113 protein-coding genes and 2 pseudogenes (1 of these 115 only partly in view) are annotated in these 115,035 nt (G+C 59.9%); 39 read left to right on the plus strand and 76 right to left on the minus strand.

Features of this window, described 5'->3' with window-relative positions:
- The 44 genes from C8K18_RS15740 to C8K18_RS15955 form a co-directional block, all read right to left on the minus strand.
- Window positions 1-378, minus strand: a 378-nt coding sequence (locus C8K18_RS15740) for a hypothetical protein (RefSeq protein WP_132503466.1), incomplete at its 3' end; no start/stop codon positions are given.
- A 95-nt stretch (window positions 379-473) separates the two neighbouring features.
- Window positions 474-779 (minus strand): hypothetical protein, encoded by a 306-nt coding sequence (locus C8K18_RS15745; protein WP_107708158.1) that lies wholly within the window; start codon window positions 777-779, stop codon window positions 474-476.
- A 267-nt stretch (window positions 780-1,046) separates the two neighbouring features.
- Entirely contained in the window at window positions 1,047-1,451 is a 405-nt protein-coding gene (locus C8K18_RS15750; protein ID WP_107708160.1) for a hypothetical protein, read from the minus strand.
- A 13-nt stretch (window positions 1,452-1,464) separates the two neighbouring features.
- Entirely contained in the window at window positions 1,465-1,683 is a 219-nt protein-coding gene (locus tag C8K18_RS15755; protein WP_107708162.1) for a hypothetical protein, read from the minus strand.
- Window positions 1,684-1,690: 7 nt separating this feature from the next.
- Window positions 1,691-2,257, minus strand: a complete 567-nt coding sequence (locus C8K18_RS15760) for a hypothetical protein (protein WP_132384572.1) — start codon at window positions 2,255-2,257, stop codon at window positions 1,691-1,693.
- A gap of 777 nt (window positions 2,258-3,034) precedes the next feature.
- Window positions 3,035-3,316, minus strand: coding sequence for a hypothetical protein (locus C8K18_RS15780; RefSeq protein ID WP_132384574.1), 282 nt, complete (start codon window positions 3,314-3,316; stop codon window positions 3,035-3,037).
- A 52-nt stretch (window positions 3,317-3,368) separates the two neighbouring features.
- On the minus strand, window positions 3,369-3,788 hold the full coding sequence (locus C8K18_RS15785) for a hypothetical protein (RefSeq protein WP_107708174.1): 420 nt from the start codon (window positions 3,786-3,788) through the stop codon (window positions 3,369-3,371).
- A 17-nt stretch (window positions 3,789-3,805) separates the two neighbouring features.
- A complete protein-coding gene (locus C8K18_RS15790) occupies window positions 3,806-4,018 on the minus strand; it encodes a hypothetical protein (RefSeq protein ID WP_107708176.1) in 213 nt (70 codons plus the stop codon).
- Between the two features lie 41 nt (window positions 4,019-4,059).
- The gene (locus C8K18_RS15795) at window positions 4,060-4,293 is read right to left on the minus strand and encodes a hypothetical protein (protein ID WP_107708178.1); all 234 of its coding nucleotides are present in this window, start codon (window positions 4,291-4,293) and stop codon (window positions 4,060-4,062) included.
- A 31-nt stretch (window positions 4,294-4,324) separates the two neighbouring features.
- On the minus strand, window positions 4,325-4,582 hold the full coding sequence (locus C8K18_RS15800; protein ID WP_132384576.1) for a hypothetical protein: 258 nt from the start codon (window positions 4,580-4,582) through the stop codon (window positions 4,325-4,327).
- Between the two features lie 21 nt (window positions 4,583-4,603).
- Entirely contained in the window at window positions 4,604-4,906 is a 303-nt protein-coding gene (locus tag C8K18_RS15805) for a hypothetical protein (RefSeq protein WP_107708181.1), read from the minus strand.
- A gap of 15 nt (window positions 4,907-4,921) precedes the next feature.
- Window positions 4,922-5,167, minus strand: a complete 246-nt coding sequence (locus C8K18_RS33095) for a hypothetical protein (protein ID WP_132384577.1) — start codon at window positions 5,165-5,167, stop codon at window positions 4,922-4,924.
- A gap of 20 nt (window positions 5,168-5,187) precedes the next feature.
- A complete protein-coding gene (locus C8K18_RS15810; RefSeq protein WP_107708183.1) occupies window positions 5,188-5,988 on the minus strand; it encodes an abortive infection family protein in 801 nt (266 codons plus the stop codon).
- A gap of 83 nt (window positions 5,989-6,071) precedes the next feature.
- Window positions 6,072-6,812 carry a hypothetical protein gene (locus tag C8K18_RS15815; RefSeq protein WP_107708186.1) on the minus strand — a complete coding sequence of 247 codons (741 nt, stop codon included), beginning with the start codon at window positions 6,810-6,812 and terminating at the stop codon, window positions 6,072-6,074.
- Window positions 6,813-6,836: 24 nt separating this feature from the next.
- Complete coding sequence (locus C8K18_RS15820; RefSeq protein WP_107708188.1) at window positions 6,837-7,529, minus strand: hypothetical protein; 693 nt, start codon at window positions 7,527-7,529, stop codon at window positions 6,837-6,839.
- Window positions 7,530-7,601: 72 nt separating this feature from the next.
- On the minus strand, window positions 7,602-7,946 hold the full coding sequence (locus C8K18_RS15825; RefSeq protein WP_110887242.1) for a hypothetical protein: 345 nt from the start codon (window positions 7,944-7,946) through the stop codon (window positions 7,602-7,604).
- Window positions 7,947-7,959: 13 nt separating this feature from the next.
- The gene (locus C8K18_RS15830) at window positions 7,960-8,718 is read right to left on the minus strand and encodes a hypothetical protein (protein WP_107708192.1); all 759 of its coding nucleotides are present in this window, start codon (window positions 8,716-8,718) and stop codon (window positions 7,960-7,962) included.
- Between the two features lie 30 nt (window positions 8,719-8,748).
- The gene (locus tag C8K18_RS15835; RefSeq protein WP_028371228.1) at window positions 8,749-9,069 is read right to left on the minus strand and encodes a cyclic-phosphate processing receiver domain-containing protein; all 321 of its coding nucleotides are present in this window, start codon (window positions 9,067-9,069) and stop codon (window positions 8,749-8,751) included.
- A 62-nt stretch (window positions 9,070-9,131) separates the two neighbouring features.
- The gene (locus C8K18_RS15840) at window positions 9,132-9,593 is read right to left on the minus strand and encodes a hypothetical protein (RefSeq protein ID WP_107708194.1); all 462 of its coding nucleotides are present in this window, start codon (window positions 9,591-9,593) and stop codon (window positions 9,132-9,134) included.
- Window positions 9,594-9,647: 54 nt separating this feature from the next.
- Entirely contained in the window at window positions 9,648-9,926 is a 279-nt protein-coding gene (locus C8K18_RS33100; RefSeq protein ID WP_132384578.1) for a hypothetical protein, read from the minus strand.
- Window positions 9,927-10,009: 83 nt separating this feature from the next.
- On the minus strand, window positions 10,010-10,309 hold the full coding sequence (locus tag C8K18_RS15845) for a hypothetical protein (RefSeq protein WP_132384579.1): 300 nt from the start codon (window positions 10,307-10,309) through the stop codon (window positions 10,010-10,012).
- A 161-nt stretch (window positions 10,310-10,470) separates the two neighbouring features.
- Entirely contained in the window at window positions 10,471-11,007 is a 537-nt protein-coding gene (locus tag C8K18_RS15850; protein WP_258196135.1) for a hypothetical protein, read from the minus strand.
- A gap of 210 nt (window positions 11,008-11,217) precedes the next feature.
- Window positions 11,218-11,490: a hypothetical protein gene (locus tag C8K18_RS15860; RefSeq protein WP_107708200.1), complete on the minus strand. Its 273-nt coding sequence runs from the start codon at window positions 11,488-11,490 to the stop codon at window positions 11,218-11,220.
- 36 nt (window positions 11,491-11,526) lie between these two features.
- A complete protein-coding gene (locus C8K18_RS15865) occupies window positions 11,527-11,736 on the minus strand; it encodes a hypothetical protein (RefSeq protein WP_107708202.1) in 210 nt (69 codons plus the stop codon).
- A 38-nt stretch (window positions 11,737-11,774) separates the two neighbouring features.
- Entirely contained in the window at window positions 11,775-12,098 is a 324-nt protein-coding gene (locus C8K18_RS33105) for a hypothetical protein (RefSeq protein WP_132384580.1), read from the minus strand.
- Between the two features lie 37 nt (window positions 12,099-12,135).
- The gene (locus C8K18_RS15870; RefSeq protein WP_258196136.1) at window positions 12,136-12,966 is read right to left on the minus strand and encodes a serine protease; all 831 of its coding nucleotides are present in this window, start codon (window positions 12,964-12,966) and stop codon (window positions 12,136-12,138) included.
- 109 nt (window positions 12,967-13,075) lie between these two features.
- Window positions 13,076-13,648, minus strand: coding sequence for a hypothetical protein (locus C8K18_RS15875; RefSeq protein ID WP_107708204.1), 573 nt, complete (start codon window positions 13,646-13,648; stop codon window positions 13,076-13,078).
- Between the two features lie 38 nt (window positions 13,649-13,686).
- Window positions 13,687-13,974, minus strand: coding sequence for a hypothetical protein (locus tag C8K18_RS15880; protein WP_107708206.1), 288 nt, complete (start codon window positions 13,972-13,974; stop codon window positions 13,687-13,689).
- Between the two features lie 12 nt (window positions 13,975-13,986).
- Window positions 13,987-14,172, minus strand: a complete 186-nt coding sequence (locus tag C8K18_RS33110; protein WP_132384582.1) for a hypothetical protein — start codon at window positions 14,170-14,172, stop codon at window positions 13,987-13,989.
- Window positions 14,173-14,202: 30 nt separating this feature from the next.
- The gene (locus tag C8K18_RS15885; RefSeq protein WP_107708208.1) at window positions 14,203-14,712 is read right to left on the minus strand and encodes a restriction endonuclease; all 510 of its coding nucleotides are present in this window, start codon (window positions 14,710-14,712) and stop codon (window positions 14,203-14,205) included.
- 11 nt (window positions 14,713-14,723) lie between these two features.
- Window positions 14,724-14,954: a hypothetical protein gene (locus C8K18_RS15890; RefSeq protein ID WP_107708210.1), complete on the minus strand. Its 231-nt coding sequence runs from the start codon at window positions 14,952-14,954 to the stop codon at window positions 14,724-14,726.
- A 7-nt stretch (window positions 14,955-14,961) separates the two neighbouring features.
- Window positions 14,962-15,327, minus strand: coding sequence for a type II toxin-antitoxin system VapC family toxin (locus tag C8K18_RS15895; RefSeq protein WP_107708212.1), 366 nt, complete (start codon window positions 15,325-15,327; stop codon window positions 14,962-14,964).
- A complete protein-coding gene (locus C8K18_RS15900; protein WP_107708214.1) occupies window positions 15,321-15,539 on the minus strand; it encodes a ribbon-helix-helix protein, CopG family in 219 nt (72 codons plus the stop codon). The genes C8K18_RS15895 and C8K18_RS15900 overlap by 7 nt, the downstream gene beginning before the upstream one ends.
- Window positions 15,540-15,686: 147 nt before the next feature.
- Window positions 15,687-16,358: a site-specific integrase gene (locus C8K18_RS15905; RefSeq protein WP_107708490.1), complete on the minus strand. Its 672-nt coding sequence runs from the start codon at window positions 16,356-16,358 to the stop codon at window positions 15,687-15,689.
- A gap of 473 nt (window positions 16,359-16,831) precedes the next feature.
- Window positions 16,832-17,521, minus strand: a complete 690-nt coding sequence (locus tag C8K18_RS15910; RefSeq protein ID WP_107708216.1) for a hypothetical protein — start codon at window positions 17,519-17,521, stop codon at window positions 16,832-16,834.
- On the minus strand, window positions 17,490-18,467 hold the full coding sequence (locus C8K18_RS15915) for an ATP-binding protein (RefSeq protein ID WP_107708218.1): 978 nt from the start codon (window positions 18,465-18,467) through the stop codon (window positions 17,490-17,492). The genes C8K18_RS15910 and C8K18_RS15915 overlap by 32 nt, the downstream gene beginning before the upstream one ends.
- Before the next feature lie 38 nt (window positions 18,468-18,505).
- Window positions 18,506-20,491 carry a DDE-type integrase/transposase/recombinase gene (locus C8K18_RS15920; RefSeq protein WP_107708220.1) on the minus strand — a complete coding sequence of 662 codons (1,986 nt, stop codon included), beginning with the start codon at window positions 20,489-20,491 and terminating at the stop codon, window positions 18,506-18,508.
- Window positions 20,488-21,123, minus strand: coding sequence for a hypothetical protein (locus C8K18_RS15925; RefSeq protein WP_107708222.1), 636 nt, complete (start codon window positions 21,121-21,123; stop codon window positions 20,488-20,490). Before C8K18_RS15925 ends, C8K18_RS15920 begins: the two co-directional genes overlap by 4 nt.
- A gap of 422 nt (window positions 21,124-21,545) precedes the next feature.
- Window positions 21,546-23,039 (minus strand): methyl-accepting chemotaxis protein, encoded by a 1,494-nt coding sequence (locus C8K18_RS15930; protein ID WP_107708223.1) that lies wholly within the window; start codon window positions 23,037-23,039, stop codon window positions 21,546-21,548.
- A 51-nt stretch (window positions 23,040-23,090) separates the two neighbouring features.
- Window positions 23,091-24,734, minus strand: a complete 1,644-nt coding sequence (locus C8K18_RS15935; protein WP_107708225.1) for a GMC family oxidoreductase — start codon at window positions 24,732-24,734, stop codon at window positions 23,091-23,093.
- Between the two features lie 4 nt (window positions 24,735-24,738).
- On the minus strand, window positions 24,739-26,235 hold the full coding sequence (locus tag C8K18_RS15940) for an aldehyde dehydrogenase (protein ID WP_107708227.1): 1,497 nt from the start codon (window positions 26,233-26,235) through the stop codon (window positions 24,739-24,741).
- A 67-nt stretch (window positions 26,236-26,302) separates the two neighbouring features.
- Window positions 26,303-27,487 carry an OmpP1/FadL family transporter gene (locus C8K18_RS15945; RefSeq protein ID WP_107708229.1) on the minus strand — a complete coding sequence of 395 codons (1,185 nt, stop codon included), beginning with the start codon at window positions 27,485-27,487 and terminating at the stop codon, window positions 26,303-26,305.
- Between the two features lie 51 nt (window positions 27,488-27,538).
- Window positions 27,539-28,501: a PDR/VanB family oxidoreductase gene (locus tag C8K18_RS15950; RefSeq protein WP_107708231.1), complete on the minus strand. Its 963-nt coding sequence runs from the start codon at window positions 28,499-28,501 to the stop codon at window positions 27,539-27,541.
- Between the two features lie 105 nt (window positions 28,502-28,606).
- Window positions 28,607-29,929: a Rieske 2Fe-2S domain-containing protein gene (locus C8K18_RS15955; protein WP_107708233.1), complete on the minus strand. Its 1,323-nt coding sequence runs from the start codon at window positions 29,927-29,929 to the stop codon at window positions 28,607-28,609.
- 433 nt (window positions 29,930-30,362) lie between these two features.
- Here C8K18_RS15955 and C8K18_RS15965 point away from each other — a divergent pair, with 433 nt between their 5' ends.
- Window positions 30,363-31,304, plus strand: coding sequence for a LysR family transcriptional regulator (locus tag C8K18_RS15965; RefSeq protein WP_107708237.1), 942 nt, complete (start codon window positions 30,363-30,365; stop codon window positions 31,302-31,304).
- Between the two features lie 53 nt (window positions 31,305-31,357).
- Here C8K18_RS15965 and C8K18_RS15970 read toward each other — a convergent pair whose 3' ends face one another.
- The 8 genes from C8K18_RS15970 to C8K18_RS16005 form a co-directional block, all read right to left on the minus strand.
- A complete protein-coding gene (locus C8K18_RS15970) occupies window positions 31,358-32,527 on the minus strand; it encodes a porin (protein ID WP_107708240.1) in 1,170 nt (389 codons plus the stop codon).
- 286 nt (window positions 32,528-32,813) lie between these two features.
- On the minus strand, window positions 32,814-33,767 hold the full coding sequence (locus tag C8K18_RS15975) for a Gfo/Idh/MocA family oxidoreductase (RefSeq protein ID WP_107708242.1): 954 nt from the start codon (window positions 33,765-33,767) through the stop codon (window positions 32,814-32,816).
- Window positions 33,764-34,606, minus strand: coding sequence for a class III extradiol dioxygenase subunit beta (locus C8K18_RS15980; protein WP_107708244.1), 843 nt, complete (start codon window positions 34,604-34,606; stop codon window positions 33,764-33,766). The genes C8K18_RS15975 and C8K18_RS15980 overlap by 4 nt, the downstream gene beginning before the upstream one ends.
- Window positions 34,599-35,006, minus strand: coding sequence for a protocatechuate 4,5-dioxygenase subunit alpha (gene ligA, locus C8K18_RS15985; RefSeq protein ID WP_107708492.1), 408 nt, complete (start codon window positions 35,004-35,006; stop codon window positions 34,599-34,601). The genes C8K18_RS15980 and ligA overlap by 8 nt, the downstream gene beginning before the upstream one ends.
- Window positions 35,006-35,920, minus strand: coding sequence for an amidohydrolase family protein (locus C8K18_RS15990; RefSeq protein ID WP_107708246.1), 915 nt, complete (start codon window positions 35,918-35,920; stop codon window positions 35,006-35,008). Before C8K18_RS15990 ends, ligA begins: the two co-directional genes overlap by 1 nt.
- Window positions 35,921-36,031: 111 nt before the next feature.
- On the minus strand, window positions 36,032-36,733 hold the full coding sequence (gene ligK / locus C8K18_RS15995; RefSeq protein WP_107708494.1) for a 4-carboxy-4-hydroxy-2-oxoadipate aldolase/oxaloacetate decarboxylase: 702 nt from the start codon (window positions 36,731-36,733) through the stop codon (window positions 36,032-36,034).
- Window positions 36,734-36,738: 5 nt separating this feature from the next.
- Window positions 36,739-37,767: an amidohydrolase family protein gene (locus C8K18_RS16000; protein ID WP_107708249.1), complete on the minus strand. Its 1,029-nt coding sequence runs from the start codon at window positions 37,765-37,767 to the stop codon at window positions 36,739-36,741.
- A complete protein-coding gene (locus C8K18_RS16005) occupies window positions 37,764-38,873 on the minus strand; it encodes a 4-oxalomesaconate tautomerase (RefSeq protein WP_107708251.1) in 1,110 nt (369 codons plus the stop codon). Before C8K18_RS16005 ends, C8K18_RS16000 begins: the two co-directional genes overlap by 4 nt.
- Before the next feature lie 114 nt (window positions 38,874-38,987).
- Between C8K18_RS16005 and C8K18_RS16010 the strand changes: the two genes are divergently transcribed.
- The 4 genes from C8K18_RS16010 (at window position 38,988) to C8K18_RS16030 (ending at window position 46,319) form a co-directional block, all read left to right on the plus strand.
- A complete protein-coding gene (locus C8K18_RS16010) occupies window positions 38,988-39,935 on the plus strand; it encodes a LysR substrate-binding domain-containing protein (protein ID WP_107708496.1) in 948 nt (315 codons plus the stop codon).
- A gap of 309 nt (window positions 39,936-40,244) precedes the next feature.
- Window positions 40,245-41,894, plus strand: coding sequence for a methyl-accepting chemotaxis protein (locus C8K18_RS16020; RefSeq protein ID WP_107708253.1), 1,650 nt, complete (start codon window positions 40,245-40,247; stop codon window positions 41,892-41,894).
- A gap of 8 nt (window positions 41,895-41,902) precedes the next feature.
- Window positions 41,903-44,185, plus strand: a complete 2,283-nt coding sequence (locus C8K18_RS16025; RefSeq protein WP_107708256.1) for an EAL domain-containing protein — start codon at window positions 41,903-41,905, stop codon at window positions 44,183-44,185.
- Window positions 44,186-44,783: 598 nt separating this feature from the next.
- The gene (locus C8K18_RS16030) at window positions 44,784-46,319 is read left to right on the plus strand and encodes a methyl-accepting chemotaxis protein (RefSeq protein WP_165919824.1); all 1,536 of its coding nucleotides are present in this window, start codon (window positions 44,784-44,786) and stop codon (window positions 46,317-46,319) included.
- 207 nt (window positions 46,320-46,526) lie between these two features.
- Here the strand turns inward: C8K18_RS16030 and C8K18_RS16035 are convergent, their stop codons facing one another.
- Window positions 46,527-48,929, minus strand: a complete 2,403-nt coding sequence (locus tag C8K18_RS16035) for a PAS domain S-box protein (protein WP_107708260.1) — start codon at window positions 48,927-48,929, stop codon at window positions 46,527-46,529.
- Window positions 48,930-49,109: 180 nt separating this feature from the next.
- Here C8K18_RS16035 and C8K18_RS16040 point away from each other — a divergent pair.
- A pseudogene (locus C8K18_RS16040) lies at window positions 49,110-50,254 on the plus strand (ATP-binding protein).
- A gap of 1,881 nt (window positions 50,255-52,135) precedes the next feature.
- Here the strand turns inward: C8K18_RS16040 and C8K18_RS16045 are convergent.
- The 3 genes from C8K18_RS16045 to C8K18_RS16055 all read right to left on the minus strand — a co-directional run bounded on the left by C8K18_RS16045 (window position 52,136) and on the right by C8K18_RS16055 (window position 53,519).
- Window positions 52,136-52,360 carry an AlpA family transcriptional regulator gene (locus tag C8K18_RS16045; protein WP_107708262.1) on the minus strand — a complete coding sequence of 75 codons (225 nt, stop codon included), beginning with the start codon at window positions 52,358-52,360 and terminating at the stop codon, window positions 52,136-52,138.
- A gap of 104 nt (window positions 52,361-52,464) precedes the next feature.
- Complete coding sequence (locus tag C8K18_RS16050) at window positions 52,465-52,683, minus strand: hypothetical protein (protein ID WP_107708264.1); 219 nt, start codon at window positions 52,681-52,683, stop codon at window positions 52,465-52,467.
- A 515-nt stretch (window positions 52,684-53,198) separates the two neighbouring features.
- A complete protein-coding gene (locus C8K18_RS16055; protein ID WP_107708265.1) occupies window positions 53,199-53,519 on the minus strand; it encodes a helix-turn-helix domain-containing protein in 321 nt (106 codons plus the stop codon).
- 447 nt (window positions 53,520-53,966) lie between these two features.
- Here C8K18_RS16055 and C8K18_RS16060 point away from each other — a divergent pair, with 447 nt between their 5' ends.
- From C8K18_RS16060 to C8K18_RS16085, 5 genes are all read left to right on the plus strand, one after another.
- A complete protein-coding gene (locus C8K18_RS16060) occupies window positions 53,967-54,461 on the plus strand; it encodes a hypothetical protein (protein WP_107708267.1) in 495 nt (164 codons plus the stop codon).
- Complete coding sequence (locus C8K18_RS16065) at window positions 54,454-54,909, plus strand: hypothetical protein (RefSeq protein WP_107708269.1); 456 nt, start codon at window positions 54,454-54,456, stop codon at window positions 54,907-54,909. Before C8K18_RS16060 ends, C8K18_RS16065 begins: the two co-directional genes overlap by 8 nt.
- Window positions 54,910-56,279: 1,370 nt before the next feature.
- A complete protein-coding gene (locus tag C8K18_RS16075; RefSeq protein ID WP_107708273.1) occupies window positions 56,280-56,522 on the plus strand; it encodes an AlpA family transcriptional regulator in 243 nt (80 codons plus the stop codon).
- Window positions 56,523-57,594: 1,072 nt separating this feature from the next.
- Window positions 57,595-57,987: a hypothetical protein gene (locus C8K18_RS16080; RefSeq protein ID WP_244230986.1), complete on the plus strand. Its 393-nt coding sequence runs from the start codon at window positions 57,595-57,597 to the stop codon at window positions 57,985-57,987.
- Between the two features lie 309 nt (window positions 57,988-58,296).
- Window positions 58,297-58,677, plus strand: coding sequence for a hypothetical protein (locus C8K18_RS16085; RefSeq protein ID WP_181324911.1), 381 nt, complete (start codon window positions 58,297-58,299; stop codon window positions 58,675-58,677).
- A gap of 289 nt (window positions 58,678-58,966) precedes the next feature.
- On the opposite strand, the gene C8K18_RS16090 is transcribed toward C8K18_RS16085, so the two are convergent.
- The 3 genes from C8K18_RS16090 to C8K18_RS16100 all read right to left on the minus strand — a co-directional run bounded on the left by C8K18_RS16090 (window position 58,967) and on the right by C8K18_RS16100 (window position 62,310).
- Complete coding sequence (locus C8K18_RS16090) at window positions 58,967-59,986, minus strand: aldo/keto reductase (RefSeq protein ID WP_107708275.1); 1,020 nt, start codon at window positions 59,984-59,986, stop codon at window positions 58,967-58,969.
- Window positions 59,987-60,067: 81 nt separating this feature from the next.
- Window positions 60,068-60,934, minus strand: a complete 867-nt coding sequence (locus C8K18_RS16095) for an NmrA family NAD(P)-binding protein (RefSeq protein WP_053858245.1) — start codon at window positions 60,932-60,934, stop codon at window positions 60,068-60,070.
- Between the two features lie 62 nt (window positions 60,935-60,996).
- Window positions 60,997-62,310 carry a serine hydrolase gene (locus C8K18_RS16100; RefSeq protein ID WP_107708276.1) on the minus strand — a complete coding sequence of 438 codons (1,314 nt, stop codon included), beginning with the start codon at window positions 62,308-62,310 and terminating at the stop codon, window positions 60,997-60,999.
- 288 nt (window positions 62,311-62,598) lie between these two features.
- Between C8K18_RS16100 and C8K18_RS16105 the strand changes: the two genes are divergently transcribed.
- From C8K18_RS16105 to C8K18_RS16150, 9 genes are all read left to right on the plus strand, one after another.
- Window positions 62,599-63,531 carry a LysR family transcriptional regulator gene (locus C8K18_RS16105; RefSeq protein WP_029969346.1) on the plus strand — a complete coding sequence of 311 codons (933 nt, stop codon included), beginning with the start codon at window positions 62,599-62,601 and terminating at the stop codon, window positions 63,529-63,531.
- A gap of 324 nt (window positions 63,532-63,855) precedes the next feature.
- On the plus strand, window positions 63,856-64,176 hold the full coding sequence (locus C8K18_RS16115; RefSeq protein WP_053858247.1) for a hypothetical protein: 321 nt from the start codon (window positions 63,856-63,858) through the stop codon (window positions 64,174-64,176).
- Window positions 64,177-64,290: 114 nt separating this feature from the next.
- Window positions 64,291-64,449, plus strand: coding sequence for a hypothetical protein (locus C8K18_RS33315; protein ID WP_161966568.1), 159 nt, complete (start codon window positions 64,291-64,293; stop codon window positions 64,447-64,449).
- Between the two features lie 137 nt (window positions 64,450-64,586).
- Entirely contained in the window at window positions 64,587-65,618 is a 1,032-nt protein-coding gene (locus C8K18_RS16125; protein ID WP_107708278.1) for an acetamidase/formamidase family protein, read from the plus strand.
- Window positions 65,619-65,757: 139 nt separating this feature from the next.
- Window positions 65,758-68,133: an acetamidase/formamidase family protein gene (locus C8K18_RS16130; protein WP_006050996.1), complete on the plus strand. Its 2,376-nt coding sequence runs from the start codon at window positions 65,758-65,760 to the stop codon at window positions 68,131-68,133.
- 136 nt (window positions 68,134-68,269) lie between these two features.
- Window positions 68,270-69,172 (plus strand): polysaccharide deacetylase family protein, encoded by a 903-nt coding sequence (locus C8K18_RS16135; RefSeq protein WP_006050997.1) that lies wholly within the window; start codon window positions 68,270-68,272, stop codon window positions 69,170-69,172.
- A 166-nt stretch (window positions 69,173-69,338) separates the two neighbouring features.
- Entirely contained in the window at window positions 69,339-70,100 is a 762-nt protein-coding gene (locus tag C8K18_RS16140) for an ABC transporter substrate-binding protein (RefSeq protein ID WP_254597473.1), read from the plus strand.
- Between the two features lie 59 nt (window positions 70,101-70,159).
- On the plus strand, window positions 70,160-71,863 hold the full coding sequence (locus C8K18_RS34060; protein ID WP_107708280.1) for an amino acid ABC transporter permease/ATP-binding protein: 1,704 nt from the start codon (window positions 70,160-70,162) through the stop codon (window positions 71,861-71,863).
- A 13-nt stretch (window positions 71,864-71,876) separates the two neighbouring features.
- Window positions 71,877-72,893, plus strand: coding sequence for an alpha/beta fold hydrolase (locus tag C8K18_RS16150; protein ID WP_029969339.1), 1,017 nt, complete (start codon window positions 71,877-71,879; stop codon window positions 72,891-72,893).
- Window positions 72,894-73,018: 125 nt separating this feature from the next.
- Here the strand turns inward: C8K18_RS16150 and C8K18_RS16155 are convergent, their stop codons facing one another.
- The gene (locus C8K18_RS16155; RefSeq protein WP_232292323.1) at window positions 73,019-74,098 is read right to left on the minus strand and encodes a LacI family DNA-binding transcriptional regulator; all 1,080 of its coding nucleotides are present in this window, start codon (window positions 74,096-74,098) and stop codon (window positions 73,019-73,021) included.
- 342 nt (window positions 74,099-74,440) lie between these two features.
- Between C8K18_RS16155 and C8K18_RS16160 the strand changes: the two genes are divergently transcribed.
- The 3 genes from C8K18_RS16160 to C8K18_RS16170 all read left to right on the plus strand — a co-directional run bounded on the left by C8K18_RS16160 (window position 74,441) and on the right by C8K18_RS16170 (window position 78,268).
- Window positions 74,441-75,643, plus strand: coding sequence for a CaiB/BaiF CoA-transferase family protein (locus tag C8K18_RS16160; RefSeq protein ID WP_006051003.1), 1,203 nt, complete (start codon window positions 74,441-74,443; stop codon window positions 75,641-75,643).
- A 159-nt stretch (window positions 75,644-75,802) separates the two neighbouring features.
- Window positions 75,803-77,164: an MFS transporter gene (locus C8K18_RS16165; RefSeq protein WP_107708283.1), complete on the plus strand. Its 1,362-nt coding sequence runs from the start codon at window positions 75,803-75,805 to the stop codon at window positions 77,162-77,164.
- Window positions 77,165-77,278: 114 nt separating this feature from the next.
- Entirely contained in the window at window positions 77,279-78,268 is a 990-nt protein-coding gene (locus C8K18_RS16170) for a D-2-hydroxyacid dehydrogenase family protein (RefSeq protein ID WP_107708285.1), read from the plus strand.
- On the opposite strand, the gene C8K18_RS16175 is transcribed toward C8K18_RS16170, so the two are convergent.
- Genes C8K18_RS16175 through C8K18_RS16185 form a run of 3 tightly spaced genes read right to left on the minus strand, consistent with a single transcriptional unit; the run spans window position 78,243 to window position 82,462 of the window.
- Window positions 78,243-78,524 carry a CoA transferase gene (locus tag C8K18_RS16175; protein ID WP_244230985.1) on the minus strand — a complete coding sequence of 94 codons (282 nt, stop codon included), beginning with the start codon at window positions 78,522-78,524 and terminating at the stop codon, window positions 78,243-78,245. The two genes, C8K18_RS16170 and C8K18_RS16175, sit on opposite strands and share 26 nt — an antisense overlap.
- 57 nt (window positions 78,525-78,581) lie before the next feature.
- Complete coding sequence (locus C8K18_RS16180) at window positions 78,582-80,324, minus strand: hydantoinase B/oxoprolinase family protein (RefSeq protein ID WP_181324914.1); 1,743 nt, start codon at window positions 80,322-80,324, stop codon at window positions 78,582-78,584.
- A gap of 2 nt (window positions 80,325-80,326) precedes the next feature.
- Window positions 80,327-82,462 (minus strand): hydantoinase/oxoprolinase family protein, encoded by a 2,136-nt coding sequence (locus C8K18_RS16185; protein WP_258196141.1) that lies wholly within the window; start codon window positions 82,460-82,462, stop codon window positions 80,327-80,329.
- A gap of 216 nt (window positions 82,463-82,678) precedes the next feature.
- Between C8K18_RS16185 and C8K18_RS33725 the strand changes: the two are divergent.
- Both C8K18_RS33725 and C8K18_RS16190 read left to right on the plus strand, forming a co-directional pair.
- Window positions 82,679-82,837, plus strand: a pseudogene (locus C8K18_RS33725) (LysR family transcriptional regulator); the annotation flags it as partial.
- A gap of 105 nt (window positions 82,838-82,942) precedes the next feature.
- Window positions 82,943-83,614 carry a LysR substrate-binding domain-containing protein gene (locus C8K18_RS16190; RefSeq protein WP_006051008.1) on the plus strand — a complete coding sequence of 224 codons (672 nt, stop codon included), beginning with the start codon at window positions 82,943-82,945 and terminating at the stop codon, window positions 83,612-83,614.
- A 79-nt stretch (window positions 83,615-83,693) separates the two neighbouring features.
- On the opposite strand, the gene C8K18_RS16195 is transcribed toward C8K18_RS16190, so the two are convergent.
- From C8K18_RS16195 to C8K18_RS16220, 6 genes are all read right to left on the minus strand, one after another.
- On the minus strand, window positions 83,694-84,587 hold the full coding sequence (locus tag C8K18_RS16195) for an MBL fold metallo-hydrolase (protein ID WP_244230984.1): 894 nt from the start codon (window positions 84,585-84,587) through the stop codon (window positions 83,694-83,696).
- Window positions 84,588-84,671: 84 nt separating this feature from the next.
- Window positions 84,672-85,631, minus strand: coding sequence for a hydroxymethylglutaryl-CoA lyase (locus C8K18_RS16200; RefSeq protein WP_107708289.1), 960 nt, complete (start codon window positions 85,629-85,631; stop codon window positions 84,672-84,674).
- 42 nt (window positions 85,632-85,673) lie between these two features.
- Window positions 85,674-87,041, minus strand: a complete 1,368-nt coding sequence (locus C8K18_RS16205) for an MFS transporter (protein ID WP_107708291.1) — start codon at window positions 87,039-87,041, stop codon at window positions 85,674-85,676.
- A 72-nt stretch (window positions 87,042-87,113) separates the two neighbouring features.
- Window positions 87,114-87,929, minus strand: a complete 816-nt coding sequence (locus C8K18_RS16210) for an enoyl-CoA hydratase-related protein (protein ID WP_006051012.1) — start codon at window positions 87,927-87,929, stop codon at window positions 87,114-87,116.
- Window positions 87,930-88,790: 861 nt separating this feature from the next.
- Window positions 88,791-89,909 carry an FAD-binding oxidoreductase gene (locus tag C8K18_RS16215; RefSeq protein ID WP_107708293.1) on the minus strand — a complete coding sequence of 373 codons (1,119 nt, stop codon included), beginning with the start codon at window positions 89,907-89,909 and terminating at the stop codon, window positions 88,791-88,793.
- Between the two features lie 107 nt (window positions 89,910-90,016).
- Window positions 90,017-91,408, minus strand: coding sequence for an MFS transporter (locus C8K18_RS16220; protein WP_029969331.1), 1,392 nt, complete (start codon window positions 91,406-91,408; stop codon window positions 90,017-90,019).
- A 120-nt stretch (window positions 91,409-91,528) separates the two neighbouring features.
- Between C8K18_RS16220 and C8K18_RS16225 the strand changes: the two genes are divergently transcribed.
- A complete protein-coding gene (locus tag C8K18_RS16225) occupies window positions 91,529-92,398 on the plus strand; it encodes a LysR family transcriptional regulator (RefSeq protein ID WP_006051015.1) in 870 nt (289 codons plus the stop codon).
- A gap of 24 nt (window positions 92,399-92,422) precedes the next feature.
- On the opposite strand, the gene C8K18_RS16230 is transcribed toward C8K18_RS16225, so the two are convergent.
- Window positions 92,423-93,208: an IclR family transcriptional regulator gene (locus tag C8K18_RS16230; protein WP_006051016.1), complete on the minus strand. Its 786-nt coding sequence runs from the start codon at window positions 93,206-93,208 to the stop codon at window positions 92,423-92,425.
- Window positions 93,209-93,400: 192 nt separating this feature from the next.
- Between C8K18_RS16230 and C8K18_RS16235 the strand changes: the two genes are divergently transcribed.
- Together C8K18_RS16235 and C8K18_RS16240 are read left to right on the plus strand one after the other, a co-directional pair.
- Window positions 93,401-94,684: an MFS transporter gene (locus C8K18_RS16235; protein ID WP_029969330.1), complete on the plus strand. Its 1,284-nt coding sequence runs from the start codon at window positions 93,401-93,403 to the stop codon at window positions 94,682-94,684.
- A 4-nt stretch (window positions 94,685-94,688) separates the two neighbouring features.
- Window positions 94,689-95,135 (plus strand): type II 3-dehydroquinate dehydratase, encoded by a 447-nt coding sequence (locus tag C8K18_RS16240; protein WP_006051018.1) that lies wholly within the window; start codon window positions 94,689-94,691, stop codon window positions 95,133-95,135.
- Window positions 95,136-95,147: 12 nt separating this feature from the next.
- On the opposite strand, the gene C8K18_RS16245 is transcribed toward C8K18_RS16240, so the two are convergent.
- Complete coding sequence (locus C8K18_RS16245; RefSeq protein WP_107708294.1) at window positions 95,148-96,068, minus strand: helix-turn-helix transcriptional regulator; 921 nt, start codon at window positions 96,066-96,068, stop codon at window positions 95,148-95,150.
- A gap of 233 nt (window positions 96,069-96,301) precedes the next feature.
- Here C8K18_RS16245 and C8K18_RS16250 point away from each other — a divergent pair, with 233 nt between their 5' ends.
- The 10 genes from C8K18_RS16250 (at window position 96,302) to C8K18_RS16295 (ending at window position 106,387) form a co-directional block, all read left to right on the plus strand.
- Window positions 96,302-97,456 carry an ABC transporter substrate-binding protein gene (locus C8K18_RS16250; RefSeq protein ID WP_107708296.1) on the plus strand — a complete coding sequence of 385 codons (1,155 nt, stop codon included), beginning with the start codon at window positions 96,302-96,304 and terminating at the stop codon, window positions 97,454-97,456.
- On the plus strand, window positions 97,453-99,027 hold the full coding sequence (locus C8K18_RS16255; RefSeq protein ID WP_107708298.1) for a sugar ABC transporter ATP-binding protein: 1,575 nt from the start codon (window positions 97,453-97,455) through the stop codon (window positions 99,025-99,027). The genes C8K18_RS16250 and C8K18_RS16255 overlap by 4 nt, the downstream gene beginning before the upstream one ends.
- Complete coding sequence (locus C8K18_RS16260) at window positions 99,011-99,964, plus strand: ABC transporter permease (protein WP_053857966.1); 954 nt, start codon at window positions 99,011-99,013, stop codon at window positions 99,962-99,964. Before C8K18_RS16255 ends, C8K18_RS16260 begins: the two co-directional genes overlap by 17 nt.
- Window positions 99,961-100,932, plus strand: a complete 972-nt coding sequence (locus C8K18_RS16265) for an ABC transporter permease (RefSeq protein WP_053857965.1) — start codon at window positions 99,961-99,963, stop codon at window positions 100,930-100,932. The genes C8K18_RS16260 and C8K18_RS16265 overlap by 4 nt, the downstream gene beginning before the upstream one ends.
- A 56-nt stretch (window positions 100,933-100,988) precedes the next feature.
- Window positions 100,989-102,059: a 2,3-butanediol dehydrogenase gene (locus tag C8K18_RS16270; RefSeq protein ID WP_029969320.1), complete on the plus strand. Its 1,071-nt coding sequence runs from the start codon at window positions 100,989-100,991 to the stop codon at window positions 102,057-102,059.
- A gap of 4 nt (window positions 102,060-102,063) precedes the next feature.
- The gene (locus tag C8K18_RS16275) at window positions 102,064-102,972 is read left to right on the plus strand and encodes an NAD(P)-dependent oxidoreductase (protein WP_107708300.1); all 909 of its coding nucleotides are present in this window, start codon (window positions 102,064-102,066) and stop codon (window positions 102,970-102,972) included.
- 29 nt (window positions 102,973-103,001) lie between these two features.
- Window positions 103,002-103,286 carry a YciI family protein gene (locus C8K18_RS16280; RefSeq protein WP_006051026.1) on the plus strand — a complete coding sequence of 95 codons (285 nt, stop codon included), beginning with the start codon at window positions 103,002-103,004 and terminating at the stop codon, window positions 103,284-103,286.
- 20 nt (window positions 103,287-103,306) lie between these two features.
- On the plus strand, window positions 103,307-104,170 hold the full coding sequence (locus C8K18_RS16285; protein ID WP_107708302.1) for an intradiol ring-cleavage dioxygenase: 864 nt from the start codon (window positions 103,307-103,309) through the stop codon (window positions 104,168-104,170).
- Window positions 104,167-105,246, plus strand: a complete 1,080-nt coding sequence (locus C8K18_RS16290) for a maleylacetate reductase (RefSeq protein WP_107708304.1) — start codon at window positions 104,167-104,169, stop codon at window positions 105,244-105,246. Before C8K18_RS16285 ends, C8K18_RS16290 begins: the two co-directional genes overlap by 4 nt.
- A gap of 70 nt (window positions 105,247-105,316) precedes the next feature.
- Window positions 105,317-106,387, plus strand: coding sequence for an SDR family oxidoreductase (locus C8K18_RS16295; RefSeq protein WP_006051029.1), 1,071 nt, complete (start codon window positions 105,317-105,319; stop codon window positions 106,385-106,387).
- Between the two features lie 10 nt (window positions 106,388-106,397).
- Here the strand turns inward: C8K18_RS16295 and C8K18_RS16300 are convergent, their stop codons facing one another.
- Window positions 106,398-107,297, minus strand: coding sequence for a LysR family transcriptional regulator (locus tag C8K18_RS16300; protein WP_107708306.1), 900 nt, complete (start codon window positions 107,295-107,297; stop codon window positions 106,398-106,400).
- Window positions 107,298-107,397: 100 nt separating this feature from the next.
- Between C8K18_RS16300 and C8K18_RS16305 the strand changes: the two genes are divergently transcribed.
- The gene (locus C8K18_RS16305) at window positions 107,398-108,261 is read left to right on the plus strand and encodes an SDR family oxidoreductase (RefSeq protein ID WP_107708308.1); all 864 of its coding nucleotides are present in this window, start codon (window positions 107,398-107,400) and stop codon (window positions 108,259-108,261) included.
- Between the two features lie 47 nt (window positions 108,262-108,308).
- Here the strand turns inward: C8K18_RS16305 and C8K18_RS16310 are convergent, their stop codons facing one another.
- The 4 genes from C8K18_RS16310 to C8K18_RS16325 form a co-directional block, all read right to left on the minus strand.
- Window positions 108,309-109,586 carry an FAD-binding oxidoreductase gene (locus C8K18_RS16310; RefSeq protein WP_107708502.1) on the minus strand — a complete coding sequence of 426 codons (1,278 nt, stop codon included), beginning with the start codon at window positions 109,584-109,586 and terminating at the stop codon, window positions 108,309-108,311.
- A 103-nt stretch (window positions 109,587-109,689) separates the two neighbouring features.
- A complete protein-coding gene (locus C8K18_RS16315) occupies window positions 109,690-111,261 on the minus strand; it encodes an ABC transporter substrate-binding protein (protein ID WP_107708310.1) in 1,572 nt (523 codons plus the stop codon).
- 243 nt (window positions 111,262-111,504) lie between these two features.
- Window positions 111,505-113,532, minus strand: a complete 2,028-nt coding sequence (locus tag C8K18_RS16320; RefSeq protein WP_107708312.1) for a hydantoinase B/oxoprolinase family protein — start codon at window positions 113,530-113,532, stop codon at window positions 111,505-111,507.
- A gap of 31 nt (window positions 113,533-113,563) precedes the next feature.
- Window positions 113,564-115,035, minus strand: the 3' portion of a protein-coding gene (locus C8K18_RS16325; RefSeq protein WP_107708314.1) for a hydantoinase/oxoprolinase family protein. 568 nt of this gene lie beyond the right edge of the window; only the last 1,472 of its 2,040 coding nucleotides appear in the window; its start codon lies beyond the right edge, outside the window; its stop codon occupies window positions 113,564-113,566.

A 115,035-nucleotide genomic window follows, 5' to 3' on the forward strand; every position in this document is an offset into this window, starting at 1 on the left:
TGCGGCGTCGAGCGTCTTGAACTGACGCACCTTGCGGACATCGAGCTCCCGAGCCGTGCGCAACTGAATCTGCATTTGCCGCCCCTGACGACTGATGACAATCAGCGTTAGCACCCACAGTTCGCCACCGATATCTGTCACGAAGAAGTCGTCCACCATTCCGGCGCGAAAAAAAGCTTTCGCCTGAGCCGGCGTCCAGGTTTCAAATTCCTGCTCGAAAAGTTCGCCTGATGTCGTCATGCATTCGTTCTCCGTCGTCGCCGGAAGTGTACCAATACGTTTCGAGAAAATGTCATGACGGAAACAGAAAATCGGCTTCCACGCGACGCCGCTCCTTTCGCGGGCGAGATCAGCGACCTCGCCGTCAATGCGATGCAAGGGCGTTGACGTTACCATCCAAGTAATTAGGACATCTATGTGACTTTACATAATTAAAGCTATCAACAGGACTGGTATGTATGGCCGGTCCCGGTTTATTCCGACTCGCCAAGCTCGGGTCGCCATTCCCGGATGATGGCGGCGAACTGTTTTTCATAGCCGAGCTTGTCGGGATAGCTGTGCGCGCGCGAGGCGAGACGAAACACCACACACATGTCCTCCATGATGTCGTCGTCCACGCCCCAAGCGGTCGTCATGTCGTACTTGCCGCACTCCGACGGATTCCACCAAGCCAGGAGAAAATCCGCAACGCGGCGGCTTTGATCGGTCGCGCCTTGTGCGTGCTTCAGGAGATTTTCAAGCGCCTGCTTTTCGGCAGGCAGCATTTGTTCAGGGCGCATATAGACTCCGTTTTTCACTCTATTCGTTAGCCGCGTGGTTCGCGCGATCACGCCAGTCGTTTACCGCGCTGGGCTGCGACGACCCGCTACCCTTTACCTCTCGCCCGCGGAACGTCGCGTGCGCCCGCCATGATTACCCACCTGCATTACCCAGACATCGACTGTTTCTTGGTCTACGATGACCGGGATCGAAGTTGCTCCGCCCATGATGTTTTCCGATTCAAAAAGGTCGAGAAGTGCTTCGGAGCGGTTTCCGCCACGCGGCAACTATTGCTTCGGCAGGACGAGTTCGCGCGAAACCGATACCGTCAGAACATCTCCTGCGCGCCGCGCGCCGGAGAAGCTAGAGGTCATCGTCTGCTCGCGTTGGTAGATGATGGCTCCCACCTGATCGCCCGTTTGAACTGCTTTCCAGAAAATCTTGTTACCACTCTCCCCTATAACACCGTTCACTAGCCATCCCTTTTCAAGCGCGATTGATTGCTGATCGTCGCCAAGTACGGGGAGATCGACAGCGCACGATGCAAACCCCGGCCGCGGGTCAATGTCAGCGCGCAATACGCAAGTGAAAGTGCGACCGGCCGCAACTGTCGGCGCGTCCGAGGCTGCCATACCGGGCTGGGCGTACGCTGCGAGCAGCACGACAAATGCGGCGAAAACTGTATTCTTCATCTCTTTTCCGTGGTTACTTCGAGTCGCGCGCGTACTGCGCTTGCAGCACGTTCAAATCCTGCATCGCTTTCACGACATGAGGCCGATAGGCCTGTCCATGCGACGCAAGAATTTTGACGGAGGGAAGTTCACCTGTGTCGATCGACAGAGCCACACGGAGCCGCGCCTTTGCGGCCGACCGACGATGACTTGCGAATGATGCGCGCGCAGCTTGTTTGCGAATCGTCGTCATAGTTCTCCTATTTGTCAGAGACGATGCCCAGCGCGCCTAGAGCATGGGCGAGCGCAGGCAACATCCTCCACTTCCACTCGGTGTCATCGATATCGCTGCTTTGCTCATAGCCCGCCGCGTCGGCGAGCGCAAGGGTGAATATCGGCGTACCGTCCCGCCGTTTGTCCACCACCAGTGGATAAATCTCCAAGATGGCCTTTCCAATGAATCCGTACTGTAGATTCGCGCCGCTGTATGAAGCGTAGCCCGCCGCCGCGGCAAGCTGCGTAGCGGTGATCGTGCGATCCACAGCGTGATAGTGCGCCTGGAGCATCTTCAACTGCGCGGCCGTCAAGCGTGGCAGAACCGATGCCAGTGCCTCAGTGTATGCCGCATTAGCTTCGTCCCCATCCCGAAGCGGAACACCGAGTTCGTCGCCGATCGCGCGACGAGCTGCGTCAATCGCTTCGCCGACGGTCCCTCCGACCGCCTTGTGAACCGGTGTTTTTTCCTTCCACGCCCAGCAGCGCGCGCCATCACCTGCCGCGCGTGCGACGAGCATATATCCCCGATAGGTCTCGGTTCGTTCGGTCATTGGTTAATAGCCCCCGTTTTCTGTTTCAACTCTGGCTCTCAGCATCGACCGCATCCGGGTCAGGAACGGCGACGTACCGGTGCCCCCGCCTCGAATAGCCGCGCCGTTGTTGCCTTCACTAACCAGCGCCCGGGCGACGCTTCGATCCACCACGTCATTGCGCACCAAGACGCGGTTACCATCGGCCATTTGCTTTTTCTATTCGTTCACGTCAAACATCTTCGAACACACCGAGCCATCCCGTGACGGACACCATCTCTAGTGCGTCGAGGTCGAACGCTTGGAATTTGCCGTCGAGGGCGACGTCTGGCGGGATCAGCAAGTTCAAGTCTTGACCCAGAGACGACGCGACAACCTCACGTGTGAAACCCGCTTCTCTAGCCTGCGCTTCTGTAGTCGCTGGGGCGTACCTGTCGCCTGAGTTCATTGTCGTTTTCCGTTTTGTTGGGGGCCGCACGCTCCCTGTTCGCGCCGCTTAAAAATTAAGTAGCGGGAGCGCGCGGATACAGCAAGCTTTTCCTAGTCCCGAGGACGCGACGTGTTACGCGCCCGCGTGATCGCCTGGTCAGCTAGTTGTTGATGAGTGTTGACGTTCATATCGGGATTGCTATCAATGGCTTCCGCAACCCACAGTTCATAACGTGCCACGGCATCGCTTTCCGTCCACCCGTGCCGAACGTGCTGTCTAACAAAGTCCGCTTTCGCGCGCTCGTTGCTGCGCGGGAGAGAGCCGCCCGTTTGCGAGTAGACCGTGGGGATGAATCGCATAAAGCTTTCCTATATAGCGGTGGCCGGCGGACGCTTGCGCATCAAGCGGTCATAGCGAACTGCCGCGAATGCGATATAAGCTCGGCCCACGGTGTGGCCGATGAACGTATTCGAGCGCGAAGCCGTGAATGAATAGTGATCGTGCTCTTGGCCGTCCACTTCCGTGACCTTTCGGCACTCCACAGCCGAGGAAAAATGCTCCCCGTACCAACGATTCACTAGCGCAACGCTCACCGCAGCCAGTAACGTAAGCAGCGTTGCAACCGCAATAATCAACGTAGCCAAAGTCATCGCCTTGTTTTCCTGTTTGGCCCGCGCGACCGGCGCGGGCGCTTTTCCGACGTCAATGCGAAACAACTGCGCCGAGCAACATACCGGTCAACAGCGGCCCGAAAACGGACGGGCTCTGTCCAGAGTCAGCCCCCTTGTTCTGAGGGCCAAGACGGCTCGCGATTAGTGCCAGCGCGGCGTTTTGCTCTTGTTGCAATCCGACTTGGAGAGCGAGCAGCTTCTCGCCCGGCGTGGGATCGTCAATCCCGACCAACTTGCAAACCCGCAAAATGTTTTCATCGAAGCGTTCTTTCTGCCGGTCAGGATTGCGCAAACCTTCAATGAACTCGTACATCTGCGCGCGTGACGGTTGTCGATTCAAGAACTCTTCCAGCTCAGCCAGCAAGAAAGGATTGTTTCCGCAAATCGTCCGCGCTTGCGTCATTTGGTCGACAGTCGCGCGGTCGCTGCTTCGTGTGTCTTGAGTTGCCATTTTGTTTTCCGTTGCGTTTAGAGCGGCGTAAACTGGCACTCGGTATCCAGCACCACGCGGCCATCGTCCAGATGGATAATGCGACGATGCGGTTCGTCTGCGTCGTCCCGCAGCACGACACCCTCAACCACCCGCAACGTATCGTGATGGAAACAGACAGCTACTCTCTTTCCGGCCAGCGCTCCTTGCTTCGGAAATTCGGTTGCCGTGATGTTTGCTTTGACGCCCATGTTCGTATCCTTTATCTGCGTTCGCCGGTCACCGGCTTTTCCTACAGTTCTTGGTTAGCGAGCCACATCAGCGCGCCATCGCGCTCGCTACCCGCGATAGTCGTCCACGAGCGGCCTTGCTCATCGACAGCGATGCAGCCGGGTTGCCAATGCTCGGGGTTGCGCAGTTCGTTCACCCAACCCTGAACCGCGCCTTGAAAAAACACCACGACGCCACCCTTGCCGATAAGCGCTTCTTGCTCCCGATAGTGACGCGCGGCATCGACCAATGTCATAGATGCTTCTCCCGTTTTCCGTTGTATCGACTCAGAATGGAATTACGATGCCTTCGAGTCGCGTGTCGTCTGCCTCGACTTGACGTGGCAATCCGTGGTCGGCGGTGGCTTGCTCGACCATCGCACTTGTGAGGTCGCGCCACAGCTCCAGAATTGCCTTTTGAGCGCTCCGCGCCTGCGCCTGTACATCGAAGTCGTCAGAAGACGTACCCGTTTCGCCCGTGTACTTGCGAATCTCGCGCTCAGTTGCGACGGTTAATTCGTTGTATGTCAAAACTGGTTGTTTCACGAATACTCCGATTTTCCTATCTCATTCGGCTGAGATTGCCGGACCGCTCACCGGGTCGATCCAAATTTCTTCGCCATGCACGCCCTCGGCGCTCGCAATGTCATCCGGTGTAGCAAACGGCGGCACAACCGGCCCGACGAAGAACTCGCCGGGAAACCGATACCGCTGAAGCGCAGGGCCGTCCTTGATGAAGCGTTCGCTGCCACGGGTACCGATCATCACCAAGCTCGGCAACACCGCTCCGCGCTTGTAGTACCAGTAGTAGCCGTCTTGGGCAGGTACGCCCTCAATGCGAGGCACCTGGTTTTCAGTTGACACGCTCATATCCGATTTTCCGATTCAATACGACACAGGCTTACTTGGGACAAAATTCGTCGCGTGAACGAGGGCCGTGCTGGCTCGTTGGCATTCTTCCATCTTGACCTTTGAAAGTGTCCCAGCTTGTTTAAGCTGTTCCATGCACTGTTTATTGGTTGCCCGAGCTTCCGGTAAATTAGCTGCATACCATTCGATGCTGTGCGCAAACGCGCTGAATGGCGTGACAGCAGCGAGGGAGATAACGGCGATCACCGTAAATTTCATCACGTACCTTTCCGATTTTCCGATCAAGTTTTAAGCTTCATCTCGATGTAGTGCAACATCGAGCGAATCATGTTTATGAGGAACATCGCCTCCGGTTCCGGCACGACTTCCATGTTCGGATGCGCGACGCTCGCATTGTTACGCACCGTGTTGATTGAATCGACGATGGTCGCCGCCGCCTTTAGCACTAGGCCAAGCTCAGTCTCTCGTGGCCCGATGTAGTTCAATTTGGGGTGTCCCTCCCGGATGCGCTTAAAAATTGCTGTGATCTTCTCGTTCGGTTCGACCTCGATGCCCGCTGACTTCGCGACTGCGATTAGATATCCGTGCAAAGCAGTATGCGCTCGGTCTATCGCGCTCGAAGCACCCCGACCCGATGACAGCAACTGCTGTGCGTCTTCAAGCGCGCGCTCTACCGTTGACGATGAAATCGCCAAGACGGGCGACTGGACCGTCGAAGGTAAGTCGTTCGTTGCAAGATCGACCGCGACAAACCGAATGTACACCGATAGAAGTTCATTGAGAGTCGAGACGATTTTCGTGGTCACATAATTCGTTTCTGGCGAACTGGCGGTTTCGCCGAGGGCTATGTACGTATCAAAATCCACCGATGCGTACAGAACACAAAACTCGTCGCCGAAAAAATTGATACCGGCATGCACTTCAAACGGCGTTTCGTCCAAGAACCTCGCGGCCTCACCAGCATTCCGCGCGTTGAGCATTTTCACGGCGAGTTGCTTGTACTTGGCCCATTGATCATCGGGAATCGCCTTTCCCTGCAGATCGATTTCCTGTGACCCGCTCCCGCTGTAAAGACGCAGCATCGTTGCCTCCCCGATTTTCCTAGTCCACTTGCGATGGCGCGAGCGAGTTTTAAGGTCGCCCGTTACCGCAGCACAAAAGCCGGTCACTCGACCGTATTTTCTTCCGCCTTCCGCTTTTCAATCTCTGCTTTCCTGATGCGAGCATGCAGCGATTTGTGATCGGGCATTTCCCGCTCGAATTGCGCTTCCAGCTCGGGTATGAACGTCACGTCCAAGGGTCTTTTCTTATAAGCGTCTCTGCGCTGCTCAATCAGGCCGTTGAACTCCGCTCGCGACGCTTCGAGCTGCGCGGTTCCGCGTTCTCCGGCGTCGATTTCCGTCCGTATCTTCTCGGCGATGACGAGCACTTCCAAACCGTAAAATGCTAGGCGCTCCAACTCGGATTCATACTGATCCGCCGTATCAGCCCATACACCGCTGCGGGTGATCCACTCAGCCGCGTCCGTATATTCGCGCATTAATGCGCGAAGCGGCGCGACGAACCGAACGGGTAGTTCCACCCACCGCGGCTCCGGGTCGAACTTCAGCTCGACACCGCGTTGCGCGCCAGAGAATGGGTTCGGTTCATGACGGTAATACTCGGCCAGCCCTTCGTGAATGTCGTACATCAAGCTGGCGCAGCGATTCGCGAACGATTCGAGCTGGTCCATGATTTCCAGCTTGACGTGATCGATGCGCTGTTTGTCCTTTGCGTTCTCGTGCCTTCTATCTAGGAACTTCGAGATCGCATTCCAGCCAACGTTGACGACCGCGCTAACAAGAGCGCTCGACGCCACAACTGTCACCCAATTTATGCTGGCCGCTGATTCTACGGTCACTGGCATACGTTTTCCGATTTTCCGATTTACTCAGGGAGCAACTTTGAGATCGGCAAAGCGGCGGGTATCTCTGGTTGCTGCGACGGCAACAAAGTCCGAACCGCAGCCGTCAGCCTTCTCGCTCACGAGGCGAAATGCTTCTGCAAGCCAGTTAAGTGCGAACGTCGGATCCGCCTTATCCGCGATGGATCTCTTGAAGTCCTCGATTGACTCAACCCCAACGGCTGATTCAAAAACCTGGCTACCGGAGCCGACATGCATTAACCCAGCGCCAGGTCGCGTTGCGTAGTAGGTGGCGGAGCTAGTCATCATCGGCGTGAACTGAAAGAGCGTCGAGAAAAAACTGTCGTAACGATCGTCGAAATAACTTGCGATGCTCTGGTTCCCCATGACGGCCCCCCCCTGCATGATCGGCTTCTTGTCAGCGTCAAAATTGTAGCGGCTGGCGTGAGTCGTTACCGCTTCAAATGACGCACGCAAATCGTCGCAAGCCTCCACCGTCGACATATACGGATGGTCTGCGTATGTGCCAGCGATGCCCACCGCAAACTCCTTGGAGCGGTTTAACGAGATCTTTTTGATCCCGTTGATCGTGATCTTCGGAGCAGTGACCTTCAGCTTCATCTGCCCGATGGTGAACTCCCCTGTTCCGCTTGCATTACCCTGTCGATCCGCTGCAAGAATCGACATGTCTTTATGAACAACTGCGAGAATAAATGTCATAGGTGGCTGAGATGTTGTCTTGACTCAGGTGTTTTCCTGTTTCGCGCACGCGAAAATCGCCGCGCAATTTTCCTAGGCACCGTGTGCCGAACAATAACCGCCTTCCGCGCGCTGCGCTTTCCACTCATCCGGTTCAAGCCACGTAGCGCCGACGATGAAATTTCTGCACTGCTTGCCTTGCTTCGTCCGCGCGGAGCAGTACACGGAGCCTTGCGATTCTCGCCACTCGATGTACTCGGGGACGCTCAGCCCCATCAACTCGGCAAACAATCCGTCCTTGTCCGTCGTCAACCGGTGCGCTTGTTCAGGCGTCAACGCTGCCGTAGAGCTTCCACCAAGCGACGGCACGCCCACGACGAACTGGCAACCGGCATCTTGCGCGACTCGCAGTGCCGCGATTAAATCAGCTTTATCCACGTATTTTCCGTGGTCAAGCGAGTTCACCGCGCAACCGTGCCATCGTGCCCGCATGTAGATGGTCGGCTGCCAGCGCGAAGGCACTGTCCCGCCACCGGTTATGTGCAACATAGCGCGGATGACTGGTTCTGTAGCAAAGTGTCCGGCCGACGCGGAATTGCCACAGGCAACGCGGCTCGATTGCCACACTATCAGTCCGATCGGGGAAACAGTCGCGCAAGAAACGATCGTAGGCCGCCCCTGTGGTGAAGAGGATGACATCAGGGTCGGTCACAGCAATGTGAGCGCGAAGCAAGTCCTGCGACAGCGACTTGATGCGATCGAACGATTCCGCCACCCTAGGCGAGCCCCCGGCATGACTCACACAGAACAGATTCGCCCAGCCGACAGCAACGCCAGCATTGGGCAGCCGTGCGTGCATCGACTGTCTCACCTGACGCAAGAACTGGAGGAATTTATGGCGCTCGGGTGGACGCTCCATCCAACGTGCGTGAGACCGCATCGACTCGAAAACCGCATCCATTGTGGGCACGTTCCCCTGCTTGAACTTGCATTCTTTGTTTCGCCACGCCTTCGTTTCCATCCCTACAACCAGTAGACGGTGCTTCGCGTCCGCAAAGCCGGATGGAACTGTCGGAAGGAACAGCCCCGAAAGGCCATCGACGTTGTCGAAGACGGCAGCAAGGTTCGTAGCGGTGAGGATTTCGAGATAGCTCTGTGCTAACGCTAATGCGTGGCTGTCGGCCTCGCTGCTTGTGAGAGTTTCGCCCATCTTAATTGTTTGCTTGTTCGTTCGCAGGGCTCAAGCCCGGATGTCACGATGGACGGGACGCTCGCGCATGAGCTTCTCGATCGCTTGAACGCCGGCTTGCATCTTCTCCGCGGCAGAGGGGTTTGCCGTGTGGATCCTGATTACTGGTGGCACGAATCCTCGAAGCGCGACCGCCTCTTCGATCCAAACGATCACGTCGTAACCCGTGCCGCGAGCGTCATCGCCCAGATCATGGTCCAAACTGAGTTCCGTGACGCCGCCCGCTTCAAGCAGCCGGATCGCTTCCGACGGCCAATACACGCGGTCCCAGCCCTCCGGCGTCGGGCGCTCGTCATCAAGAAACAGTTTCATGCCTCTCATTTCCTCCCGCCTGTTTTCCCTGTTAGCCCGCGCGACCGGCGCGAGCGCTTTTCCTAGTTGTGGGCCAGTCCAAGGCTCGGCCTGAACTGCTCCACCAGTTGCCCATGCAGATGCTTTAGTTCTTCGGTTGCCGCGACGACTGCCGCGCCCTCAGCCGACCGATCGGACTCTGTTCGCCGACGGTCGCTCTCGTGGCTCCGTACCGCTGCACGGTACCCGTTTATCGCTTCTTGCACGACGTCCAGATACTGGAGCAGGGTTGGAGTAAACAGGAACTGCGCATCCAACTTCCGCCTTAAAAACTCCGCAAGCCGCCTGACCTGCTCGTCACCGCTCCCATTTATGTGAGTTACGAGCGCGTCGTTGGTCGCAGCGTAGACCGCCCACCGGCGGTCGAACAATGAATGCTTCAGGGAGCGATGGCCGACCTGCCATTGCTGGAAGCCAACCCATACGCCCGCTGCCGCGATTATGGGAGCCGCTAAACCGAGCAGGATCTGAAGCCAGACGGGCATACCTTATCTCCTCTTTTTTTCCAGTCCTGTCATGGGTTCTCGCTCGTAATGCGCTCACGCATCTGAAGGCGTGTTGTCCGGGTACGTGCGTACGCAGCTTGCATGCGGTTTGACCCTTCGAGTTGGAGTATGAAAAGCGCTCGTGTTATTCGGTCCTGTAGCCGTCAGCAGACGCGCGCTCTCGATGATTTCCCATAGTTGCGCCGGTGCATAGGCCCCGTCCCACAATACTTCATCGCCATTCCTGAGCCTGTCCCCATGCGCGTTCAAGCGGGCAACGTTTCGAGCGAACTCGCGTAATGCTTGTGTTTGAGATTCGGCTTCTTTATCCATGACTCTCGTTTCCTCTTTTTCTATTCGATCCGTCATCACCGCCGCGCCCAAGCGAATGCAATGGTTTGAAGCCGCTTACGTTGTCATGAGCCGCTGCTATTGCGCCCGTTGAGTTTGTTGAGTTCGTCAACCCGGCGTTTCAGGTTAAGGTTTTCATTGCTGCCATAGATGATCGCGCCGATGAGGAACATTAGCAGCACCTTAACCAAGAATGGCGACCGCTCGTTAAGCGCATCTACCAGCCACGAGACAAGAAAGTATCCCAAGACGGTGCCACCCACCCACACGACGGCCTTCTTGACACGTTGAGACGGTGACAACTCTTCTGTCCACATAAGCCCCCCGATTGCTGCCCGACGTTTCCTAGGTTTCGATGGGTTCATCGCCCGTGACTCGCAAACCTTTCGCGTTGTACCGCAGTTTAGGCACCTGTCCCTCGGCTGTCACGGCGTGAAGCTCAAGGAAGTAATGCGCGGCAAACGCCGGGGCATTCCATTCGTGGGCCGGTTCCGTGCCACCACAGTGTTTTCCAATGTGCGTGGGTCTACGCCACTTCCATGACGCTGTCCAAGTCAGTCAATGTGAGCGTGACACCCAACGGCGGCACCACTATCACTTCACCCTCGTCTGGATTCTGCAGCGCCCTCGTATGCTCGCGAGGATCAAACAGCGCGCATCCCATCGCTATCAGTCGCTGTGTCGCCACGACATAGATCACGCCGCTCTCGAGCCCATTTGTCGTCGCGAAGTGCTTGGCAACGCTTTCGGCAGTTGAAAAGGACAGACCAGGACCATTGAACGCCTCGCTGTCACGCTGATGCGCGTGGACCGCTTGACTAGTAGGGGGGCCAAGGATCACAGCCCCGTCGTACTTCCAACTGCCGTCGAACCTTACTTCCCTGCGGAACAGGCGTTCAGCGTTACGCGGGCGAAGTCCCATCCCACTGTCGTGCATCTCGCGACTGACGCCCCGAAACAGGAGGGTTGCCTCGATGGTCGAAGTGCTGTTCACTGTGGTTTTTCCTGTTTCGCGAACGCAAAAATCGTGGCGCAATTTTCCGGTGTTGAATTCAGGTACCACTGTAGAGCGCGTCCGCGAGCTTGTACGTCACATGCTGAGCCCATGCACCGACAGCCCAGAGCGCGACCAAAGTTAGCAGGTGCGGAGTAGTTCGGTCGCTGACCCACAACACGGCCCCAGCGATCCCGCAGACCAAAGCCAGTCCCAACCCGACATAGCGGAGCCGGGAGCGCTTGTCCTGCTTCTTGAGGTATTCGTCTATCTCAATCGTCATGGTTTGTTTCCCCGAATTTTCCGTTCTGTGTTCGATGACTTCTGCGCGCCGAGTCGGCAATTGTTGTCGATCCAGTGCTTCGCCCACTCGATACCGCGCTCGTATGCTTGCCAACGATATACCCGGTTGCCGAGGTCAGTGAAAATGAAGCGGTCACCACCACGCGAAACGATCACGCCCGAGACGAAAAGCCGCTGATTCGCCAAAATAGTCGGTGACGCCTCGACCTTCCAACCCGCGTACTCCGCGAACCGATTTACGCGTTTCATGGCAACCTCCATGCGCTTGCCGGTTTTCCTGTCCAACTACCGATGCGCTTCGCGGTACAACTCACCAAGGATCATACGAGCAATGCTTTCAGCGGCAGGACCACCACGAGCAATCTTTGACCCGCCGCCGTTCATCCTGACCGTCATTACGTCGTCGTTGTCGACACTGTAAGCACCGGTCACATCGACGCTGTTGACCAGCGCCGTGATCTCAATCCAGTTTCTAGGCGTTCGCTGTCGTTTCACTCTGCTACCTCTCGTTTTTCGTTGATTGCAGCGGTCTGTCACTTTGTCCACGACGAGGTATGACAAAGCTCGGTCGTCACTACGCCATAGTACGAGGGGGCGTGGTGCGATCCGTAGACAGCTTTGATGACCTCTTTCGCTCGATCCGGGTTGAAGCCGTCGAAACGCGTTGGATTCGATGCACCGTCCAGCGCGCTCGCGAGTGAGTCGTTCCACATCTGTTCTTCAGCTGCGCCTTGAGTTAGACCACCGTTGCGCATTGCCGCTACCCGAACCGCATAAAAGCCCCAATCCGCGCACGACGCGTGAGCGGATTGGCATAAGGTCGCAATGAGAAATCGAACCAAAATGCGTCCCTGCATAGCTTTTCCAGTGCCGCGCGTGGCGGCGAATTTTCTCTCAGTGATACTCGCACATGACGAGCCCCGAAATGGCTGCTGCGTGACCCATGATAAAACTTGGATCTTGCCTCTGCCAGCGACTCGAAGCGCTGAGATGGAGGTTATTCGCGTTGGCGAAAGATACAACCGCATTAGTGTTGTACAGATAAATCCACTTGTCTCCGTATCCAATGCTTCGAAGGTTTTGGGGGTCGACGGCAGGGGCTACAGAACCAGCAAAGAGAACTCCGACAACCAGCCCTGCGTAGTCGAGGACCGCCGAACCGGACGCTCCCGGATATGCCGCCATCCGCATCCGTTGAATATAGGGCGGCTTTTGCGGATTTCCCCAAGGCTCAACCTGCCCCCAGGTCGGCGTGACCTTGAAGTGCCTTTCGAGCGGTGAAGAGAAACCAGCCGAGAAGATATCCTCGATACCATCGGGCGTCAGAACGTGGCCGTCCCCAGTGACCCTGATTGCACCAAAGACGTCGGTGTGATGCTTTGTCGAAAGCGCCGCCAGATCATACCGATCACTTTCAGCAATAATTTTGGCCCGCAGCCATGCCCCGCTATAGATGCGCACCCTGATTGTGCCTGGATTACATTTCTCGACGACGTGTCGGTTGGTGAACATATCGCCGGCGTCGTTATAAAAAAATGCCGTTCCGAAAACGACAACTTGGCCCGCATCGTTCTTAACCGATCCAGGCTTTGGCACGGAAACGGGAGATTCCAGCGGCATCAGGCGGCCGGGGGCATCGGTTTGCCTGTCTTGAGCGTCGGCCACCGTCGATGTTGCCAGCGTTGCACACCAGATAGTTAACCCGAGCACTTGTTGCCTGTTCATCTACGGGATTTTCCGGGCTGTCTGGTTAGTGTTTCGCGGTTGCACAATGCCAAATGCTTTGCATGACGGAACGTAAGCCGCCCGACCACGATTAGACTTAAAGCGTAGCCTAGGTTAGCGAGACCTTGATTGCGCCAAGCTTCTTGCCAACTTGCTCCATCGCGGAAAGGTATTCTCTGAGCTGTGGTTCGATCAGCTTCATTCCCTTTTCGTTCTGCCCATTTCTCGATGGCAGCAATTGCGTGAATGCACTGTTGTCTCGTTGAACGACAAGTTGCTGGGCCTCTACGTATGATCGGTGCGCGTAGTTCCGATACGTGCGAGCCTCAAACAGCCAAGCGGAATTTTCTGCCTCCGATAACACCGCATACGCATTCGCACATCGAGGTTCACTCTTCATCTTGCTCTGCACCTCCTCTGGCCTTAACCGCTTTGGCTTCACTCCAAGATGATAGAAGCTATTGGCCCAGACGTGCATTAAATCGTAAGCGGCCATCAACTCCCAGAAGAAGGCGCGAATGCGCGCATAAAACTCGACATTGCTCTGCGGGTTATAAGTCCCCGCCAGTGGGACGATTGCTTCAAGATGCATCTTCGCTGCCGCGTACGCAGCAGCGGCCAGATCGTGATGATCCTCGGCTCTAGTCCGTTGAATCTCCCACGATTCTTCAAACTTTGTCATGTGCTGTTTTCCAGTGCCGCGCGTGGCAGCGAATTTTCCTAGGTGCGAGCGTGGATACGTTCCCACGTCTTCGTCAACGCCTTACACGTTGCGGTAACGACCGCTTCGACGTACGCGCAGTCTTGTGCGAGCTTGATGATTTGCGGGTCATTCTCGCTCGCGCCTGATGCGCGGAGAGAATTCGTCTCGCGTTTCAATTCTTCGACCAGGGCACTTGTCGTTGCCACAAGGTCGGCCGCGCGGGCCCCAATGTCCAATGCTCGTTGCGAAGCATTCACCGGGTTGTGCGCTGCGGCCAGAAGGCGATTGATCGCGTCCATTTCCATGTGGCTATTTTCCTATTTCAAAGTACGCATCACACGGGTGAGCTTGTGTTCTGCGTCTTGCAACTGACTGTATGCATAGGGCAGGTTGCCGCCCTTTCCGAGTTCGTTAGCAACTGAGACTTTTGCAGATTCGATAGATCGGAGCACAGCCTTGAGCTCGCGCTCCAATGCTTCCGGGTCTTGACCTTGAGTGTTCATCGCTTTCCTAGAATTTTCCCATCTCTCTGGCTACAACTCTTCCGTCCAGCTTGTCCCATCCGCACGTGTGATGGTTATGCTCAGGCTCTCGCTGATGGAGAGATTTGCGACATCGTGAAATCCAACGAACAGCCTATCGAGAAACTTCATTTCAAACTCGAGCGGCGTGCTGTCGGCGCGCAACTGCACGTGAACAATGTTGCTTGCTGCCGCTACCTTTTTCGCGCCGGATTGCAAGTCCAGCGGACTTACGATAAATCCGCCGTCGGCGCCGGTGTCCTGTATCGAGTATGCCAACGACGCGACAATCGCCTGCGGTAAGTTAGAAGTAGTGTGTCGTTTGCACTCGACAACCATAAAGGCGACACCGTCCTCGGCGACGCCCTTGGCATCAATCTCCCAGTCAGTCCCGCTTTGGAGCCCAGTAACGTTCTGCTTACCTTCGACACGGGCCAATCCCAAGTCCGAACAAAACCGGTTCAGTAACTCCGCAGCCACGATTTCATATTGCCGTGCTTTCTTACTTTCGTTATTAGCCATGTTTTCCAATCTTATCGACCAATAGCGACGAAAACAGGCGTATCGCAAGTCTCACTGGCCGCATCGAAGTCAGCGACTGCGCGATCGTACTCAGCGATTAGCGAATCCATTTGGGCCTTTAGCTCGGGCGTAGGAACGTAGTTCAATTGCTGAATCTGCCGTCCAACGCGCACCTGCTCCTGGGCGAGGAAATGCAGCCTGTTGGCGCACCGCTGCTTACGTTGGAGGTCTGTATTGCTCATGATTTTCCTAAATTTTGTACGGCACGCGGACACCCGGCTCGTCTGCTGGAAAGTCCTTCGTATTTCGCGAAACAAGCAACAGCGAGTGGACCTGTGCTGACGCCCACACGATGGCATCGGGCAGACGAATCTTTTTAGTCCTGCGAATCTCGACGGCGCGATTGGCGATCGCACTGTCTACTGCGATGACATCGAATGAATCGAGCCATGCGCGGATCGCGGCGTCTTCCTCGGCGGATGCTCCGACCAGCACTTCCATCCAGGTGATCACGCTGATCGCGCGATACTCATAGCGCGCCAGTTCCTTCTTGGCTGCGCCGACCCCGTTGAGATAGTCAATGAGGATGTTCGTATCGAAGAGCGCCTTCACCATTCGGAACGAAGCTCCTGCTGGTACACAAGGCCATCCGTCTTCCGGCTCTTCCACAGGCCGAATACTTCTGTTCCGAGCGCGCGCTTGCGCTGCGAGATATACGCCTCAATGGCATCTCGGATGACAGCTGCGCGGGGCCGCTGTTCGGCCTCCACAATCACAGCGAGGTCGTCAACCTGCGACTCAGGCAGGTCAACCAGGATACGACTCATAACCACCTCCGTTTCATGATATACATATCGTATATCTTTTGCCAGTCTTTCGCAAGCGATGTGTCCGGTTTATCGGCAGGGAGGCGACTTTTCTACAGTCACACGTTCCGCAGCCGCGCATTTAGGACCTACCCTCACACGCGGGACTCATAGTACTTCGCAAAACATCTGCCGAAGCTTTCTGTCGGACACGGCCAGATAGGGCCGGACGTGATCCAGCTGGCCATGGCCGAGAAGCTGCTGCACAGTCTCTATATCGTGCCCCTGCTCAACAAGGTTACTGGCAAACGAGCGCCGTCCAGAATGGGATGATCCGCCGCGTATCCCCGCGTCCCTGTAGAGCTTTGTGACGTGAGATTGGAGGCTGTCACACGCAGCGTAATCAACCTGTTCCCCGGCCTCGTTGATGCGGCGCTTGGTGTTCATCGCAAACTTGCGGCCCTTGCCAGCAAGGACGAGGCAACTTGACGGCGCGAGACCGCGATAACGCTCTGCGGTTAGCTCGGTTCCCATGTCGCGCGCAATGCGATGGCTTAGATAACACTCCAGAGCGGAAACCGTTTTCGGGTGCGTGAGATAGACGCATCGCTGACGACAGCCCTTCGTTATCGCGGCCCGAAGACTGACCTCTGAACGGATCGCACCCGAAGGGAACAGCACGTCTTGAACCTCGATTTGAGCTATTTCGCTGACACGCATCCCGCACGTAATGCCTAGCAGGAGAATGAGACTATCGCGCTCAGGATGGCGCGATGTTGCCGCCGTGACGGCGAGTAGATGCCGGATTTGAGCCGGTCGAAGTGTTGCAGCTTGGGCCATGCGCCCCTCTGAATGGGATCGGTTAGTGACGTATTCAGAGAGAGATTCGGTGAGGGTCTTTTTCAAGCGTATCACGGCTTGTTTATTCGATTCCTCGGAAAAAGTCGCAGACGAAAAAAAGCCGACCGCGAAGGGTCGCTCTAACGGTTCCCTACCCATGTTGAGAGGCCGCGGGCGAAGGCTAGTAAGTGTCATGAGAAGGAGGGGACGCCGGCGCCCACCACGGCGGGCCGACGCACCGGAGGGCCGCACCTCGCCGGTCGCTGCGGCCTGACGCTGTTATATACTGTACGGATATACAGTGGCCGCCGGGCCCAGTGCCCCTTGGCGTAGAGCGAAGTAAATTTGTCACCAAAAACGAAGTAAAGTCGTCAACACCCATTTTTGCGTATTTAGCGAGACAGTTTCGGGACGCAAGATTAATGGAAAGCTCCTGAACTATGAAGCGCGCGCCCTTGCCACCAAGCCGTGAGCTACAAGCTGCGTTCATCGTTGCCAAGGCAAAAGCTGCCTGCCATCCGATTGTGAAAACGTCGCGCGATGGCAATACGATGCTCCTTGCGCATCGCTGGTTTCGCGGAAAAGGCTGAAGGAGATTGGCTCGCGTAAAGCTCGCCGCATTGCGCACAGCGATACGGCGAGCCCACAAGTCTCGCGTTGAGGATGTAGGGTGTTTCCCGCCCGCAACGATGGCATTGCGTCTCCAGCTTTCCTTGGTGCGCGGGACAACGGTTTTCGCTGAACATCTGGTACGTCACGCTGTGATGACCGAGTAATACGCATTGCCTGCAATACCGGAAAACCGGGTGATGCCTTCCCCTCCGGCCGGCATCAAGGAGTGAAGCGCGCAATACCTTGCCAGGCAATAGCAGCGTGCGCCTCAGATGCTTCACATCGACGGCATCGCGCATTGGCTCAACGCCTTCGTACGGGTCGATGTCAGCGCCCATCAGCCGCACCAGCGCGTGCCCAGGAAGTCCGTTCGCACGCGCGAACTTCCACAGGATCGATACGATCGACTCGCCCGGCAACAGCCACCGCGCATCGAATATGAAGCCCAGTGCCGGGGTCAGCCGTCGTTCATCGAGGCTGAGTATCGGGAAGCGCGGCGCAATGAGCGCGGGCGCGTCCTTACGCGTGCACGAGCACACGGCCGGTTGCATGGCGCGACTGAACATAGCCGGAGTGCCGCACAGCATGTGCCCATAACGATGCGTCCGGACAATAACCCGGAGCATCCCTGAGTTCGCTATCCTTGAGTATGACTTCGACGGCCCGCGCGAACGATTCCATCGGGATTTCGAGACGGCCTGGCAGGGTCGCCTTGTGATGCGCGACCTCGAAGGCATTCCACAGTACGGCCGCATCGCTGACAAGTCGATAACCTGCCTCGAATGCCTGTGGCAGGTAGTACCTCGTGAAGCTCCACTGGCTGCCCTCGGGATAGGCGGTCTGGTCGTAACCATTCAGACACGTGGCGACATCTTCGGCGTTGCGGATGCCATGGAAAGCAAGTTCTTCGACCATCAGGCGCGCGACGATCTGCGTCTTGCCCGCGATCTGCAGCGCGCTCTTCTGGGCGAGCAACTCCTGCTGACCAACGAGGAACGTGAACAACTTGATCTGCTGGCGGTCGAGTGCATCGTGTACATCCCGCAGCCACTCGTATTCGTTTTCGTTATAGCGTTGGGCCTCATCGCAAAAGAGCAGAACCGTTCCGCTGCCAGCGCGCGCAGCCGCTTCCCGTAGCCGTAGCGAAAGCCGCATGCGTTTCGCGGGATTGGTGCCCGCGTTCGGATCATGATCGCCGACAGCTTCGAGCAGGTTTGAAAAGAACGGCCCTTCTGCGTGCCGCGGCTTGTGCTCGCATCGGGCGTGATAGCTCGTCACCTTTGGAAATTCCCTGGCAAGCAGCAGCCGCACGTATTCTATCGAACGCGTCTTGCCGATCCTCGGAGCGCCGTAGATGAGCGCGCCCGTCACACGGTAGCGAAGACAGCTTACGACGAGTTCGTAGAATGATTCTATAGCCGGTGTGGCAATCCGGTAGTTTCCAGTGACGAGCGGGTGCAGCGACGGATCGACTGGACGCGAGACCTGAAGCGACATGCCTCCCTCCTGTGGGTACCACCTGTCAGAACTACCTGTTAAAAGACCTGCCCCGTTCCGATACCAAGCGTGCGCGGACGAACCGGTTCGACGGGTGCTGTATCGGCGACCACGTCGGTCCCCTTCGCTGTTTCCGCTGACGGTGTTGCTGGAATTGCGTCTGATCCTGGCGGCCCTGGCGGTGTTCTAGCCGTTGGTGCGTTTGCGAGAAGGCGCAGCGTCCGCGCCGCATCGGAGGCCGCCCTACGTGACCTGCTTGCTGCTGCGACCTTGGTCCGTACGTAGGCGTCAATCGGATTTTCAGCCGGCACGTGGCCCGAGCCCTTGCTGCTTCTAGCCTTCAGTATTTCCCTGCGCAAGGTCAGGTTGTGCGGCATCACACGCCACGCACCTTGCGCATCAAGGACACCGACCTCGCTGCCATCAGCGAGGAACGCACGTACGCAGCGCAGATCGTCAGCATTGATGTAGACGCGGAGCGATTGGCCAATCAGCTGGGCGCTGCTGGCAAGGACCACGCTGGTATAGCGCACGCCGAACAGGTTAATGTGAGGACGGACACCGAGCGCAAGATAGCCGCGCACCCGGCAGTGCCGCGCCGATTGCATCAGGCATAGCGTACGTCGGCGCACCTCGGGCAACCAGGCCAGCAGTTGCCCCCTGCCACGAACTAAGAACTCCATCGCTTCGAGCGGCGTCGCGCCATTCAGCCCGCCGTGGGGCGTGCCGTGATAGCTTGCAATCGAATAAGTGATCAATTCATCGAGCTCATCGAGCGACACATACAGGCGGAGATTACCTTTCGGGTCGGCCAGCGCGCGGCGCAGGTCACGAGGATGGGAGCCCGTGTAGCCTGGGAGGCGTGAGGACAGCCTGCTGGCGATTGTGCCAAAGAAGCGCTCGACATACGGGCGCTCGTCGGGACTGTGCTTCGGTCCTGCACTGACGACGCAGCCAACGAACTCGCAGAGTGCAGCCAGTGTTTCACCAGCGAGGTTCGCCTTCGCATTGTCGAGTCGGATGCACTCCCAGCTGACGTAGGCAAGTTCGGGCAGGCGCTGTGACGCGAAACCCTCCTGCCGCTGGCAGGCCAGTCCGGGTACGGTGAAGGCGCGCACCGGCCGCGGTTCGAGCGCGTTCTCGATCGTCTTGATCACATCGTAGCGACTGTATTCGCGGGTCAGCGCCAGGTGATGACCGAGCACCACGCGCGTGCATACGTCGATGATCACTAGCAGCCACACCCGCTCGATTTCAAACTCATGCTCGAATCCGAGCGGATCGCGAACGACAACCTTCAGCCGTACATCGAGCCGGTGACCATCGAATTCGACTACCTGATACGGCCGTGTCGCTGCGGGAGCAGGCGCATCGTCGGGACGGGGTAGTCCCTTCAGGTGCGAGGCGCCGGCAGCAGCCGCTACCATTCCAAAACCACGCAAAAGCTCCGCCTTCACCCGCGAGGACAGCGACCGGATCGCGCGCCCGGCAGTGTTGAATGGATAATCGGCGGCCGTCAAGCCCAGTTGCCGGCACTCCTGCAGAAATCTTTCGTGCAAGGGCTGCAAACCGTGCATCCGGATCCGGATGCCGTCGTTCGAAGGTATCTGCTTGAGTGTCACGCGGCGCTGTCTGATCTGCAGCACGAGCCACGCAGCGAGCCTGGGATAACACTCAAACAGTAGCGAAAGCGCACCCACGGCACCGCCCCGTTCGCCGCACTTGGTCACGGGCAGCAGGCGTGTGTATTCCGTCACGCGGGCATGAACGACAAGCGCACGAAAGCCGTATATCCGCCCGTCGGCATGCAGCGAGAGTGCTGTGTCGAGAAACCGGTAAAGCTGTCTGCGGTTGATTCGCGTAGTGGTCTCGATACTGCCTACCGGTTCACCGCTCGCGTAACGCTCAATGGCGTCGATATGTCTCTGGACGCGACTGCGCTGTGCGGCGTCGAGTTCAGTCCATGCGAGGGTCGGCCACGAGGCGAGATCCAGTGTCTGGAATTCGGGTCTGCGGCGGCTCATGATTTGGCCTGGACCGCAACAAAGCGCGTCAGAAACGACAGGCTTTCAGTGTGTAGCTCCAGCGCCTGGATGCGACCGCAGTGCAACAGTTCGAAGACAGCTGCGCGGATGAGCGCGGGGTCGCCAGTTGAGAACTCACGCTCTATCGTCATCAGCGATTGAGGTGACACGACGAAGCGCTCGATCGCGCCGCGCAGCGAAGGCTTGACGAGGCCGCGCGCGGCGACGAGTACGGGTAGCATACGCTGCCAGTTTCCGGTCCACACACGCGCAGCTGCCCTTTCGGCTGCATCAATGTGCCGCACGGCGAAGGCTTGCGGGTCGACGTCAAGACGACTCCGCGGGCGATCCGTCGCCGGTGTCGGCTCCGATAGTACTACCAGGCATTCATGGTCATCGGACCTTGCCCAGAAATCGACGACACAGCGTTGCCCGTCGACTGCCATGAAGCCAGGCCGTTCACAGAATGACTTTGCAGCAGGATCCGCTTCGAGCATCAGCCATGCTTCGAAAGCGCTGCGCCTGTACAGCGTCAGACGTCGCCCCAGTTTCGGACTGAAGACGTCATAACGGTGCGCGCCGCGAGGACGCGGCAGCGTGAGCGGCTCGAAGCTTCGCAAAACGTCGACCATGTGGACCACCTGCCTGAGGATTTCATGGTCTAGGACGAACGTGAGTTGACAATTTTAATTCGCGCTAACGCGAAGTGACGACTTTACTTCGCCAGTTAGCGAAGCAATGTTGTCAATTCAATGGCTAAAACCGTCGCCCCCGCGAGCACAGTGCAGTGACAACTTTCCTTCGTTCTACGGGTCGGAATGTACGGCGTTTTGCGACAACTTCGGCGCTAGCAGTTTCCTTGACACGGCTAGCGGCAATTGTGAGCACCAACAGTCGGAAAGACTCAGTCGTCGATAGAGAGAGAAGACATTCGCCGGCACGATTTGCGAATGTCAGTGAAGCGTCCTTCTTTAAGGACGCTTCACTGAAGAGCTGCTGCCGCGGTCTTTATGCGGTCAACCAGTGCGTCCTGCGACCCACGTCCAGTTTGATCTCAGATGTCGAAGAGGGAGACGGCTTGCGCGACGCCGGCCGCTTTCAGACGGATTTCTTCGGATATCGAAGCAACGGCGTCTACCAGCGCCGAATTCCGTTGCGTCGTCACGTCAATCGCCGTTATGGCCTCTTCGATCTGCACCATGCCATGCCGTTGTTCGGCACACGCATCCTTTATCTCACCAATCAGGTTGCAGACTGTGGTTACGGCGGCCTCCGTTTCCCGCATTTTCGCGCCGGCTCTTTCTGCGACGCCGCGGCCCTCCTGGGCCAGATTTACGCTATTTGTGGCAAGGCTACGGATTTCATTGGCGGCCGCCGCGCTTCGCTGAGCAAGAGCCCTCACCTCGGCGGCCACGACCGCAAAGCTGCGCCCGCCTGGTCCCGCACGAGCCGCTTCCACTGCGGCGTTTAGAGCAAGAATGTTGGTCTGATACGCTATCCCATCGATCACGCCCAGTATGCTCCCGCTTTCCGAGCTGGACGCATCAACCTGCCGCATGATCTCGACCATCCGCTCGACTATCTCTCCTCCCGCACGCGCCACAACCGTGGATTCCTGCGCAAGTCGATCCGCCTCCCTTGCCGCCTCCGTATTGTTCAAAATCGTCGCGTTGAGCTGCTCGACACTAGCTGCAGTATTCTGAATACTACTAACCTGTTGATCGGTCCGTTCGGACAGGTCACGATTTCCGCCAGATAGCGTCTCGGTCCCCGAGGATACATGGATCACCCCGTCACGCACATCGGCTACCGTTGTCCGCAAGTTCAGGATCGCCTGGTTGAGTAGCAGCAGGACGTCCCCTAATTCGTCATCACGCGGCAAGCCAGGCGCAATGTCGAGCTGTCCTGCCGCCAGACCAATAGCCACCCGGGTGATTTCGCGCAAAGGCCGATAAACCATTTTTGTCAAAAGCCAACCGGCAATGACGAAGACAGAGAGCAGCACGGCGCATATAGTTTCAAGACGTATTCCATTGGAAGATGCAATGCACGCCGAGAACGATGCCAGCAACAGCCCCAGCACGACACTCGCAATCTTCCAACGCAAACTTATGCGTATGGCGCCGGACGGCGAAAAGAACCCTCTTTTCTTCTGAACTCTTCCGCCGTGTACAGACCAGTCCCTGCTGCCGTCACCGATCATTCGGTAGGCGTGGGCTACGTCGGCGGCCTCCGCAAGTTCGATGGGTTCGATCATCGCAATTGCCCGTTTGCCGGAACGGCTGGGCATCAGATTCGATCGGGCCCAAAAAACCTCACCAGTCACCGTTCGGTAAGCGAGGAATCCAATCCATGGGCGATTAGCCCGCACCGTTTTCTGGATATCGAGCAGGACGGCCTTAGGTATATCTGCAAGTAGCGACGACGCTGGCGCATTAAGCACGGCTTCGCGGGACCACCCGAGCGATTCCACGAACGTGTCGTTCACATATTCAACGTTCCCATCAAGTGCCACCATAACGAGTGGACGGCGTGCGCTTGACGTCATTTCTCCACCTCGCAAAGATCGCTCGCAGCATCACGTGTGTCTGTCATCGCTTCACTCGGGCTGCATTGCATGCGAACGGTCGCTCGCCGCAGGTGACACGGTTGCGCTCGACATCATGATGTCCACCGCTCGATCCGCGACCGCCATTACCGTCGCATTCGTATTGGAGCTAATGATCGACGGCATCATCGATGCATCGAACACACGCAACCCGGTGACGCCTTTCACTTGGAGATCCGGCGTCAGGACTGACATCGGATCGTCAGGATGCCCCATCCTGCATGTGCCGACCGGATGATAGTTGGATTCCGTCGTCCGCCTGATGTACTCGGACAGTTCGTCGTCCGACTGGAGCTGGAGCCCCGGCCCCACTTCGGCCTTTACGATAGACGCGAAAGGTTCGTGAGCCGCGATTCCTCTCAGATACCGGATCGCTTCGACGAGCCGCTTCGTGTCTTCGTCATCGTGGAGCCAGTTGGGATCGACCAATGCATCGTCTGTCGGGTCGGCCGATTTCAGCCGCACGGTTCCGCGTGAACGCGGCCGCACGAGATTCGCCATCAGCGTCATGCCGTAGGACGGCTTTGGAGCCTGCGGATCGGGCCACATAACCCCAACGCAATAGAGCTGCAGGTCCGGTTCGCCGTCCGGAACGCTGAGGTTCACGAACGCCATCGTTTCCGCACCGTTCGACGCAATGGGACCATTATGGAAAGCAAGGTATTGCAGCCCGTTCCATAGGGCACGTGCTCCGCGATCCTCGCCGAAGTAACCGTGCTGCCCGTGCGTGGTCATCGAGACCACCGCGACGTTATGGTCCTGCAGGTTTTCGCCCACGCCCGGCGAGTCGACCCGCACCTCCACGCCGTGTTCGCGCAGATGGGCTGCGGGACCGATGCCCGACAACATCAGCAGCTTGGGCGTCGCGAAAGCGCCGGCGCAGACAATCACTTCGCACGACGCCCGCGCCTGCACGAGCGCGCCGCCTGCCGTGTATTCGACACCGACCGCGCGTTCTCCCTCGAAAACAATGCGATGCACATTGGCTTGTGTGACCAGGGACAGCAGCGGATCGGACATGACCGGCGCAAGGAACGCATCTGCAGCACTGCAGCGTTGCCCCCTGTGCGTAGTCGTCTGCATATACCCGACTCCGCGCAGCGTTCCAGCATTGAAGTCCGTCGCGAACGGCAAGCCCTTGCGCTGCATGGCACGCACAAACCGGTCCGCCACATCGGCTTTGTACAACGGGTCCGAGACCTTCAGTGGGCCGTCGGCGCCGTGCGCCTCGTTGTCGAGTCGCTGGTTGCCTTCCTGTTTGCGGAAATACGGCAATAACCCTTCCCACGACCAGCCCGGATCACCCGTAGCGGCGACCCAGCGTTCGTAGTCGGTACGCGATCCCCTGGTATAAGCCATCGCATTCACGGAGCTGCCGCCGCCGACAACATTGCCCTGCGGAATGGAGACCGCGCGACCACCCAGCGACGCCTGCGGGGCCGACGCGTAGCGTTTTATAAGCGGGCTACCGTTGAACAGCATTTTGAACGTCCCAGCGGGCATACGGATCAGCGCGCTGTTAGCCGGCGGCCCTGCTTCCACCAGCAGCACTTTCGCCCGCCACTCGCGAACCAGTCGGTTCGCCGTCACGCAGCCAGCGCTCCCGGCGCCGACCACAATGTAGTCGTAGTCCATCACGTCACTCCTGCCGCGCGCGCGGCGAACCGGCAGGAAGATATATCGCCTGGTCTTCCAGGAATGCGTGCAAGCCCTCTGGACCTCCCTCTCTACCGATCCCCGATTGCTTGAAGCCGCCAAACGGCACGTTAGGCGCCATCTCCAGTCCGTTGACGGAAACGTTGCCGGTTCTGATCCGCCGCGCCATTGCATAACCGCGCTCGACGTCGCCGGTGAACACCGTACCGCTCAGCCCGAAGTCGGTATCGTTCGCCAATGCCACCGCCTGGTCGACGTCGTCGTACGCGATGATCGACGCGACGGGGCCGAAAATTTCTTCGCGGGCAATCGTCATGTCGGCTGTCACGCCTGCGAATACGGTAGGCTCGACGAAGAACCCCTCTTCAAATCGAGGACTGCGGGCACCGCCCGTCGTGATTCGCGCCCCTTCCTTACGCCCCGCCTCGATGTATCCGAGCACCCGGTCGAGCTGACGGCGGCTCGCGAGCGGGCCAACCTGCGTGGCCACGTCCCAAGGGTCCCCTACCTTGAGAGAGCCAATGACCGCGCTATAGGCTTCGACGAACTCCTGCTCGCGCGTGCGCGGGACCAGGATTCGTGTCTGTGCAAAGCAGATCTGCCCGGAGAACGGCATTGTGAACGGCGCTAGCGCGGCAAGCGTCGGATTCAGTTCCGCATCATCCAGAACGATGGCGGCAGATTTTCCGCCCAGTTCGAGCGTCACTCTCGCAAGCCGGTCAGCACAGGTTCTAGCAATCACCTTTCCTGTGGCTGTGCTCCCGGTGAAGCTGACCTTGTCGACTTCCTGCTTGGCTACCAGATGTGCGCCTCCGTCCGCGTCAGCAGTAATCACATTCAGTACGCCCGGCGGGAGGCCCGCCTCGTGCGCGCATTGCGCGACAACAAGCGCATCGAACGGTGTTTCTGGGGGCGCCTTGACCACAACTGTGCATCCGGCAGCCAGTGCCGCGCCCAGCTTATAGGAGAGGATGGGTAGTTGCGCGTTCCACGGCGCGATCAGCGCAGCAACGCCGACTGGTTGCCGGATAATGCTGGCCGTTCCGTTGCGCGTGGGCCGGCTCTCTTCAAAAGCGAAGGTCGACGCCAGGTCGGCGTAGTAATCAAGCATTGCCGTCGCGGTGGGTACGAACATATCCGCGAACCACACAGGTGCACCGACTTCAGCAGTCCAGATGCGCGACAGGAGCGTCATGCGGGACGCCAGCGACGCGGACATCCTTCGCAGGCAGGCGGCCCGTTCGGGGCCAGTCATGCGTGGCCAGGGTCCGGTATCGAACGCTCTTCGCGCGGCATCGACCGCTTTGTCTACATCCTCTGTGTTCGCGAGCGGCACCGTTGCAAAAGCCTGTTCAGTCGACGGCGCCACGAGCGATACGGATGCATTGGAGACAGGTTTCACCCACTGCCCATCGATGTAAAAGCTGGATAGCAGGTCGGGAGCCAGTTCGGATGTCGGGTCAAACGGAAAGGTAGGCATGGGTTCTCCTGATATTCACTGCGTCTTCGTGGCCGGATACGAACGCCGGCGTCTGCGGGAGTGCGAACTAGAAACGATGCCCGTAACTAACGCCAACGACCTCGGTTCGCGTTCGTTCGCTGAACCCGGTACTGGCACCGTCTCCGGTCACCGTGACGGGGAATCCATATTCGAAGACTCCGCTCACTTCATCGGTCTTGTTGAACCGGTACGACGTGCCGACGGAAACCGATGTTGATACCGGCATCGCGGAAAGCAGATTCTGCGCGACCACAGAAGGACCGATAGGATGATTGCCGCGTGAGAATCCCGTGCGCAGCGTCCAGCGCGAATTGACGTCCCAGGCCGCACCGAGGCGGAAAAAGTCCTGGTTTTGCCAGCCGAATCCTTGCGCGGAGCCGATTACCGTATTGGAAAATTCCATATGTAACCAGTCTGCCGCCAGTGTCACGCTCGGTATGATCCTGTAGGCAATGCCGACGCCGTATTGGGCGCCGATATCGATCCGGCCACCTCCGCCAGCGAGCAGGTCGTCTTTGTAGCCGGCGAGCTTACTCATCCGGATGCGCGAGGCGTAACTTGCTCCAAAGGTGAAAGCAGGCGTCGGTTGCCAGATGTAACCGACCCGTGCTCCGTAGCCGAACGCGCTCGACACACCGTGCGAAGGCAGCGGCTGGAGTGTCCCGTCGCTCATGGGGACAATGGCGCCATTCGCAGAAAATCGCTGATAGGCCAGCGCCAGACTGAAACCGACGATGTTGTGTTCTGTGATCCTGTACGTGACAGTCGGCGCAGCGATTGCGGTCTGCAAGCTCGATTGAGCCACTCCGGCACCGGCAATCGGGAGCGCGGGTCGGCCATAGCTCGTGCCCACACCAACCCCGAATAGAGAAACACCCAATGTGAGCCGCGGCGAGATTTGCCAGTTCGCGCCTCCATTGGGAACCGGATACACTTTTCCGCTATGCAGCCTGTTGGACGCACTCCCATAGTCGAAATCTGTCAGCGGCTCCAGAAGCTGAACGCCGAAGTCGGTTCGCGATCCGACTAGCCCCATGCCGGCTGGATTGTCGGCCGCGGCTGTACTGTCCTGGGGAAACGCCATCGAAGTTCCGCCCATACCGGCGGACAGGACATTGGACCCGCTAAGCGCGATGCCGTCGACAGCCACTGCGTACTTCACGGGGAGTATTACAAGGGCGCTCGCGGTTAGCGCGCGCACACAGCCGGTCCTGCCAAAGCGCTTTGACATCGTTGTCTCCAGTCTTTTTTATGAGTTTTGCCCTTAACTGCCGACTCCGAATTACAAATCGACCACCAGCAACTTCGTAAGCGAACGGGATACACACATCGCCATGCAATCTCCCTTCGCGTGTTCCTGTGCAGTGAGAAAGTAGTCGCGATGGTCTGGGCATCCTTCAAGTACCTTCACGATGCAGGTCCCGCAGACTCCCTGCTCGCAGGATGTCTCGACGTCCGTTCCATGCTCTCGCAGCACATCGACAATCGTTTTGTCCGCCGGGATGGTGAACGTCTTGTCCGACCGGGCGAGCCTGACGTCAAAGGATGTTTGCGGCTCGGCCTCCGATGGCGCCGCAGCGGCAAAATACTCGAGATGAACGGCGTCGTCTGGCCAACCGTGACGCGCGGCGACCATGCGGACTGTGTCCATGAAGGGCTGAGGTCCGCACAGGTACAGATGACATCCGTCATGACGGTTGCGCAGCGCATCGTCCAACGTCGCTTCGACAGCATTGCGCTCCAGGCCGAATAGCAGCCGGCACGAGCTATTGAGCGGCTCACTGCCCAGTTCGTCGCGGAATGCCGTGTGAGTTTCAGAGCGGGTGAAATACAGTAATTCGAACGCACGGTCCTGACGGTGGAACTGTCGCGCCATGCTGATAATCGGCGTAATACCGATACCGCCCGCCACCAGCAGATTGCGTTGAGCTTCAGTACAGGTGGTGAAATGATTACGCGGCGCAGAGATGCTCAGTAGACTGCCGACATTCAACGACTCATGGACAAACTTCGAGCCGCCGCGCGATTCGGGCTCCCGCTTGACGGCGATCTCGTACGTCGATGTGTCGCTACACGATCCGCAAAGCGAGTACTGGCGGATCACTCCCGAATCAAGATGCACATCGATATGCGAGCCAGGCTCCCACGCCGGCAGCACAGATCCGTCCTGCGGCGAGAGTTTCAACAGGCGGATTCCCTCGGCAATGATTTCGGCAGCAACGACTCGAACGGGGATGGTATTCATGGCAAAGATACGTCAGGGACAGTCAGGTCACACAACGACGACGTCATTGCGGCAAAGAGTAATTGCGTCCCGCCGGAAAACCTGGCGAGACGCGTGGACGTTTCCTTAAGTCGTGCGCGGTTGCAAACTGAACAGCTCGGCACTTTCGCTGTAACCCGCGCAATACGTTTCCTTTGACTCCCCAGCGCCGATCTCTCCGGTTATCACGACCATGTCCCGGAAATCGTTGTCTTCCTGGCGGCGAACCACGCCGCGAGGATCTCCGCCTTCCGCTACCACCTGCGCCGCCTCGTCGAGCATCCGGCGCGCTCGTACGATGGCAATATCGGACGACGAAAGGTGCTCGCCGCTCTGCTCGTGGATCGTCCCCTGCGACTGGGTGATCGCAATGTCATGCACGGAAAAACACTCGCCCAAACCCAGGTAAGCCTGGCGCTTCATCGATTCGCGATCCTGTGAATACAGGTCGTCTTTGGCGCGCCGCATGCGGTCGCCTTCGGCTTTTTCGGATTCGTATTGTTCTGCGAGTGCGGCCTTATCGAGTTTGCCGCTGCGATGAAAAATGAACTCCCAGCGCCAGTGATGTTCATCATCGATAGGAACGTCCCACAGCATCGTTACCCCGCCGTCACCGAGATAGCCCTCGAAGCCACCAACAGCGCAGGCGTTAGGCATCACGAAATTAGTGATGCGGATTGACGACCGATCAGTGCCTTCGATCTTGCGCAGGGTATATAGCCTCACGCCAAAGCGTGTATCCTCCACAGCCAGCTCGGGCCTCGCCTGATTGGAAAACACGCCCCAGCGGGCTTGCATGTCCGCACTCGACAGCTCCAACTGATGCAAATAAGACGTGTGAACAGGATCGATATTGCCTTCGCTCGCCTGCATCCAGTTGCAGTCCCCGAACCAGCGCGTCGTGTAGCGATACTCGCTACCGCCTGCGAGCGCCGGATAATTCGGAAAAAGCGGTGGTTCGCCTGGACCCATATACGCCCAGAACGCGCCGCCCGCCTCATGAAGCGGATATGACTTCATTCGGATCCGGTCTTTGGCGGTAGCTGAAGCTTCGGCAGGCTGATCGAGACAATGGCCATTCACGTCGAACAGCCAGCCGTGATAAGGACAACGAATACCGCCAGATTCAATACGGCCCAGCGCGAGGTCCGTGCAGCGGTGGGCACACTTCCGGTCAATCAGACCGACATGACCATCGTCATCGCGAAACAACACCAGGTCTTCGCCCATGATGCGAATCGGCTGTGGCGCAGAACCGACTGGCAACGAATCGATCAACGCCACTGGCTGCCAGTAACGCCGAAGCAATTCGCCTGCAGGCGTGCCGGCATTGGTCTGCGTGAGGTACTGGTAGCGATCCGCTCCGCGCGGGCGGGGCTTGATGGTGATTGGATGTGTGGAGGTATCCATAATGTCTCCTGTGTTTTGTTCAAAGGGCAAGACGTAAAAGGCGGGCGCACCCGGCTGGGACTGGCGTCACCTATGCGCCGTCGTCCGGACTCCTGTGACGCGGACGCCCAGACAGAAGCGGGAATGCAAGCACCACCACCACAGCCGATCCGACATACCCGATAGCCAGCCGCCGCATGAGCCCCGCTGTTCCCAAAACCTCGAAATGACCGTCAACGAATGCATTGAACAGCGTGCCCGCCAGGCAGGTCAGAAACGAGCCGAGCAGGCCGTTCCTGATAACAGTGCGGCCACGCCGCCATAAAGTGATCCATCGCTGCAGAGACATTGCCAGTTCACTCGGTGTCCATGAGTGTTAAGATATAGTGATATCTGACTTAAAGAAACCGCATCGTCCGCATATCTGATATACATTTTCGGTAGGACTGGCAAAATGGAAATAAAACAGCTTCAGCATTTCTCGCGCATCGCTGAGATCGGCAACCTGACGCGGGCCGCCAGCGTGCTTGGGTTGACCCAGGCGGCACTGAGCCGTCAGGTCGCGCAACTCGAGGCAGAGCTTGGCACCGAGCTATTCCGGCGCAACGGCCGCGGCCTTGTCCTGACCGACGCCGGTCAGAGGCTGCTTGACCACGTTCCGATGGTCCTGCGTCAGGTCGCGCTAGCGGAACGCGCGGTCAGAGGCAGTGTTGGGCCGGCGCAGGGTAGCCTCGTGCTCGGACTCCCCCCCAGCCTTGCACGCACAGTCGTCGTTCCGCTAATTGATGCCTTCCGCGAGCACTTGCCAGAAGTGACACTGCGCACCGTCGACGGTCTATCGGCGAATCTGGTCGATATGGTCGGCACGGGCAAGCTCGACTGTTCAGTGGTTTATAACCAACCGCCTAGCGATTCCGCCGAATTACGCCTGCTAGCCGACGAGGAGTTGTACCTAGTCTCTGGGCCACTGACCCAGCGCGCTGGAAGAGCGCTGCCGCGCTCCCTTGCGCTCGCAGACGTGGCGACACTCCCGCTCGTGACAGCGGGCACCAATAATGCAGTGCACGCGGCACTGGCGACCGCCATGGCCTCGCTCGGCCTGACGCCGCAGGTTGTGCACGAGATCGAAAATCTGACGGCGATACTGGAACTGGTCCGCAAAGGTTACGGAAGCGCCGTGATCCCGTTGAGTGGCGTGCACCCCTGCATCGGAGACTCCAACCTGCGACTGCATCGCATTCGCAAGCCAATTCTTAAATGCAGTCTTTCCGTTGCGACGCCAGTGCGTGCGCTGAACGACTCCCTGATTGCGCAAGGTACTTCGTTAGTACGCGACGTCGTTCGACAGCAACTCGTGCAATTTCATGGAGACGTCGAAAGAGCCATCGATGGGTAACACCAGCAACGACAGCGATTCCATGGCCTCGCCAAAAGCCATGGAACACGTTTTCAGAAACGCTGTTGAATGCCGAGAAGAACGCCGACCTGTTTCGCGCTCGCCACCGTGGAGTAACCCGCCCCAACGGAATAGGACGCACGACTGTTGTTCTGCATGAAGCCGAGCATCGTGTAGACGGATGTTCTTTTCGACAGGAGGTACGTCGCACGCATCACGTAGTAGTTGGCATTCTTGTGATCCGTCGTGGCGATCCGCGATACCTCCGCATCCAGCGCGATATCTGGCTTGAGCATGTAAGAAGCGCCGCCATAGAAAATGTTGGTCTGGTAGTCCGTTGCCGCAGTCGTCATCCGGTGGATTACGCCGCCACGCAAGGCAAGCTCCCCCAACTGAAAATAGCCACTGACCATATATCGCGTCGTCTTCTGGCCTGCGCTTGAGAGCAGCAATGGCATCGACGGATCATAAGAACCGCTGCCTGGCAACAAGCCCGGGCCGCCGCGCAACTGATCGTACACGAACTGTAGACCGTACTCCGGACCCCAATAACCGGCCAGCGCCGTAATCTGACGGCACGCTATCGAGTTTCCTGGAACATTGCCCGGACAATTGGTTGCACCCGGGTTGAATGCTGCCCCGCCATTTACCGTTGGGCTACCCTGGCTGCTCGCAACATCCCGGCCGGTGCTGTAGGTGGCACCCAGGACGAAATGATGAAAATCGTTGAAGTAACTTATCGTGTTGTCGGAACGGCTATTGGGCAGATACGGATCGAGCGCCGCCAACGAATATAGGGCCGGCCCGAGGACAGTCGACTTCATCAACGCGATATACGTCATATTGATCTGACGTCCCGCGCGAACCGTGCCATACGGTGTTTCAAGTCCTACCCACGCCGATCGGCCAAAAAGGCGGTTTCCATTTTGAAGAGCACCTGAGTTCGGTGCAAAGCCACTCTCGAGTTCAAAAATGACATTCAATCCGGCACCGAGATTTTCTTTTCCACGCAACCCCCAACGCGACGGGAGGGAGCTGGATAAGGAGGTCATCCGGACCGCAGAACCGGAAGCGCTCTTTTGACCCGGCGTCTTGGCCGCCTGACTTTCCCAATCTATGCCGGTATCAATAATTCCATAGAGGGTCACGCTGCCCTGTGCACATGCCTGCACGGACACGAGCAGCGTGGATGCGAGTACCGCCGCGTTCAGAACTTGTTTCATGTCTCCAATCCTTGAAAGATTTTTTTTTATTTTTGTAACCAGCGACGAATGGCGATTTGTTTGCGACCATCAAACCCGGCGATCCACAAAAGGAGAGCAAGGTTGACTGTCGACCGAACATTACTTCATGCCATTTATCGGCAATGCTAACGATCGTGCTAACACAACGCGGTTTAGATGTCTTTGGCTAACGTCCTCCACGAAGTCATTTCTTTGTCGGTCTGCAGTGTCAACGCCGTCACGCGAGCTAATCACCCGCGCTAAGCGTGACCCGTGAACCGGCTGCTCACTCTAGCTGTCTGGCAAGCTGGTGTAAGACCCGGTAGCATGGAAGCACGCTTGCGACGCTTGCATTCGGCTCGCGGCATTCGCGGATCGCTGCGAAAAATTCCTTGTCTTGCCGCGCTACTCCGCTCAACACCGGCTCGGCCATATCAAGGTCAAGAGTCTCTCCCATGCCGTTGGTCAACACGTCATAGCGGGCGATGTAGGTCAAGCCGTCGCCTATATATCGAAACGTTGATCCCAACGGTCCATCGTTGTTGAAACTAAGAGATAGCGTGCACACTGCACCGCCGCGACTCTTGAGCTGGATTGACATATCGAGGGCAATGCCAAGCCTCGGATGGATAGGCCCTTGCAACACATTGGCAGCGATTACCTCTTCACCGGTCTGATACTGAAACAGGTCTACGGTATGAGCCGCGTGATGCCACAACAGATGATCCGTCCAGTTCCGCGGTTGCCCAAGGGCATTTGTATTGAAACGGCGCAAAAAATGTGTCTGCACATCGAGCTGACGTAACGAAAACTCGCCAGTCAGAATGCGTTCGCGCAGCCACTGGTGCCCCGAATTGAAACGTCGCGTATGTCCGCACATCGCGACCAACCCCGTGCGTTGCTGCCAAAGCGCAACCGCTTGCGCATCGTCAAGCGAGTCCGCAAGGGGAATCTCCACCTGAACATGCTTGCCCGCCTGCAGGCAGATGATCGCCTGAGCGGCGTGCAATGGAGTTGGCGTGCAGAGGATAACCGCGTCGAGATCGGGCTGAGACAGCACTTCGTCCAGTTGCGCGCTTGTCTGTGCAATCTGATAGCGGCCCGCGACCTCACGCGCTTTTTGCAGATTTTCGTCTACGATGCACACCACTTCGGCTACACCGAGGCTCTGAATCGCGTCCAGATGCTGAATGCCAAATGCCCCAGCGCCGGCGAGCGCGACTTTCAGCGGCTTGATCACGTGTCCTCCAATACCAGCAGACCATAGGCTGTGTTCGATGCCGGCACGTGATAGAAACGATGAATCAGACGAACCGTTTCACTCATTGCGCCGCGCATGATAAGCCACATGATGATCTCCAGCCCTTCAGAGCCCGCCTCGCGCAACAGTTCCGTATGTCCGATCCTCGTCAATGACAGCGGATCACGCACCATGTCGTCGAGCCATTGATTGTCGTAGGGCGCGTTGATCAGTCCGGCACGCTCCCCCTGCAACTGATGCGACATGCCACCGGTCCCGAGCACAGCTACCTTGATGTCGGGACCATACGAATCGATCGCCCGGCGAAGAGCCTGTCCTAGCTTGAAGCAACGCAGGGCGGTCGGTTGAGGATACTGGATCACATTGACGCACAATGGGATCACACGGCAGGGCCACTGCTGCGGCTGACCAAATAGCAGCGAGAGCGGCACGGTCAGACCGTGATCCACCGACATTTCCCCAACCATCGTCACATCGATTTCGTCGTTCAACACCAGCGATTCGATCAGGTGCCACGCCAGCGCCGGGTCTCCAAGGCACGTCGGTACGGGCCGAGGTCCATATCCCTCGTCATGTGGAGGAAACTCATCCGCGACGCCTATTGCAAATGTCGGTGTGACATCGAGACCGAATCTCGACGCGTGATCGTTATAGACAACGATAACCACGTCGGGCTTGACCTCGTCCATCCAGTCGCGCGCGGCCTGCACTCCGTCGAACAGCGGTTTCCAGTATGGTTCCTGGGTCTTTCCGTGATCGATGGCTGCACCAATTGACGGCACATGTGAAGTACCCACCCCTCCGACGAACCTAGCCATGAGACCACTCCTCGACACTGCGGTTACCGTTAATCGGACGGCCACCGGACATCATCATTTCGCGGAAGTCATCCACCGACATTCCGTTGGCCGACATGGCCGCGCCGACGTGCTGCATCGTAAGACCGTCAAAAATTGCCAGCTTGAACGTGTAGTAAATGTTCCCGCCGAGTCGTAACATTGCGAGCCAGTCACGATCCAGCACGGCATTGCGTTGCTCGTCGCTCAGCTTGAAATTCTTCAGGTAGCCGGGAGAGTCGGCTCGAAAGGCTGCACGATTCCTTTCCAGGTCTAGCGACTTGCAAAACATGTTCAGCGCGTATCCCTTCTGGCAATGGGCTCCGTCGAAGACATAGGTGCCGGGAATCTGCCGATAGTCGCGAGCGTTGGTAGCATTCATCATTTCCCCCAGTACAGTCGCATGGGATTGTCGACCAGCAGCTTGCGCTGGAGCTCAGGCGTCGTGGCAATGCGAGGAATAAAGTCCACCAGCAATCCATCGTCCGGCATGTGGTTCTTCAGGTTCGGATGGGGCCAGTCGGTGCCCCAAAGCACCCGATCCGGGAACGTTTCCACCAGGCGCCGGGCGAACGGCACCACGTCCTGGTAAGCGCCCTGCTCTCCATTGAGTGCTGGTTTGCCGGTCGCAGAGAGCCGCTCGGGGCAGCTAACTTTGGACCAGACGTTGGCATGCTCGCGCATGAATTTCACGAGCAATTCGAAATCCCTTCCGTCTACAGGTTGCGTGACGTCAGGCCGCCCCATGTGGTCGATCACCACCGTAGTCGGCAGTCCCGAGAAAAAGTCCCACAGCTCTGGCAGGTCCACAGCCTCGAAATAGACAACGACATGCCAGTTCAGTTTGGCGACGCGATCTGCGATTTCTATCAGTTCTTCTCTCGGTGTAAAGTCTACGAGCCGTTTGACGAAATTGAATCTGACTCCCCTGATCCCGGCAGCATGCAACGCGTCAAGTTCCTGATCGCTGACATTGCGTTTTACCGTCGCAACGCCGCGCGCTTTGCCGCCAGAACTGAGGCACGCGTCCACCAGCGCACGGTTGTCTGCGCCATGGCAGGTTGCCTGCACGACTACATTGCGCTCAAACCCCAGGTGATCGCGCAACGCAAACAGCTGTTCCTTGCTGGCATCGCACGGGGTGTACTTGCGCTCGATTGCATAGGGAAAGCGCTCACCGGGACCAAACACATGGCAGTGGGCATCTACCGAACCGGCCGGTAGCTGGAAACGCGGTTTGGAAGGATTCTGGCACCAGTCCAACCAACCGGGTGACTTTGGGAAATGCTCGCTCATTGTCTTTCTCGTTCCGTCTCAATCTATTTCAGGCCCAGTTTCTGGATGCTCTTCAATGCCGGAATAAGGGTGGAGAAATGCGCCCTGCGGTCATCGCTTGACTCATGTCAATCAATCGATGTACTTGAGCCCCGCCCGTTCCAGCGGTTCGCGCATCGAGTACATATCCAGCCCGAGGACCCCAGCGGCCAGCTTCTGACGTTTACCGGCTTCGTTAGCCTCCCGCGCGGCCGCTGCGTCGGCGACTCTTTGCGCCAAGGCGGCCGGGACCACGACGACGCCGTCTTCGTCGGCCACAACGACATCGCCCGGATTGACCAAAGCGCCAGCACATACGACCGGAACGTTGACGGAGCCGAGAGTCGCCTTTACCGTACCTTTTGCGCTCACTGCTTTCGAAAAAACGGGAAACTTCATGGCAGTGAGATCCTTCACATCCCGGCATCCGCCATCGATCACGAGGCCTACGGCTCCACGCGCCCGGAAGCTGGTGGCCAGGAGGTCACCGAAGAAACCGTCGGTGGTGTCGGCCGTTACGGCGGCGACGACAATGTCACCCGGCTGAACCTGCTCCGCCACAACATGCATCATCCAGTTGTCGCCCGGATGGAGCAGCACTGTCACTGCGGTGCCGCACGCGTACGCGCCTGCGTACACCGGGCGCATGTAGGTTTTCATCAGGCCCATACGCCCCATCGACTCGTGGATGGTTGCCACGCCGAAGGCTGAGAGTTTTTTTACTGCAGCCTCCTCGGCACGAACGATGTTGCGCTTGACAACGCCAAGCTGGCTGCCGAGATGGGTATCAGTCATGGTGCTCATAATCCTCTGCGTTTCAACGCCGCATCGAGGCGCGGATATACACGCCGCACATTGCCTTCGTAAACCTTCTGCCGGTCCTGCGCGGAAAGATTCGTCGAAGCATCTATATAGCGTCGAGTGTCGTCGTAATAGAAGTTCGTCTCCGGATCGATGCCTCGCACCGCGCCGATCATTTCGCTTGCGAAAAGAATGTTGTCGACCGGTATTACTTTGGTTAGCAGATCGATGCCTGGCTGGTGATAGACGCAGGTATCGAAGAAGATATTGTTGAGCAGGTGCTCTTTAAGCAAAGGCTTCTTCAATTCTTGCGCAAGACCACGGAAGCGACCCCAGTGGTAAGGAACTGCACCGCCGCCGTGGGGAATCACAAACTTCAATTCCGGGAAATCCTTGAACAGCTCGGAGGTCAGACATTGCATGAACGCTGTCGTGTCGGCGTTCAGATAATGCGCGCCCGTCGTGTGAAAGCAGGCGTTGCAACTGGTCGATACGTGCACCATCGCCGGAATCCCGTATTCAACCATCTTCTCGTAGATGGGATACCAGTGACGATCCGACAGCGGCGGCGACGTCCAATGACCGCCGGAAGGGTCCGGGTTTAAATTGATGCCGACAAAGCCGTACTCCTTCACGCACCGCTCCAACTCCGGGATGCAACTTTTCGGATCGACACCCGGAGACTGGGGCAGCATGGCGGCGCCGATAAAACTATCAGGAAACAGTTTCGAGACGCGATAGCAAAGCTCATTGCAGATCGACGCCCATGTCGCGCTGGTCTGGAAGTTACCGATGTGATGCGCCATGAAGCTCGCACGCGGTGAAAAAATCGTCAGGTCGCTTCCGCGCTCCTGCATTTTTTTAAGCTGGTTGTTGACAATCGATTCGCGCAGTTCGTCGTCGCTGATGTTCAGCTCGGTAGCCCGGGGTTGCTCTGCCGGCGCGGTCAACGCCGCGATCTGACGGTTACGCCAGTTTTCCAGCGCCGCGGGCGCCGTCGTGTAGTGGCCGTGGCAATCGATAATCATGCTGCCCCCCCCTCCATGAAAGCCGAGTCGCTCACCATGACTTCGCCACGCATGATCAGACGTGCGGTTCGCAACAGCGCCGCACGCTGCACCATCTGCGGATTGGCCGGATCGATCTCCAACTCGACGCTGAACTCGCCCGACGGATGTTCGACTGAGACCTGCTTGATGACGCCTGGCGGCACCGCTGCGAGACCTTGCGTGACACTGCCTTCCAGCACACACGCCGTGGCGACGGTGACCGCAGCAAGTACGCCGATCGCGTCATGACACACATGCGGGATAAAGCAGCGTGTCGCGAGAGTTCCGCCGGCGGTCGGGGCCGCAATCAGGCACATCTTCGGATAGTTTTTGGACGTCACGTCGCCAAGACCCATCAATTCGCCGCAGCGCAAGCGAAGCGTTTCCAGCGTGGACTTCAGCTCGACGTCGCCATTCAGTTCTGCAACCGGTTCCCGTCCCGTGCGGCCCACGGCGTCGGCGCGCAGAAGCACCATCGGCATGCCATTGTCGACACAGGTCACATCAATCGCGAACGTTGCGTCTAACTGAACGTGATCCCGGACAGAGCCGGTGGGCAGCAGTCCCGAACAGACCGAGCCTGCCGTATCCAGGAAGTTGATCGAAATCGGTGCCGCGTTACCGGGCACGCCATCGATGCGCGCGTTCCCGTCGTAACGCAGTCGGCCGCCGGGCGTTTGCACGCTTATATCGCACGCCATATCGGTGTTGAGCGTGACGACGCGTAAGGTCGTGATGTCGCCTTGCGGCGCGGCCAGACCGGTTTCCAGCGCGAATGGCACGACAGCCGCGAGCATGTTGCCGCAGTTGGGCGTCGTGTCGACTGTCTCCCCGTCCGGCTGCAACTGCGCAAACAGGAACTCGAGGTCTATGCCCGGCCGGCTGCTGCCACTTACGATTCCTACTTTGCTGGTCAAGGGATGTGCTCCCCCCAAGCCATCAATCTGACGATGGTCTGGGGAACCCATCACATTGAGCAGGAGCCGGTCTCGCGCAGCTACGTCGGTCGGGAGGTCGGCCGCATTAAAAAACGGCCCACGCGACGTGCCTCCGCGCATGAACAGACAGGGTATGGCGTGTTGCATGGACGTTCTCGATCCGGCTCGTTGATGTGCTTGTATTTTTTTACATTATCTGCCATTCTGCAATGACATTTCCGGCATATTAGATATGCACGGAATGCAATTCTGGAGATGGTCATGGAACTGCGACAGCTTGAATCGTTTGTTCACGTTGCAGAGCTCGGAAGTTTCACCCGAGCTTCGAATTTCCTTTCGGTCGCTCAGCCCGTGCTGAGCCGTCAGGTGCGGGCTTTGGAGGTGGAATTTCGCCAGGCGCTGCTTGAGCGTAACGGTCGTGGAGTGACGTTGACCGAGGCTGGAAAGCGCCTCCTGGAGCATGGCCGTAGCGTTCTCGCCCAGATAGAACGCGCGCAGCTTGACATGGAGGAAGGTCGGGGCGCCTCTACTGGACGGCTTGTAGTGGCGCTGCCGCCTAGCGTTAGTCTTACCCTGACGGCACCATTAGTAAGAGTTTTTCGCGATCACTTCCCTAAAGCGACCCTTTGCGTGCTTGAGGGGCTGTCGACCTACGTGCTCGAATGGCTGACAATCGGCCGCGCCGACTGTGCCGTTGTTTACACGGTCCCGACTTCGTCAGCCGTGGAGTTGGCACCGGTGTTGAACGAGCAGCTTTATCTGGTATCGAGCCGCAGGTCGGACCCTTCATCCTCTGACCCGGCAATCAATGACGAAATCAGTCTGGCGGATGTCGCCGAGCGAAATCTGGTTATGCCCAGCCGTCCGCACTCCATTCGTATGCTGGTAGAAGCAACCATGGCGCAGGCGTCGCTAAAACCGCGGATCACGCTCGAAATCGAAAGCATCCCGGCGATTCTCACGCTCGTCCGCGATGAGGGTGTACACGCGATACTGTCGCTCAAAGCGGTTCGCTCAAGCGGCCACGAGCACGATTTCCACGTCCGGCCGATCCGCCAACCCCAACTTCAAACTACCCTCTGGATAGCGACATCGGCGCAGCGCCCACGGGGGCCGTTGCTGGATCAGACAGTGCCACTTTTGCAAAGTCTGTTGCGTGACCACTGGGCGATGGGTGCTGAGAGCGCGGTAGTCGTGGGTGAGGCGTAGGGCTCAGCTTACTAGGCCAGCTCTGCGAGTTCTCGCCGAAACTCAATGGTGTGATTGGGCGTGCCCTTACGCATCCGTCTCGCTGCTGTCGCTACCTCAGGTGACAAAGTAGTCTCCACCACTCGTTCGGTGCGGCCTTGGATGCCCACTTTGACAACGTCAGTCTAGACGGTGCTGAGCAACGCTTACGATGAAACTACCAGCGCGTGGAATAAATCCGGACATAGAGTGTTCTCGAAGATAGCGGGCTTCGGATTCATGCCATCTAGGTCAACGCGGCGACTATAACGAATACATTACGGGGTGTTTATGGGTTTCTTTCGACGCGCAACCATCCGGGGACAACTTGTCATGGGCTTCGGCGCAACTCTCGCGACACTGATCGCGCTTGCCGTCGTCGCTATCTTCCAAGTTCAAAGCATTCGAATGCGGCTCGATGACATCATCGACGTAAACGGAGTGAAAGAACGTTATGCCATCAATTTCCGCGGGAGCGTCCACGACCGGTCGATTGCCTTACGCGACGTACTGCTCGTCGACAGCAAGGAGCTTCCTTCAGTAGTCCAGCACATCACGCGACTCGCAAACGATTACGAGCGCTCGGATGAGCCGCTTAGCCAGCTTTTCGCCAACAATCGCGACATCCTGCCCGCGGAGCGGCAGATTTTCAGCCGCATCAATTCGGCGCGCGACCGCACGCTGCCGCTCATCGAGGATGTCATCTCGCGTCAACGCGCCGGCGATACCGAGGGGGCGCGCCGCATTCTGCTTGGCGATGCACGGCCCGCATTCGTCGAATGGCTCGCGTCGATCAATCAGCTAATCGACCTTGAACAGGCTCGCAGCGAGCAGGAGGGAGCCGGGGCGCGTCAGACCAGCAAGGATTTCCGCCTCTTTCTTGGCTGGCTGACACTGCTTGCGTGCGGATTGAGCGCGATCGTGGCATGGCTCGTGGTGCGCAACATCGACCGGTCGATCGGAGCAGATCCGCGCGACGTCATCGCGTTCGCAGACGCGATCCGGGAGGGCAACCTGTCTCGCGAGGTGGTGCTGCGCGAGCGCGACACGTCGAGCGTCATGGCGACCGTCGCCCGGATGCGCGACACACTGGCAGGCATCGTCGCGGAGGTGCGTCAGGCGGCGCAAGGCGTGAGCGTCGCTACGTGCGAGATGGCCCAGGGCAACGACGACCTCGGCGCGCGCACCGGCCGGCAGGCGAGCGCGCTTGAACAGGCAACCACTGCACTCAGTGAATTCGACGCGAGCGTTGCGGCAAACGCGAGCAACGCGATGCACGCGGACGCGCTTGCCAAACAGGCTTCTGCTACCGCGGGCGAAGGCGGCGCGGCCGTAGACCGGCTGGTCGATGCGATGCAAGGCATCAGCGCGTCGTCGAACCGGATCGGTGAAATCCTAGCAGTGATCGATTCGATCGCGTTTCAGACCAACATCCTCGCGTTGAACGCCGCCGTCGAAGCGGCACGCGCAGGCAATACTGGACGCGGCTTTGCGGTGGTCGCGAGCGAAGTTCGCACGCTTGCGCAGCGTAGCGCCGACGCGGCGAAAGAGGTCAAGACGCTTATCGAGGAGAGCGAGAGCCGCGTCAAGGAAGGCTCGCAGCAGGTGCATGCGGCTGGGGACACCATGTCCAACGTGGTCTCGTCGTCGGTAAACGTCACCACCATCATGAGCGACATTAACGAAGCTTGCCATGCGCAGACGCGGCAGATCGGCGAAGTGCGCGACATGATCGTTCACCTAGAACGAGCCACGCAACAGAACGTCGCGCTCGCCGAGCAGTCTGGCGCCACCGCGAGTTCCTTGCAGGAACAGGCCAATGCGCTTCTTGCAGCGGTCGATATCTTCAAGCTCAACGACGCGCAATATCATGTCGCGACTGCACACGCAAGACGTGAGAGTCGCTTCCTCACGACGTCGCTGCTGTCGGCCCGAGCCTGAGCCTGATCATGAGCACGCACACCATTTCCGCGCCACCGTTGTCCCCTGGACTACCGGGCGACTCGTATCTCGATGCGTTCGTCGAAAGCATGCCCGACATGGTGTGGGTGAAGGACGTGTCGGGGATGTTCCTCAAGATCAATTCGGCGGTCGAGCGCTTTTTTGGCGTGCCGCGCGAACAGATCATCGGCAAGACCGACTTCGATTTTGTCGATCGTGATCTCGCTGAACAGTTCCGCGCGAGGGACCTTGCCGCCATGCAGGCCGACGTGGCGCAGATCAATCAGGAATGGCTCACTTTTGCGGGCGAGACCGAGCCGCGGCTCTTCGAAACGAAGAAAACCTTGATGCGCGATTCACAAGACAAGGTGCTAGGCGTACTCGGAGTAGCACGCGACATCACCGAGCATAACGCGGTGAAGACCGCGCAGGAGACGCTGAATCGCGCCTTGATGCTGATCGGCAAGTGCAACCACGCGATGATGCACGCGACCGACGAACGCGCCCTGCTGTTTCGCATTTGTCAGCTTGCAGTGGACGTAGGCGGTTATCGCGTAGCCTGCGTCGGCCTGGCAGAAGCCAACGCCGACAAATCCGTATCAATTGCCGCGTGGTCGCAAAACGGCGAAGCGTTCAGCCGGAAGATACATGTGAGCTGGGCGGAAGACGAGGCGCACTCGGGCACGATCGGCAGCGCCATTCGAAGCGGCGCCACCGTAGTCAACCGCGATTACCGGAGCAATCCGGCCATGTTGCCATGGCGGGCGCTTGCAGAAGAATACGGCCTGCGGTCGTCGATTGCGGTGCCTCTCACGCAGAACGGCGCGGTGTTCGGCGCGCTGATGATCGGCTCCGAGCGTCCGGACGCATTCGGCACGAAGGAGCAATTGCTGCTCGAAGAAATGGCTGCAGACCTTGCATTCGGCGTACAGACGCAACGCACGCGCGCCGAGCACGACTCCGCGAAGCGCCAGCTGGAGTTCAATGCTCATCACGATGCACTGACGGGCACGCCAAATCGCGTTGTCATGCGCGAGAACTTTTCGGTGGTTGCAGGCATGGCCCGCAATTCAGGGGCATCGGTCGCAGTCCTGTTGCTCGATCTCGACAACTTCAAGTTCGTGAACGACAACCTCGGTCATGAGCAAGGCGACCGGCTGCTGATCGAGGTCACTCGCAAGTTGAGGAGCCGCGTTCGTGGCAACGGTACCGTGTATCGCTATGGGGGCGACGAATTCGTGGTGCTGCTGCATCCTGTCTGCGACCTGCCGCTGCTGGATCGCTACATGCGAAAGCTGATTGATTCGTTCAGCGCACCTGTCACCGTGGGCGACGGCGTGATCGACATCACGGTCAGCGCGGGCGTGAGCCTGTTTCCGGCACACGCAGGCGAACTCGACGATCTACTGCGCTTCGCCGATACGGCTTTGCAGAAATCAAAGCGCAGCGGTAAGAATACCTTCCACGTATTCGATGAAACAATGCAATCGGCCGAAAGGCAACTTGTCGAACTTCGCTCGCAACTGCGCATGGCAATCCGGAACGACGAACTGGTGCTGCACTTCCAGCCGAAGATCGATGTGGCGAGCGGCCGCGTAACGGGTGGCGAAGCATTGGTGCGCTGGCAGCATCCCCAACGGCGCTTGCTTGGGCCGGCGGCCTTCGTTCCTCTCGCGGAAAGCACCGGCATCATCGTGCAGATCGGCGACTGGGTAATCAACGAGGCTTGCCGTCACCTCGCCTTGTGGCTAAAGCGAGGCCTGCCGTTGCAATCGGTTTCGGTCAACGTCTCTGCGTTGCAGGTACGGCGCGGAAATCTACTCGGCAGCGTCGCCAACGCACTGCGGCGTTGGCAGGTACCTGCCGGGTACGTTGAACTGGAATTGACGGAAAGTATCTTTCTCGACGACGTGGACCACGTTGTCGATCTGCTTACCGATCTGCGCCGTCTGGGCGTCAAGATCTCCATCGACGATTTCGGCACTGGCTATTCAAGCCTCGCGTATCTGAAGACGCTGCACGTCGATCGCCTGAAAGTGGATCAGACATTCACCCGTGATCTGGTTTTGAATCCGAATGCGCTAGCGATCGTGAAAACAATCGTGCAACTCGGACGCAACCTGGACTTGTCTATTACAGCAGAAGGCGTTGAAAACGCACAGCAGTTGGGCATTCTGCGAGAGCTTGGCTGCGAAGAGGCGCAAGGCTACCTGTTCAGCCGTCCCGTCGACGCGCCATCATTCGAAGCCTTTTGCCTCGCGAACGTGGCAACTTTGTCCGCGTGGAAATAGTCAGTGATTTTGGCCCCGCGCCGGTTCATTGCGACTGACTCGTCGTCAGGGGACCGCAAACACCACCTTGCCCGCCTGCGATCGGAATTAGCCTGCGTAGTCCCGAAAAAAGCCAACGCCGCTAACCGGCGTTGGCCCGAGACCTAGACACACACCGGGCAAGGATCAGCCCACTTGGTGACACTGATTACGGCAGCCGCTCTTAATTCTTTAGGTCTGACGAAGACGAGGATACCAACGCTGTTCCATAGTCAGCCGTGCCCCTCGCAGTTTCGCTTCGCGCCCCCGGCGCGTCGTCACGGCTTTGCAATTGTCCCTGACGGTTCCCGTTGCCGCCTCTCCGGGGCACTTTCGCCGGTCACGTCCTCGAAGTACGGAAAGCCTAAACCGAATCTCCGGTCTACTGAGGCGTTTGGCCATGCTGTTCCCGGTCTCCCCGGCGGCCGAGGCGGCGTAATAAGCGCGTTTGAGGTCGGGTATCCCCACTCCCGCTTTCAACAGTTTCACAGAAAGCTATTTTTGGCTTTCGTCTCTCAGCTGTGTCACACGAATGCCGTTAAGCGGTCACATATTCACCCCACAACTGAGGTTCATTACAATGAAAATCCGCACGCTCCTCGCTGCCACCCTTTTGGCACTGGCCCTTATCCTCGCCGTTATCGGAGTGGCGGGCATCTATGGCATTCATTCGACTAACGATGCCCTCGCAAGCGCGTCGGAAAACGTGCCTACCGTGATCGCTGTACTCGCGCAACAGGAAGACATTGCGCGGGCACGCTTGCAACTGGACCGCGTGACGGCGGGCCAGGCCGTGGCGAGCGCCACGACTCTCGCGTCCGCCACCGCATTGATTAGCGAGTCCGACCGCGCATGGACAAGCTACACGGCTTTTCCGGCCGGTGACGACGAGAAGCGTCTTGCCGCAGACGTCGCGCGCGCCCGCGACGACTTGTTGAACAAAGGTATCGAACCGTTGATGAGCGCTCTGAAGTCGTCGGACACGCAATCGTCGAACGCGCTTGCATACGTGGCGATTCCAAAGCTCTATGCGACATTCAGCAATGCGACCGAAAGTCTGTCCCAGTTCCAGGTCGAAGACTCCGCCAGGCTCGTGGAGGAGGGCATCGCCCGGGAGCAGAAGACGATGCTGCTCACCATCTCTGTTACGCTGCTAGGAGTGCTATGCGCGGTCGCGTCCTGGGTGATTCTGCGCAACGCCATTTCAAAGCCCCTGGCAGCGGCGACGGAACATTTTGGCGCGATTGAAGCTGGGAACCTCGCCAGCCGGATCGTGGTTGCACGCGACGACGAACTCGGTGGGTTACTGCGCAGTCTCGCGAGAATGCAGGGAAGTTTGCGCGACACCGTGATGACCATTCGCACGGGCGTCGATCATGTAGCCGATGCGGCCGATGAAATCGCCTCCGGCAATGGCGATCTGTCAAAACGCACCGAAGAGCAGGCCGCTTCGCTCGAGGAAACAGCGGCGAGCATGGAAGAGCTGACCGCGACGGTAAAACAGACGGCGGACAACACGCGTGAAGCGAGCAATCTCGCCAAGGTGGTCAGCGATGCTGCTGGCGGCACTGCCGATGCTGTCAAACGGCTCGCGGACACCATGAGCGAACTGAGGCTGGGGTCGAGCGAGATCGCAGAGATCACCGCGATCATCGAGGGCATCGCGTTCCAGACCAATATTCTTGCGCTCAACGCGGCGGTCGAGGCCGCGCGTGCGGGCGAACAGGGGCGTGGGTTCGCCGTCGTGGCGACTGAAGTTCGTGCACTCGCACAGCGTTCCGGCAAGGCGGCGAAGGAAATCAAGGATCTGATCGGTGCATCGGTGGCGCGCGTCGAGGACGGCGCGACGCAAGCTGTCGATGCGGCCGAGCAGATGGATCAAATGCTCGTGGCGATGGATCGCGTCGCCGTGTTGCTCGGTCAAATCGCGACCGCCTCGCAGGAGCAGGCGCGCGGCATCGAGCAGGTTAATACAGCCGTCTCCCACATGGACGAAGTGACACAGCAGAATGCGGCCCTCGTCGAAGAGGCTGCCGCCGCGTCTGAATCGATGAAGGAGCAGGCGTCAAGAATACGTGGCGTGGTGGCCGGTTTTAAGGTCCACGCTGCCGCCTAGCCCAGATTCCATAAACGACTTCGAGGGCCCGATTTGCAAGGTCTGGGCGGGACTTAATCGGGTGATTGGGCATGCGTTTACGTGCTTTCTTCGCTGCCGTCATTATCTCAGCTGACGAGGAAGTCTGGACCCGCTCTCTTCGTCGAGCCTGGATGCGACGCGCAAGCGGGGCCGAGTGCGCTTACTTGTCGCGCCGGTCGTATCGGCCTAGTCGTCACTGGCAGGACGGGCCGCCTGCCGCTTCTCAGCGGGCTGCAGCGCCGCACGCAGCTGATCAAGCGTAAAAGGCTTACGCAGCGCCGACCATTCGAAGCCGTGCGCCTCGTCCTGCGGGACAGCGTTTCCCGAAGCGAAAATAATCGTGAGCCGCGGGCGGATGGCAGACGCGCGTCGCGCCAGTTCGGTGCCCGACATGTCAGGCATGACGACGTCAGTGAACAGGACGTCAAAGTCATTCCCGTCAAGGATGTTCAGCGCCTGCGCCGCGCTTGCTGCGGGTTGCGGACGCATCCCGATCAGCATCAGCAGTTCGCACGTCGCGTCAAGCGACGCGACGTCGTCATCCACGACCAGGATGCGCAAGCCGTCCGCATCCCCGCCTTCGGCTGACACGGGCGCCTCGCCGGAGCGGGCGTGGCCTGGAGCGCTTTCGTCCGCTTTGGCGTCGCTGTTGCCGAGCACCTGCCTCACCTTCGAGGCGAGCTGCTGGCGGCTGTACGGCTTGCTCAGCAGTTCCACGCCCGGATCCAGTCGCCCACCGTGCACGATCGCGTTCTGCGTGTAGCCCGACGTAAAAAGGACCTTCAGCCCCGGCAACATCTGGACGGCCCTTCGAGCCATTTCCGGACTGCGCAGCACGCCTGGCATCACTACGTCTGTGAACAGAAGATCGATGTGCACGCCACTCGCCGCGATGGTCAGTGCCTGATCGGCGTTATTGGCCTTGAGCACCGCGTAGCCCAGACCGGAGAGTAATTCGACGACGGTCGATTGCACCTTCAGATCGTCCTCAACGACGAGAATCGTCTCGGTGCCGTGCTTCAGTCGACCGGGCGTGGCAGGCCTGGTATCAACCGCCACACCGGTGGACCGGGGCAGATAGATCCTGATGGTTGTTCCCTCGCCGATCTCGCTGTACAGGCGGATGTGGCCGCCGCTCTGCTTGACAAAGCCGTAGGCCATGCTCAGACCTAGCCCCGTGCCCTGACCCTCCGGCTTGGTGGTGAAGAACGGGTCGAATGCACGTTCCATCACTTCCGGGCCCATGCCGGCTCCGGTGTCTGTCACGGCCAGCATCACATACTGCCCAGCCGCGACGTCGGGGAATGCCAGCACATATTCGTCGTCGAGCGTGGCATTCGATAGCTCAAGAGTGAGCTTGCCGCCGTCGGGCATGGCGTCCCGCGCATTGATCGCCAGATTCAGGATCACGTTTTCCAGGTGATGCGGATCGACGGTGGTGTTCCATAGCCCCCCGGCAACGACCGACTCGATCTCGATCATCTCGCCCAGCGCCCGTCGCAGAAGGTCGTCAAGTGCGCGAAGCTGACGTGCGGGATTGATGACGACCGGAGCCAGAGGCTGCTGGCGACCGAACGCAAGCAGCTGGGATGCGAGCTTGGCGCCGCGATCGACGGCGTCGATCGCGTTACCGAGCCGTTCGGCGCTCCAGTGGTCGCGACCATGCCGGCTCTCAAGCAGTTCCAGGTTGCCTCGCAGTACCTGAAGGACATTGTTGAAGTCGTGCGCCACCCCGCCCGTCAGTTTCCCGAGCGCCTCCATCTTCTGCGCCTGGAACAATGCGCTCTGCGTTTGCTCAAGAAGCTCGCCCGCGCGCCGTCGCTCAGTGATGTCCCGCGTGATCTTTGCGAACCCGACGAGCTCGCCGTCCTCGTAGATGGCGTCGATGACCACGTGCGCAAAAAAGCGGCTGCCGTCGCGCCGCACCCGCCAGCCTTCGGCCTCAAAACGGCCCTCGCGCCTCGCTGTCTCAAGCCCCCTGAAAGGCGCACCCTCGACGACGTCCTCCGGGGTGTAAAAGCGCGAGAAATGTAAGCCGATGATTTCGGCCTCGCTATACCCCTTGATGCGCCGCGCTCCGGCGTTCCAGCTCGTGATGTGTCCATCCGGCGAGAGCATGAAGATGGCGTAGTCGATGACGCCCTGAACCAGCAGGCGGAAGTTCCGTTCGCTCTTGAGCACGGCGTCGTGAATCGCCCTCTTGTCGCTGACGTCGCGAATCACCTTTGCGAAACCGATCAGCCGCCCCTCGCTGTCGCGTAGCGCCGTCATCACCGCGTTCGCCCAGAAGGTCGTGCCATCCCTGCGAACACGCCAGCCCTCCGTCTCATAGCGTCCAGTCGCCGTCGCCACCCCAAGCGCCACCTCAGGTACACCCGCGGCGCGATCGGCCTCGGAAAACATGACCGAATATGGCTGTCCTATAATTTCCTCAGGCTGGTAACCTTGGATGCGTTCGCCGCCGGGGTTCCACGTCAGGACGACGCCATTCGGCGAGAGCGCGAAGATGGAGTGGTCATCGGTGGATTCAGCCCATAGCTGGAGCCAGACAGCGCTGAATCCTGCCGGTCGCGGGTCAATGTCATTCATCTGTCAGGAATTGTTGGGCTCTTCCTCCCTCGCGCGCGAGGAAAAAAAGAAGGTTATTGAAAGGATTGCGCCTGAGCGGGTCTATATTCAAACAGCCACCCTCTCAGGCCGTGTTTCATTCCTAGGAAGCTGACGCATCGTTAGTTAGCCCGTCGTCGGGACTATACCCTCAGGAAAGCCATGCGACTCTCGCTGTTTATCCCGGCCAACATCGAAGCGATTCTTGCCGAATGGGAGTCCTTTGCCGCCACGTTACTGCCGGCCGCGCAGGGACTGTCGCCCCTTGAGTTGCGCGACCATGCGCAGCAGATCCTCGTGGCGATCGCCAGGGACCTCTCCGCACCGCAGGGGAAACAGGCGCAAATCGACAAGTCGAGAGGTCTGACGCACGTGTCTGACCAGGCTCCCGAAACGGCTGCGCAAACCCATGCGGTGCTGCGCGCGCGGCACGGTTTTGATATCAACCAGCTGTGCGCGGAATACCGTGCGTTGCGCGCCGTTGTACTTCGACTCTGGCTGGATGAAGGCGGGGCTGAACCACCCGGACTGGACGATATCGTTCGCTTTAACGAAGCGATCGATCAGGCGCTGACAGAGTCGGTAAGTTTCTTCAGCAGCCAGGTGGACCGGTCACGCAACCTTCTCCTGGGTATGCTCGGGCACGACATGCGCAGTCCCCTGCAGACCATCCAGATGACCGCGCATTACCTTGCGAAGCTCGACGATGACCCGCAGGTGTCCGCCGCTGCAACCCGGCTGATCAGGAGCGGCGCGCGCATGCAGGGGCTGCTCGATGACATGCTTGATTTCAGCCGCACGAAGCTTGGCCTCGGTATCGGGGTCGCGCCCACACCCGTCGATGTGGCCGCTCTGGTTGAGGACGAACTGGAGCAGCTGCGGGTGGCGCACGGAACGCAGCGGCTGCACCTTGATGTGACCGGGGACACCAGAGCATTGTGCGATGGCCGGCGAATCCAGCAGATGCTCGGCAACCTTGTCGGAAACGTGCTCAAGTATGGGGAGCGGACGACGGCCGTGCAAGTGGCTGTCAGCGGCCGGAACGAGGAAATCACCATTGCGGTCAGGAACAGCGGACCGGCAATACCGCCGTCCTATGCCGTGTGTTTGAACCGCTGGAGCGTGGTCCCGGCGTAGAAGCGGGGGTAGGTTCACAGGACAGTCTGGGTTTGGGACTCTACATTGCAAGACAAATTGCCCGCGCCCACGGAGGGGAAGTGGACGCAAGGTCCGACGAATCTGAAACCGTCTTTACCGTCCTCCTACCTCGTCACGCTTGCGACGTCCATGAAGATCGACCACCCTGAACAAGGCAAACTGGCTAGTGATTGTGCAGAGTTGGTGCCGACGAACCACTCCAGAGATGTCATTGGACTTGGCCTGTATGGCCGTTCTCAAACATGATGGAGACGCGAGAAGACTCTCGACGAAGGGCAGTAACGGGTCGACAAGCGTCTCTCGCCACATCGCCCGCGCCCCCCGAAAACCCCCGCTCTCGAAATGCTCCACATGCAGGCGTGCGCGCCGACAGTCACCGACGCCATAGCGGGACTGGGGCGCTCCGCGAGGATGCCCCGTCATGACAGCAGCGTCCCGCTGCCCTACCCTGCCTTGGCGCGAGTGATCAACGCGAGCCCGATGGCCGCGAGCGTGGCCGCTAGCTAACTGTTTGTCGACTGCCAAGGGCACCTCACTGTTTCTTGACTGAAGCGGACACGCCGCAACCAGGAGGTCGGCTGAGCGTCGTGCGCAAGCGACGACCACCCGCCGCATCGTAGTCCCAAAGTTAGTTGAGAAGTAGTAACAAAATCAGTTGTGCGAGCGCCTTTCTCCAGAGAAGCGGCAGATGTCCAGAAACGAAGGGGCGGATAGCCACAACTATCCGCCCCTTCACTTTTGCATGTCAGAACCGGTGGCTTTTCCGCGCAGCTTGCCCAAGGCCCGCCCAACAAATGTCGCGCGGCAGGAAGAAGCGTCGTTCGAGTGTATCTCGGCGCACTGGACATTCGACGTCGAGTCCGCGAATAGACACGATGAAAGTAACAGTCCTTCCGTTCAACGAGAATAACGGGCGCTCAGTCAACGACTTCCACGAAAAACCTCATGATTATTTCCAGCCTTCTTGCGTTTGCAGTGTGCCGGTAAGCAGTGATCTCCTCGGACTTTGGAAGCGGCGAGATCGGCAGTAGCTTAACGCCTCGACTGGCATGATCGACCATAGTCGATAAGACCCCGGTGCTCCGTCTCCGCGTGGCGGTCGTGCGTCGGCGGTCCGTGATCGTGGCGGAGTGAAGCTAGCATGACCGTTAGTTGCACCGTCAGAATGAGGTATCCGCCAAGGTGAGTTCGTTTTGCGCGAGCGAAATTCGCCTCTGTTTCTCGGTGCAGATGGTCGGGCAAAATGCCGACAGCGGTCCTGCCGGCAATGGCGGCCGGTTGTAAACACGGCATGGGCGCTGTGCCTGCCGAAGAGCGCGCCCTACGCAGTAAACAGGAACCGCTTCATGCGACACTCGGCATAGCGTGTGAGAAGCCGCCATTCGGCACTGTCGGCCGTCGACATGAAGACGAGAAGCTGCACGGGCAAGTGCGCGTCGCCGGATGCAAGGGGCCGGCCCGTCACCGCGCCAAGGTGGGCGTGAACAGCCGATCGGCATGCGGACAGTTACCGGCGCCGTAGCGACGCAATGCACCCTGATGTTCTTCGCGCGGACGCAAGACCTATCTGCGAGCACTCGACAGCGCAGCCGGCAGTGACATGCGGAAGACAGGAATGCGCCTTCCGCGTTCCGGTCCGTCAGCGGGAACAACCGCCTGCTACGCACCCATTGGGGCGAGCGCAATCTGAAAAGCATCCTCGCTTCAGCCCACCATCTAACGCGTGGATCATTGGAGAACGCTCACGCCTGTCGCGCCGGGCGACGCACGACAGTCGCGCTCCTCCCGTCTGCGCTGTTAGTAGCTATCGCGAAAAAACTCGGGAGGGTCGATGCCGTGGCCTCCGGGCTAGGCTTCCTGAAAAGGTGGACTACTCGGGAATCTTTCTGGCGGCGACGGAGATGCTATTAAAAGGATAACGAAGCATTTTTTGTAGCATTACGATCGCACGACTCAAGCTTTCCAAGTCCGCGTTTTGTCGCGCTCAACGGCTTCCTTCACACAAACCGCCGCGACAGAATCGAACAAAGCTAGGTTGCTCCGCGCCCACTGGCCTCAACGCGGTCTACGATCCATGCATCAACGTCGGTCTCTAGCCATGCAACCCTCCCACCACCGATTTGTACTGGCCGTGGAAATTTACCTTCGGCCAGATACCGATAGACAGTACTTGTGCCTAGGCCAACACGCAGACGCAGCTCGCGAAGGCGAATCAAACGTTGCTTTGCCGGATTCTCAAGGACTTGATCACCCATCGCCAGACTCCTTCTGAAAGCGTCCGACACGAACCGGACATATAGCAATCTAGAGCGCAATTCGGAGCGTGACAAATACCCGCCGGGAATGAAATTGCGCGAACTCAGAGTCGTGTCGCGCTGGCCTCGTCCCCAAAGTTCCCAGGAGTTCCCGTCTCATCCGGCGAAGAGGCGAAGCCTCGCCTTGGCAAGAGGAAATGAAGCCGAATCCTTCCGATTTTTATCGCGTAGCCAATCAGCGGGATGAGTTCGCCTTTGCGCCACTGTTCCCACATCAGCGCTTTCTGGCTCTCGCTGTAATAGATCCGGGTTCTGTACTTCATCTGCAACACTCCCGCTGCTCACGCAGCTTCGATTGTGTTGCATCGACCGGTTGAATCCGCAAGAACAACTTGAGCCAATTCCCGTACGTACCCAGAACTTCCACCGCGTTCCGGGTACTCGAGTGGCCTAAAAGTGGCACTATTCTCGAAGCCAAAGAAAAAGGCCTCACAAGCGATGCTTGTAAGGCGTTGATTCTTTGGTCGGGGCGAGAGGATTTGAACCTCCGACCACCTGCACCCCATGCAGAGTGACTGGCCGCCTGAATTGCGGGCGCTTGTAGTCGAGTTCCTGCATATCTACCGCACATCAACGCTGCTTTGTCGCAGACAGGCGCCGCAATGTGATGTATCCACGATCGCGGTGACTCCACTTCCTAGAATTCGCTCGGGGGCGATCTGCAGTAGACGGACCGGGTGGGGCCTGTCGACCCATCGCGATATATAGGACGGCTCTCAGGCCTTAGCCGACGTTCGCATGTCCGCTGGTCGCATGCGCCGAAATTCGTGTCACAGAATCATTTTTCCATCGGTCCGGCAAACGCCTCGACGAGCACAACCAACGCATCGCGCTTGCGACCGTCCAACTCGCGGAACCCCGCAACGATCCGTTGCTCGTCGCTGCTCTCAAGCCGGGCGCCCCTCTCCCCTGTGAGCAGGTACCAGACGTCCACCCCTGCCCCAGCGAGCGCACTCAAATAATCGGAGTTCGGCCGCCGCATGCCTTTTTCATACTGGAACTGGGCATGTTGTTTAACGCCGCCCAAGGCCGCGAACTCCGACTGGTTCAGGCCTAGTCTCGCTCGCTCTTCCTTGAGCCGCTCCCCGAAAACATCCATTTGACAGATTTTCCTCTTGACAATGTGTCATTTGAACCTACAATTACCGTCATTATCGTTCAATTGATAGAAATGAACGACTGGCCATCTGGTTTCCGCCTCGCGGACGACACCTCCCCTGCTGCAGGTGCTCGACGTGCACAGCGAGCAATACGCTTCCATGTGACGGATCACTGCGACTGCGGCAAAACCGGCTGGCGATGGCGGTCAGACCGGCGATGCGACCGGCGTGTTCACTGTGTTCCGCAACGCGGTGCCTGTCCGCGCGGCAAACGACCATTTGCATGGCACTCAGCACGACGAATACCGGACCGTCGCGCTGAAGGTGAATTGCAGGGATATGCGCGATCGTTGCGATATCAGGCCTTCGCGCATCTTGCTCCCCGACCGTCGCCTGTGTCAGGCGCCTATGGTATCGCAGTGCAGGCAAATCCGGCCTGCGTTCCCATGACCGATTCCCAGGAGGCGATGATGTCATTGCATTACGACAAACGTAGCGCATTCGGCTACGAAATCCGCGGAGCCCTCCCAGTACGCGCGGATTTCCGCCGAACCCACGGCGATGAGTTGGTGGGCAACCTCCCCGATCCTTCCACCGCGTATTTTGCAACGGACAGCGTCACGCAGACCTGCCTCATAAGCGTGCGCTGCGCCTATCCCGATAGTCCCGAAGTCGAAGACGCACTTGTACGCTTCGCCCAGAGGTGGGCCGCCGCCGGTGCCATCTTCTATCGCCAGTGCATGGGCGAAATGTCTTTCTTCCCGCTCGGCCTGCCAGCCCATGTCAAGCTGCTCGCCGAACTGGATAGCGAGCGCATCCGGCACGCTGCCGAAGACGAGCGCACACGGTTCGTTCGCTCCCGGATACAGGACCAACTGCACGAAGCGGCCCACGACAAGCCACTACTTTCTTCAACAGAGACGGGAGTTGACCATGCCTGAAAAGTTCCGCTATGCCCTGACCGGCGCCATGCCCGTGTCGGATGAGTTCGAACCCGACGACATTGAAACCGTGCGTCGGCACCTCAAGGGAATTGCCGAAGTCTATCTTGCCCACGACAGTATCGCGCAGACTGTCTCACTGCGGATCGGCGGAATCCTCGCCTACGAAGACATCGGCTTCATCGAGCGCCGTATCGAACGATTTGCCGAGCGCTACAGCCCGGTGGGCGCGATCCTGTTGACCGAGTGCAATGACATCACCGGACGACTTCTCGTCGGCCACAACTGGGACGTGCAATGTCTCATCACGCTCGGTGCCACGAAAGAAGCACTCGAAAAGCTCACGGACCCGAAGTTTGAGTTCCTGGTGCGACTCGAACAGCCGGAGGGAAACCCGCCGCAACCCAGACCTGTTATCCGATGCGAGGCCATCGATGCCCACGAGTAGGCCACAATCGCGGTTTCGCCTGGGAAAAGTCCCCAAACCATCGAAGTTTTATGGGTGTGCGTTCAACCTTATTGGTTCGCGATCCATGCGGACATCACCGTTCCGACTGTTACACCTGTCCTCCTAATGTTCGGAGTGCACGGATTGAACTGCACTTGCCAGACTCGCCATCAGGGCAGTGGGACGCCATACGTTCGACCACGAGTCATCCGAGATGACGAAAGGAAACGTAGCGCGATAGCGGCCCATCCGCCCGCAGGTCCCTGCGGCCGGTTCCGTGAACGTCGCGCGTCGGGATCGTTGCAAGATGCAACAGGCAGTACCTAATGCATCGCGTTCTTGTACGGTCCTTTGGTCGCGCTACTATGCCCGCCTGTTGCTCTTCAGTCTTTTCTTTCCGCTGTTTTTCGCCATGAAACACCGCGCGACGCTGCTCGCCTTGCCAGTCCACCTGCAGGTCGTCCTTGTCCTCAATACGCTCTTGTATCCCTACTCGCGCTTTTGTCTGTGATAGCGTGACCGGGTACATCATCAGCGACACCGTTATCATCTTTCCCTCGCCCGCGTGTGCGATCTTTGGGTCTTCACCATGCTTTTCTGGCGGTGCTTCGCGATTCTTGTCGCCCCAGTCGAGCTGGTCTGGCTGTATCTCCGTAATGGCTGACGAGCCTGCCGTGTGCGAGCGCCTGTCAGGTCAAAAAAGGTTCTTCGCGAATTTCCCGGGAAGGAGTCAGATCTCGTCCCCCAAAACAACATACATGGCTGCTTAGAACGGCCATTCCGACGCCGGCTCGCACCGTGGCTTATCGAACAATGGTAAGCGCGCAATAGCCGACCTGACTTGGGCTGTGCGACCCGCTGTTCGTCAGTCTGTGGAAGTGATGGGACGCGAAGGTAACAGCGCGACGTAATCGTTCACGTTCTGTACACACGGCAGTGCCTGAACAGCGCGACGAGGTATCCATACGGCTCGATGCTGTTTGTTTTAACCGCTGGACAATCGTCGCTGATAGCGTTCTGATAGTGGAGTACCAGGTGGTGTTGCCCGACGAACAACTGACTTCGGACGCATCGCACCGTTCGCTGCAAGAACCTCTGACCAGCGACGTCTACAGCGCGGCAAGAGAGAAGTCGTGACTTGTGAAGAGCGCGCATGTCTTGCGTCCGCCGATTATTGCGCATCATTGTGATCGACACCTGTGCACCTGGCGCCGTCATTTCGCTGAGTGGCAACGTCCGGCCGGACGTAGCGCTTTTATCGACGGGATCTCCCGTCGATAAGACGGGTTTGGCAGATGGTCCAAATGACTGCTTGAATGCCCTCCTGTACCGGTCACGTTCGTGCCGGATGACTTGTTGGAGCGTGCATCATGTTTGCGGAAGAGAAAGAATCACTCGCCATTCTGCGCCGTTCGCAGGTGGAGGCGAAGACAGGCTTGTCGCGCTCGACGATCTACAAGCGCATGCGGGATGGCACCTTTCCGTCTGCGATCCCGCTCGGTGGACGGATGGTCGGTTGGCGCGTCGCGGACATCGATCAGTTTCTGAAGAATCCTGCGCGCTATCGGGCGCCTGTCAAGCTCCGCTCAGACGACGCAGACGTCTCGTCATGACCGGCACTCCCGCTCATGCGCGCTGATATCGACGGAAAACCGGGGATTGGCGCGCAGTGGGTCAGTCGCCAAACCAACGGTATCGTCGCCGTTGCCGTAAAGAACGCGCTAGCCAGAGCCCATGCCGTTCTCCCGTCGGACATGCGATCCGCTCCGGATGACGATACGTCTTACGTTGGTCGCCGTACAAAGCGCAACGTTCGTATCACGCTGTCCGGAGAGCATCCCCCCGCCGCAGGACAGGTGATGTGGCCAATCATGCCGGAGCTGTAGACGTCAGGCGGTTCATCGTTCCCTGTGTGAACTGCGTGGCGTTGTCGCGCGATCGGAATGGACAACGTTTCGAGTGCGGACATTGATGTCAGCCGCTATCCTTGAAACCGATGTCAGCTCATCAAAGAGTCGCGCACGCAGGGGGAACGACTGTGCCTTCGGCAAGGTGTCTTTGCTGACGACATTAAGAAGAGGCTCTTCACCGCAGAAATGCCCGGAAGCTCGGTGTCCACCCGACCACCCAAGGCACGAAAACACTTCCCAGCGACGCCCTATAGGCAGACCGCTTCTGCCAGCGAGCAATCGGAGTCGCAGCAGCGTTCCTGCCAATCGCCGACAGTTCACGACCGACATGGAGCAAACAGTGCTTCGCCTTCAGGAGTCGGCGGAAACCGCACCACTTGCCGGCAGCGGAGTTCCAACCCGTTTTTACAAGGAGCCGATCCATCGCCAATGCTTGTCGGCGGCTCCAGCAGCTTGCGGTATTCGTCGAAACCCAGCTCTGGCACATTGAAGCGGACTCTTCTTAACAGGCTGAGCCAACTCAATTCGCTTGGTTACGTATACATATGCGTATACGTGTGGCCAAAAAATGCATAAATACATAGCAAATTCAATGAGTAATAACGTTTATTCGAGTCCTCTCCTGGCACCAACAGTTGTTCCGGCTTGGTTTTAGCTCAAGCCGCAGTAGTTCGAGAAACCCCGTAAGGTTAAAAACTTTACGGGGTTTTTTGTTTTTGCAGGTCTCGGGCGTTGCACCGACATCGGTGATTTTTTGCGTTTAGACGCAATCGGGATGTTGGACCATGCTGGTCAGACGACAACAAAACCTGACTGCTCCGCTATCGACGACCGAATACGGGCGGACGAAACCTACCGGAAAGCGGAGTTTGTCGTGCGCGAGTACCTGACTTACGCACTCCGCAACAAGCCCATCTCGACGCTTGCCACATCTGAGGTCAAGCCCGTATTCGAAGCGATTGCCTCTCATGCGCCTAACCTCGCGACCAAGGCACGGCAGTATGTCGGTGGCATCGTGACGTACGCCGTCAAGAACGGACTGCACGCAGATGGCGCCCCCTTGATACCGACATACGCCGCTTTTTCACGGCCTCCGGGCTTCGTCCACTGCGCCAACGAGTTTTCGAAACCGGTAGGCGCACGCATCGTACTTTTCCTTCATGGCTAACTACGCGCGTCTGATACGCCGAAAGCCGGTGCACGCGCTGAAAAACGAATAGTGCAGTACCTGGACGCTAAAGACCTGTCGTCCATAGCCGATATTCAGTCACCGCGCGACCGTACAACGTGGGTAAGTCCTGGCAAATACGCCGACTCCACCGCAAGCCTTTGACCCGGATTTTCCGCCGGCCCCACATCCCTAAACTGGAAACTATCAATGCGTCTCGTCCCGATTTCAGCCATCTGCGTCGTCCTTCTCTCAGCGTGTGCGGGAACTCCGACCACGAATCCACTACCTGCCGACCGCGGACACGAAGTGGCCACGGTGCTCACTGCCGGTGTAAGCGATCTGCAGATCGATGCAGGATCGTTCGACATTTCTGCCGAAGCGAAGCAGGAAGTCGTCGGGGCATTCCGTGCCGAGTTGACGAAGATCGGTGTGCCCGTCGCTGCGTCCGGTGCGCCGGTCGTTCTTCACGTCACGGAATTCAAGACGCGGCCCGCCGCGGCACGAATCATGTTTGGTGCACTGTCCGGCAGCGACCACATCAAGGGAACGGTGACGGTCGCGGGAGCCACGTTTGAGGTGGCCGACACAGGCGTCACCATGATGGGCGGCCTGGGTGTCGTCGCGAGAAACGTGGGCAAGCAAACGGCAGACGGCGTAGGACAACTCGCCGGTGTGGCCACCCGATAGCAGGCGGAACATTCGCGCGCGGTCAGCGCATCCGCAGACCGCGCATAACCGTTGAAGAGACGATGAGAAGGAAGCCATCACCGGACATGTGCGATGCGCAAACCGAATCTTCGGTCGATGCGGCGATGCTTCGACGGGCGCTCGCTCCGGGGAACGTCCCCCACAGTCTCATGAGGCCGCAGTCGCCCCCTTCCGGTCGGCCAGCCGCAGACTTCGAGCGGCGGCTATTCGAGGATGAGCTGCCGCACACGGCCACAGGCACTCCCCATTCAACCGCCTCCCCCGCCACTCATCCGCAGATGCGGTCGCGGTCATGAAAGCGTTGCATCCAGTAGGGAAAGGGAACCGACGGCTCAGATACTTTATCGAGCCGGGCACACTGTTCGGCGGTTAATGCGAGATTCTGTGCGTCGAGGTTGGCTGCGAGTTGCTCGCACGTGCGGGCTCCGACGATGACAGAAGTGATCGGCTCGCGCGCAAGCAACCAGCCTAACGAGACTTGAGCCGGCGTGGCCGCCAGTTCGCCGGCGACTTCACGCAATACTGCGAGGATCGGCTCCGCCCTGACTAGATCGACCGGCGGAAAGTCGAGTTTCGCACGCCGCCCGGCAGCTTCGCCATTCTGCGCGTACTTGCCGCTCAGGTAGCCACCTGCGAGCGGACTCCAGACCAGAAGGCCCATTTTGTTTGACGCGGCAACCGGCATGATTTCGTGTTCGATATCGCGGCTCGTCAGCGAATAGTGCACCTGATTGCTCACGACATGAGCCCGATCGGTACGGGACGTTATGCCGACGGCTCGTTCGAGATCGGCTGCACTGAAATTGCACACGCCAATGTGACGGACCTTGCCTTGGGTGACGAGATCGTCCAGCACACGAAGCGTCTCGTCGAGCGGAACGAGCGCGTCACGGTCATGCAACTGGAACAGGTCGATGTGATCGCGACCGAGTCTCTTCAGGCTTGTCTCGACCGAGCGCATGATGTGCGAGCGGCCCAGTCCCACTTCGTTCTGGCCCGTGCCGGTGCGTAACCGAACCTTGGTCGCGACGAGCATTCGATCTTCGTCCAGCCCCAGCGCTTTCAGCACATGGCCAACGACCTCCTCTGAGCGGCCCTGCGAATAGGCGTCCGCCGTGTCGATCAGATTGACGCCACGCTCCACGGCCATCGCGACGAGCCGGGCGGCCTGATCGCTTTTCAAGCCGGCAATATTGCCCCAGATGCCCGAGCCGGCACCGAAAGTCATTGCGCCCAGGCTCAGCCGTGAAACGCGTAGACCAGTTCTGCCAAGCGTGCTGTATTCCATCGTGTATTCCTTGTTTGAACGAAAACCTGATGCATCGGTAGAGCAAGGCCCTGAGTCCACGCGCCGCGCTATCGGCTCTGGTCAGGTTCGACGCGACACAAGCTCGCCCAGAACGGTCTCCAGTTCGACGTGGCCGCGCAAGATTCCATCGGAACTGTTTTCGAAATCGATCCAGCCTTCGTTGAAGCCGTCCAGCATGCGCATGCGCGGTAGAGGATGCTTCATGCCCTGCGTGCGGAACAGCGCTTCCCACGTCTGCCTTTCGACGACTTCTGCACGTACCTGACGACGCAACACGCCGGCGAAAGCCGCTGCGAGATCGTTAGGACTGACCCGGCGTGGACCTTCAAGCTCGACGACGCGCACCCCGCGCCACGTCTGCTGCAGCAGTTCCGCAGCAACGCGGCCTACGTCCGCGGTGGCGACCATCGGCACCGGCTTGTCGAGCGGCTGCAGGTAACTGGCGATGACGCCATCGTCGCTTGCAGACGCAACATCCCATGCGGCGTTCTCCATGAACCAGCCAGGCCGAAGGAACGTCACGGGCATCGGCATCTCGCGCAGCGCCTGCTCCATCAGCGTGCGTTGAGTGAGCAGGTTGACTTCGTCGGCCTGTGCGCCGATCGTCGAGAGGCAAACAACCTTGTCGGGCCGTGCCTTCAGTAGTGCTGCGGACACAGCGTCAATCACTGTGCGCGCTTCCGGAAACCCGGGCTCCGGATCGAACTCCGAAGGCGGCAGGATGAAAACGCCCGTCGCGCCTTCGAACGCGGCGGCGAGTGACGAAGCGTCTTCCATGAAAGCCGTCGCGATCTCGCAACCTCGTTCTGCCCACGCCTGTGCCCGCGTCGCATCGCGCACGACTGCGCGCACCGGCTGACCAGCAGCCAGAAGTTCGCGGGCCAGTGCGCCGCCCACCTTGCCGGTGATTCCTGTGATTGCATACATTGCTCGTTCTCCTGTGTGGATATATCGGGTGACGCAGCGTCGACGTGCCGACGGCCAATCGCTCACGCGCGACGCAAACCGTCGTAAAACGCCTGCTCGAACTGTCCGTAGAGATTCACTACGCGCGCATCGTAGAAGGGCAGCATCTGCGTAAAGAGTGATCCGGCGACACGCTTGACCGGATCCACCCAGAAGTAGGTGTTCAACAATCCGGCCCAACTCACGCTGCCTGCGCTTCGTCCGTGGGGTCCTTGCTCTGTATTGATGTCGAACGACAGCCCCCACTTGTGCGCGGCGCCCGGAAACTGATCGAAGCTGTTCGACCACGACGGCTGCGCCGTCCTCATTTCCGTGACCTGCAGATCGCCAATGTGATTGCGGAACATCGTCGCGACGGTGTCGCCGCGTAGCACGCGTTCGCCGCGATACGTGCCGCCGTTCAACAGCATCTGCAGAAACGCCATGTAGTCGCGCGGCGTGCTGAAGAGCCCGCCTCCGCCCATGAAAAATTCGGGGCGCTGGTTGATCTCGAACGGCTCGGGCGCGAGTGAGCCGTCCGCCTGACGCCTGTGCATGGTGGCGACGCGCTGCTTCTGCTTGCTGCCGATGAGAAAGCCCGTGTTGCGCATGCCCAGCGGATCGAAGATGTGCTCGCGGAAGTAGACTTCCAGCGACTGATCGGTCACGGCCTCGACCAGTTTGCCGACCCAGTCCATGCTGATGCCGTACTCCCAGCGCTCGCCCGGCTCGAACTCCAGCGGCGCCGCGAATGCACCGTTCATCGAATAGCCGATGTCCGCCATGCCCGTTACCTTCTCGTACCGGCTGAGCTCGTCGCTCCAGATGCTGTACGTGAAGCCGGAGGTATGCGTGAGGAGATGGCGCACCGTGATCGCATTGCGCGCAGGACGCAGCCTGGGCTGCCCGGAGACGTCGAATCCGTCGAGGATTTGAGGCGACTTCAACTGCGGCAGGATGTCGCCCGCAGGTTGATCCAACCGCAGTCGGCCCTGTTCGATGAGCTGCATGCACGCGGTTGCGGTGATCGCCTTTGTCATCGACAGGAGCCAGAAGACTGTGTCAGGACTAATGGCCTCGCCAGTGCGGGCGTTCGCCCGGCCACACGCTCCCTCGTAAACCAGTCCGCGGTCGGTTGCGCCCATGGCGACAACAGCGGCAACCGTGCCGTCGTCCACCGCCCGTTGCAAGCATTGATCGATCGAACTGTAGGCCGGGTGATGCGCCAGCGCGGCGTCGCCACGAGCGCGCTGCGATACTGCCCGCGCGTCGCGGCTCGCGACGCCACCAAGTGTCGCGAGAGCCAGCAGGCTCGACGCTCCCTTCAGAAGACGGCGACGATCTGTTTGAACTGCCATTTTTCGTTTCTTCCCGAATGAGTGAATGAAGCGCGGCATCGCAGTGCATCAGTGATTGGCGAAAAACGCGCGCTGTGAGCGGTTCCCGTTGAGGCGTCCAGCGGATGTCTCGGTGAGACGTATTCTGGACAAGCACCAAACAAAACAAAATGACATGGATGTCATCAGATAAGTGACAATGAGTCACCTATTTGGCATGATCAACGGAGACTCCGAACTGCTGCGCGGCGCAGCGTTCGCTTTCACCTGGTCGATCGCGCTGCGCCACGCGCATTAACTCGAGTAACCATGAGATCCAGTAGCGAGAAGCTTTCCGGCAGCATTAGCGTGTTCGCCGCCGTAGTGGATGCGGGAACGTTTGTGGCCGCTTCGGAGGTGATAGGAATGACGCCGCCGGGCGTCAGCCGGGCGATTGCGCGGCTGGAAAAAAGGTTGAACATCCGGCTCTTCAGCCGGACAACGCGCTCCGTCTCCCTGACTGAAGAGGGCCGCCGCTTTTACGAGCAGGTCATGCCCCATCTCGCCGGATTGGAAGAAGCAGCGGCCGCTGCGGCAGGTGGCGCGTCCGCTGTGCGTGGAAAGCTGAGAATCAATCTGGATCCTGTCGTCTACCGGACCATTCTCGGGCAACAACTCGATGCGTTCATGGACGCACACCCCGAACTCGAAATCGAGTTCATCGCGCGAGACAGTCTTGGCGACCTCGTCATGGACGGCTTCGACCTCGCCGTGCGATTCGGCGAACCCAAAGCGTCTACCCTGATCGCGAGAAAGCTGCTCGACACCCGCATCGTGACGGTCGCGGCGCCCTCGTACATTGCTCGCTGGGGACGGCCGTCAAGACCCGAGGACCTCAAAGGCCGAAGCCACCGATGCCTTGAATTTCGCAACCCGGAGACAGGCAAGCCGTTCCAGTGGGAATTTCATCGCAAGCGAAAACGCATTGTGGTCGACACTCAGGGACGACTCACGGTCAACGACCCGGGCGCTTTGCTCAACGCATGTCTCGCCGGTTCCGGAATTGCGCAGATGTTGCTGCTCGGCGCCGAGCCCCTGATTGCCGACGGCCGGTTAATCAATCTCTTTCCCGAATGGGTAGACGAACGGTATCCGTTATACGTCTACTACGCATCCCGGCACCACGTGCCGGCAAAGACCCGCGCTTTTCTTGACTTCGTGATCGAGCTGACGCGCAATCACGCGCGCCTCGGCACGCGCTAGCGCCGTTGCGGGGTACATCGGCACGAATGTCTATAGCCGGACCTCGTCAAAACCTGGCAGCGCCCCGTCCGTTGAGCAGGTCATGCGGGAGTTCGGCAGTCTCTATGACGCGTATGACGCAGTCGGGCACGTGCCGAAGCTCGCCCCGAGCGCTCTGCAAACAGGCATGCAGAAAGGAAGTCTGGTCCTGGGGCATTCACCGTTGTCTGTCGCCACGGACAGACGTTCCACCGCGCGGCGTCCGGCACGTGGATTGCTGCATACGTAATAAGAATGCGGCCGACGGCTGCATCCCTATTCTCTCTGACTAAGGAGGCAGAAATCATGAGCAAGGCAACGAGCGCGTTACTCGCGGCTGTCGCCGCACTCACGCTGTCCGGCGGCGCCTACGCCCAGGCCGCCGGTGGCTCCAGCGGTAACGGTTCGACAGGCAGCACGGCTAGCCCCGCAAACCAGGTGAATAGTGCAACGGGCGGCTACGGCACACCGGGCACCACCAATTCGGACAGCGGCATGTCGGGGCATCCCAATTCGGGGCTGCCGAGCAGCGTCAATAGCGATTCGACTTCCGGCGCTACCGCACCCGTGGGTGGCAACAACACCTTGGCGACGCCGAGTGTGAAGTCGCCGACATCGGGTAAGTAGAAGCAATTTAGTTGACTATCGGTGGCGATGAAGCCACCGTCGGGACCCGCTGTCGCGGTCTGGCACGAAATGAGACTGTTGCCCGCGCGACAGCGGGCAGCCCCCCGCGTCGTCGTGAAATTCCCCCATTTCGCATCGAAGGCGGCGGTCGATGATCTGTTACTCCTCAAGCTCGATCCTTCCTACCGCAGCGAACTGCTGCGCCGTTGCGGCGCAAAGGCGCCTATCGAACTGCCGCTGCGCGCGCGTTCGCTGAAGTCGCTACTGAAGTAAGTCAGGGCCGGTAGACGTGATTCGCTCATGCACAAGCTTTTGTGCGCAGCCGCCCAAGTCGTTGCATTTTGTCGCCCGTACGATCTGCCATCGGTAGCGCCGCACCGACCGCATACTCTTACGGAGCCAAGCCAAGCATGCTTCACGAACTGCCAGCCATTACACGGAATGTCCACTGGGGCTACTTTGACGCGGCGCTAGCGCCCGCACTGATCGTCGAGAGCGGCGACTTCGTGCGCGCCGAAGCAATCACGCATCATGCGGGCGACGCGCCGGACCTGATGATGGACGACACGGTGCGGGCGCTTTACGACACGATTCCGGAATCTGACCGGCAACCTGGTGTGCATCTTATGACGGGGCCGATCTTCGTGAGAGACGCAAGACCCGGCGACCTGCTCGAGGTGCGTTACCTGCAAATGAACCCGCGCTTCAATTACGGCTCGAATCTCGCCGCGCACTGGGGTCATCTGTTTACCGACTTCGACAAAGAGCGCGTCACGATCTATGAACTCGATCAGACGTCCAATACGGCTCACGCATTGTATGCATACGACTACCCGGGAAAATATCTGGTGCCGGGCAAACGATCGGAGGTCCGGGACTGCTGCCGCGAACTCGCGCTCGAAGGCATTCGTGTGCCGGTGCGCCCTCACCTGGGCACTGCAGGCGTCGCGCCCGACGTGGCTGGCCGCGTGAGCACCGTGCCTCCCGGCGCGCATGGCGGCAATATCGATAACTGGCGCATCGGCGCTGGATCCACCATGTATTACCCGGTCGCGGTGGACGGCGGTCTCTTCTCGATTGGCGATCCTCATGTATCGCAAGGCGATGGCGAGATTAGCGGCACCGCAATTGAGGCCTCGCTCAATGTGATGTTCCAGATCGTGCTGCGGCGGGACTTTACATTTCCTTCACCGCTGCTGGAGACACCGGATTACTGGATCGTCCACGGTTTCGATGAAGATCTGAATATCGCAACCAGAAACGCTTCACGCGACATGTTGCTTCTGCTTACCGAACGGCAAGGCTTATCACGCGACGACGCCTATTCGCTGATGAGCGTTGCGGCCGATTTCTCCGTGACGCAGGTGGTCGATGGCTGTCAGGGCATTCACTGCAAAATCCCCCGCAGCATTTTTCCTCCGAAGAAACAACCTCGCGCGTGAGCTGTGCGTGCGCGCTACGGCGGTGCGTCCACGCACTGCCGTAGCGCAGCGCTGCGGCGCCAACCGGGCTGTTATCGATGGCACGGACATTGCCCTTGAACAACTCGACTGACGTTCGTCAGCGTACGGGAGCCTTGGGTTGGATCTACAGCGTTTCACCACCGAGTCATACGCCGAGACAGATCGCCTGCGAGCATGGAAAGCGGAGCTGGGCCGATTTGGCCTGCGTTCCGGCGCGCCTGGGGCAGCCGCGCCCCACTTGCATGGCACGATCAGGTCACGCACGTCGACCAACGGCTTCGAGTTGATCGCACTCGCCGCTTTCGCGCAAACCATCGAACTCAACGTCGACGGCGCCGACAGTCTCCTGATCGCGCTGCATATCGACGGCTGCCTGACGCTTGTCGCCGACGGTGCGAGCGAGAGCGTTGCTACCGGCGATATCGTCTATGCTTCCTCGCGCGAGGAAGCGCTCCTGTCGTTCGCGTCAGACTTTCGAGCGTTTGTGATCCGCGTGCCCCGCGCTGCGATCAACGCACGTCTTCTTACACCGTTTTCATTGCGTGCCGGGCGGTTGCCAGGAGACGCCGGTATCGGCCATGTGTTTTCCGGCTTTCTGCGCTCGGTTGCGGAAAGCGTGGAAACGTTGTCGCTCGACGAGTTGCGTCCGCTGGAACTCGCGCTTGCGGAGTTCCTCGTCGCGTCTCTCGTCGGTCATGACAAGGAAGGCAGCTTCAGTGGCCTCACTCCCTCTCAAGCCGCCCTTTTTTCGCGGGTGTGCCGAACCATCGAGGCCAATTTAGCGGATCCGGATCTGGGGCTGACATCGATAGCAAAACAGGAGCGCGTCTCGCCGCGTTATCTACAGAAGCTGTTCGAAGCCGTCGGACAGAACTTCTCGACTTATCTGCGCTCGCGCAGGCTGGAGCGTTGCCGCGCGGATCTGGTCAATCCTCTATACGAAAAGCTTTCCATTGCCGATCTCTGCTTCCGCTGGGGTTTCAACGACGCTGCGTATTTCAGCCGCGCCTTCCGGGAGCAATATCGGGCATCGCCGCGCACGTTCCGGCACGAAGCGGGTCTCGAACTGGCGCGCCATCTCGTGCAGCGTATCTCGCGCGGCTTGCCCGTCAACGCGGGGAACCTGCTCGTACATGCACAACTCGCCGGCCAGGGTGCCGTTCAGGAAACCGCGGACGAGCCGTACTTTACGACGCAACCCGAAGCTCCTTCCCCATCGCCCACCCGCGAGTCCAGCAAGCCGCGTCATCATCTATTGCGCGCGACGGCCAATACAATTCATTGGGGTTACTTCAGTCACGATCTGAAGCCCGTGCTGGAAATCGACAGCGCAGACACCGTGACTATCGAAACACTCACGCAACACGCGGCGGATGACTGGGAGCGGATGGTGCGTGGCGATCCTGGCGCAGAAAGCGTGTTCCACTGGACCGCGGCGCGCAAGAACGTGAACCGCCGCGGCGCGGGCCCCATGGACGCGTCCATTTACGGACGTGGCGCAGGAGAAGGCTTCGGCGTGCACATCTGCACCGGACCTATCGCCGTGCGCGGAGCGCAACCCGGCGATGTGCTGGAAGTGCGCATCCTCGACATTCACCCGCGGCGTTGCGCCAATCCAAAATTCGCCGGCCGTGCGTTCGGCAGCAATGCTGCCGCGTGGTGGGGATTTCACTATCGCGAGCTGTTGACCGAGCCGAAACCGCGCGAGGTCGTCACCATCTATGAGCTCGATGCGGACGCAACCGACAGTGAGACCGCCTGCGCCCGCGCCGTCTACAACTTCCGCTGGACGCCGCAGCGTGATCCTTTCGGCGTGATGCATCCGACAATCGATTATCCTGGCGTGCCGGTCGATCATTCGACAGTGGTCGAGAATCACGACATCCTGAAGAATGTCCAGATTCCGGTGCGTCCGCATTTTGGCGTGATCAGCGTCGCGCCGCAGCAGGATGGGCTAATCGATTCGATTCCGCCTTCCACCTTCGGCGGAAATCTCGACAACTGGCGCGTCACCCGCGGCGCTAGCGTGTTCTTGCCGGTCGGGGTGCCCGGCGCCCTCCTCTCCATTGGCGACCCGCATGCGTCGCAAGGAGACTCGGAACTCTGCGGCACCGCGATCGAGTGTTCGCTCACCGGCGAATTCCAGGTCGTGCTTCACAAGAAAGAAACGCTCGGCAACGAGGTGTACGCCGACCTCACGTATCCATTAGTAGAAACCGCAGACGAATGGGTACTCCACGGCTTCAGCTATCCGAACTATCTGGCCGAGTTCGGTACGAGCGCGCAAAGCGCCGTGTACGAGAAATCCACGCTCGACCTCGCGATGCGCGACGCTTTCATCAAAACGCGGCGCTTCCTGATGACGACCAAGGGCCTGTCCGAGGACGAGGCGATTTCGCTGATCTCAGTCGCGATCGACTTCGGTGTCACCCAGGTGGTAGACGGCAATTGGGGGGTGCACGCGATCATCCGGAAATCGCTGTTCTCCGCGTGACGTAGCAAGCGGCGGCCTCGATACGCGCGCGTACAAGAGTTTGTTCGCAGCAAGCTCGATGCGGCGATTTTGGCTTCCGTACGATGGGTCCTGACGTGAACACAGGCGTACGCGCCGTTCGACAGGACACTGCACCATGGATTCTCCCGCATATCGCGCGCTGGCCGGCCACGGGCGCTTTGATTATTCGCCGATCGGCGGCCGCCCCGTCTATCGCTGGCCCGACGGTTCCCGCCTCGCCGTCTATATCGGTTTCAACATCGAACACTTTGCGTTCGGCGAAGGACTTGGCCCGACCATCGGTCCAGTGATGCCTGAGCCAGACGTACTGAATCACGCATGGCGCGAGTACGCCTTGCGCGTGGGAGCATGGCGCTGTCTCGATCTGTTCGATGAGCTCGCACTGCCGGTAGCGGGCATCATCAATACGGCGCTCTATGATCACTGCCCTGACCTGGTCGCCGCGTTCGCCCAACGTGGCGATGAACTTGTCGCCCACGGCCATACCAATTCAGACAGACAGGGAACGCTGTCCGAGGCCGAAGAACGTGCGCTGATCGTGGCATGTCGCGAGCGGATCGCCGCGGAAAGTGCACAGCAGCCAGCGGGCTGGTTATCGCCATGGTTGTCCGAGAGTCATGTCACCAGCGATCTCGTGGCGGAAGCGGGTTACCAGTACACGCTCAACTGGTGTCACGACGATCAACCCACGCGCCTCGTTACACGCAACGGTCAGCCGCTGTGGGCAATTCCGTATCCGGAAGAAGTCAACGATATTCCAATGATCCTCGCGCGTCAGATGGACGCAAGATCGTTCGCCGATCTGGTGATAGATCACTTCGAGGAGATGCTGCGACAATCCGCCCGCGAGCCGCTGGTGATGGGCATTGCCTTGCATGCGTACCTGGCAGGACAGCCGCACCGCCTGCTTCACTTGCGGCGGGCACTCGAGCATATCGTCCGCGCGCGCGACGAAGGCCGGATCTGCATCACTACGCCGGGTTCGATCGCAAGTCACATGGACTTCCTTGGCCACTGACTCCCCCTCTTCCCGCATCGCCATATCAGCCGTTTAACCGATGTTTTGTTCAACCTCATCAAGGTTCGCCATGTTCATGCCAAAAGCATTCAAGCTTCTCTTATGCGCTGTCACCAGCCTTCTTCTCGCACAAGGCGCGTCCGCGCAATCGTGCGAACCGTCCAAAGTGGCCCAGAAATATCCGTCGCTGGCCGGAAAGACCATCAAGATCGGCGTCGATCCGGAGTCGCCGCCTTATGCGTTTCGTGACAGCAAGGATTTCAACAAGATTATCGGCGCCGATGCCGACATGGCTCGCGCCGTGTTCGATTGCGCGGGCGTGAAAACGGAGTTCTTCACCGCCGGCTGGCCCGGGCTGCTGCCGGCCCTGCGCGCCGGACAGATCGATGTCATGTGGGACTTGCTGTACTACACGCCCGAACGCGCGAAGGAAACGACTTTCGTCACGTATATGCAGGCCGGTACCGGCGGCCTGGTGGCCGCCGGCAACCCGAAAAAAATCGATGACATCTCAAAGCTCTGCGGCCTCACCGTCACAGCAGGCATCGGCACAGTCGAACTCACGATGGCGCAAGCGCAGGCCGCGAAGTGCAAGGCCGAAGGCAAATCCGACGTGACCATCATGACTTCAGCCGATATCGCCTCGGGTGCGCGCCTCGTCGCCAGTCATCGTGCCGACGTGATGATGTACGACCTCGCGCTCGTCGACGGTCTCGCGAAACAGAACCCGCAGCTCTACACCCGCGGCTTCATGGTGACGAGCGGCATGAAGATCGGCGTGGGCGTGAAAAAAGGCAACGCCGACATGATCGCTGCGGTGTCCGATGGACTCAGAATCATGCAGGCCAATCAGACTCAGAAGAAAACGTTCCAGCAGTACGGCGTGGATCCGTCGCTGGAAATGTCGACCACGTTGCTTACTCAATAAAGGCTGCCTGCGCGGCACACCGTCCAGTGTGTCCGTAGCGTCATGAATCAGGTTCTGACATGAAGGCATCGCGTATCAAACAAAACGTCGTCGGCACGCTCGTTGCGGCCGCCATGCTGGTCTTTCAGCCGGCCATGGCGGCCGGCCTGAATGGCGTCCAGGTGCTCGACGGTTTCAGGGAACTGGCGGGTTATGTCGGCTCGCCGTTCCTGCTCGGCGGCGCGTGGATCGCGGTGAAGATCACGCTGATAGCGATGTCGATCGGGCTCATGCTCGGCCTCGGCCTTGCACTGATGCGGCTCTCGCGATTCAGGACTTTGAACTCGGCGGCGTGGGGCTATATCTGGTTCGTGCGCGGCACGCCGCAACTGCTGCAGCTCGTATTTATTTTCGACGCGTTGCCGCTGATCGGTCTGCGCTTCGACGAAGTCTCGACTGCGGTTATCGGCTTCGCACTGAACGAGGCGGCGTTCAGCGCCGAACTGTTTCGTGCCGGCATTCTGTCGGTGAACCGCTCGCAATCCATCGCGGCCGCGGCGCTCGGCATGGGACCGTTGCTGACATTACGCCGCATTATCCTGCCGCAGTCCATGCGGGCGGTGATCCCCGGCCTCGCCAACGACACCATCGGCATCTTGAAGCTAACCTCGATCGCCTCGGTCATTTTCGTCAACGAACTCACCTTTCGCTCGCAACAGGTCGTCGGCCAGAACTTCAAGTTTTTTACCGTGTTCGGCGCAGCGGCGGTGATCTATCTGTTCCTCACGAGCGGAATTTCACTGGTTCAGGTGTGGCTCGAACGCATCTTCGATCACGAGCGCGACCGGAAACTCACATTCTCGTGGTTCGGACTGCGCGTTTCGACGCCCGATGCGAAACCGCCCGGCGCTCCGGATCTCGCGCCAGTCGCCGCTCAGGAGATGGAACCGAATGGTCACGCGTGGATCGGCACGCTGCTGCCCGCAGAAAGCCGCACGCCCCGGCATCGCGACGAACCGTTTGTCGCATGCAGGAACGTCTGGAAGTCGTATGGCAAACGCGAGATTCTGCGGGGCGTCGATCTGTCGATTGCGCATGGCGAAGTGGTCGTCATTCTGGGTCCGAGCGGCTCAGGCAAAAGCACGCTGCTCAAGCTCATCAACCATCTGGAACCGCTCGACTGGGGAACGATCAAGGTCGATTCACGGTATGTGGGTTATCGGGAAGTGCCGGGCGGCGGCGGCACGGTTCGGCCTCTGCACAACCTCGCACGCGCACGCGCCGAAGCGCGCGTCGGCATGGTATTTCAGCACTTCAATCTGTTCAGTCATTTGAGCGCGCTGGACAATATCGTCGAAGCACAGCGGCAGGTCTATGACGTGCCGCGCGCCGAAGCACAAGCGCTCGGCCGCGACCTGTTGAAAAGCGTCGGCCTCGCCGCCCATGCGGATTTTTTGCCGCATCGGTTATCAGGCGGACAGCAGCAGCGGGTGGCGATTGCGCGGGCGCTCGCGATCAAGCCCAAGCTGATGCTGTTCGACGAGCCCACTTCGGCGCTCGATCCAGAACTTGTCGGAGAAGTGCTTGGCGTGATGCGTGGCCTCGCCGATGCCGGCATGACGATGATCGTGGTCACCCACGAAGTCCGCTTTGCCCGCGATGTCGCCGACCGCGTCGTTTTCATGGATGGCGGCGAAGTCATCGAGCAGGGGACGCCGCAGCAGGTCATCGACAACCCGGTTCACGAGCGCACCAGAAAATTCCTTAACGTCGTCGCTAATTGAATATGAGGCTCTCATGACGGACTTCGAAACTTTCAACCTTGGTCGCGTCGTGCTGCAGTCCGGCGCGACGCTGCCCGACATGCTGCTCAGCTACAAGACCTATGGCCGGCTGAATGCGGCACGCGACAACGCGATTGTCTACCCGACGTTTTATAGCGGCAGCCATCTGGACAATGAATGGTTGATTGGCGAGCACATGGGACTCGACCCGCGTGAGTACTTCATCATTGTGCCGAACATGTTCGGCAACGGCGTATCGAGTTCGCCGAGCAACAATCCGCCGCCTTATGACCGTGGACGCTTTCCGCGCGTCACGCTATACGACAACGTCGCGATGCAATATCGCCTTGTGACCGAGAAGTTCGGCATTGAGTCGCTCAGGCTCGTCACCGGCTGGTCGATGGGCGCGATGCAGGCGTTCCACTGGGCGGCGATGTATCCGCGAATGGTCGAGCGCATTCTGCCGTTTTGCGGAGCGGCACGGTGCTCGCGGCACAACTTTGTGTTTATCGAAGGGCTCAAGGCACCGTTGCTGCTGGACCCTGCATTCCACGACGGGTTCTACGACACACCGCCCACGCGCGGAATGCGTGCCGCTGCCCGTGTGTTTGCGGGCTGGGGATTTTCGCAGGCGTTTCTGCGCCAACGGCTCGACATGGAAGCAATGGGATATGGCTCCCTCGAGGACTTCATTACCCAGTTCTGGGAGGGCGATTTCCTGAAGAAAGACGCGAACAACATCCTGTCAATGATGTGGAGCTGGCAACACGGCGACATATCCGCGAATTCGCTGTATAACGGCGATTTCGATCTGGCGTTGGGCAGTATCACCGCCAGGGCAATCGTGATGCCCGGGCGCACCGATCTATATTTTCCGCCGGAAGACAGTGAGTATGAAGTGTCGAAGATGCCCAATGCACTGCTGCGGCCTATCGAGTCAGTCTGGGGGCATTTTGCAGGCGGCCCAGCGGCCAATCCCGTCGACGTCAAGTTCATCGACAATGCAGTAAGGGAAATTCTGGCTATGTAACGCTCCTGGAACATATCGACCTATTCGCTGATGATCGAGCAGTTCGCTTGCCGGAACTCAGGAGACTCGGAGACCGTTAAGTTGATGATGCAGCGGTTCGCCGGAACGCCAGGGGGAACGGTACTTCAGTGCCGTATGCGCGGTGCCGCGCACGAGCCTCGCATCACCAGTTCCGCGTCCACCGTCAATCTTCGTCGCGGCAGTTTTGGGTTGTCCAGCCGCTCCATCAGGAACCTCCCCGCCGCCTTGCCCAACTGGTCATGACTCCAGCGCACCACGGTGAACGCAGGCGTGGCGAGAAGCGCAACGTCGCTGTCGGCCCCCGCGATGACCGATAGGTCTTGCGGTACCACAAGTCCGCATTCCCGCGTCGCCTGCATTACACCGGGAAGCAGTGACGTTCCGCCGGCAACGATGGCCGTGGGCGGCTCGGCCAGCTCGAGCAGATGGCGTGTCTCTGTATAGCCGGCGTCGCGTGCAAACGTGGCGTGTCGAATCAATTCCGGTTCCAGCGTCAGCCCGCGCTCGTTGAATGCATCGCCGAACCCCTTCAGGCGGCTTTGAGTCGGATGCACGCCTGGCTCGCCAGAAATGAGTGCAATGCGACGATGCCCAAGGTCGGCAAGATGATGCACCGCTTGCCGAACACCCGCGGCATGGTTGACCGTGACCGAATCCAGCTCGGCAGGCATCTCACGGTCCAGCAGCACGACTGGAAACTGCACCTCGCGCAGCATTGTCAGAAGGGCCGGGTCTTCTTCCGACGAGGTAGCGATAACGAGGCCATCAATCCGCCTCTGCTGGAATCCGAGCAGCAGTTCCAATTCCCGCTTGATGTCGTGATAGCTGGACGCAACCATCAGTGAGAACCCGAAACCCTCGATCTCCTTCTGCATCGAGTCCACGAACATACTCAGCACGGGCACGGTGAAGTCGCGCATCACGCAGGCGAATGTCATCGACCTGTGATTGCGCATGCTTTGGGCCACCATGTCCGGCACATAGCCGAGTTCGACGATGGCCGCCTTCACGCGCTTGCGCGTATCCTCGCGGACGTTCGGGTGCGCGTTTATCACGCGCGAGACGGTTCCGAGACTTACGTCGGCCAGAAGCGCTACATCACGGATTGAAGGCTTGCGCTCGTCGTCAGAAGCCGTATCCGCCGAAGTCCGGCGTGGAGAAGTGCCTTTCGATTCTGTGCTCATTGGTTGGAACAGGCCTTTGTCAAGCCATTGGAAGAAGCGCCTGGGACTCACTCGCCCGGCCTCCCTCGGTACGAGCTTGCGGCTTTTGCCAGCGTGGCTCCTGCCCGCCGGTTTGCCCTGCGGCATGAAACGTTCCCAATGTTCCGGGCTCGGCCGGCTTTGTCAAGCAGGCTGTAAAAAGCCGCTTTTCCAGGGAACCACCGCCTTGACAACGATAATTGACGCTCTATATTGGAAACGTTTCATTGAAGATCCGCATCGAGTGCAAAAGCTGCTTCTCTTCAGATCTTTTATTTTGGAAACGTTTCATTTCAATAGCGAGACACCGTGACGGGCATTACCATGACTGAACAACGAAGCACCCGAGGGCTCCCGCTCGAAGACATCTGTGTGGTGGAGATTGGGCACAGCCTTGCGGCACCGTACGCGGGCATCATCCTGGCTCACCTTGGCGCCCGGGTCGTGAAGATTGAGAACGCTGCCCAGGGAGATTACGCCCGCGGATGGGGGCCGCCCTTCATCGACGGCGCGTCCGCGCTCTTTCACGCAATGAACCACGGCAAGGAAAGCATCAGCGCCGATTTTGGCGACCCGGCCTGCGCGAGATCGATTCGGGACTTCATCGTCGAGAATGCGGACGTGGTCCTTCAGAACCTGAGGCCCGGCAATCTCGACCGTTATGGCCTGGGTGCACAGGACCTGACGGAACTCTGTCCGTCGCTCGTCTATTGCAACCTTGGAGCCTTCGGAGCCACAGGCCCTTTGCGCAACAAGCCCGGTTACGACCCGTTGGTGCAGGCCTATAGTGGAATGATGAGCATCGTCGGACATGCAGACGATGCGCCCAGCCGCGTCCCCGTTTCGATCAACGACATGGGCACGGGGATGTGGGCCGTCATTGGAGTTCTGGCCGCGCTGCGAGATAAAGGCCGTGACGACCCAGAACGCGGTCGGATTGTCGACGTGTCGCTCTATGAAACCGCCCTCGCCTGGATGACGGTACCTCTGTCGGACTGCCTCGCCGGCGGTCCGGAGCCCACCCGCATTGGTTCCGGTAGTCCGAACATCGTGCCTTATCAGGTCTTCGACTGCACCGATGGCGCAATCCTCGTCGCCGCGGGTAATGACACGCTGTATCGGCGTCTGTGCAATGTCATGGACCTGCCCTCGCTCGCCGACGATCCTCGATTCTCCACCAACGGAGACCGCGTTCTGAACCGGAAGGTGCTCATTCCGCTTCTCGAAGCCAGGTTCGCGCAGAAGCCCGCGGGAGACTGGCTTAATGCGCTCGAGGCCGGATCGATTCCATGCGGCCCGTTGCAAACGGTCGATCGCGTGGTCACAAACGAACAGACCGCGTCTCTCGACATTCTTCGCCGGACGCCCGACGGACGCACTACGACCGTCGCGCTTCCCGTTTCTTTCGACGGCCGGCGCCCACCGTTGCCCGGCAATACACCGGGGCTCGGCGAACACAACCATCTGCTGATCAGGACGCCGGCACACGACCGTGCTGACGACCTGTTGCGGCAGGAAAGCGATTGACGCCAGTTGCATCCTCAAAGAGGCAGATAAAGACCCAGGTAAACGCCGAAGTGAAGGTCCGGATAACGATTCAAATAGAGTTGCACACACACTTCCATCAAGGATTCCCGGACGTCGGCCTCATGCGGCAGGCGAACCGGGACAATCAGGAGACAGCAATTGAGCCAGACCTTTCTTGAACCCACGCCGGCGCCATCGGACGAAATGCCGGCCGTCACGGCCGTGAGCGCGGATGAACACAAGCTTTATCTCCGCGTCGCGCTTCGCATCGTGCCGCTGCTCTTCGTTTGCTATGTGGTCGCATTCCTCGACCGCATCAACGTCGGCTTCGCGAAGCTGCAAATGCAGGACGCCCTTGGTTTTAGCGATGCGGTATATGGTCTGGGCGCGGGCATCTTCTTTCTTTCGTATTGCCTGCTCGAAGTGCCCAGCGCTTTGCTTCTGAAGCGCATGGGTGCGAAGAAAACCATCGCCCGGATCATGATCTGCTGGGGGATTGTGGGGATGTGCACGGCATTCGTCACCAACGTGACCGAGTTTTACATCGTCAGGCTGCTGCTGGGCGTATTCGAGGCGGGCTTCTTTCCTGGCGTTATTTTCTATCTCAGCTCCTGGTTTCCGGAGAACCGGCGCGGCGTCATCATCTCCTGCTTCATGGTTGGATTCCCCATCGCCGGTCTTGTCGGCGGTCCCGTTTCCGGCTGGGCGATGACGGGGCTGGCGAACGTCGCGAACATGGCGGGATGGCAATGGCTTTACATCGTCGAGGCACTGCCCGCGGTCGCGCTCGGCATCCTCACGCTCTTTATCCTCGACGACAACATCGACAAAGCCAAATGGCTGACCGACGCGGAAAAGAACACGCTGCGGGAAGGCTTCCGGGTCGAAACCGAACGCAAGCGCAAGAACCACCAGGACGGGCACGGCACTCTTGCGCAGGCTCTTGCGGACCCGAAGGTCTACATGCTTGCGTTCATCGACTTTGCGTTTGTTTGCGGCACCTATTCCGTCACGTTCTGGTTGCCGACCGTCATGAAGAGTTCGGGCATATCCAATCTGTCGCAACTCGGGTGGCTATCGGCCATTCCTTACGGAATGGGCGCGCTGGGAATGATCGTCATCAGCCGAAGTTCCGACCGGATGCTCGAGAGGCGCTGGCATGCAACCATCGCCGGCGTGATAGGCGCGATAGCGCTTCTGCTGGTATCGCAGTCGATGAGCTCGGCCGTCGTGACCCTCGCGCTGCTGACCGTCGCGTGCGTCGGCATCTTTTCGATAAACGTGCTGATCTGGTCGATTGCTGCCGACTATCTTCACGGTTCTGCCGCGGCAGCGGGCAGCATCGCGTTCGTGAACTGCATAGGTTTGCTTAGCGGGTTTTGCAGCCCATTCGTCATCGGATGGTTGAAGACAATGACAGGCACGCTCAATAGCGGCCTCTACGTCATGACGGCCGTTCTCTTTCTTGGAATCATCGTCATGTTCGCAGGATTCAAGCCCAGGGCGGTCAGGTCAGCGTAGACGCCCCAGAGGCCGCATCCAGACGTAAGCAGCAGCAACCGGCCTGTTTTCCCTGAACGATTCACCGGGTGGGCCTTCGCAAGCCCATTCAGGATCAACGGTAAAGAAACTCTCATGCACAAAATCGCCATCCTCGACGACTATCAGAATACATCGATGAAGTTCGGTAACTGGCACGGTCTACGTGAGCATGCCGAAATAACGGTCATCACCGACCATATCGACAATGAAGACGCTCTGGTCGAACGGCTTGAGCCGTATGACATTCTGTGCGTCATGCGGGAACGGACCTGGTTTCCGGGAAGCGTCCTCTCGCGACTCAAAGGCCTCAAATTGCTGGCAAGCACCGGGCCGTGGAACGCCGCGATCGATATCGAAGCCGCGGACGAACTCGGCATCACGGTCTGCGGGACGGCCTCGTCGCTCACCGCCGCGGCTGAACACACATGGGCGCTGATTCTGGCCGCGGCACGCCACATCCCGACAGAAGTAAGCTCGTTCAGAAACGGAGGATGGCAAGTTACCGTCGGCCGGGACCTGAACGGCAAGACGCTCGGTGTGCTTGGACTAGGCTATTCGGGAAGCGTGACCGCACGCGTCGCACAGGCCTTCGGCATGAAGACAATCGCATGGAGCCAGAACATGACTGCGGAGTCCGCGGCGAGCCATGGGGCTCAGTACGTATCGAAAGAAGAATTGCTCGCCTCCAGTGACATTCTGTCTATTCACGTTCGCCTTTCGGAGCGCACACGCAATATGATTGGTGAACACGAGCTTTCTCTGATGCAGCCTCACGCGCTGCTCGTCAACACCGCGCGCGGCCCGATCGTCAACGAGCAGGCTCTGATTGCCGCGTTGAACCGCAAGCAGATTGCGGGTGCCGCCATGGACGTATTCGATGTCGAGCCATTGCCCGCGAATCATCCATACCGGACCATGGACAACGTCATAGCAACTTCACATATCGGCTACGTCACCGAAGGTTCTTACGAGTTCTACTATGGCGAATCGGTGGAAAACATCCTTGCCTGGATTGAAGGCAAACCGATTCGCACGCTGACCGCAGCGAAGCGCGAAATCAGCTACCAGACGGTTCCCTCCTGACAAGGTAATCTACCGGAAAAAGCGGCGGTGTCCCGCCGCATTTCTTCGACAGGCAGGCCGACAAACGTAGCTGCACCGTCTTGTGTCGTCCGCTCGATACGAGCGCCCTTGTCTGTTCGTGTGCGACCACCTGATCGACCGTTTGAATCGGGCCACAAGAAATACCGGCCTCGTCGAGGCGTTCAAGCCAGTAAGCAGCGGCCTTCTTGCCAAAGGCACGCTGCAACAGGTCGATAAGTTCTACACGGTTACTCACTCGTCGAGTGGAAGCTGCCTGGTCATCTGCATACTCCGTTTATATGCTGTCACCGGCTTACGTTGCCTCCACGGCGACTTCATATTTCTCCGGCTGGATCGGCCCCAGGTCGAGCTGATAGATGCGGACTGCCGCCTCGCGACTGATGTAGCCGTCGGCAACATCGGCGAGCACCCGCGCGCGCTCGCGCTGCCGTGGCTCGCCGAAACCGCCGCTGCCTGCCGGCTGCACGACGACCCGGTCATTCCGGTAGACCACCGTCTGGCCGCCCTTTGCAGGTACGGCCACCTCCTGGCCGTCCGCGCGCCGTACCTTGCACACAAACGGGCTGCCGGCGAGGCCGCCAAAATGTCCTTCAGGCGCCGTATAACCGCGCTCTCCCGAGACCGTAAAGGTGGCTTCGTCATATTCGACCCGGTACACGCGGCGAGAGGTCAGCCCACCGCGCTGCCGGCCGGCGCCACCCGTATCCGATACGAGCGACCACTCTTCCACCAGCAACGGCGATGTCCGTTCGATCATCTCGATCGACTGGCTGCCAGCGTTGCCGACATAGACCCGGATCCCGCTGACCCCGTCCTTGTCTGGCCGCGCACCCATGCCGCCGGCGTGAACGTCATGCATCGTGACGAATTTTTCTCCAGTCTCCGCCACTCGCCTCTGATTCGTATCGCGTCCGCTAAAGATTCCCGCGCAGGCCGCGCAGTTGCTTTGTCCGAGGATGCGATCCGGGACGGCAGGCGCAAGAGCCTTGAGAAGAAGGTCGATCACTCGCGGCGAGGTTTCGGTGTTGCCCGACACGACAGAGGCCGGGTACTCGCAATTGAGGACACTGCCTTGCGGAGCAATGATGGTCACGGGCCGATAGCAGCCCTGGTTGATTGGAATGCTAAGGTCCGTCAATGCCTTGACTGTGAACCAGGTGCTGTTGCAGGTGACTGAAAACGGACAATTGATCCCGCCGCGCACCTGAGCGCCTGTCCCCGTGAAGTCGAAGGTAATGTGGTCGCCCTTCACGGTAACGTTCACCTTCAGGAGCGGTCGCTCGTGCTTCCATCCTGGCGCCTCGATCGGGTCGAGGAATTCCTCAGCTTCATAGACGCCGTCCGGGATCTTCGCAATCTCCGCGCGGATGAGCTTCTCCGAATGGTCGAGACTCTGGCTCATGACTTCGCGCAATGCATCGGCGCCATATTTCGCCACCAGCTCGGCAATGCGCCGGTCGCCCACGTACGTGCCGGCGTACTGCGCCTGGATATCGAGCCTTAATTCATGCGAGTTTCTGCTGTTGCGCGTGAGTATTTCCAGTACGTCGCGCACCGGCTCGTCGTTCCGGTACAGCAGAACCGGCGGAATCCGGATTCCCTCGGCGAAGACGTCCCACGTCGCAATCGCATAGCTGCCCGGCGACTGACCGCCAATATCGGTCCAGTGGCCACGCGTCATCACGAAGGCGACGATCTCGCCGCCGACAAAGACAGGGCGCGTGAACTGCACGTCCGGCTGGTGATTGCCGCCCCCCACGTACGCGTCATTGCTGACGATCACATCGCCAGGCCGCAGATTGTCGCGGCCGATCGCCTCCACCGACACGCGCGTGGAGATCACGGCCGAACCCAGCATCGTTGGAATGTCGTTGCCTTGAGCCACGAGTTGCATATCCGCGTCGAAGATTGCGGCCGACGAGTCGCCACTCGCATGCATCAGCGGACTTCCCGCCGTGCGCATCATTGCAATCTTCATTTCGCGCGCAACCGCATACAGGCTGCTACGGATGATTTCGTATGTCACGATGTTCATGTTCAGGCCGCCAGTTCGATCACAAGGTTCAGGTCGTCGTCGACGCGTGCTGTATGCGATTCTTTCAGGACCGCGCAACTGCTGTGCTCTTCGATGACGGCCGGGCCGTCGATCTGGGCGCCGACCGGAAGCCGGCTGCGAGCAAAGACCGGCAAGGCCCTGACAGTTCCATCGATGTACACATCGCGTGTTCGCACAGGAGTAACCGCTGCTTCCTCATCCGAATGCGCGACGCCGCCTTGCCAGCCGCTCGTCGCAATGAGTTGCAGCCGCAAGTTGGCGACCATGATCGTCTTGTCCTTGCTTACGAAGTTCCATAGACGCTGATGCGCCGCCTCGAAGTCGCTCGCGAGCGCAGCGCACGATGCGCCTTCCGGGACGTCTACCGTGATGACATCCGGTTGACCGACGTAGCGGCAATCCGCGAGACGCACAGCGCGGGTCGCATTTGCCTCGACACCGTGGCGCCCTGCTTCGCTTCGCCCGAGCGCAAGCAGTTCGCTGAATTCCGCGTGCAGTCTTTCGTCGCCGAGCTGGGCGAGGTCGCATTCGACCGGGCGTTGATAGTCGTACTGCTGGTCGGCGACCATCATGCCGAACGCGCTGAAGAGGCCCGGCAGCGGCGGAATCACAACGCGGCGAATCCCCATTTCATGAGCGAGGTCTACCGCATGTACAGGGCCCGCGCCGCCATAACAGATGTACGAGAATTCACGCGGGTCGTAACCCCGCTCCACCGTCATGATGCGGACCGCCTGCGCCATCAGTGCGTTGGTGACGGAGCGAACCGCCTGCGCCGCCTCCGGCACGCTCATGCCCAAAGGCCTGGCAATGACTTCGTCGACGACGCGCCACGCCACCTTGGCGTCCAGCTTGAATTCGCCCCCGAGAAAATTGTCCGGGTCGATATAGCCAAGCACGAGATTGCAGTCGGTGACGGTCGGTCGGGTACCGCCGCGGCCATAGCATGCGGGACCCGGGTCGGCGGCGGCGCTCTCGGGTCCGATGCGTACGCCGCCACCCGCGTCGATCCAGACGATGGAGCCGCCGCCCGCACCCACGGAGTCGATGTCGATGCTGGGAGAGCGCACTGTGTAGCTGTGCAACAGGCTTTTGTTCCGGATCTCCGGTCTGAAGTCGCGGATGAGCGAAACGTCGAACGTCGTGCCGCCCATATCGCCAAGAATCGCATTGCGCAGGTTGCCCCGCTCGCAATTGCGGATTGCAGCGCTAACACCGCCCGCAGGCCCCGACTCGAGCAGCACGATCGGACGGTCAGCGACGCGCGCCGGGCTCGCGAGCCCACCGTTGGATTGCATGAACAGAAACTTGCCGGCAAAGCCAAGCTGCGCAAGCGCATCCACCAGACGGCCGATGTAGCGCCCGCACACCGGTCCGAGCATTGCGTTAATGACGGTCGAACTGGTCCGCTCGTACTCCATGGCTTCAGGGTTGACTTCGTGCGAGGCGCACACGAACCGGTCCGGCAGCATTTCGCGCAGCGCGCCAACGGCAGCCCTTTCATGCTCGGGATTGACGTGCGCGTGCAGGAAACACACAGAGACCGCTTCAACGTCTGAGTCACGGATGTGCGCGGCGATCTGCGTCAGTTCCTCGTGCGAGAGCGCTGTCTCGACGCTCCCATCGAAACGCAGGCGCTCCGTTACCTCCAGTCTCCAACGACGCTCGACCAGCGCCCTTGGGTTGTCGAACAGCAGGTCGTACAGGTCGGCACGGTCGTGACGGGATGCACGCCTCAATTCAAGAATGTCCCTGAACCCGCGCGTGGTGACCAACGCAGTTTTCGCGCCCGTGCCTTCGACCACCATGTTCGTGGCCATTGTCGTTCCGTGGCCAAGGAATGAAATATTGCCGCTCTTCGAGCCCGAGATTTCGAGAATCCTTCGAAAACCTTCGACCGTCCCCAGGACGCGGTCTTTAGGCGTCGTCGGCACCTTGGTCGACCACACTTTTCCGGTCGAGTCGTCCACCATGACGACGTCGGTGAAGGTCCCGCCGACGTCTATTCCTATTCGTTTCACGCTTCGTTGTCTCCGTTGACAAACATGAGCCTCCTCGAATACCGGTCGGACGTCGACGAGCCATTCGCGGAATGAGCCTCCCGGCGCCGTCTGCATGCATCGAGGCGGAAATCGCGAGTACACTGCGCGACAGTGATTCGCGTGAGTTATCGCCTGGCGTCGAATGCATCGTGTGATCCGTCCGAATACGTTGCATCGACGTGCGCGCCTTGCAGATCGCGTACTCGTCCACCGGCAAGTCCAGTGTACTGATGCGTCGTCCAAGGCAGATAATGAAAGGTTCGAATCAGGTGAACGTCTGAGGTTATATCCGTGATAACCAGTAACGATGCGATTCTCAGGCGCCTTCGGGGAGCCCACATTGCGCTGCTGATCGCGCTCGACGACCACGGGTCTTTGCGCAAGGCAGCGCAGCAGATCTCCTTGTCGCAGCCGGCGATAACCAAATCGCTGCAAGAGCTCGAAGCCATATTCGGTGTTGAACTGTTTTCCCGCTCGCCACGTGGGATTGTTCCCAACGACCTGGGGCGATGCGTGATACGTCACGCACGAACGCTTCGGGCGGACGTCGGAACGATGCGCGATGAGATGGCGGCAATCCTGCGAGGCGGCGGCGGAACACTCGCCGTTGGCGCAGTGATGGGCTCGTTGCCGGTGTGGCTGGCGCCTACTGTAAAAGCGCTACGCGAGAGTCAGCCCGATACCTCGATCGAGGTATGGGAAGACAACAGCGCGCGGCTGCTCGCCATGCTCGACCAGCGGCTGCTGGACCTCGTGATCGGGCGGTCCAGTGTCAGCGTTCATCCGGAGGCCTACGACTTCATTCCGCTAGAGGTGGAAGAGATATGCGTGGTGGTAGATGGCGCCGACCCTCTGGGCGACAGAACCGGCGTGCAACTAGCCGACATTATTGGTAACCCGTGGATCGTTCCGCAGGCAACACTGCCGATGCGGTCACTCTTCGAGCAGCTTCTCGATGACGAAGGTCTCGGCTTTCCACGCTACGCGATGGAAACCTCGTCCACCTTCGCCACACTCGCTCTGCTCCAGACCGGAGGCGGCACGGTGGGCCTGATACCTCGCAAGGTCGCGGAGTATTTCGCGGTGGGCGGGCTCGTAAAGATATTGCCGATTTACATCGAGCGGCGTGGAGCGCCATACGGCATTGCAACGCGTCGTGGCGCCACGCTGACGCAACCTGTGTTGAAGTTCATCGAACTTTGCCAGAGCCGCATCGCACAAAAGTGAGGGGCGGTTATTCACGGCTAATCCCGGCTCACGATAGGCGCACGCAATCTGCGTCTTGCGCGCGCATGCCCTCTACTGCTTATTCCTTGTCGAAAGCAAAGCGGAAGCTGTCACCGTGGCTCACCACGCGACCGGCCGTTGGCGACGGGAAGTGAGCCGTCAGGATTTTCGTTGACGTGTCCGCGTAGCGGCTCATCACACCCAGCCGCGCCTGATGGGCCAGCCCGGCGTCGAAATCCGCCGCGTTCGGGAGCGAAGGGTCGACAAACTGGATTGGATGGTGGATCACGTCGCCGGTCATTACGGCATGTTCGCCATGCTCATGCCCGACATGAATCAGCACATGGCCCGCAGTGTGGCCCGCTGCCGGAGTGAACCACACATTCTCGCCGAGTTCGTGCTCGAACGAATGGTCCATTTCGACAAACCTCGCCTGGCCGTGTTCGACGACAGGCAGCACGCTATCGACGAACGAGCCGCGATTCACCGGCAATTCAGGATTCGACTGATGCAGTTTCATCAGATGGTCGTACTCGGTGCGCGAGAAGATGTATTTCGCACGCGGGAAGGTCGGAACCCAGCGGCCATCTTCTAGACGAGTGTTCCAGCCGACATGATCGGTGTGCAGATGCGTGCACATCACGTAGTCGATGTCTTCCGGACGGATGCCCAGCGCCGCCAGGTTATCGATGTATGGCGTCTGCAGGTTGCTCCATGCCGGCATCGACGGACGTTGCTTGTGATTTCCGTTGCAGGTGTCCACAAGAATGGTGTGATGGCGCGTTTTGACAACGTAGCTGTGGAAGCTGAGATACAGCTTGAGGTCGGTCGGTTCGATCAGGCGCGGACCGAGCCAGCTGCGCTGCTCCTTCACGAAGTCGCGCTCGACCGTGGGGAAAAGCCAATTCGGTTCAAACTCCAGGCTATCGATCTCGCTGAACTTGCTGATCTCGACGTCGCCGATTTTCTGCACGTGCACTGCGTTCTCCTTCTTCCGCTTCAAAAACATTTCATGCCGGGGCGCGGACCGACGCGCACACGTGGCAATGCATTACCGTCACTGCCCCGCCGGGAACATCTCCGCCTCGCGCAGATCGAATGTCTTGGGAACGCCTGCTCGCGCAATGGCACCCGTGAACGGCTCACCTGGTAACCAGCCCGCAATCGTCTCCCTGATTGCAAGCAGCGCATCGATATTTATGCCCGTATCGAACCCTTCGGATTCCAGGAGAAAAATAGTGTCTTCGGTATTGATGTTCCCAGTGGCATTCGGCGCGAACGGACACCCGCCAAGACCGCCTAGCGAAGAGTCGAAGCTGCGCACACCGGCATCGAGCGCGGCGACAACATTGGCAAGACCGAGGCCCCGGGTGTCGTGGAAATGACAGGCGACCGGCACATCCCTGGTGATCGCGAGAACCTCGCGCATCAGCGCCTTCACCTGGCGGGGATTCGCATAACCGACCGTATCGGCAATCGTGATCTCGTCAGCGCCTGCTTCGAGGAGTGTTTCCACGAGACCGAGCACCCCGCTTTCTTCGACGCGGCCGGAGATCGTGCAGCCGAACGCGGTCGCCACGCCCGCGCCGAGCGTGATTCTGCGCGCTGTGCGTTCAACGGTGTCGCGCTCGAGGACAATCCGCGCGAAGTCTTCCACTGACTCCGCCGTCGTCCGGCGCACATTTTTCAGGTTGTGTTCGTTACTTGCCGACAGCACGTAATGCACCTTGCTCAGACCGACTTCAAACCCGCGTTGCGCCCCCTTCAGATTCGGAACCAGCGCCGCAGCGTGCAGTCCGGTTATATCGAGCGCGCCCCGAGCCACTTCCACTGCATCGGCAAACTGCGGGACGATTTTGGGAGGCACGAACGACGTCACTTCGATTTCGACCGAGCCGGCCTCCACCATTCGCCGGCACCACTCCAGCTTCTGCTCTGTCGACAGAATCGTCCGGACCATTTGCAGGCCATCGCGCAGCCCTACTTCCCGCACTGTCACCTTTTCACGCGTCGTCATTCCTGAATCTCCTTCGTCACCAGATGACCGCATGGGCATCTGTCAAAGCATTACGTTCGCTGCCGCGGAGTCGTCCAGCCTGTCAGCGGCAAGCTCCTCGAGCGACCTGGCACCCGTCGTTTTCGGAGCGAGCACAATTGCAGCAAGCGCGCCGATGAGCATGAGCAGGGAGATGGCGCCGAGTCCTCCAGCCATGCTGTTGGTCGCCGTCTTGATCGAGCCGATGATCATGGGACTGACAAACCCTCCGAGCAGACCGATACAGTTCACGACGGCGACTCCGCCTGCTGCTCCGCTGCCGCGGATGTAGTCCGTCGAAATCGCCCAGATCAGAGGATTGGGCGCAAGAATCCCCGCCGTCGCGATCGAAAGCGCCACCAGCGACCATGCAAGGCTGCCGTGAATCAGACCCGCCGCAAACAGACCGAGGGCACCGATAATCATCGTGATGCCACAGTGCCAGCGGCGCTCCATCGTGCGGTCGGAGTTCCAGTTCATCCCGATCAGCGCAATCCAGCTCACAAAGTACGGAATGGCCGAATAGATACCGATTTCTAGCGGACTCGTCAGCCCCGTACTCTTGATCAGCGTGGGTAACCAGAAGCCGATCGCAAACACACCCGCAATCTGTGCAAACCAGACGAAGCCCATCACATACACGCGTGGGTCGCGAAGTGCATTCATGAAGGTGTGTTCCGCGTGCGTCCCGCTCACACCTGAACTGTGCTTCAGGTCCGCGAGAATCTGCGCCTTCTCGGCGTCACTCAGCCACTTTGCTTTTTCGGGGCCGTCGTCCAGGAAGAAAAATGCGGCAATGCCAAGGAAGCTTGCCGGCAAGCCCTGTACGATGAACATCCATTGCCAGCCATGCATGGCGCGGATGCCCTCCATGTGCGTCATCAGCCAGCCGGACATCGGGCCGCCAAGCAACCCGGCTATGCCCGTTGCACAAGTGAAGATAGCAATGGCTTTGGCACGGCGCTCGACGGGGTACCAGCGCGTCAGATAGAAAATGATGCCCGGATACAGACCGGCTTCGGCAAGACCGAGCAGAAAGCGTACGGTGTAGAAATGCGACGGGAGGGTCACGAATGCGGTCGCCGCAGCCAGGATGCCCCACAGAACCATGATTCGCGAGAAGGTCCGCTTTACGCCGATTCTCGTCAACAGAAGGTTGCTCGGCACTTCCATCAGCACGTAGCCGAGAAAGAAAATGCCTGCGCCAATGCTGTAGGTGAAGTCGCTGAAGCCGACGTCGTGTTTCATGTCGAGCTGCGCGATTCCGACGTTCACACGGTCCAGGAAAGCGAACACGTAACAGAGGAACAGGAAAGGAATCAGGCGCCGCGTGATTTTTCGATATGCTTGCTCTGCCAGCGGACTAGCCGCGGCACTGATGGGCGAGTTCATGCATGTCTCCTCCGGCGAAAGGCCGGTTAGTTGGCCGCCACGCGCGACTGGCGGCTTTCCTGTGCGGTGCGGCTAGCGTCCCTTGAAGACAGGCTGCCGCTTCTCGTTATATGCACTGATACCTTCGAGACGGTCTTGCGTCGGGATGAGCCGGTTGTAGGCTTCTATTTCGATGAAGAGACCCGTGTTCAGATCGCTTTGCATCCCGAGGTCGATCGCCTTCTTTGCCTGCGCAACTGAAAGAGGTGCGCTCGTGCAGATGTCACGGGCGGCTTCGATCGCGCGTGCCAGCACCTGGTTCGGCTCGTACAACTGGTTCACGACACCCCACGCGAGCGCTTCTTCCGCTGAGAACTTCGAGCCGCGAAAAATCAGTTCTTTCGAGCGTCGCGTACCGATCGTGCGAGGAAGCTGCTGGGTACCACCGCCCCCCGGCATGATTCCGCGTTTCACCTCTGTAAATCCGAAGACGGCCTGATTCGATGCGTAGGCGAAATCACACGCCAGCAGCAGTTCGAGGCCGCCTGCAACTGCCGATCCATTGACGGCGCAGATAAGAGGAATCGGGCAATGGGTGATTGCGCGCACCATGCGTTCGAACAGATAGTGCTGCGTGCCGAACTGCTCGTCCGTCATGCCTTCGCGTTGCTTGAGATCCGCTCCACCGCAGAAGGCCCGCTCGCCCGTACCCGTGAGAATCGCGCAACGATATTGAGTGGGGTCGACCTCCAGCGCACCGAAGACCTTGATCAGCTCCTGGCCCATTGGTGTGCTGATTGCGTTCGACACTTCTGGACGGTTCAACCGGATCACGAGAATCTGGCCATCGATTTCTTCAAGCGCCAACGTCCTGATCGTGGCCGGGTCGAGGTGTTGAGCTATCTTCAATGTGACTCCTGATGCGTATCTATCAATGAAAAACTGCACCGGCGAGACGTGGGCTGCTCACCGCTCCGATGCCTGTCACTACTGGATGCGGGCAGCGCCGAGCGCAACGGCGCCTGATCGTTTCATGTTGTGAGCGGATCAGCAGGCCGGAACCATTTCCCTGATATCGGTAAGCTGCACGGTCACGGACTCGGCGACTGATAGCCGCGCCTCGCACTGACAACCGAGTGTACTGATGCGCCCTATGTACGGGTAATGAAACGTTGCAATCACGTGAACGTAATAGGTTATATCCGTGATAACCAGTAGCGATGGCCCGGCACTGGCAAAGAATCTTTCCCCGTCTATCGGACAAGTGCGACGAAAACAGGCGTATCGCATGCCGCACGGGCCGCATCGAAGTCAGCCGCCGCGCGATCGTACTCAGCTATTGGTGAGTCCATTTCAGCCTTAAGCGCAGGCGTAGGGGTAGGCGTAGGAACGTAGTTCATCTGCGGAATTTGCCGTCCAACCCGCACTTGTTCTTGAGCCTAACAATGCAGCGTGTTCGCGCACCGCTGCTTATGTTGAAGTGCTGCGTTGCTCATGATTTTCCGATCTCAGTTTGCCACCGGCACGGCGCTCATGATCGCCACGCTCGTTACCTTCGGTTTTCACGGCCGCGACAATCGCGTTCGTCATGGTTTGGTTTTCCTGGCGTGCCTCAGTCCAGGATTCAATCCAACACCGGACGCCGCCGGATAGACGACGTCCGGTCTCCCGAGCAAAGGTTGAGCGGAGCGGGCGGCCGCGCGGCCTCGGCAGGTTCATCCACCGAGGCCGCTTCATGGCGATGCGCCTGGGCAGACGTCAAAGCATTGCTTAGCCGACAAAGCGCTCTGAGCGATAGGGGTCCAATAGCTTCACAGTCACGCCGTCAAGCAGTTCCGTGGTGATCAGTTGCGACAATCCGGCTGCCAGACTAATGCCTGCGTTCGTCGTAATAGAAAGCACGCCGGGAAGTTCTTTAGAGCGGCTCACGACAGGCAACCCGTCAGCCGGAATGACGCGACGCGTTTCGGTGACTTTCTCGACAATGGCGTTCTTCAAACCTGGTAGCACTCGGGCGGCGACACGCACGAGCTCCTCCGGGTCGGGCGTGCTTGGATCTCCAACGGGTGAACCGGAGAAGTGCTTGGCGATGACCACGCGACCGTCGATGCGCTGAATCGCATGAACGTGTGCGCCAAGAATGACCGAATCGAAAAGCCGCGGCAACGGCGCGAGGTGGACGACGCTGCCCGTGCTGTGGATGAGCGGTGCCTTAAGCCCCGTACCTTCGACGAGCTCCGGGTTCGCAATGCCGCCCGCGAAGATGAGAATATCGGCCTCGCGCTTGCCACTTCCGCTCCGGATTTCGTAACCGCCCGCCGTCTTCGTAAAGCCCTGATACGCGTCGTGCGGCGAATACTGCGCCCCGTGTGCGACCGCGGCCTCGAGCATCATTGACGTCAGTTGCACAGGCGACATCATCCCTTCGTCAGGCGTGTAGAAAATATCCGTCTCGGCGCCTGGTTCAAACCCCGGCTCAATGTCGCGTGCCTCGGCCGTGGTGACGCGATAAGTCGGGCTGCCCCACCGCAGGCGCCGGTCGAGTTCCGCCGCGAGTTCCGCTGCCTCAGCGGTATCCGGCTCGGCGCTTTGCAAGCAGCCAGACCAGCGGATCGGCAGACCGTCGATCTCGCTTTGCAGATAACGCCAGCGCAAGTGCGACAGTCGATGCAGATTGAAGTAATGCTGCGCGCCGACTTCGCCGAGCGAGTCCGCGTTGCGGAACTTCGTCTGGTTCGTAATCCACGCGAAGGATCCCGATGTCGCGCCTTTCGCGACCTCGTGCTTGTCGAGCACGGTCACGCGCGCGCCGCGTTTCGCGAAATCATAAGCGAGCGTGGTGCCGATGATGCCTGCACCGATGATGACCACTTTAGGTGCCGAATTCATAGAGTGCCTCTTTTCGTTGATGCAAATAGCGTTGCCAAGGTGAGATTCTTAAAATTTGAGTTTCCGTGGCTCCCCAGTGTCAAGGAAGGCTGCGCCGTTCCTACCGGTCAGCTGCGAGCCTCTCTTCGCTGCAGAGCGTGTTCGCCGGCGCTCGCGTCCACCGTCGGAGCGTTTGCCGCGCCAAGCGACACATGACGGGTCTCGGGAGCCATGCGAGCAGATACGAGCAGGCCAACCAGGCTGATCCCGCCCGCGATAAGCAGACCAGTCGCGCTTCCGAAATGGACGAGTACCGTAGGAAGGAGGAAGGTTCCTGCCGCGGCTCCGATGCGGCTCGCAGACATGGCGAGTCCCATACCGGTTGCTCGAAGGTCAGTCGGGAAAATCTCGTTCGGGTAGATGAACTGCAGCCCGGAACCGGCAGCTTCGGCCACCGTGAAGAGAATGAATAAACCAATCGCAACAGTGGCAATGCCCGACATCGGCGTCGCGAGAAGAAACAGCGCGAGCGTTGCAAGAACGAATGAGGCAAGACAAAGCGTGCGTCGACCGACCCGGTTGACGACGAACATGCCGATCGCGGTTCCGACGATCGCAAACGAAATGATTACGAGCGAGCCGGCGAGTGGCCTGGTGACGCCGAGCGACTTCAGCAACATCGGTTGAAACGTCTTGATTGCGAACGAGGGCGCAATCTGGCACATCCAGAAGATCGAGCAGAACACCAGCATGCGCCCATAGCCCCGCGAAATCAGTTCGCGGATTTTTGACAGTCCGAGGCCACGCCTTGAAGTGCTGACACGCGTCTCAGCAACGAGCGCATCAAAGTCAACCTGGGGCCCAAGATGCTGTTCCACGATGCCACGCGCCGCCTCTACCCGTCCTACGGAAATCAACCAGCGCGGCGACTCGGGGATGTTAAGGCGCAGCAGCAGGAAAAGTGCTGAAGGGATGGCAGCGCTCGCAAGAATGTAGCGCCATACACCGCTTTCGCTACCGCTCACGATCAAACCCGTTGCAAGGCTTAACGTGTATCCGACCCAGAGCAGAAGCACGAGGCTCGCGAGAACCGGCCCGCGAAGCTTCCGGGGCAGGAATTCAGCTGCGAGCGCGGTGGCGATGGGATAGTCCGCGCCCAGCGCAACCCCCATGATGAAACGAAGGATGAAGAGCGTCGTCACGTCATGCACGAACAAGTGCGCGAGTGAGCAGATAACGAATACGGCGAGATTGAGCACATACATCTTCTGGCGGCCGAAGCGGTCCGTCATTGGTCCGAAAACGACGCCACCCGCGAACATGCCAATGAGGCTGGACGCGCCGATCAGACCGATCTGCAGCGCGCTCAGCGCGAGATCCTTTGCAATGAACGGCAGCGCTACAACAATGATCCCTAGCAAATAGCCGTCGCAGAACGGCCCCCCTGCCGCCACAACGGCAATCCTCCTGTGGAAGCGGCTCGTAGGTAAATCTTCGATGCCGACGAGTGTCTTTGCCATATGTGCCTCCAAACCTTGCCGAATCAGATGACGGAGATGTTGTTCTGTTCGAGTAGGCTAAGGTTCGGCACAATATCGGTCAATGTCGGATTTTATTCACCGAATATCGAAGGGCTAAATATGTTGTTTAGCGAGGAGATCAACACATTCCTGGCGGTGGTCCGCTCGGGAAGCCTGCTTCAGGCGGCCGAGATCGTATCCACGACGCAGTCGACTGTCTCGTATCGGATCCAGTCCCTCGAGCGCCGGATAGGACATCTGCTGTTGCTGCGCTCGCGGGGAGCGCGGGGCATATCGCTGACCGCCGAAGGTGAGCGGTTTCTCGACATTGCCGAGCGCTGGAAAATGCTCGAAGTCGAGGCTGAGCAACTTCAGGGCAATCAGGTAAGACACCTTGCCGTCGGTTCGGTCGACGCGGTTGCGATCAACGTCCTTCCGCCGTTTATCGCTGCGCTCTGCGACGAGACACCGCCCGTTCGTCTGCACATGGAAAGTTCGCGCTATTTCCAGCTCGCTAACCGCGTTGCATCTGGTCACCTGGACGTAGCCTTCACACTGACCCCGTCCGAACACGTCGACCTTGTCTCAAGAAAGCTCCGCGATTACGCGATGCTTGTGGTCTATGCTGCGTCGGGTAAGACATCTTTGCCTGAAGCGCTCGACATGACGGATCTCGACCCATCGAGAGAAATTCATTTGCCGTGGTCGCCTCAGTTCGATTTATGGCGCATTCGGCGCGGGTTTTCGCGGCACGTAAATTGGGTTGAGAAAGCACACATGCTCGCGCCGATGCTCAGAAATGCGGCGTGGGCAATCGTCCCGAGTTTTTTGACGGCGCCATTGGCGAAGGAGACCGGATGCACGATCCACCGGATCGCGGTAGATCCCCCCGAGCCCCTTTCTCTTTTCATGATTTCGCGCAAACAGAGTAGCGACGCAACCAGACGTCACGAGCAACTCATCGAAATGGCGCTCGCCGCCCTCGACTGATTGGGTGATTTTTCGAGGAGTCGATCACCCCTTCCCAAGCGGCGGCCGACCAGGAAACCCGGCCATGTTGCTCAACTGCGCAAGTTCGTTCGCAGCCTCGCGCAGCGGCACCGAGTACTCGTGAATCTTTTCGGCGGTCAGCCGCACCCGCGGCCCCGCCAGACTGATCACGCCCACGCAGCGCGAGCCGCTCACCACGGGCACCGCCACCGCCGACATGCGCGGCGCAAACACCTCGTCGATCATCGCGTAGCCGCGCACTCGCGCAGCGTGCAGGAAACCGAGCAGTGCCTTGATCGTGGTCGGCGCATTCGGCCCGAACTCGTTCGGCTGACCGAAGCCCTGCTTGATAACCAGCGCCACCGCCTGCTCGTCGGTCATTGTCATGAGCCACGCGTGACCGGTCGACGTGCATGACAGCCGCGCCGCGTGGCCCATGTCGGGATCGTAGCGAAAGCCGACGCGCTGCCCGTCCGCCTTGCCGACCCAGATAATGGCGTCACCGTCGACGAGCGACAGCCGCGCCAGTTCGCCGGTCTTTGCGGCGACGCGCTCGATAATCGGCTGGGCGATATCGGCAATGCCGGTGAGGCTCAGAAACTCGAGTCCGTTCGACGTCATCCGCATGGTCAGGATATAGCGGCTGTGATCGACGAGCTGCCGCACATACCCGCCTTCGACGAGGTCCGTGAGCAGACGGTGGCACGTGCTGCGCGGCAGGGACAAGGCGTCGGCAATCGCCACGAGGCCTGCGCCCTCGCCTTGCGAGGCCAGCCAATCGAGAATCCTGAGACCGTTCTTCAGCGACATGTCGCGTCCGCTTCCATCATGTGAAAAGCAGTTCCAGCGTGGAACGCCTCGTTTGGAGAGCGCAAACAATAGCATTTGTTCGTCGCCAGAACGAACGTTTCAACACATCGGGATTGAGGAGACAACATGTCGTCGTTCGCAGATTCAGACTCAGACGTGGCCGCGGGGAAACAGTCCGCGCAGGCCCATTTGATGGCGCGCCGCGCGGTAGCGGGCGCAACCGTCGGCACCGCACTCGAATGGTTCGACTTCGCGCTGTATGGCGTGGTCGCGGCCACGATCTTTCCAAAGCTGTTTTTCCCTTCACTCGACCCGACCGCGTCGCTGCTCGCATCGCTGGCGAGTTTCTGGGCGGGGCTCGCCGCACGGCCGCTCGGCGCGGTGATCTGCGGGATGCTCGGCGACCGCTGGGGACGTCGCAAGCTGATGCTGATCACTGTCTCGGTGATGGGCGTGTCGTCGTTTCTGATGGGCTTGCTGCCCACTTACCAGCAGGTCGGCATTCTCGCGCCGACGTTGCTGGTGTCGCTGCGTATCATCCAGGGCTTCGCGCTCGGCGGCGAATCGACCGGCGCGCAACTGATGGCAGTGGAGCACGCATCAGCCAACCGGCGCGGCTGGTATTCCGGACTGCTTGGCATCTGCTCGCCGCTCAGTCAGATTCTCGCCAATCTCTCGCTCTTTACGATGGCCGCCCTGCTTTCATCGGACGACTTCAACGCCTGGGGATGGCGCGTTCCGTTCCTCGCAAGTTTTGTCCTCGTGCTGCTCGGCATCTACATCCGCAGGAAGGTCAGCGAGACACCGGCCTTCGAGGCGCTCAAAAAGACGGGCGCTCCGGTGCGCGCCGCCAATCCGCTCGGCACCGTCTTCAGGTATCACTGGCGCACCGCCCTTCGCCTGACGCTGTTCTTCTGCGGCCCCGCTGCGCTCTTCTATCTGATCGTGGTCTTCTCGCTCAGCTACCTGACGAAACATTTGGGCGTGCCCAAGCAAACCGGCTTCATGCTGCTGATGGTTGCAAATGTCTGCGCGATTGCCGGCGCGCTGCTGGGCGGCTATCTGAGCGATCGGATCGGACGCAGGCGTGCGCTGATGATCGGCTCGTTCTGCACGCTGATCTGCTGCCTGATCTATTTTCCGGTTCTGAACCAGAACTCGATTGGCATGACGATGGCGGTGATGGGCGCCTTCCTCGGCTTCACACAATTTCAGAGCGGCATCCAGCCGGTCTGGTTTGCCGAGTCCTTTCCGACCGAGGCACGCTACACCGGCTCTGCCCTATCGTACTCGGGCGCCAACCTGCTCACCGGCGGGCCGATGCCGATTGTCGCGGTGGCGCTGCTCAATGCATTTCACGGTTCTCCGTGGGCCATCGTCGCGGTGTGCGGCTCGCTGAACCTGCTCTCGTTCCTGATGATCGCGATATCGCGCGAAACCAGAGGCACCGCGCTCGAAAGCTCTTCTACACATTGAAACCATGACCCGCAAACTCTATATCCTCAACGGCTCCAATCTGAACATGCTGGGCGCAAGAGAGCCCCATATTTACGGCAGCACCACGCTCAAGGAGATCGAACAGAACTGCCTGACGTTGGCCGACACGCTCGAGTTCGACTGCGTATTCCGTCAGACCAACAGCGAAAGCCAGTTGATCGACTGGATTCAGGAAGCATTCCTGCAGGACGCCGCGCTCATCATCAATCCGGCGGGCTTCTCGTTCGGCCGGATTCCGGTGCTCGACGCAGTCAAGCTGATTCGCCGGCCGGTGGTGGAATTGCACATCACCAATATCCATAAGCGCTCGGAAGAATACCGTCACTCGACCATTTCGGTGGCGGCCACCGCCGTGATCTGCGGGGCCGGCGCAAACGGCTATTTGCTGGCGATCCGCGCAGTCGACGATCTGTGGGGCAGCCCGACTTAAGCCAGTCCTTTCTTATCCGCGATGTCCTGCTTTCGGTGCCCGTGCTTTCCGAAAAGTATCGAGTACCGTGGCAGCCGGAAATGGAATGGCATCGACGTGGCCGGTTCTCATCAACGCCTCGATACGCTGCGCCGTATCCGTCGACGGCGCGGGCGTATAGACCATGATGCGCATGCCGGGCGCGTCCGGCACCTCGAGCGACAGCGCATCGAGTTCGAGCACGCCCGCAACGGGGTGCTCGATAACCTTGCGCCAGTCGCTTCGCTTGAGCACCTCATGCTCCGCCCACCAGCGGCAGAAGTCAGCATCGGTATCGTTCAGTTCTTCGACGAGATCACGCAAAAACACTTCACCCGACGGGCGAAGAATATAGTCGCCGCGAAACTGCGCAAGCACGCATTTTGCGTAGGCATCCCAACCTTGAAAGAGCGAGCGCGCACCGTCCTGCTGGAATGTGAACCACAGCAGATTGCAGCGGCCCGCAGGCATCTTGCGGAAATCGGTAAACACACGCACCGCCGCTTCGTTCCACGTCACATAGTTCCAGTTGCCGTCAACCACGTAGGACGGCATGTTGCCGAGCTGATCGAGCATGCGTCGAACGGTATCTGTCACGTTTTGAGCAATCGGATACGGACCGGGCGGCGTGTAGTGGTTGGCCAGTTCGAACAGATGTGTGCGCTCGTGCGGCGATAGCTTCAACGCATTCGCAAGACTTTCGATCGTCTTGAACGACACATTCACTTCCCTGCCCTGTTCGAGCCACGCATACCAGGTGACGCTGATGCCGGCGCGCTCGGCCACTTCTTCGCGCCGCAGTCCCGGTGTCTTGCGACGGCTGCCGCTTGGAAAGTCGATGTCCTCGGGTCGAAGACGGGCGCGACGCGTCCTCAGAAAATCGGCCAGTTCGTCCAGACGCTGCTGCTTTTCCATGTTTCGTGTCCTCCTGCGTTCCCTGTTACTGCCATTACTAGTAATGGCAATTGCTAGATGCGCTCCGTCAACCATGCGACATTGGCGCCGTCGGGAAGCACGCTGTATCCAGCATCGGTAACGCCAGATTATAGAACTCGTTACCCGCGTAGGTGCCAGCCAGCCGCGTCGAAAATTAGCGGCCACAACGCGTGCGTCTCCCGACAGATATCAGAACATTTACGGAGACATTCATGCGTCGTTCGACCCGCTTTCACCGTGCGAGCGTATTCGCCGCCGCGGCCTTCATTCTGACAGTTTCGTGTGCCGCGCGTGCGGACTACACCGGTGCGCCGCGTACGTTTCTGTTCAATCCCGCCGTGCAGATTCCGTTCGCCGACACGGCGAAGTTCAAGAAGAAGCCGCCCTATGTGATCGGTTTTTCGAATGCGGGACTCGGCGATAGTTGGCGCGTCGTGATGCAGCACTCGCTGATGAAGGCGGCGGCCGACCATCCCGACCAGATCAGGCAACTGCTGATCACAAACGGAAACATGGACGACGCCAAACAGGCCGCCGACATTCAGGATCTGATCTCGCGCGGCGTGGATCTGCTGATTGTCAGCGCGAATACGCAGAAGGCACTCGACCCCGTTGTCACGCGTGCGATGAAACAGGGCATACCCGTCGTGATGGTCGACCGGCGCATTTCATCCGACAACTTTGTTTCGTTCGTGACGGGCTCCGACGCGATGATGGGCCGTGTGTGGGCGCAATGGATCGTCGAGAAGTTGCATGGCAAGGGCAACGTCATCATGCTCGCAGGCCAGGCGGGGTCGAGCGTCAGCGCTGACCGCGAGGCGGCCGCGCACGAAGTGTTCTCGCAATACCCCGGCATCAAGGTGCTCGACACGGTGTATTCCGACTGGAGCCCCGTGAAGGCCAAGCAGCAGATGCAGGCCATGATCGCGAAGTACGGGCACAACATCAACGCCGTGTGGTGCGCACACGGCTTGCCCGTCGCGGGCTCGATCGAAGCGTTCGTCGCGGCCGGATTCAAGCCAGGCGAAATTCCGCCGCATACGACAGCCGATCTGAACGGCCCATTGCAACTCGCGTTGAAGTACAAGATTCCGATGCTCGAGATCGGCTATCCGCCTTCAATGGGCGGCACGTCGCTCGATGTCGCGCTCAAGGTGCTGCAAGGTCAGCCCTTGCCCAAGATCTACGAGATCAGTCCGCAGATCGCATTGACGCGTGGCGACGAAACGGCATCGGTCCCGCATCCCGACCAGTACATCGATCAGGTGGTCGACGCGAAGGGTCCGCCCGACAAGATCATCGACGGCGGCATGGGCGCGGACTATAACCCGTCGACCTTCAAGATCAAGTTGCCGGGTGAAAAATGAACCAGCCCACATCCAGTCCGGCAGGCGAAAGCCTGGACGCGCAGCCCGACGTGATCGAGGTCACCGGCATCACGAAGCAATTTCCTGGTGTAAAGAGCCTCGATGCCGTGAACTTCGGTGTGCGTAGCGGTGAGATTCACGCACTCGTCGGCGAGAACGGCGCAGGCAAATCGACGCTGATGAAAGTGCTTGCGGGTGCCTATGTCCCCGACGAAGGCGCATTGCGATTCGAAGGTCAGCCAATGGTGTGGAAGTCCCCCGCCGACGCAAAGGCGCACGGCGTTCACATCATCTATCAGGAACTCGTGCTGTTTCCGCAATCGAGCGTGGCGCAGAACATCTTCGCCGGAATCGAGCCGCGCACGCGGCTGGGCACGATCGACCATCGCGCGATGAACGAACGCGCCGCCGCCTTGCTGCACGAACTCGGCGTACAACTCGATCCGCGCGAGCGTGTCGGCGCGCTTTCGGTCGCCAGTCAGCAGATGGTCGAGATCGCGAAGGCGATGGCCAGCGAGATACGAGTGCTGATACTCGACGAACCGACAGCAGTCATCGCGGGCAAGGAAGTTCAACTGCTGTTCGCACGGCTGCGCGTGCTGCGCGAGCGCGGCGTCGCGATCGTCTATATCTCGCATCGGCTCGATGAAATCTTCGAACTGTGCGACCGCGTGACCGTCATGAAGGACGGCCGCAAGATCGGCACACAGCCCGTTTCCGAAACGACGCGCGCCGATCTCGTGCGCATGATGGTCGGCCGCGAAATGAAGGACATCTATCCGCCAAAGCCCACGCTGCAACCGGGCGGCACGGTGCTGATGAAGGTCGAAGGGCTGCAGGTCGGCAATCGCGTATTCGATGCTTCGCTTTCGGTACGCGCCGGCGAAATCGTCGGGCTCGCCGGCATGGTCGGCTCCGGCCGCACCGAACTCGCGTCGGGCGTATTCGGCGCGCTGCCCGCGCGCGGCACGATCGAAGTGCGCGGCGCGCGCCATACGCGCATGACACCGGCAACGGCAATCCGCCTCGGCCTCGGCTTCGTCACGGAAGACCGCAAGTCCGAAGGCTTGCTGATGTACCTGAACGTCGCGCAGAACGTCACGGCGACAACGCTCAAGCATGTGTCCCGTTTCGGATTGCTGAAAGCGAAACACGAGCGAAGCGCGGGCGCCGATGCAATCCGCGAATTCGGCATTGCGGGCGCGCGCCCCGCGGGCAGCGTCGCGACACTGTCGGGCGGCAATCAGCAGAAGGTGCTGATCAGCCGATGGGTGCGCGTGTGCACCAGCGTGCTGATTCTCGACGAACCGACCCGCGGCGTCGATATCGGCGCGAAGGCGGAAATCTATCGCCTGATGCGCGAACTGACGAATCGGGGACTCGGCATCCTGATGATCAGTTCCGAGTTGCAGGAAGTGATCGGCATGTCCGACCGCGTCCTCGTGATGCGCGAAGGACGCATCGCGGGCGAAGTCAGCGGCAACGAGATGACCGAGCACGGCATCATGGCGCTCGCGACCGGCGGCGGGCAATTCGTTCGAACGGGAGGCGCACATGCATTCGCTCATTAGGCGTCATGTTCCGCTGAACGCAGCCGCGTATATCGTGGCCGGTTTGATCGTCATGCTGTTCGTCGCCGGGGCCAGCGTGAATGACCGCTTTTCGACGCTGTCCAATCTGCTGAACGTCCATCAGCAGGCGACGGGACTTGCGCTCGTCGCACTGGGGCAGACACTCGCCGTGCTGACGGGCGGCATCGATCTGTCGGTCGGCTCGCTGATCAGCGTGTCGGCCACGCTCACCTCCGGTTTGTCGGAAGCCACACAAGGCGGATGGGCCGTGGCGATCGCAGTGGCGATTGCGCTGTCCGTCCTCGTGGGATTGGTCAATGGCCTGCTCGTGCTCTGGCTGCGCGTGCATCCGCTGATCGTCACGCTCGGCATGGGCGCGGTGCTGCAAGGCGGCATTCTGTACTACGCGAACGGCCCGGCGGGCGGCGTGCCGGACGGCTTCGACGCACTCGCTTACGGCCGCTACGCCAACGTGCCCGTGACCGCCACCGTCGTGCTGCTGCTCTACGGCTGCGTATCGTATTTCATGCGCAATACGCGCCTCGGGCGATACGTCTACCTCGTGGGCGACGACGACAACTCGGCGACGCTGTCGGGCATTCCCCGCAAACGCGTCATTCTGTTCGTCTACACGTTCTCGTCCCTCTGCGCGGGTCTCACGGGCATCTATCTGGCTGCCCAGTTCGGATCGGGTCAACCGTATCTCGGCGCCAACTACACGCTCGCGTCGATTACGCCGGTTGTGGTCGGCGGCACGATTCTGAGCGGCGGGCGCGGCGGCGTCATCGGCACGCTGCTCGGCGTGTATCTGCTCAGCATGCTCAACAACCTGATCAACTTCGCGGGCGTGCCGTCGCAGTATCAGCTTATCGTGCAGGGCGTCGCGATCATTGCCGCCGTCTGCGTGAATGTCCAGCAGAAACGGAGGCTCGCATGAACTCGGTTGCTCCACGCACGGACGCCTCGCCTGCGCGCAAGCTCTCGCTCGGTGTCGCGCGACGCTATGGAATCTATCTGTTTCTCGTGGCGCTGATTGCGCTTTCGGGTGCAAGGTCGCCGACGTTCCTTCGTGCCGACAACGTCGTCAACATGCTGGTGCAGTTCGCGCCGCTCGGCATCGTCGTGATCGGCCAGGTGTTCGTGATTCTTGTCGGCGGACTCGATCTGTCGGTTGCCTCGGTGATGGCCACGGCAGCCGTCATCGCCACCGCATTCGACGACACCAACCATTCGGCGCCCGCCATCTTCGGCGTCACGCTCGTGTTGTGCATCGGCGCCGGTCTGCTCAACGGCCTGCTCGTGACGAAGCGCCAGGTGTCGCCGTTTCTCGCGACATTTGCCACGGCGGTCGTGCTCGACGGCCTGCGCTTCGCCTATACGCAAGGCGCGCCTTCGGGCAACGTGCCACCGCTTTTTCACACGCTGGGAACGGGCTCGGTCGCGGGCGTGCCCGTCAACGTGCTGTTGCTGCTCGCGTGCGCGATCGTGTTCGGCACGCTGCTGCATCTGTCCACCTTCGGGCGACGCGTGTACATGGTGGGCGGCAATGCCGTCGCCGCGAGACTGGTCGGCGTGAGCCCCGACACCGTGCGCATCGCGTGCTACGCGATCAGCGCGCTGCTTGCCGGGCTGGCGGGGCTGATCCTGTCGGGCTATGTCGGCATCGTCGACAACTGGGTGGGACGCGGCTTCGAGCTCGATTCGATCGTCGCCGCGGTGATGGGCGGCCTCGCCCTTTCCGGCGGCCGCGGCTCGCTGCCAGGCGGACTCGCGGGCGCAGCGATTCTCGTCGTCGTCTTCAACATCGTGCTCTTGATCGGCATGCCCGTGCAGGCGCAGATCATCGTCAAGGGCGTCATCATCATCGGCGCATCCGCGTGCTACGTGAGCCGCCGGCAGCGCTGAATTTACCCATTCACACGAGGCCATACGAAATGGCCCGGCTAACCAAGGAGTCGAACATGAGAGCAGTGCGTTTTCACTGTGCGCACGATGTCCGGGTCGAAAACGTACCGGACCCGACGGGCATGGGCGCGAACCAGATGATCGTCAAGCCGCTGTGGTGCGGCATCTGCGGCACCGATCTGCACGAGTATCAGGCGGGGCCCATCGTGGTGCCGACCGAACCGCATGCGCTGACAGGCGCGAAAGCGCCTCAGGTGCTTGGCCATGAATTCAGCGCGGAGGTCGTCGAAGTCGGCAAGGACGTGAAGAACGTGCAACGCGGCGACCGCATCTCGGTGATGCCGCTCGCGTCGTGCGGACAGTGCTATTACTGCGCGCGCGGCATGCGCCATCTGTGCTCGAAAATGGGCTGCGTCGGGCTCAGTTGGGACGGCGGCGGAATGGCCGAATACACGCTGCTCAACGACTATCACGCGAACCGCTTGCCCGACACCGTGAGCGACCAGCAGGGCGCGCTGATCGAACCGGCCGCTGTCGCGCTGTATGCCGTCGACCGCGGCGGCGTCACGGTCGGCTCGACCGTGCTGATTACCGGCGCAGGCCCGATCGGCGTACTTGCCGCCCTCGCCTGCCATGCAGCGGGCGCCACGAAGATTTTCGTGAGCGAACCCAATGCGGCGCGAGCCGACAAGATGGCCGGCTTCGGCGTCACGACCGCAATCTTCGATCCATCCGACGGCGAACTGCCGCAAAAGATTCGCGACCTGACAGAAGGCGTCGGCGTGGACGTGGCGATCGAATGCGCGGGCAACCAGCATGCGCTGAACGCATGCGTCGACGCGGTGCGATCGGCGGGCGCTGTGGTTCAGGCGGGTCTGCACGTGGGCACAGCGAGCGTCGACCCGATGAAATGGTCGCTGAAGGACATCCGGATCGAAGGCACATGGTGTTACCCCGTCACGATCTGGCCGCGCATCATCGGCATGATCGCGAACGGCAAGTTCCCGGTTGAAAAGCTCATTCACGATCTGATCGATGCCGACGAAGTCGTCGAGAAAGGCTTTGACGTACTGAGCGACAAAGGCAGCGACAAGATGAAGATTCTCATCAATCCCCAGACACGGTGACGACATGCCGCACACGCAAGAGAAGCAACACACACAAACGGTAGGCTGGATCGGGCTCGGCAAGATGGGGTCGCCCATAGTGCGCAATCTGCTCGCCGCGGGGTTCGACGTGACCGTGTACGACGTCGATACAGGACGCGTCGACGAGGCCGTTGGACTCGGCGCGCGCCGTGCAGAGGATGTCGCGAGTGTCGCGCGTTCGGCACCGCTCGTGTTCTCGATCATCCCCGACGACGACGTATTGCGTAAAGTCGCGCTCGGCACACATGGCGTGATCGAAAATGCGAACGACGGCGCCGTTTATATCGACATGAGCACGGTGTCGCCCACGGCATCGGGCGAAGTTCGCGAAGCAGCGCGTAAGCGCGGCGTCGGCTACATCTGCGCGCCGGTATCGGGCAGCACGGTCCTTGCCGGCAACGCGCAGTTGACGGTATTCGCATCGGGCGCGAAAGAGGCATACGGGCGCGCGTTGCCCGTCTTCCAGGCCATGTCGGCGCGTCAGTACTATGTCGGCGAAGATCAGCAGGCACGTTATCTGAAGCTCGCCATCAATCACCTTGTCGGCTCGACGGCCGTGCTGCTTGCCGAAGCCTTGACGCTCGGCACGAAAGGCGGCCTCGACTGGGCCGAGATGCTCGATGTGATCGGCGACAGCGTCGCGGCATCGCCGCTCGTCAAATACAAACTCGATCCGCTGAAAAAACGTGACTTCTCTCCCGCGTTTTCTTCGCGGCAGATGCTCAAGGACATGTCGCTCGTGGTCGACGCCGGCGTCGAAGCCGGCGTCCCGATGGCAGCCGCGGCACTCGTGCGCGAGCAGTTTTCGCACTACGCCCAAGGCGATGGAGCGGAACTGGACTTCTTTTCCATCGTGCGTGCTGTCGAAGCACAAGCCGGCCTTACCCGCTAAGTACGCTTTCACCTTACTCCGGAGTCACGATGCACTACACCGTCTACTGCCTCGACCACGACAACATGGTCGAACGCCGCCTTGCCCATTACGAAGAACACAAGGCGTACCTGGCCACGTCGCCAGTCAGAATGGTCATGTCGGGCCCGCTGCTGGCCGGCGACGAGGAAACGATGATCGGCAGTTTCTTTCTTTTCGAAGCCGACGAGATCGGCGACGTGATGCGCTTTAACAGCAACGACCCGTTCAACAAGGCTGGAATCTGGCGTACCGTCGATATCCGCCCGTTCCTCAAGCGCGTCGACAACCGCTAGGCAGATCAAGGAATCGATTCATGCGAAACCTCGACGAAAACACCATCACGGATGCCGTTCTTGCACGCCACGAACACGCACCCGATGAGCGGCTGAAGACGATCGTCACGAGTCTCGTGCGGCATCTGCACGACTTCGCCCGCGAAGTCGGCTTGAGCGAACGCGAATGGGAAGCCGGTATCCGCTTTCTCACCGAGGTCGGCCATATCACCGACGAGCGCCGTCAGGAATTCATTCTGCTGTCGGATACGCTCGGCCTTTCGATGCTCGTGACCGCGATGGCGCATCGCAAGCCTCAAGGCTGCACGGAAGCCACGGTTTTCGGGCCGTTTTTCGTCGACCATGCGCCCGAGTATCGCGACGGCGACGACGTGGCCAACGGCGCGCGAGGCGAACCGTGCTTCGTGTCGGGCGTGGTGCGCGGCCGGGACGGCGAACCGGTGAGCGGCGCACGCATCGAAGTCTGGCAGGCGGACGCCGATGGTTTCTACGATGTCCAGCACAGCGACGCCGACACGCACCGCGCGCGCGGCGTGTTGCATAGTCTTTCCGATGGGCGCTATCACTTTCGCTCGATCGTCGCGGTGCCCTACCCGATTCCGCACGATGGTCCGGTGGGGCGAATGCTCGAAGCGCTGGGGCGCCATCCGTGGCGCCCTGCGCATCTGCATTTCATGATCACGGCGCCCGGCTATGAACGGCTCGTCACGCACGTGTTCCGCGACGGCGATCGTTACCTCGATTCGGACGCCGTGTTTGGCGTGCGCTCGTCGCTGATTGCGCAGTGGATTCATCACGAGAGCGGCACGGCGCCCGACGGCACCGCAATGACGACGCCCTTCAGCACCCTCGAATTCGACTTTGTCTTGAGCCGATCGTCATGATTGCCTTCACCTACACCAGCCGGCCCGGCCGCATCGTGTTCGGCGCGGGAGCGATCGAGCGCGTCGCGGAGGAACTCGACGAACTGTGCATCCGGCGCGCGCTCGTGCTCTGCACACCGGAGCAACGTTTTCTCGCCGACCGCGTGCGCAGGATAGCCGGCGAGCACTGCGTGGACGTGTTCGATCGGGCTGTCATGCATGTGCCCGTCGAAACCGCGCAGGAAGGCGTTGCGGCCGCGCTCGCAGCGGGCGCCGATGGACTGGTCGCGGCGGGCGGCGGGTCGACGCTGGGGCTCGCAAAAGCCATCGCGCTGGAAACGTCGTTACCGATCCTCGCGATTCCGACGACCTACGCGGGCTCCGAAGTCACGCCGATCTACGGCATGACGTCCGCCGGTGAGAAAAAGACCGGCAAGAGCTACCGTGTACTGCCGCGCACCGTGATCTACGACGCGTGCCTCACGCTGACCTTGCCGGCAGCGCTGTCGGCAACGAGCGGCCTCAACGCGATCGCGCACGCCGCCGAAGGGCTCTATGCGCAGGACGCCAATCCCGTGATGTCGCTCTTCGCGGAAGAAGGCATCCGCAGTCTCGCGCATGCGTTGCCGCGCATCGTCGAACAGCCGGACGACATCGCGGCACGTGAAGCCGCCCAGTACGGTGCATGGCTATGCGGGACCGTGCTGGGGAGCGTCGGCATGGCGTTGCATCACAAGCTGTGCCACACGCTCGGCGGTATGTTCGATCTGCCGCACGCGGAAACTCATGCGGTGATGCTGCCGTACTCGATGGCGTTCAATCTGCCGGCAGCGCCAGCGGCACACGAACGTCTGTGCAGAGCGCTCGATACGCCGGAGCCCGCGACCTCGCTCTACGAGCTTGGCCGCTCGCTTCATGCGCCGGCGTCTCTCAAAGCGCTGGGCCTGCGCGCAGCGGATATTCCGACGGCTGCGGCCGCCGCAATGCAGGCGCCGTATTACAACCCCCGGCCACTCTCATACGAAGCGGTACACCGCTTGCTCACTTCAGCTTTCGACGGCATGCGGCCCGACAGCCGCACGTTCGAAAGCGTATAAGCGCTTCCCTTACCGAAGCGCGGCTCCGCAAATACTCCTGCAAACAGACACTTTTCAATTTCAATTCGCTATGAAAAAACGGGCACTCATCATCGGCGCGACGGGCATCGTCGGCGGCAATCTCGCGCAACATCTACTCGCGTGCGGAGACTGGGACGTGACAGGTCTTTCACGCGGCCGGAGCGCAGCGAATCGCGCGATGGAATCCGTCACCGCCGATCTGACTTCCGCCGCATCCGTCGCCAATGCGCTACAGGGCCGGCAGTTCACGCACGTTTTCTTTACTGCGTGGTCGCGACAGGCGACCGAGCGCGAGAACATCGAAGTGAACGGTGCAATGGTCCGTCATGTACTGGACGCGCTGGGACCGTCCGGCACGCTGGAACATGCGGCTCTCGTCACAGGGCTCAAGCACTACCTCGGACCCTTCGAAGCGTATGCGCAGGGCACTGTGCCGCTTACGCCGTTTCGCGAGGAACAGGGCCGCCAACCCGTCGACAATTTCTATTACGAGCAGGAAGACCGGCTGTTCGAAGCAGCGCGTCAGTACGGCTTTAACTGGAGCGTGCATCGGCCGCATACGATTATCGGCTTCGCGCTCGGCAACGCGATGAACATGGGCGTGACGCTCGCCGTGTACGCGACGCTGTGCAAGGAAACGGGACAACCGTTCATGTTTCCCGGTTCGGCCGCGCAATGGAACGGTCTCACGGATATGACCGACGCGCGCCTGCTTGCGCGACATCTCGAGTGGGCTTCAACGTCGCCCGCCGCGCGCAACGAGGACTTCAACGTTGTGAATGGCGACGTGTTCCGCTGGCAATGGATGTGGTCGCAACTGGCGCAGTACTTCGGCATCGAGCCTGCGCCTTTCGACGGTGAGACGCGTCCGCTCGAACATCGCATGCAGGGAGCCGGCGAACAATGGGCGACAATCGCGGCCCGCTATCAATTGAGGGAAGCGAGCATCGAAAAGCTCGTGTCGTGGTGGCACACCGACGCCGATCTCGGACGTCCGATGGAAGTTCTGACCGACATGAGCAAGAGCCGCAAAGCCGGCTTCCTCGACTATCAGAGCACGCCGGATGCCTTCTTCGCACTCTTCGACAAACTGAAAGAGGAACGCGTCATACCTTCGTAGAGGGCACGCCTCACGGATCCAACCCAATAAATCCCGCCAGTTCCTCGGGCTTTCCGAGAGGAAACGCTTCCTTGATGTGATCGAGAAAGGCGGAGACCCGAGGGCTTAGCAAGCGTCGCGAAGGATAAAGCGCCCATAGCGGGATGTCGGGACCGTCCACATCGCCCCAATGCGCAAGCCTGCCGGCCGCGATGTCATGACTCACGAGCGACAGCGGCAGCCTCGCGGCGCCTACGCCAAGACGCACCGTATCGCGGACCATGAGCAGCGACGAAAGGTGCGCAACCGGCGTGATCGAGATGCGCGATTTTCCCTTCGGGCCCGTGACGTCCCACGCGGCGATCCGGTCAGGCGTCCCGCGAACGACAGCCGGAACACTCGACCCATCCGTCGGCCGCGCCAGGCCCGGTGTGGCCACGACGACCAGCCGGTCGCGCAGGAACACACGGCCGATCAGGCTCTCGTCCACATCGGGGTTCACGCGGATCACCAGATCGTAGCCTTCCTCGACCATATCGACGGGACGATCTTCCGTCGTCACTTCCAGTCGGATGTCGGGGTATTTCAGCGCAAAGGTGGCGACCAGCTTGCCCATCGCGATCTGCGAAAAGAGCGCGGGCGCGCTGATGCGCAGTCGGCCGCGCGGGTGTTCGCTACCCGACGTGATGGCGGCGGCGCTGTCCGCAAGCTCCGCGAGAAGCGCACCGGTCCGCTCGTAAAGCGCGCGTCCTTCCTGCGTGAGTTTCACTCCGCGGGACCCGCGTTCAAACAGCCTGAGCCCCAGGCTGTCCTCGAGCTCGCTGACCCTGCGCGAGAGCGTGGCCTTCGGACGCTCCGCCACACGGGCGGCCTCGCCGAAGCTCCCGTGACGGGCAACCAGGTTGAAATCCGCGAGAGCAAGAAGGTCCATGTGTTCCACCAGTGAGATACCCCGTCTCTTTATAACATCTTCCGGACCACGCATGGATCACTTACCTTGGAGGCGTCCCAACCAACCAAGGAGTAACACCATGACTATCCTCGTTACCGGTGCCACCGGCCGTGTCGGCCGCCAGGTCGTCAACCAGCTCGTCAAGCGCGGTGCCAAAGTGCGCGTGCTTGTCCGCGATCCGTCGAAGGCCGACTTTCCCGCCGATGTCGCCGTGGCCCAAGGCGACATGCTCGATATCGACTCGCTGCGCAGCGCGTTCAGCGGCGTGCGCACGCTGTTTCTGCTCAACGCCGTGGCAGCCGACGAATTCACTCAGGCACTCATCACGCTCAACGTTGCCCGCGAGTCGGGCGTCGAGCGCGTGGTCTACCTGTCGGTCATGCACGCTGAGCGCTCCGTGAACGTGCCGCATTTTGCGGTGAAGTCCGGCGCCGAGCGGATGATCGAACAGATGGGCTTTAACGCGACTATCCTGCGTCCGGCGTACTTCATCGATAACGATCTGACGATCAAGGACGTCATCCTGAACCACGGCGTCTACCCGATGCCGATCGGCAGCAAGGGCGTCGCGATGGTCGACACGCGCGACATCGCGGAGGTCGCGGCAATCGAACTGCTGCGTCGGGATCAGGCGCCCGGCAAATTGCCCGTCGACGTCATCAACCTCGTTGGGCCCGACACGTTGACGGGTCCAGGCCTCGCGTCCATCTGGTCGGAGCTGCTTGGCCGGCCGGTTGCCTACGGCGGCGACGATCCCAGCCAGTTCGAGCAGAACCTGACGAACTTCCTGCCGAAGTGGATGGCGTATGAGATGCGCCTGATGGCCGAGCGCTTCGTCAGCGACGGGATGGTGCCGGAAGCGGGCGACGTCGCTCGGCTTGTCAGCATCCTCGGCCGGCCACTGCACTCATACCGCGACTTCGCCGCCGGCCTCGTCGGCTGAGTCTCACGCGCCGTTGCATGCGGTGCGCGAGCGCGCACCGCATCGGCTCAGTGCAGAACGTCCTGCAGCCGATAGTAGACGCCGACGAGCGGCAGCATCCACCGGCGCGCGGCATGCGCCGGCACGGGCGGCCACGGCAACGCGCGCCACGGGTTGGCATCGGCGGAACCGGACATCACGTCCGCCATCACGCGGCCCATATGCGTGGACATCTGCACGCCGTGGCCGCTGTAACCCATCGAGTAGTAAAGCCCGTCGTGTTGTCCGGCGCGCGGAAGACGGTCCACGGTGATGTCCACGAGACCGCCCCAGCAATAGTCGACTCTCGTTGTGGCCAACTCGGGAAAGTACTTCGCGAGATTGGCTTGCAGTACGTGGCCGCTTTTCGCATCGGAGCGCGGATCGGACATTGCGAATCTCGCTCGCCCGCCCCACAGCAGCCGGTTATCAGGCGTGACGCGAAAGTAGTTGCCGATGTTCAGCGACGTCACATAGTTGCGCCGCTGAGGAAACAGCGCGTCCAGTTGCCCCTTCGAAAGCGGCTCTGTCACGACGATAAAACTGCCGACAGGCGCCATTCGTTGCTGGAACCATTGCAGCGGACCTTGCCGCGAAGGCCCTGTCGCCACCAGCACGTTGTCCGCCCGAACCACGCCGCGCGCACTAGTGATCTCGTAACCGCCACCGGCGATTCGCCTGATCTGGGTCACCGCCGCGTTCTGGAAAATGCGCGCCCCGTGACGCGCCGCCGCCTGCGCGAGCCCCACGCCGAACTTGCCCATATGCATCTGCGCGCCGTTGCGTTGCAACAGTCCGCCATGAAAACCATCGGAGCCGACTTCAGTGCGCATGCGCGCCGGCTCGATCAGTTCGATATCCTGATCGACTTCGCGATGCAACACGTCGTAGGTCCGCGCGAGCTTGTCGAAGTGCTTCGGCTTGGCCGCGAGTTTGAGCTTGCCGCTACGCACGAAATCACAGTCGATCCGATGTTGCGTGACGATGGATTCGACCGTCTGTACCGCGCTTTCGTACGCACGGTAAAACGCGCGCGCTTGTTCCAGCCCGACGCTGGCCGCGAGCGAAGCGAAGTCTTGCGCGACGCCGGTGTTGCATTGTCCGCCGTTGCGCCCCGATGCCTGGCCCGCGATCCGCCCCGCCTCGAGCACCGTGACCGACGTCCCACGCAACGCAAGTTCCAGCGCGGCCGATAGACCTGTAAAGCCGCCGCCGATCACGACCACATCGCTGCGTCCCTCGACGGGACCGTCGGCGCCCTCGTTGAAGTCGGGAGCGGTGTCCAGCCAGTACGAATCTAGCTTCATTGCATTTTCTAATTGAATGTCGGAGCAGACCGGCTTTGCCAGCGAGCGAAGCCTCGGCGGCGAGCCGGTCACCGTAGCGATCAACCGCGAGCACCCGCCTCGCTCATGCCGACCACCACGCATATTCGGCGAACGAAAAACCCATCATCGCGCCGGTCGGAATCGCGCCGAGCCCTTTAAGGCGCTTGTCGTTCGCATCGATCAGACTGATGAACGACGGGATGCCGATGCCGCCTTCGTCCGTGACCAGCGCCTGCATTTCGCCGTACATCTGCTTGCGTTTGGCGTCGTCGGTCTCGCCGCGCGCGCTCACGAGCAATTGATCGAACTTCGGGTCCTTCCACGCCGATTCATTCCACGGCGCATCGGATTTGAAGAACTGCGTGAACAGCACATCCGCGCTAGGCCGCGGGTTGATGCTGCCGAAACCGAGCGGATGCTTCATCCAGTGATTCGACCAGTAGCCGTCGGACGGCACGCGATTCACGCTCAGATTCACACCGATCTTCGCGGCCGTTTGCTGGATCAACTGCGCCATTTCGATTGAGCCGTTGGCGTCGGTGGTGGCATAGATCGGCGGCAATGTAGTTCCGACCGCGCCGGCCTTCTGCATATAAAACTTCGCCTTGTCGAGGTCGAAGCCGCGCTGCGGCAGCGAAGCATTGAAGTACCGATGACCCGGCGGAATCGGCTGATCGTTGCCGGTCACCGCATAGCCGAGAAACACCGCGGAGCGGATCTGCTCCCGATCGAACATGTACTTCATGCCCTTCACAAAATCGGGGTTGCCCGTCAGCGTGTTGTCGCGACGCATGATCAGGTCCGTGTACAGGCCCGACTTCGTCTCCTTGACTTCGTACCCCGGCGTCGACGAAATGCGCCGCGTCGAACGGGGATCGACCGAGTTGATCAGGTGGACGTCGCCGGCGAGCAGCGCGCTGACACGCGCTGCGTTGTCGCTGATACTGATGAGTTCGATCTGATCGAGGTACGGGTGCCCCGGTTTCCAGTAGTTGTCGTTGCGCACGCCCACCGTGCCCGCGCCCGGCGCGAAACTTTTCAGCTTGTAGGGACCGGTGCCGATCGCCGAGTTGAAGTTGGTCGTGCCGTCCTTGACGATGACGAGTTGCGGCGTCGCGAGAATCACGGGCAGATCGGCATTCGGCACCTGTAGCGTCAACGTCACTTCGTTCGGCCCGCTCGCCGTCACGCTCGCGAACTGGTCGGCGAGTGTCTTCACGCGCGAGGCCGTTTGCGGATTCTTGTGACGCATCAGCGAGTACACGACGTCGGCGGAAGTAAGCGTCTTGCCGTCGTGGAAAGTGACGCCTGAGCGCAGCTTGATGATCCACGTCTTCGCGTCCGCGCTCGACACCGACTCCGCGATGTTCATGCGCGGCGCGAGGCTTTCGTCAAGTTGCGTCAGGCCGCTGTAAAACATGAAGAAGCGGATATAGTCGCCGCCGGTCGAGCCCGCTGCGGGATCGAGCGTATCCGACACGGAGCCCGCGTTATAGGCGACGCGAATGCTGCCGCCCTTCTTCGGAACCTCGGCGGCAAGCGCGCCGGGCGCAGTCGTCAGGAGTCCCCCGCCGGCTACCATCATGCCGGTCCCAGCCAACATGCGCATCATGTCGCGGCGGCTGATGCCGCGGCTATTCGTTTCGTCGTTCATCTGAATTGGCTCCGCAGAGGTAAGTGATCCTGGCAATGTTGCATAGAAGTTCGTATAGGCAGCGAGAAGAGATTTTTTCGCGGCTCGTTAGCAGCATCGTATGCCTGCACAAACCGCGTAAAGCGCCGACAAAAAAGGGCAGACGGCATAAACAAACTGTTCCTGCGGCGCTAACGCGGCAATTTGCATGGTCGCCGGTTATGCGCGAAAGACTCGCTGCAAGCGCGGCATCAACGGGCGATATCAGGCGCTCGCCGATGCCTCGACTTCAAGCAACTGCGGATAGCGTTGCAGCACTTCTTCATACAGTTGCGTGATCACTGTTGGCCCCGGCTGCAAGCTGCCGGCCGCTTCTCTTGCATCGAGTGCATCGAAGATCTTGTGCTTGAGAAAATGCCGCCATACCACCGGCGCGCGCGACAGAATGCCGGTCAGCACGTCGTAGCGCTCGCGCGTCCATTTCGCTTCGTACGCGTTGCGCTCCGCGCCATAGTCGAAGTGAGAGGCCGGCCGCCGATGAGCGTCGCTCTTCGCGGCCTCGCGCATATGCAGGGTCGCGGCTTTGTCGATGGCGATGGCGCCGGCTTCTGCGCCGAGTACCACGCCATACAACTCGCGCGCCTGATCGACGGACAGATAGCCGCGTCGCACGTCTTCGAGCACCTTCTGCACGTCTCGTTCGTACGGATCGCCATAGCCGCCGCCGCCACAGCCTTCGAGACGGATCACATCGCCGGGGCCGCACATCACGAGATCGGTCACGCCGAGATCTTCTTCGCCGTCGGTGCCAGGGTTGCGGGTAAACCGCGATACGGCGCCCGCCTTGCCGCCCAGCACGCCCCATGAAGCGAAGCGCGAGCGGTCGCGATTGCGCGCCGTGACGAGCGTACCCGGCGACGACACGCGAAATTCCATCACCGTTCCAAGCCCGCCGCGATACTTGCCGGCGCCGGCGCTGCCTGGCACCACGCCATAGCGCGTGATGCGGATCGGCACTTCGGCTTCGTTGATTTCGACTGGCGTGTTGCGCAGGAACGCGACATTCGCACCCGATGCGTCCGAGCCGTCGGCCGACGCCATGCCGCCCGCGCCGCCGCCCACCGGTCCGATCGACGCGATCACCGTGCGGCCGTTGCGGTCGACGGTCTTCACGTTGAGAATCGACATGCCGCCCGCTGGACAGGCCGGCAGGCGCTCGGGGCACACCATCGAAAATGCGCCGAAGGTGACGTACTGTGCGACCTTCGCAGTCAGACTGCGCATGCCGACCGCGGCCGGCGGCACGCAGTTCATGATCGTGCCTTCGGGCAGGATGCAGCGCGCGACTTTCAGCATGCCCGCATTCAGCAGCAGATCGGGATTCAGCGAATACAGCACGTAGTTCAGGCCGACGAGCGCGAGCACATGGCGCTCCTTGCCGCCCGTCGGCATATTCAGCGACGAACTCAGTTGCGGATCGCTACCCGTGAAGTCGAACACGAGCGAGCCGTCCTTCACCGTCAGCGTCAGCGCGACGCGCAGCGGCTTGCCGTTGACCGAATCCTCGTCGGCGTACTCGGCGAAGAAGTACTCGCCATCGGGCATGCCGCGCACGATCGTGCGCGCCTGCTCCTCCGAATAGTCGAGCAGCGCGTCCATGCCGGCGCGAAACTGCTCGATGCCGAAGCGCTCGATGATTTCGAGCACACGCCGCTCGCCGGTCATGAGCATCGCGATCTGCGCCTTCAGGTCGCCGCGATTCTGCTCGGCCGCGCGCACATTGATCGCCATGTGTTCGAGCAATGCTTCATCGAGCACGCCCGCGCGGACGATCTTGGTCGGCGCGAAACGAATGCCTTCCTGATAGATCTCGGTGAGCGTGCGCGACAGCGACGCGGGCACCGCGCCGCCCATATCGGTGTTGTGAATGTGCCCGCCGACATAGCAGACAATCTCGCCGCCGAAGAACACCGGCTTCCACATCATCACGTCCGGCGTGTGCGTGGCCACGTAGCCGCTATACGCGTCGTTCGTCATGCAGATGTCGCCCGGCTCGTAGTGATCGATCATGTCGATCACCGCGCCGAAGTCGAGTCCGGGATACCAGGTCGCGCCCAGCGTTTTCGGCGACGCGAAAGTCAGGCCGCGCGTGTTCATCAGCGTGCAGGAGAAGTCTTCCGTCTCCTTCACGAACGCGGAGTGCGCGGTTCGCACGAGCGTGTATGCCATGCTTTCGGCGGCCGCGACGCAATAGTTCGCGAAGATCTGAAGGACGGATTTATCGAATGTCATGGTGTGTTTCCTGGATCGATCTATCGATCTATCAGACCGCTTCGAGAAAGAGGTTGCCGTATTCGTCCACGCGTCCGTCGAAACCCGGCAGCACGCATGTCGTGGTGTCGTCCTGCGCGACGATCGCGGGCCCGGCGAACCGGTGTCCGGCGAGCAGCGCGGAGCGCCGGTAAAGCGGGACGCGCCGCCACGCGCCGTCCAGATACACGTCGATCTCCGATTCCGCGCGCGGCGCACCCTCGCCTGTCGCGATGCGCGGCAGCGCGGGCTTCGGCGTGGGCGCGGTGATGACGAGCCGCAGCGCCACCACCTGAATCGGCGACTTCTCGTCGCTATGCCCGAAGAGGCGCGCGTGTTCGCGGTGAAACGCCTGCGCGATTGCTTCGATATCGCCGCCGGTGATCGCTTCCCGCGCGAGCGGCGTGTCGATTTCAAACGATTGCCCGCGATAGCGCATATCGGCCGAAACGACGATCTCGGCGCTTGCGTCCGTCCCCGCCTCGCGAATCACCCATGCGCGCGCGTCGGCTTCCAGATGCGCGAGATCTTGCGCGAGCAAGGCGAGCGAAGCACGGTCCAGCGGATAGTACGTCGTCCGAACAAAATCGTTTTTCGTATCGGCGATCAGGCCGCCCAGCGCGCTCAACACGCCCGGCGTGGTCGGCACCAGCAGATTGCGCACGTTCAGCGCGCGTGCGAGAAAGCAGCCGAGCATGGGCCCCGCGCCGCCGAACGGCATCAGCGCGAACGTGCGCGGGTCGATGCCGAAGCGCGAACTGAGCCGGCTCACGCCCGCATACATGCCGGAGATCGACACCTCGATGATGGCCGCGGCCGTCTGATAGATGTCGAGACCCAGGCGCCTCGCGAGCGGTTCGATTGCCCGCCGCGACGCGTCCACGTCGACCTTCACCGCGTTGTAGCCGAGCGCGGCGCTGCCGAGCACGCCGATCACGGCGAACGCATCGGTGATTGTCGGGCGCGTGCCGCCACGGCCGTAACACACTGGCCCAGGGCTCGAGCCCGCGCTTTCGGGCCCGACCTTCAGCACGCCGAATTCGTCGACCCACGCAATCGAACCACCGCCGTCGCCGACCGATGACACCGACACGGACGGAATATGAATCTGGAATTCGCCGATGTATTCGCCGGTCGCATATTGCGGCTGGCCGTCCACGATCAGCGCGATATCCGCTGTGGTTCCGCCGATGTCGAGGCTCATGCAATCTTTCACGTTACAAAGGCGCGCGAGATACGCCGCGCCGATCACGCCTGAAGCGGTGCCGGACAGGATCATCTGCACGCAGTTCTGTTTGCCGTGCTCGGCGCTCATCACGCCGCCGTTCGATTTCGTGACTTTCAGATCGGCCGCGACGCCGCTTTCCGCCAACGCCGCCTGCAACTGCGTCAGATAGTTGGACACGCGCGGCTGCACATAGCCGCCGATAGTCGCCGTCACCGTGCGCTCGTATTCGCGGATGATGGGCCAGACCTCGTGCGAGC

Origin of the sequence: Paraburkholderia sp. GV068, assembly GCF_003058125.1 — a bacterium.
Classification (GTDB): domain Bacteria; phylum Pseudomonadota; class Gammaproteobacteria; order Burkholderiales; family Burkholderiaceae; genus Paraburkholderia; species Paraburkholderia graminis.

Coding starts and splice junctions, on each gene's coding strand:
- C8K18_RS15745 (WP_107708158.1), bottom strand. CDS start 779: ATGCGCCCTGAACAAATGCTGCCTGCCGAAAAGCAGGCGCTTGAAAAT.
- C8K18_RS15750 (WP_107708160.1), bottom strand. CDS start 1,451: ATGAAGAATACAGTTTTCGCCGCATTTGTCGTGCTGCTCGCAGCGTAC.
- C8K18_RS15755 (WP_107708162.1), bottom strand. CDS start 1,683: ATGACGACGATTCGCAAACAAGCTGCGCGCGCATCATTCGCAAGTCAT.
- C8K18_RS15760 (WP_132384572.1), bottom strand. CDS start 2,257: ATGACCGAACGAACCGAGACCTATCGGGGATATATGCTCGTCGCACGC.
- C8K18_RS15780 (WP_132384574.1), bottom strand. CDS start 3,316: ATGACTTTGGCTACGTTGATTATTGCGGTTGCAACGCTGCTTACGTTA.
- C8K18_RS15785 (WP_107708174.1), bottom strand. CDS start 3,788: ATGGCAACTCAAGACACACGAAGCAGCGACCGCGCGACTGTCGACCAA.
- C8K18_RS15790 (WP_107708176.1), bottom strand. CDS start 4,018: ATGGGCGTCAAAGCAAACATCACGGCAACCGAATTTCCGAAGCAAGGA.
- C8K18_RS15795 (WP_107708178.1), bottom strand. CDS start 4,293: ATGACATTGGTCGATGCCGCGCGTCACTATCGGGAGCAAGAAGCGCTT.
- C8K18_RS15805 (WP_107708181.1), bottom strand. CDS start 4,906: ATGAGCGTGTCAACTGAAAACCAGGTGCCTCGCATTGAGGGCGTACCT.
- C8K18_RS15810 (WP_107708183.1), bottom strand. CDS start 5,988: ATGCTGCGTCTTTACAGCGGGAGCGGGTCACAGGAAATCGATCTGCAG.
- C8K18_RS15815 (WP_107708186.1), bottom strand. CDS start 6,812: ATGCCAGTGACCGTAGAATCAGCGGCCAGCATAAATTGGGTGACAGTT.
- C8K18_RS15820 (WP_107708188.1), bottom strand. CDS start 7,529: ATGACATTTATTCTCGCAGTTGTTCATAAAGACATGTCGATTCTTGCA.
- C8K18_RS15830 (WP_107708192.1), bottom strand. CDS start 8,718: ATGGGCGAAACTCTCACAAGCAGCGAGGCCGACAGCCACGCATTAGCG.
- C8K18_RS15835 (WP_028371228.1), bottom strand. CDS start 9,069: ATGAAACTGTTTCTTGATGACGAGCGCCCGACGCCGGAGGGCTGGGAC.
- C8K18_RS15840 (WP_107708194.1), bottom strand. CDS start 9,593: ATGCCCGTCTGGCTTCAGATCCTGCTCGGTTTAGCGGCTCCCATAATC.
- C8K18_RS33100 (WP_132384578.1), bottom strand. CDS start 9,926: ATGGATAAAGAAGCCGAATCTCAAACACAAGCATTACGCGAGTTCGCT.
- C8K18_RS15845 (WP_132384579.1), bottom strand. CDS start 10,309: ATGAACCCATCGAAACCTAGGAAACGTCGGGCAGCAATCGGGGGGCTT.
- C8K18_RS15860 (WP_107708200.1), bottom strand. CDS start 11,490: ATGAAACGCGTAAATCGGTTCGCGGAGTACGCGGGTTGGAAGGTCGAG.
- C8K18_RS33105 (WP_132384580.1), bottom strand. CDS start 12,098: ATGCAGGGACGCATTTTGGTTCGATTTCTCATTGCGACCTTATGCCAA.
- C8K18_RS15870 (WP_258196136.1), bottom strand. CDS start 12,966: ATGAACAGGCAACAAGTGCTCGGGTTAACTATCTGGTGTGCAACGCTG.
- C8K18_RS15875 (WP_107708204.1), bottom strand. CDS start 13,648: ATGACAAAGTTTGAAGAATCGTGGGAGATTCAACGGACTAGAGCCGAG.
- C8K18_RS15880 (WP_107708206.1), bottom strand. CDS start 13,974: ATGGAAATGGACGCGATCAATCGCCTTCTGGCCGCAGCGCACAACCCG.
- C8K18_RS33110 (WP_132384582.1), bottom strand. CDS start 14,172: ATGAACACTCAAGGTCAAGACCCGGAAGCATTGGAGCGCGAGCTCAAG.
- C8K18_RS15885 (WP_107708208.1), bottom strand. CDS start 14,712: ATGGCTAATAACGAAAGTAAGAAAGCACGGCAATATGAAATCGTGGCT.
- C8K18_RS15890 (WP_107708210.1), bottom strand. CDS start 14,954: ATGAGCAATACAGACCTCCAACGTAAGCAGCGGTGCGCCAACAGGCTG.
- C8K18_RS15895 (WP_107708212.1), bottom strand. CDS start 15,327: ATGGTGAAGGCGCTCTTCGATACGAACATCCTCATTGACTATCTCAAC.
- C8K18_RS15900 (WP_107708214.1), bottom strand. CDS start 15,539: ATGAGTCGTATCCTGGTTGACCTGCCTGAGTCGCAGGTTGACGACCTC.
- C8K18_RS15905 (WP_107708490.1), bottom strand. CDS start 16,358: ATGGCCCAAGCTGCAACACTTCGACCGGCTCAAATCCGGCATCTACTC.
- C8K18_RS15910 (WP_107708216.1), bottom strand. CDS start 17,521: ATGCAACCGGCCGTGTGCTCGTGCACGCGTAAGGACGCGCCCGCGCTC.
- C8K18_RS15915 (WP_107708218.1), bottom strand. CDS start 18,467: ATGTCGCTTCAGGTCTCGCGTCCAGTCGATCCGTCGCTGCACCCGCTC.
- C8K18_RS15920 (WP_107708220.1), bottom strand. CDS start 20,491: ATGAGCCGCCGCAGACCCGAATTCCAGACACTGGATCTCGCCTCGTGG.
- C8K18_RS15925 (WP_107708222.1), bottom strand. CDS start 21,123: ATGGTCGACGTTTTGCGAAGCTTCGAGCCGCTCACGCTGCCGCGTCCT.
- C8K18_RS15930 (WP_107708223.1), bottom strand. CDS start 23,039: ATGACGTCAAGCGCACGCCGTCCACTCGTTATGGTGGCACTTGATGGG.
- C8K18_RS15935 (WP_107708225.1), bottom strand. CDS start 24,734: ATGGACTACGACTACATTGTGGTCGGCGCCGGGAGCGCTGGCTGCGTG.
- C8K18_RS15940 (WP_107708227.1), bottom strand. CDS start 26,235: ATGCCTACCTTTCCGTTTGACCCGACATCCGAACTGGCTCCCGACCTG.
- C8K18_RS15945 (WP_107708229.1), bottom strand. CDS start 27,487: ATGTCAAAGCGCTTTGGCAGGACCGGCTGTGTGCGCGCGCTAACCGCG.
- C8K18_RS15950 (WP_107708231.1), bottom strand. CDS start 28,501: ATGAATACCATCCCCGTTCGAGTCGTTGCTGCCGAAATCATTGCCGAG.
- C8K18_RS15955 (WP_107708233.1), bottom strand. CDS start 29,929: ATGGATACCTCCACACATCCAATCACCATCAAGCCCCGCCCGCGCGGA.
- C8K18_RS15965 (WP_107708237.1), top strand. CDS start 30,363: ATGGAAATAAAACAGCTTCAGCATTTCTCGCGCATCGCTGAGATCGGC.
- C8K18_RS15970 (WP_107708240.1), bottom strand. CDS start 32,527: ATGAAACAAGTTCTGAACGCGGCGGTACTCGCATCCACGCTGCTCGTG.
- C8K18_RS15980 (WP_107708244.1), bottom strand. CDS start 34,606: ATGGCTAGGTTCGTCGGAGGGGTGGGTACTTCACATGTGCCGTCAATT.
- ligA (WP_107708492.1), bottom strand. CDS start 35,006: ATGAATGCTACCAACGCTCGCGACTATCGGCAGATTCCCGGCACCTAT.
- C8K18_RS15990 (WP_107708246.1), bottom strand. CDS start 35,920: ATGAGCGAGCATTTCCCAAAGTCACCCGGTTGGTTGGACTGGTGCCAG.
- ligK (WP_107708494.1), bottom strand. CDS start 36,733: ATGACTGATACCCATCTCGGCAGCCAGCTTGGCGTTGTCAAGCGCAAC.
- C8K18_RS16000 (WP_107708249.1), bottom strand. CDS start 37,767: ATGATTATCGATTGCCACGGCCACTACACGACGGCGCCCGCGGCGCTG.
- C8K18_RS16005 (WP_107708251.1), bottom strand. CDS start 38,873: ATGCAACACGCCATACCCTGTCTGTTCATGCGCGGAGGCACGTCGCGT.
- C8K18_RS16010 (WP_107708496.1), top strand. CDS start 38,988: ATGGAACTGCGACAGCTTGAATCGTTTGTTCACGTTGCAGAGCTCGGA.
- C8K18_RS16020 (WP_107708253.1), top strand. CDS start 40,245: ATGGGTTTCTTTCGACGCGCAACCATCCGGGGACAACTTGTCATGGGC.
- C8K18_RS16025 (WP_107708256.1), top strand. CDS start 41,903: ATGAGCACGCACACCATTTCCGCGCCACCGTTGTCCCCTGGACTACCG.
- C8K18_RS16030 (WP_165919824.1), top strand. CDS start 44,784: ATGAAAATCCGCACGCTCCTCGCTGCCACCCTTTTGGCACTGGCCCTT.
- C8K18_RS16035 (WP_107708260.1), bottom strand. CDS start 48,929: ATGAATGACATTGACCCGCGACCGGCAGGATTCAGCGCTGTCTGGCTC.
- C8K18_RS16045 (WP_107708262.1), bottom strand. CDS start 52,360: ATGGGTGATCAAGTCCTTGAGAATCCGGCAAAGCAACGTTTGATTCGC.
- C8K18_RS16050 (WP_107708264.1), bottom strand. CDS start 52,683: ATGAAGTACAGAACCCGGATCTATTACAGCGAGAGCCAGAAAGCGCTG.
- C8K18_RS16055 (WP_107708265.1), bottom strand. CDS start 53,519: ATGGATGTTTTCGGGGAGCGGCTCAAGGAAGAGCGAGCGAGACTAGGC.
- C8K18_RS16060 (WP_107708267.1), top strand. CDS start 53,967: ATGACCGATTCCCAGGAGGCGATGATGTCATTGCATTACGACAAACGT.
- C8K18_RS16065 (WP_107708269.1), top strand. CDS start 54,454: ATGCCTGAAAAGTTCCGCTATGCCCTGACCGGCGCCATGCCCGTGTCG.
- C8K18_RS16075 (WP_107708273.1), top strand. CDS start 56,280: ATGTTTGCGGAAGAGAAAGAATCACTCGCCATTCTGCGCCGTTCGCAG.
- C8K18_RS16080 (WP_244230986.1), top strand. CDS start 57,595: ATGTTGGACCATGCTGGTCAGACGACAACAAAACCTGACTGCTCCGCT.
- C8K18_RS16090 (WP_107708275.1), bottom strand. CDS start 59,986: ATGGAATACAGCACGCTTGGCAGAACTGGTCTACGCGTTTCACGGCTG.
- C8K18_RS16095 (WP_053858245.1), bottom strand. CDS start 60,934: ATGTATGCAATCACAGGAATCACCGGCAAGGTGGGCGGCGCACTGGCC.
- C8K18_RS16100 (WP_107708276.1), bottom strand. CDS start 62,310: ATGGCAGTTCAAACAGATCGTCGCCGTCTTCTGAAGGGAGCGTCGAGC.
- C8K18_RS16105 (WP_029969346.1), top strand. CDS start 62,599: ATGAGATCCAGTAGCGAGAAGCTTTCCGGCAGCATTAGCGTGTTCGCC.
- C8K18_RS16115 (WP_053858247.1), top strand. CDS start 63,856: ATGAGCAAGGCAACGAGCGCGTTACTCGCGGCTGTCGCCGCACTCACG.
- C8K18_RS16125 (WP_107708278.1), top strand. CDS start 64,587: ATGCTTCACGAACTGCCAGCCATTACACGGAATGTCCACTGGGGCTAC.
- C8K18_RS16135 (WP_006050997.1), top strand. CDS start 68,270: ATGGATTCTCCCGCATATCGCGCGCTGGCCGGCCACGGGCGCTTTGAT.
- C8K18_RS34060 (WP_107708280.1), top strand. CDS start 70,160: ATGAAGGCATCGCGTATCAAACAAAACGTCGTCGGCACGCTCGTTGCG.
- C8K18_RS16150 (WP_029969339.1), top strand. CDS start 71,877: ATGACGGACTTCGAAACTTTCAACCTTGGTCGCGTCGTGCTGCAGTCC.
- C8K18_RS16155 (WP_232292323.1), bottom strand. CDS start 74,098: ATGAGCACAGAATCGAAAGGCACTTCTCCACGCCGGACTTCGGCGGAT.
- C8K18_RS16160 (WP_006051003.1), top strand. CDS start 74,441: ATGACTGAACAACGAAGCACCCGAGGGCTCCCGCTCGAAGACATCTGT.
- C8K18_RS16170 (WP_107708285.1), top strand. CDS start 77,279: ATGCACAAAATCGCCATCCTCGACGACTATCAGAATACATCGATGAAG.
- C8K18_RS16180 (WP_181324914.1), bottom strand. CDS start 80,324: ATGAACATCGTGACATACGAAATCATCCGTAGCAGCCTGTATGCGGTT.
- C8K18_RS16185 (WP_258196141.1), bottom strand. CDS start 82,462: ATGCAGACGGCGCCGGGAGGCTCATTCCGCGAATGGCTCGTCGACGTC.
- C8K18_RS16190 (WP_006051008.1), top strand. CDS start 82,943: ATGCGCGATGAGATGGCGGCAATCCTGCGAGGCGGCGGCGGAACACTC.
- C8K18_RS16200 (WP_107708289.1), bottom strand. CDS start 85,631: ATGACGACGCGTGAAAAGGTGACAGTGCGGGAAGTAGGGCTGCGCGAT.
- C8K18_RS16205 (WP_107708291.1), bottom strand. CDS start 87,041: ATGAACTCGCCCATCAGTGCCGCGGCTAGTCCGCTGGCAGAGCAAGCA.
- C8K18_RS16215 (WP_107708293.1), bottom strand. CDS start 89,909: ATGAATTCGGCACCTAAAGTGGTCATCATCGGTGCAGGCATCATCGGC.
- C8K18_RS16220 (WP_029969331.1), bottom strand. CDS start 91,408: ATGGCAAAGACACTCGTCGGCATCGAAGATTTACCTACGAGCCGCTTC.
- C8K18_RS16225 (WP_006051015.1), top strand. CDS start 91,529: ATGTTGTTTAGCGAGGAGATCAACACATTCCTGGCGGTGGTCCGCTCG.
- C8K18_RS16230 (WP_006051016.1), bottom strand. CDS start 93,208: ATGTCGCTGAAGAACGGTCTCAGGATTCTCGATTGGCTGGCCTCGCAA.
- C8K18_RS16235 (WP_029969330.1), top strand. CDS start 93,401: ATGGCGCGCCGCGCGGTAGCGGGCGCAACCGTCGGCACCGCACTCGAA.
- C8K18_RS16240 (WP_006051018.1), top strand. CDS start 94,689: ATGACCCGCAAACTCTATATCCTCAACGGCTCCAATCTGAACATGCTG.
- C8K18_RS16245 (WP_107708294.1), bottom strand. CDS start 96,068: ATGGAAAAGCAGCAGCGTCTGGACGAACTGGCCGATTTTCTGAGGACG.
- C8K18_RS16250 (WP_107708296.1), top strand. CDS start 96,302: ATGCGTCGTTCGACCCGCTTTCACCGTGCGAGCGTATTCGCCGCCGCG.
- C8K18_RS16255 (WP_107708298.1), top strand. CDS start 97,453: ATGAACCAGCCCACATCCAGTCCGGCAGGCGAAAGCCTGGACGCGCAG.
- C8K18_RS16260 (WP_053857966.1), top strand. CDS start 99,011: ATGCATTCGCTCATTAGGCGTCATGTTCCGCTGAACGCAGCCGCGTAT.
- C8K18_RS16265 (WP_053857965.1), top strand. CDS start 99,961: ATGAACTCGGTTGCTCCACGCACGGACGCCTCGCCTGCGCGCAAGCTC.
- C8K18_RS16270 (WP_029969320.1), top strand. CDS start 100,989: ATGAGAGCAGTGCGTTTTCACTGTGCGCACGATGTCCGGGTCGAAAAC.
- C8K18_RS16275 (WP_107708300.1), top strand. CDS start 102,064: ATGCCGCACACGCAAGAGAAGCAACACACACAAACGGTAGGCTGGATC.
- C8K18_RS16280 (WP_006051026.1), top strand. CDS start 103,002: ATGCACTACACCGTCTACTGCCTCGACCACGACAACATGGTCGAACGC.
- C8K18_RS16285 (WP_107708302.1), top strand. CDS start 103,307: ATGCGAAACCTCGACGAAAACACCATCACGGATGCCGTTCTTGCACGC.
- C8K18_RS16290 (WP_107708304.1), top strand. CDS start 104,167: ATGATTGCCTTCACCTACACCAGCCGGCCCGGCCGCATCGTGTTCGGC.
- C8K18_RS16295 (WP_006051029.1), top strand. CDS start 105,317: ATGAAAAAACGGGCACTCATCATCGGCGCGACGGGCATCGTCGGCGGC.
- C8K18_RS16300 (WP_107708306.1), bottom strand. CDS start 107,297: ATGGACCTTCTTGCTCTCGCGGATTTCAACCTGGTTGCCCGTCACGGG.
- C8K18_RS16305 (WP_107708308.1), top strand. CDS start 107,398: ATGACTATCCTCGTTACCGGTGCCACCGGCCGTGTCGGCCGCCAGGTC.
- C8K18_RS16310 (WP_107708502.1), bottom strand. CDS start 109,586: ATGAAGCTAGATTCGTACTGGCTGGACACCGCTCCCGACTTCAACGAG.
- C8K18_RS16315 (WP_107708310.1), bottom strand. CDS start 111,261: ATGAACGACGAAACGAATAGCCGCGGCATCAGCCGCCGCGACATGATG.
- C8K18_RS16320 (WP_107708312.1), bottom strand. CDS start 113,532: ATGACATTCGATAAATCCGTCCTTCAGATCTTCGCGAACTATTGCGTC.